Annotated in this window: 85 protein-coding genes, 4 tRNA genes and 1 riboswitch (1 of these 90 cut by a window edge); of the genes, 17 read left to right on the top strand and 72 right to left on the bottom strand. The window is 55.5% G+C overall.

The genetic code is table 11. The features are described from left to right. Positions 1–40, bottom strand: partial view of a helix-turn-helix transcriptional regulator gene (locus BLR08_RS18730; RefSeq protein ID WP_072331511.1) — the start only. 809 nt of this gene lie to the left of the window's left edge; the window shows 40 of its 849 coding nt (coding positions 1–40); it begins with the start codon at positions 38–40; the stop codon falls past the left edge of the window. Between the two features lie 166 nt (positions 41–206). On the opposite strand from BLR08_RS18730, the gene fabF reads away from it, so the two are divergent. After that, positions 207–1,445: a beta-ketoacyl-ACP synthase II gene (gene fabF, locus BLR08_RS18725; RefSeq protein WP_072331508.1), complete on the top strand. Its 1,239-nt coding sequence runs from the start codon at positions 207–209 to the stop codon at positions 1,443–1,445. 110 nt (positions 1,446–1,555) lie between these two features. Here the strand turns inward: fabF and BLR08_RS18720 are convergent, their stop codons facing one another. Further along, positions 1,556–2,116 carry a PadR family transcriptional regulator gene (locus tag BLR08_RS18720; protein ID WP_072331506.1) on the bottom strand — a complete coding sequence of 187 codons (561 nt, stop codon included), beginning with the start codon at positions 2,114–2,116 and terminating at the stop codon, positions 1,556–1,558. Between the two features lie 15 nt (positions 2,117–2,131). After that, positions 2,132–3,697 carry an MDR family MFS transporter gene (locus BLR08_RS18715; protein ID WP_072331503.1) on the bottom strand — a complete coding sequence of 522 codons (1,566 nt, stop codon included), beginning with the start codon at positions 3,695–3,697 and terminating at the stop codon, positions 2,132–2,134. Positions 3,698–3,900: 203 nt separating this feature from the next. Here BLR08_RS18715 and BLR08_RS18710 point away from each other — a divergent pair, with 203 nt between their 5' ends. Both BLR08_RS18710 and BLR08_RS18705 read left to right on the top strand, forming a co-directional pair. Continuing rightward, complete coding sequence (locus BLR08_RS18710) at positions 3,901–4,803, top strand: LysR family transcriptional regulator (RefSeq protein WP_072331500.1); 903 nt, start codon at positions 3,901–3,903, stop codon at positions 4,801–4,803. A 9-nt stretch (positions 4,804–4,812) separates the two neighbouring features. Further along, positions 4,813–5,619 (top strand): histidinol-phosphatase, encoded by an 807-nt coding sequence (locus tag BLR08_RS18705; protein WP_072331497.1) that lies wholly within the window; start codon positions 4,813–4,815, stop codon positions 5,617–5,619. A 258-nt stretch (positions 5,620–5,877) separates the two neighbouring features. On the opposite strand, the gene BLR08_RS31780 is transcribed toward BLR08_RS18705, so the two are convergent. From BLR08_RS31780 to BLR08_RS18610, 20 genes are all read right to left on the bottom strand, one after another. Further along, on the bottom strand, positions 5,878–6,459 hold the full coding sequence (locus BLR08_RS31780; RefSeq protein ID WP_072331495.1) for a hypothetical protein: 582 nt from the start codon (positions 6,457–6,459) through the stop codon (positions 5,878–5,880). A gap of 137 nt (positions 6,460–6,596) precedes the next feature. After that, a complete protein-coding gene (gene nagZ, locus BLR08_RS18695) occupies positions 6,597–8,219 on the bottom strand; it encodes a beta-N-acetylhexosaminidase (RefSeq protein WP_072331493.1) in 1,623 nt (540 codons plus the stop codon). Next, a complete protein-coding gene (locus tag BLR08_RS18690) occupies positions 8,191–9,855 on the bottom strand; it encodes a response regulator transcription factor (protein WP_256257655.1) in 1,665 nt (554 codons plus the stop codon). The genes nagZ and BLR08_RS18690 overlap by 29 nt, the downstream gene beginning before the upstream one ends. After that, on the bottom strand, positions 9,855–11,660 hold the full coding sequence (locus tag BLR08_RS18685; RefSeq protein WP_072331490.1) for a sensor histidine kinase: 1,806 nt from the start codon (positions 11,658–11,660) through the stop codon (positions 9,855–9,857). Before BLR08_RS18685 ends, BLR08_RS18690 begins: the two co-directional genes overlap by 1 nt. Continuing rightward, on the bottom strand, positions 11,657–13,003 hold the full coding sequence (locus BLR08_RS18680; RefSeq protein ID WP_256257654.1) for an extracellular solute-binding protein: 1,347 nt from the start codon (positions 13,001–13,003) through the stop codon (positions 11,657–11,659). Before BLR08_RS18680 ends, BLR08_RS18685 begins: the two co-directional genes overlap by 4 nt. A 111-nt stretch (positions 13,004–13,114) precedes the next feature. Next, complete coding sequence (locus BLR08_RS18675; protein ID WP_072331486.1) at positions 13,115–13,672, bottom strand: AAA family ATPase; 558 nt, start codon at positions 13,670–13,672, stop codon at positions 13,115–13,117. 297 nt (positions 13,673–13,969) lie between these two features. Continuing rightward, positions 13,970–14,329, bottom strand: coding sequence for a cytochrome o ubiquinol oxidase subunit IV (gene cyoD, locus BLR08_RS18670; RefSeq protein WP_072331484.1), 360 nt, complete (start codon positions 14,327–14,329; stop codon positions 13,970–13,972). 1 nt (position 14,330) lies between these two features. Further along, complete coding sequence (cyoC, locus tag BLR08_RS18665) at positions 14,331–14,963, bottom strand: cytochrome o ubiquinol oxidase subunit III (RefSeq protein ID WP_072331482.1); 633 nt, start codon at positions 14,961–14,963, stop codon at positions 14,331–14,333. Then, on the bottom strand, positions 14,963–16,957 hold the full coding sequence (locus BLR08_RS18660) for a cbb3-type cytochrome c oxidase subunit I (RefSeq protein WP_072331479.1): 1,995 nt from the start codon (positions 16,955–16,957) through the stop codon (positions 14,963–14,965). Before BLR08_RS18660 ends, cyoC begins: the two co-directional genes overlap by 1 nt. Before the next feature lie 15 nt (positions 16,958–16,972). After that, positions 16,973–17,908, bottom strand: a complete 936-nt coding sequence (gene cyoA, locus BLR08_RS18655; protein ID WP_072331476.1) for a ubiquinol oxidase subunit II — start codon at positions 17,906–17,908, stop codon at positions 16,973–16,975. Positions 17,909–17,968: 60 nt separating this feature from the next. Next, a complete protein-coding gene (locus BLR08_RS30755) occupies positions 17,969–18,172 on the bottom strand; it encodes a hypothetical protein (RefSeq protein WP_143014411.1) in 204 nt (67 codons plus the stop codon). Positions 18,173–18,184: 12 nt separating this feature from the next. Beyond that, on the bottom strand, positions 18,185–18,445 hold the full coding sequence (locus tag BLR08_RS18650) for a hypothetical protein (RefSeq protein WP_072331473.1): 261 nt from the start codon (positions 18,443–18,445) through the stop codon (positions 18,185–18,187). A 437-nt stretch (positions 18,446–18,882) separates the two neighbouring features. Further along, the gene (locus tag BLR08_RS18645) at positions 18,883–19,635 is read right to left on the bottom strand and encodes an MgtC/SapB family protein (protein WP_072331470.1); all 753 of its coding nucleotides are present in this window, start codon (positions 19,633–19,635) and stop codon (positions 18,883–18,885) included. Between the two features lie 247 nt (positions 19,636–19,882). Next, a complete protein-coding gene (locus tag BLR08_RS18640; RefSeq protein WP_072331467.1) occupies positions 19,883–21,874 on the bottom strand; it encodes an ATP-dependent DNA helicase in 1,992 nt (663 codons plus the stop codon). Positions 21,875–22,426: 552 nt separating this feature from the next. Further along, a complete protein-coding gene (gene odhB, locus BLR08_RS18635; RefSeq protein ID WP_072331464.1) occupies positions 22,427–23,776 on the bottom strand; it encodes a 2-oxoglutarate dehydrogenase complex dihydrolipoyllysine-residue succinyltransferase in 1,350 nt (449 codons plus the stop codon). A 5-nt stretch (positions 23,777–23,781) separates the two neighbouring features. Next, a complete protein-coding gene (locus BLR08_RS18630) occupies positions 23,782–26,712 on the bottom strand; it encodes a 2-oxoglutarate dehydrogenase E1 component (protein WP_072331461.1) in 2,931 nt (976 codons plus the stop codon). A 1,100-nt stretch (positions 26,713–27,812) separates the two neighbouring features. Further along, the gene (locus BLR08_RS18625) at positions 27,813–28,673 is read right to left on the bottom strand and encodes a glycerophosphodiester phosphodiesterase (protein ID WP_072331458.1); all 861 of its coding nucleotides are present in this window, start codon (positions 28,671–28,673) and stop codon (positions 27,813–27,815) included. A gap of 237 nt (positions 28,674–28,910) precedes the next feature. Next, complete coding sequence (locus BLR08_RS18620; protein WP_090586338.1) at positions 28,911–29,435, bottom strand: DUF420 domain-containing protein; 525 nt, start codon at positions 29,433–29,435, stop codon at positions 28,911–28,913. A gap of 195 nt (positions 29,436–29,630) precedes the next feature. Continuing rightward, complete coding sequence (locus tag BLR08_RS18615; RefSeq protein ID WP_072331455.1) at positions 29,631–30,290, bottom strand: HAD family hydrolase; 660 nt, start codon at positions 30,288–30,290, stop codon at positions 29,631–29,633. A gap of 7 nt (positions 30,291–30,297) precedes the next feature. Beyond that, positions 30,298–31,278 carry an AraC family transcriptional regulator gene (locus BLR08_RS18610; protein WP_072331451.1) on the bottom strand — a complete coding sequence of 327 codons (981 nt, stop codon included), beginning with the start codon at positions 31,276–31,278 and terminating at the stop codon, positions 30,298–30,300. 110 nt (positions 31,279–31,388) lie between these two features. Between BLR08_RS18610 and BLR08_RS18605 the strand changes: the two genes are divergently transcribed. Further along, entirely contained in the window at positions 31,389–34,433 is a 3,045-nt protein-coding gene (locus BLR08_RS18605) for a family 78 glycoside hydrolase catalytic domain (RefSeq protein WP_072331448.1), read from the top strand. Positions 34,434–34,501: 68 nt separating this feature from the next. On the opposite strand, the gene BLR08_RS18600 is transcribed toward BLR08_RS18605, so the two are convergent. Then, positions 34,502–35,509: an ABC transporter substrate-binding protein gene (locus tag BLR08_RS18600; RefSeq protein ID WP_072331445.1), complete on the bottom strand. Its 1,008-nt coding sequence runs from the start codon at positions 35,507–35,509 to the stop codon at positions 34,502–34,504. Between the two features lie 218 nt (positions 35,510–35,727). Between BLR08_RS18600 and BLR08_RS18595 the strand changes: the two genes are divergently transcribed. After that, the gene (locus tag BLR08_RS18595; protein WP_072331443.1) at positions 35,728–36,720 is read left to right on the top strand and encodes a FecCD family ABC transporter permease; all 993 of its coding nucleotides are present in this window, start codon (positions 35,728–35,730) and stop codon (positions 36,718–36,720) included. Further along, the gene (locus BLR08_RS18590) at positions 36,707–37,708 is read left to right on the top strand and encodes a FecCD family ABC transporter permease (RefSeq protein ID WP_072331441.1); all 1,002 of its coding nucleotides are present in this window, start codon (positions 36,707–36,709) and stop codon (positions 37,706–37,708) included. Before BLR08_RS18595 ends, BLR08_RS18590 begins: the two co-directional genes overlap by 14 nt. A gap of 136 nt (positions 37,709–37,844) precedes the next feature. Here the strand turns inward: BLR08_RS18590 and BLR08_RS18585 are convergent, their stop codons facing one another. From BLR08_RS18585 to BLR08_RS18550, 8 genes are all read right to left on the bottom strand, one after another. After that, the gene (locus BLR08_RS18585) at positions 37,845–38,960 is read right to left on the bottom strand and encodes a response regulator (RefSeq protein WP_072331439.1); all 1,116 of its coding nucleotides are present in this window, start codon (positions 38,958–38,960) and stop codon (positions 37,845–37,847) included. After that, positions 38,941–40,689: a sensor histidine kinase gene (locus tag BLR08_RS18580; RefSeq protein WP_072331437.1), complete on the bottom strand. Its 1,749-nt coding sequence runs from the start codon at positions 40,687–40,689 to the stop codon at positions 38,941–38,943. The genes BLR08_RS18585 and BLR08_RS18580 overlap by 20 nt, the downstream gene beginning before the upstream one ends. A 158-nt stretch (positions 40,690–40,847) precedes the next feature. After that, positions 40,848–41,273 carry an SRPBCC family protein gene (locus tag BLR08_RS18575; protein ID WP_072331435.1) on the bottom strand — a complete coding sequence of 142 codons (426 nt, stop codon included), beginning with the start codon at positions 41,271–41,273 and terminating at the stop codon, positions 40,848–40,850. Positions 41,274–41,344: 71 nt separating this feature from the next. Continuing rightward, positions 41,345–42,340, bottom strand: a complete 996-nt coding sequence (locus BLR08_RS18570; protein ID WP_072331433.1) for a sigma-70 family RNA polymerase sigma factor — start codon at positions 42,338–42,340, stop codon at positions 41,345–41,347. Between the two features lie 10 nt (positions 42,341–42,350). Beyond that, positions 42,351–42,962: a class I SAM-dependent methyltransferase gene (locus BLR08_RS18565; RefSeq protein ID WP_072331431.1), complete on the bottom strand. Its 612-nt coding sequence runs from the start codon at positions 42,960–42,962 to the stop codon at positions 42,351–42,353. Positions 42,963–42,987: 25 nt separating this feature from the next. After that, on the bottom strand, positions 42,988–43,449 hold the full coding sequence (locus BLR08_RS18560) for a phage tail protein (RefSeq protein WP_072331429.1): 462 nt from the start codon (positions 43,447–43,449) through the stop codon (positions 42,988–42,990). Between the two features lie 136 nt (positions 43,450–43,585). Then, a complete protein-coding gene (locus BLR08_RS18555) occupies positions 43,586–44,587 on the bottom strand; it encodes an NADP-dependent oxidoreductase (RefSeq protein ID WP_072331427.1) in 1,002 nt (333 codons plus the stop codon). Between the two features lie 103 nt (positions 44,588–44,690). Beyond that, a complete protein-coding gene (locus BLR08_RS18550) occupies positions 44,691–45,011 on the bottom strand; it encodes an ArsR/SmtB family transcription factor (protein ID WP_072331425.1) in 321 nt (106 codons plus the stop codon). Positions 45,012–45,318: 307 nt separating this feature from the next. On the opposite strand from BLR08_RS18550, the gene BLR08_RS18545 reads away from it, so the two are divergent. The 5 genes from BLR08_RS18545 to BLR08_RS18525 are packed head-to-tail and all read left to right on the top strand — an operon-like array spanning position 45,319 to position 52,352. Then, positions 45,319–46,200: an ABC transporter permease gene (locus BLR08_RS18545; protein ID WP_072331423.1), complete on the top strand. Its 882-nt coding sequence runs from the start codon at positions 45,319–45,321 to the stop codon at positions 46,198–46,200. A 21-nt stretch (positions 46,201–46,221) separates the two neighbouring features. Continuing rightward, the gene (locus tag BLR08_RS18540) at positions 46,222–47,103 is read left to right on the top strand and encodes a carbohydrate ABC transporter permease (protein WP_072331850.1); all 882 of its coding nucleotides are present in this window, start codon (positions 46,222–46,224) and stop codon (positions 47,101–47,103) included. Between the two features lie 51 nt (positions 47,104–47,154). Next, entirely contained in the window at positions 47,155–48,753 is a 1,599-nt protein-coding gene (locus BLR08_RS18535; RefSeq protein WP_072331421.1) for an extracellular solute-binding protein, read from the top strand. Between the two features lie 26 nt (positions 48,754–48,779). Next, positions 48,780–49,919: a glucuronyl esterase domain-containing protein gene (locus tag BLR08_RS18530; protein ID WP_072331419.1), complete on the top strand. Its 1,140-nt coding sequence runs from the start codon at positions 48,780–48,782 to the stop codon at positions 49,917–49,919. A gap of 60 nt (positions 49,920–49,979) precedes the next feature. Further along, the gene (locus BLR08_RS18525) at positions 49,980–52,352 is read left to right on the top strand and encodes a helix-turn-helix domain-containing protein (protein WP_072331417.1); all 2,373 of its coding nucleotides are present in this window, start codon (positions 49,980–49,982) and stop codon (positions 52,350–52,352) included. A gap of 215 nt (positions 52,353–52,567) precedes the next feature. Here the strand turns inward: BLR08_RS18525 and BLR08_RS18520 are convergent, their stop codons facing one another. The 9 genes from BLR08_RS18520 to BLR08_RS18480 form a co-directional block, all read right to left on the bottom strand. Continuing rightward, positions 52,568–53,728, bottom strand: coding sequence for a KamA family radical SAM protein (locus tag BLR08_RS18520; protein ID WP_072331415.1), 1,161 nt, complete (start codon positions 53,726–53,728; stop codon positions 52,568–52,570). A 323-nt stretch (positions 53,729–54,051) separates the two neighbouring features. Beyond that, positions 54,052–54,190, bottom strand: a riboswitch (cyclic di-AMP (ydaO/yuaA leader). 35 nt (positions 54,191–54,225) lie between these two features. Further along, entirely contained in the window at positions 54,226–55,191 is a 966-nt protein-coding gene (locus BLR08_RS18515) for an ABC transporter substrate-binding protein (protein WP_072331413.1), read from the bottom strand. Positions 55,192–55,212: 21 nt separating this feature from the next. Beyond that, positions 55,213–56,268 (bottom strand): NAD(P)/FAD-dependent oxidoreductase, encoded by a 1,056-nt coding sequence (locus BLR08_RS18510; RefSeq protein ID WP_072331411.1) that lies wholly within the window; start codon positions 56,266–56,268, stop codon positions 55,213–55,215. 77 nt (positions 56,269–56,345) lie between these two features. Then, positions 56,346–57,629, bottom strand: coding sequence for an NtaA/DmoA family FMN-dependent monooxygenase (locus BLR08_RS18505; protein WP_072331409.1), 1,284 nt, complete (start codon positions 57,627–57,629; stop codon positions 56,346–56,348). A 123-nt stretch (positions 57,630–57,752) separates the two neighbouring features. After that, a complete protein-coding gene (locus BLR08_RS18500) occupies positions 57,753–58,589 on the bottom strand; it encodes a helix-turn-helix domain-containing protein (RefSeq protein ID WP_072331407.1) in 837 nt (278 codons plus the stop codon). A 118-nt stretch (positions 58,590–58,707) separates the two neighbouring features. Next, positions 58,708–61,989, bottom strand: coding sequence for an OmpL47-type beta-barrel domain-containing protein (locus tag BLR08_RS18495; protein ID WP_090586334.1), 3,282 nt, complete (start codon positions 61,987–61,989; stop codon positions 58,708–58,710). A gap of 150 nt (positions 61,990–62,139) precedes the next feature. Beyond that, complete coding sequence (locus BLR08_RS18490; protein WP_072331403.1) at positions 62,140–63,033, bottom strand: ADP-ribosylglycohydrolase family protein; 894 nt, start codon at positions 63,031–63,033, stop codon at positions 62,140–62,142. A 122-nt stretch (positions 63,034–63,155) separates the two neighbouring features. After that, on the bottom strand, positions 63,156–63,653 hold the full coding sequence (locus BLR08_RS18485; RefSeq protein WP_072331401.1) for a NanQ anomerase/TabA/YiaL family protein: 498 nt from the start codon (positions 63,651–63,653) through the stop codon (positions 63,156–63,158). A gap of 211 nt (positions 63,654–63,864) precedes the next feature. Further along, complete coding sequence (locus BLR08_RS18480; protein ID WP_072331399.1) at positions 63,865–64,899, bottom strand: LacI family DNA-binding transcriptional regulator; 1,035 nt, start codon at positions 64,897–64,899, stop codon at positions 63,865–63,867. A gap of 123 nt (positions 64,900–65,022) precedes the next feature. On the opposite strand from BLR08_RS18480, the gene BLR08_RS18475 reads away from it, so the two are divergent. Next, positions 65,023–66,366 carry an FAD-dependent oxidoreductase gene (locus BLR08_RS18475; protein WP_072331847.1) on the top strand — a complete coding sequence of 448 codons (1,344 nt, stop codon included), beginning with the start codon at positions 65,023–65,025 and terminating at the stop codon, positions 66,364–66,366. 268 nt (positions 66,367–66,634) lie between these two features. Here the strand turns inward: BLR08_RS18475 and BLR08_RS18470 are convergent, their stop codons facing one another. After that, positions 66,635–68,509, bottom strand: a complete 1,875-nt coding sequence (locus BLR08_RS18470) for an ABC transporter substrate-binding protein (RefSeq protein WP_072331397.1) — start codon at positions 68,507–68,509, stop codon at positions 66,635–66,637. Between the two features lie 137 nt (positions 68,510–68,646). Here BLR08_RS18470 and BLR08_RS18465 point away from each other — a divergent pair, with 137 nt between their 5' ends. Next, positions 68,647–69,630, top strand: coding sequence for a DMT family transporter (locus BLR08_RS18465; protein WP_256257653.1), 984 nt, complete (start codon positions 68,647–68,649; stop codon positions 69,628–69,630). A gap of 117 nt (positions 69,631–69,747) precedes the next feature. Here BLR08_RS18465 and BLR08_RS18460 read toward each other — a convergent pair. The 5 genes from BLR08_RS18460 to BLR08_RS18440 all read right to left on the bottom strand — a co-directional run bounded on the left by BLR08_RS18460 (position 69,748) and on the right by BLR08_RS18440 (position 71,360). Then, positions 69,748–69,824: transfer RNA gene (locus tag BLR08_RS18460), tRNA-Pro, on the bottom strand. 15 nt (positions 69,825–69,839) lie between these two features. After that, positions 69,840–69,914, bottom strand: a tRNA-Gly gene (locus BLR08_RS18455). 165 nt (positions 69,915–70,079) lie between these two features. Continuing rightward, a tRNA-Asp gene (locus BLR08_RS18450) sits at positions 70,080–70,156 on the bottom strand. 13 nt (positions 70,157–70,169) lie between these two features. Further along, positions 70,170–70,246, bottom strand: a tRNA-Met gene (locus tag BLR08_RS18445). Between the two features lie 238 nt (positions 70,247–70,484). Then, positions 70,485–71,360 carry an AraC family transcriptional regulator gene (locus BLR08_RS18440; RefSeq protein WP_072331841.1) on the bottom strand — a complete coding sequence of 292 codons (876 nt, stop codon included), beginning with the start codon at positions 71,358–71,360 and terminating at the stop codon, positions 70,485–70,487. Positions 71,361–71,491: 131 nt separating this feature from the next. On the opposite strand from BLR08_RS18440, the gene BLR08_RS18435 reads away from it, so the two are divergent. Beyond that, the gene (locus BLR08_RS18435; protein WP_090586330.1) at positions 71,492–72,631 is read left to right on the top strand and encodes a glycoside hydrolase family 88/105 protein; all 1,140 of its coding nucleotides are present in this window, start codon (positions 71,492–71,494) and stop codon (positions 72,629–72,631) included. A 69-nt stretch (positions 72,632–72,700) separates the two neighbouring features. On the opposite strand, the gene BLR08_RS18430 is transcribed toward BLR08_RS18435, so the two are convergent. The 6 genes from BLR08_RS18430 to BLR08_RS18405 form a co-directional block, all read right to left on the bottom strand. Next, positions 72,701–73,099 carry an RDD family protein gene (locus BLR08_RS18430; protein ID WP_072331393.1) on the bottom strand — a complete coding sequence of 133 codons (399 nt, stop codon included), beginning with the start codon at positions 73,097–73,099 and terminating at the stop codon, positions 72,701–72,703. Positions 73,100–73,323: 224 nt separating this feature from the next. After that, the gene (locus BLR08_RS18425; protein ID WP_176835556.1) at positions 73,324–74,853 is read right to left on the bottom strand and encodes an alpha-L-arabinofuranosidase C-terminal domain-containing protein; all 1,530 of its coding nucleotides are present in this window, start codon (positions 74,851–74,853) and stop codon (positions 73,324–73,326) included. A 22-nt stretch (positions 74,854–74,875) separates the two neighbouring features. Continuing rightward, positions 74,876–76,369 (bottom strand): FAD-dependent oxidoreductase, encoded by a 1,494-nt coding sequence (locus BLR08_RS18420; RefSeq protein WP_083537199.1) that lies wholly within the window; start codon positions 76,367–76,369, stop codon positions 74,876–74,878. A 19-nt stretch (positions 76,370–76,388) separates the two neighbouring features. Continuing rightward, on the bottom strand, positions 76,389–77,897 hold the full coding sequence (locus tag BLR08_RS18415; protein ID WP_083537197.1) for an extracellular solute-binding protein: 1,509 nt from the start codon (positions 77,895–77,897) through the stop codon (positions 76,389–76,391). A 61-nt stretch (positions 77,898–77,958) separates the two neighbouring features. Continuing rightward, the gene (locus BLR08_RS18410) at positions 77,959–78,834 is read right to left on the bottom strand and encodes a carbohydrate ABC transporter permease (RefSeq protein ID WP_072331389.1); all 876 of its coding nucleotides are present in this window, start codon (positions 78,832–78,834) and stop codon (positions 77,959–77,961) included. Between the two features lie 50 nt (positions 78,835–78,884). Next, a complete protein-coding gene (locus tag BLR08_RS18405) occupies positions 78,885–79,874 on the bottom strand; it encodes an ABC transporter permease (RefSeq protein WP_072331835.1) in 990 nt (329 codons plus the stop codon). A 211-nt stretch (positions 79,875–80,085) separates the two neighbouring features. Between BLR08_RS18405 and BLR08_RS18400 the strand changes: the two genes are divergently transcribed. The 3 genes from BLR08_RS18400 to ant(9) all read left to right on the top strand — a co-directional run bounded on the left by BLR08_RS18400 (position 80,086) and on the right by ant(9) (position 84,521). Continuing rightward, positions 80,086–81,702 carry a response regulator gene (locus BLR08_RS18400; protein ID WP_256257671.1) on the top strand — a complete coding sequence of 539 codons (1,617 nt, stop codon included), beginning with the start codon at positions 80,086–80,088 and terminating at the stop codon, positions 81,700–81,702. Further along, positions 81,699–83,507: a sensor histidine kinase gene (locus tag BLR08_RS18395; protein WP_072331385.1), complete on the top strand. Its 1,809-nt coding sequence runs from the start codon at positions 81,699–81,701 to the stop codon at positions 83,505–83,507. Before BLR08_RS18400 ends, BLR08_RS18395 begins: the two co-directional genes overlap by 4 nt. A gap of 228 nt (positions 83,508–83,735) precedes the next feature. Further along, positions 83,736–84,521 carry an aminoglycoside nucleotidyltransferase ANT(9) gene (ant(9), locus tag BLR08_RS18390; protein ID WP_090586348.1) on the top strand — a complete coding sequence of 262 codons (786 nt, stop codon included), beginning with the start codon at positions 83,736–83,738 and terminating at the stop codon, positions 84,519–84,521. Between the two features lie 331 nt (positions 84,522–84,852). Here the strand turns inward: ant(9) and BLR08_RS18385 are convergent, their stop codons facing one another. The 19 genes from BLR08_RS18385 to BLR08_RS18290 form a co-directional block, all read right to left on the bottom strand. After that, positions 84,853–85,866 carry a Gfo/Idh/MocA family protein gene (locus tag BLR08_RS18385; RefSeq protein ID WP_072331381.1) on the bottom strand — a complete coding sequence of 338 codons (1,014 nt, stop codon included), beginning with the start codon at positions 85,864–85,866 and terminating at the stop codon, positions 84,853–84,855. 129 nt (positions 85,867–85,995) lie between these two features. After that, the gene (locus BLR08_RS18380) at positions 85,996–87,345 is read right to left on the bottom strand and encodes an ABC transporter substrate-binding protein (RefSeq protein WP_072331379.1); all 1,350 of its coding nucleotides are present in this window, start codon (positions 87,343–87,345) and stop codon (positions 85,996–85,998) included. Positions 87,346–87,530: 185 nt separating this feature from the next. After that, positions 87,531–89,138: a response regulator transcription factor gene (locus BLR08_RS18375; RefSeq protein WP_072331377.1), complete on the bottom strand. Its 1,608-nt coding sequence runs from the start codon at positions 89,136–89,138 to the stop codon at positions 87,531–87,533. After that, complete coding sequence (locus BLR08_RS18370; protein ID WP_072331375.1) at positions 89,131–90,945, bottom strand: cache domain-containing sensor histidine kinase; 1,815 nt, start codon at positions 90,943–90,945, stop codon at positions 89,131–89,133. The genes BLR08_RS18375 and BLR08_RS18370 overlap by 8 nt, the downstream gene beginning before the upstream one ends. A gap of 76 nt (positions 90,946–91,021) precedes the next feature. Continuing rightward, the gene (locus BLR08_RS18365; RefSeq protein ID WP_072331374.1) at positions 91,022–91,852 is read right to left on the bottom strand and encodes a carbohydrate ABC transporter permease; all 831 of its coding nucleotides are present in this window, start codon (positions 91,850–91,852) and stop codon (positions 91,022–91,024) included. Positions 91,853–91,888: 36 nt separating this feature from the next. After that, on the bottom strand, positions 91,889–92,821 hold the full coding sequence (locus BLR08_RS18360) for a carbohydrate ABC transporter permease (protein WP_083537221.1): 933 nt from the start codon (positions 92,819–92,821) through the stop codon (positions 91,889–91,891). A 193-nt stretch (positions 92,822–93,014) separates the two neighbouring features. Then, the gene (locus BLR08_RS18355) at positions 93,015–93,578 is read right to left on the bottom strand and encodes a hypothetical protein (RefSeq protein ID WP_371117471.1); all 564 of its coding nucleotides are present in this window, start codon (positions 93,576–93,578) and stop codon (positions 93,015–93,017) included. An 11-nt stretch (positions 93,579–93,589) separates the two neighbouring features. Then, complete coding sequence (locus tag BLR08_RS18350; RefSeq protein ID WP_176835555.1) at positions 93,590–94,795, bottom strand: GTP-binding protein; 1,206 nt, start codon at positions 94,793–94,795, stop codon at positions 93,590–93,592. A gap of 419 nt (positions 94,796–95,214) precedes the next feature. Further along, positions 95,215–97,026 (bottom strand): S-layer homology domain-containing protein, encoded by a 1,812-nt coding sequence (locus BLR08_RS31195; protein ID WP_176835554.1) that lies wholly within the window; start codon positions 97,024–97,026, stop codon positions 95,215–95,217. Positions 97,027–97,190: 164 nt separating this feature from the next. Then, positions 97,191–102,929 (bottom strand): Ig-like domain-containing protein, encoded by a 5,739-nt coding sequence (locus BLR08_RS18335; RefSeq protein WP_143014409.1) that lies wholly within the window; start codon positions 102,927–102,929, stop codon positions 97,191–97,193. A 109-nt stretch (positions 102,930–103,038) separates the two neighbouring features. After that, positions 103,039–104,562 carry an ABC transporter substrate-binding protein gene (locus BLR08_RS18330; protein WP_072331368.1) on the bottom strand — a complete coding sequence of 508 codons (1,524 nt, stop codon included), beginning with the start codon at positions 104,560–104,562 and terminating at the stop codon, positions 103,039–103,041. 30 nt (positions 104,563–104,592) lie between these two features. Then, complete coding sequence (locus tag BLR08_RS18325; RefSeq protein WP_072331366.1) at positions 104,593–105,477, bottom strand: carbohydrate ABC transporter permease; 885 nt, start codon at positions 105,475–105,477, stop codon at positions 104,593–104,595. A gap of 16 nt (positions 105,478–105,493) precedes the next feature. Next, complete coding sequence (locus BLR08_RS18320; protein WP_072331364.1) at positions 105,494–106,429, bottom strand: ABC transporter permease; 936 nt, start codon at positions 106,427–106,429, stop codon at positions 105,494–105,496. 252 nt (positions 106,430–106,681) lie between these two features. Further along, positions 106,682–109,000: an AraC family transcriptional regulator gene (locus BLR08_RS18315; protein ID WP_072331362.1), complete on the bottom strand. Its 2,319-nt coding sequence runs from the start codon at positions 108,998–109,000 to the stop codon at positions 106,682–106,684. 699 nt (positions 109,001–109,699) lie between these two features. Beyond that, on the bottom strand, positions 109,700–109,849 hold the full coding sequence (rpmG, locus tag BLR08_RS18310; RefSeq protein WP_072331360.1) for a 50S ribosomal protein L33: 150 nt from the start codon (positions 109,847–109,849) through the stop codon (positions 109,700–109,702). A gap of 203 nt (positions 109,850–110,052) precedes the next feature. Continuing rightward, on the bottom strand, positions 110,053–110,862 hold the full coding sequence (locus tag BLR08_RS18305) for an AAA family ATPase (RefSeq protein WP_072331358.1): 810 nt from the start codon (positions 110,860–110,862) through the stop codon (positions 110,053–110,055). Between the two features lie 83 nt (positions 110,863–110,945). Then, positions 110,946–111,299: a DUF3024 domain-containing protein gene (locus BLR08_RS18300; RefSeq protein ID WP_072331356.1), complete on the bottom strand. Its 354-nt coding sequence runs from the start codon at positions 111,297–111,299 to the stop codon at positions 110,946–110,948. Between the two features lie 34 nt (positions 111,300–111,333). Continuing rightward, positions 111,334–111,603 (bottom strand): 30S ribosomal protein S14, encoded by a 270-nt coding sequence (gene rpsN, locus BLR08_RS18295; protein ID WP_072331354.1) that lies wholly within the window; start codon positions 111,601–111,603, stop codon positions 111,334–111,336. Positions 111,604–112,374: 771 nt separating this feature from the next. After that, the coding region (locus BLR08_RS18290) for a X2-like carbohydrate binding domain-containing protein (protein ID WP_176835553.1) at positions 112,375–115,343 on the bottom strand (2,969 nt) is incomplete at its 5' end.

Below are 115,343 nucleotides of genomic sequence, written 5' to 3'. Positions count from 1 at the left end.
GAAACTCCGCCAGCGCCGACAGGCGCACATCTTTATTCATGCTCCGACCCTCCATGGTTCCGCTTCTGTCTTCCTCCGGAAAAATCATGCTCATTCTGTTATTCATTATACCAGGATAACTGCCAACTTGTAATAGGATAAATCATGTGACATGATGAACCTATAGGACCTGATCCTATCATCAACCCAAGGAGGCTGACTCAAGTATGAAAACAAGAGTTGTCGTCACAGGCATGGGCGTTATCAGTCCGCTCGGCCACACGGTGGAGACGTTTTGGAGCTCGCTCACAGCCGGCAGGTCGGGTATCCGCAAGATCGAGGAGTTTGACAGCTCTCCCTATAAAATCAGAATCGCAGGCGCTGTCCGTGACTTTGACCCCGAAGCTTTATTCGGCCGGCGCGAGGCGCGGAGAATGGACCGTTTCAGCCAATTCGCCGCAACAGCAGCTCTGCAGGCCATTGATGACTCCGGACTTGTCGTATCGGAAGACAATGCCTTCCGGATCGGCGTCTACATCGGCACAGGCGTAGGCGGCCTGCAGACGATGCTGGATAATTACAAGACGCTGCTGGAGCGCGGCCCCGGCCGGGTCAGTCCCACGGTAGTCCCCATGATGATCGCCAATATGGCGGCGGCGACCGTCAGCATCCTGATCGGAGCCAAAGGTCCCTCCCTCGCCCCGGTCACGGCCTGCGCTACGGGCAACACGGCGATCGGCGAAGCGTTCAAGCTGATCCAGCGGGGCGGGGCCGATGCGGTGCTGGCTGGAGGAGCCGAAGCGACTACGCATGGGCTGGCTCTGGCCGGCTTCGGCAACGCAGCCGCGGCCTCCCAGCGAAATGACGAGCCCGAGCAGGCCAGCCGGCCGTTCGACGCCGGCCGGGACGGCTTCGTCATGGCCGAAGGCGCGGGCGTCCTCATGCTTGAGTCGCTGGAGCACGCGCTCGCCCGGGGAGCCCGGATCTACGGCGAGATCGTCGGCTATGCCTCCACCTCCGACGCCCATCATATGGTCGCTCCCGATCCGGAGGGCCGCAGCGCAAGCGCGGCGATCACGCTCGCACTCGCAGATGCCGGTCTTCCTCCCGAGGCGGTCGATTATATAAATGCGCATGCTACCGGCACCCAGCTCGGCGACCTGGCGGAAACCATCGCCGTGAAATCGGCGCTCGGCCGCCATGCCTACCGCATCCCGATCTCGGCGAACAAATCGATGCTGGGCCATATGCTGGGAGCGGCCGGAGGCGTGGAAGCGATCGCGCTGCTCCAGACGATCCGCCACGGCCTTATTCCGCCGACGGTTAACCTGGACAGCCCCGATCCGGACTGCGATCTGGATTATGTGCCCCATACCGCCCGCCGCGCGTCCCTGGAGGTCGGCTTGTCCAATTCCGTCGGCTTCGGCGGCCATAACGCCATGCTTGTGATTCGCAGCTACAGCTAGCTGCCCGCCGGTCCCGGCTTGTCTGCGCCAATAAGCCTTGCCGCTCCATCTCCTGGAGCGAGCAAGGCTTATTGGTTGTGCATCGTCTGATCGATAGCGCCTAGCGCATCTTAATCCTCAATCGGCAGTCCGCGCAGCTTCAGCCGGTCCTCCGCCGCGTCGGCAGCCAGCCTCTCCAGCCACCGCAGCTCAACGGCGGCGTGCTCCATACGTCCCTTCATCATATGCAGAACACTGCGCGAAACCTCATGGATGTGGCTGTCATACACTTCGCGAAGCATGGCCAGCGCGCGCCGCTGCTCCTCCACCTTATTCAGCAGCAGCTCATACAGCCGCTCCCGGTCCCCGTACCGGGCAAAAACCAGCGCCGCGTACAGCGGATGATACACCGTCTTCGTATCGGTGAATTGCGCCTCCAGCAGCTCCTGAAACAGCTGCCTCCCGGCGCTCGTGATCCGGTACACCGTCCTGCCCTGCCGGCTGCTGTCTTTCTCCGTATCCGCCTGCTCCACCGCTCCCGACTTCTCCAGGGTCTCGATGGCGTAATACAGGGAGCCCTCCTGCATCTTGATATAATGGAGCATGTTCCGCTCCTTCATCTTCAGCCGCATCTCATACGGATGACAGTCTTCTTCCATCAACAGTCCCAGGATGACCAGCTTCATCGACATAACGGAACGTTCCCTTTACATATGGCCATGCTGTGGAGCCGAGACCGCTTCGTTGTCTCCGGCCTGATCCGGCTTCTGTCCCCCCGCCGGCAGCTCCAGTCTGGACTTGCCCAGCAGCAGCACGAAGATAAAGCCCACCACGGCGATCACAATCGATACCTGGAAGACGAAGGCGATGGAATCGGCCAGCCCGAGGATCAGCTTATCCAGCACCGGCTTAGGCACAGCCTGGCGGAATTCTTCGCTGAGCAGCGCCTGCGGCGAGGCCGGCGCCTGACTGGCGGCATTCTCCGGCAGCAGCTCGGCGATCCGGTTTTTCAGCGAATACGACTGAACTGTACCCAGCACGGTCACTCCGACGGCCGAGCCGATGGAGCGGAAAAACGAGACGAGCGAGGTCACGAGGCCCCGGTATTCGAAGCTGACGCTTTGGACCGAAGAGATGGAGATAACCGGGAACTGAGCGCCGATCCCGAGACCGAGCATGATCATATACAGCGTGACCAGCAGGCGCGGCGTTTCAACCGAGATAGTCCCCAGCAATACAGTAGCGACGAGCAGCAGCGCAGCCGAGTACAGCATAATGGTCCGGTACGAAGCCGCAGCCAGGAACCGCCCGCCGAGCGCGCTGCTGGCGACAACCCCCAGCATCATGGGGGTCAGGACGAGACCCGCGCTTGTGGCCGAGCCCTGGAACACGCCCTGAATGAACAGCGGAATATACGTCGCCGCCGCTATCATCAAGGTGCCGTAGAAGAAGCTTACGCCCATGCTTGCGGTAAACAGCCGGGAGCGGAACAGCTGGAACGGCACGATCGGCGCCGAGGCGCGGCGTTCGATGAAGTAGAACAGCACGAGCAGCACCGCCGCTCCCGCGAACATGCCGATGATCGTCGCCGAGGACCAGGCATACCCCTCCTTGCCGCCAAGCTCCAATCCGAGCATCAGCGCAATGATGGCCGCCGTAAACGTCAAGGTGCCGAGCCAGTCGATCCTCTGATTCGGGTTCTTCGGCAGAACCGGGTGATAGCATAAGGAAATCAGCACCAGAGAGAAGATTCCGAGCGGCAGATTAATATAGAAAATCCACTGCCAGTTTACATAGTCGGTAAAGTACGCTCCCGCAAGCGGGCCCAGCACGCTGGAGATGCCGAATACGGCTCCGAACAGCCCTTGCATCTTGCCCCGCTTCTCCGGAGGAAAGATATCGAACACGATGGCAAATGTGATCGGCATCATCGCCCCGCCTCCGATCCCCTGGATCGCCCGGTAGATGATAAGCTGGAGCATCGTCTCCGACGTTCCGCACAGCGCGGAGCCGATCATGAACACGACCAGTCCGATCAGGAAAAACAGCTTGCGTCCGTACATATCGCCCAGCTTGCCGAAGATCGGCATGGCGACGACGTTGGCGATCAGATACGCCGAGAACACCCATACGAACTGATCCAGTCCGCCAAGCTCCCCGAGAATGGTCGGCATCGCTGTCGAGACGATCGTCTGGTCGAGCGAAGCCAGCAGCAGAGCCAGCATAAGGCCGGTTACCGTCCAAGGGATGTTGGACTTTTTATTCATTTCCATCGATAAACCCCCGTTACCATTAAATAATTTAACTCTAAAGTGATTATACTCAAATTTGAGCAATTAGCAACCATTACCTGAGGGAGGTTAACGTCCAATAGGAGCCCCCTCTCCGTTTGCCCTTCCCTTTCCATTGTCATATAATGAAAGGTGACCTAGACGCCCGCCCGTGCACGTTCACGCCTTTGGAGAGGAGGTACGACGTGAACCTGAACCAGTTGGAAACGCTAATTACCATTTCCAAAACGATGAGCTTTCGAAAAGCCGGAGAACTGCTCAATCTGACCCAGCCGGCCGTATCCGCCCAGATCAAAAGTCTGGAGGACGAGTTCAAGACCGTGCTGATCGACCGCAATCAGCCCGTCACCTTGACCGACAGCGGGCGCGTTTTTCTGGACCATGCCGAGATGATTCTGCAGACGGTCGAGGACCTGAAGCAGAGGCTGGCCGACTTGAGCCAAACACCCCAGGGCCATATCCATCTGGGCACCACGACATCCATCGCCATGCAGATTTTGCCGCGCGTGTTGTCCTACTTTCAGAATCAGTTTCCGCTGATCAAAACGACGATCCATTCGATGTCGAGCTCGCAAATCATGCAGAGCGTCGAGAACGGAACGATTGACATCGGGATCACCTATTTGTTCGAGAAGCAGCCGAGTCTGGAAAGCTCGGTGCTGTACTACGACACCTTCGAGCTGACTGTGGCCCCTGAGCATCCGCTTGCGAAATATGCTCATGTGCCCATCGAGAAGCTGCATGATCTTCCCCTCATCATGCTGTCCCCGGAGACGGCGGGGCGGCGGTTCGTAGACCAAGTATTCAAGCTGCTTCACATCGCTCCGCAGACGGTTATGGAGCTGTCAAGCAGCGAGGAAGTGAAGCGGATGGTCGAGCTCAACCTGGGAGCCGCCATCATCTCCAAGATGTCGATTCAGAAAGAATTGAGGCTCGGGTCCCTGAAGATGATCAAGGTCAATGAGCTGGAGATCAGCCATCCTGTCGGAGTCGTGTACAAGTCGGGGCGTTATCTCAGCTCGGCGCTGCATCAATTCCTGCTCGACCTCAAGGGCATGCAGGAAATCCAATTCATAGGTTCGGAGTGAGAACACGATATGAAATTCGACTTACATACGCATCATGAACGTTGCGGTCATGCGATCGGCACCATCCGCGATTATGTAGAGGCCGGCATCCGCCACGGGCTGCAGGTCATCGGCATCAGCGACCACTCCCCTTACTTCGCAAGCGGCGAGGATCAGGCGCAGCCCGGCATCGCGATGGCCAAGAGCGAATTCAGCCGTTACATCGATGAAGTTTTAAAGCTCAAAGCCGAATATGCAGGACGCATCGAGGTGCTGCTCGGCGTGGAATCCGACTTTTTCCCTGAGCATGCTGAGACTTACCGGGCCGTCTACGCCCAGTATCCGTTCGATTACATCATCGGTTCGGTGCATCTGTCGGGCGGGGTCAGCATTTTTAACCGCAAGCGGTGGAAAGGCTTGGACGAGCCGCAACAGGTTGAGCAGAAGGAAATCTACTACGATCTCATCGAGCAGTCGGCCCGCAGCGGCATGTTTCAGATTCTCGGGCATATCGATGCGATGCGCGGCTACTATCCCGCATTTTCCGATATCAAAACGGAAGCCGTCGACCGCACGCTGAAAGTGATCGGCGAGCGTAACATTGCCATCGAGATCAATACGTCGGGGAAAACGAAGGATTGCGGCGGCTGGTATCCGATCCATGAAGTGCTCGAACGCGCCTTCCATTACAACGTGCCGGTCACCTTCGGCTCCGATGCCCACGTGCCGGACCGCGTCGGCGACGACTGGGACGAGGTGGCGGCCACACTCAAGTCCATCGGCTATCGCGAGTGGGTTTACTTCAAGGAGAAGCGCCCCGTCAGCGTGCCGCTGTAGCAGCCCTACGCGCCTCCTGGGGGCAGTCCATCGCCGCCTCAAAAGGCCCGGCCGCTTGCTGCTGACCGTGACCGTGCGCCGCCTGCGCCTGTGCCGGCAAGCGGGGAACCGCGCGGAGGCGGTCTGCGGGCCAGACAACTTCGCAAGCAGCGCAAGGGGCTGACGCTCCCGGCAGAACTTCAGTTCAGCCGGGGTGTCAGCCCCTTGTTTGCCTGCGCTTATTCACTTGCCGGGCGGGCGCGGGCGCCGCCATGCCCGTCAGCGGCGCCCGCGCGGCCCCGCGCTGCGCCGTCCCGGCCCCGCCGGGCGTCCGTGCTGCGCCGCGCGCCCGGCGCGTCCTGCGCTGCCCGGACGCGCCGCAGACATGCCGCGGGTACCGGCTGGCCTCGGTTGAGGACGGCGCTTGACCGACGCCGTCTTCAACTGGCCGCCAAGACCTCCCAGGCCGAAGCCGCCGCCGAACAGCTTGAACACCGGACCGAACTGCCGGAAGATGCTCACCATCTTCTGAACCTTGCCCATCGTGGACAATATGCCGTCCAGTCCGCCCATGCGGTTGAACAGCGCCATGAAGTCGCCGCCTCCCAGCGTTCCTGCAGCGGCGTCCGCTCCCGACGCCGCGCCGCCCGCTGCCGCACCGCCGGCCGCCGCGCCACCGCCCAGCGCCGCCGTCTGGCCTAGATCATCGAGAGGCGAATACAAGCCCCGGACCTCAGCCGTATTCAGCCGGGGCTGAGGTCTCGCTATGCGCGGCCTGCGGACCGGCTTGCCCGCGGCCGTACGTCCTGGCGCAGAGGAGGAAACCCGATGCCCCCCGGATGCGCGTTGTCGTTTGCCCATACGTTGTACACCCTTCCTTCTGCTGTCCAACGGCTAACCCCACTTGTTTGTATCCGATGGCTCTACCCTAGCATATGTCCGTCCCAGGACACGGGTATGGTCTCTTTCCCATCCCCCCGGCAAAATAGGCGGCCCGGCTATTCCGCGGCGAGCGGGACAGGCAGCCGGCCTGCAGCCTCGAGCTCTCCGGCCAGCACCATCGCCAATGCCCGCATCGCAGGCGCCGTGTTCTCGTAGCAGGCCAGGAAGGTTGGCACATCCGGCAGCACCCGGATGTCGAAGGGCACCCGAGCCGCGGCCACAATCAGACGAATGCCCGGCTGTCCGGCCAAGGACTGGATCAGCTGCGCCTGCTCCGGGATGAACGCCGCGTTATAGCTCACGAACACGACCTGTTCCGTCTCCGCCGCCAGGCTGAGCGTCCGCATCGCTTCCTCCGACGTAGGCTTCACGCCGATGCGCTCCTCCCGCACGGTCCACTGCTTCGCCGACAGCCAGTAGCCCAGCGACTGCTCACGGGCCAGCACCTCATCCACCTCGGAGCTGACGCGCACCTCCGGCCAGATGATCAACACCGGCTTGCCGCTATCCAGCGGCAGCAGCTCCCCGCCGCGCAGCAGCGTAATGCTGCGCTCGCTGATATGCTCGGCGAGCTTGAGCGAGGTTTGCGTAGCCAGCTGTCCTCCCGGCTCCAGCGCCGGCGCAGCCTCCAGCTCCGCAAGCGGCTGCTCGCCCGATACCCGGCGGTTTTTCAGCGCAAGCAGCCGCTGCACCGACCGGTCGATCCGCTCCTCGCTGATCCGCCCGCTCTCCACTGCGGCCACCAGCGCGTCAAGCGCCTCCCGCTGGCGCTCGTAGCGATGGCTGACCAGCACCAGGTCGGCTCCCGCCTCGACCGCTTTCACGGCTCCCTCGCCGATTCCGTAGAACCCCGCGATGGCGTTCATCTCCAGACAATCCGTGACGACGACGCCGTCATAGCCCAGCTCCTGCCGCAGCAGTCCTTCGATGACGCGGGAGGACAGCGTAGCCGGCAGCCGCTCGGGCTCCACGGACGGGAACAGCACATGCGCGGTCATCACCGCATCCGTTCCCTGCTCGATCGCGCGGCGGAACGGAGCCAGCTCCAGCTTATCCAGCCGCTCGCGCGCATGCGGCACGGTAGGCAGCGAGTGATGGGAATCCTCTCCCGTATCGCCGTGGCCGGGGAAGTGCTTGACCGTGGCCGCCACGCCGGCATCCTGAAGTCCCCGCACCGCCGCCACGCCCAGCTCGCTCACCAGCTCCGCGGTGCCGCCGTAGGAGCGCACGCCGATGACCGGGTTATCCGGATTGTTGTTAATGTCCAGAGACGGCGCAAAATTCATATTGACGCCCATCTGCCGCAGCTCCGTCCCCGTCACCTTGCCGGCGATATAGGCGGCGTCCGAATCGCCCACAGCGCCAAGAGCCATGTTGCCGGGCATAACCGTCACCCCCTTCTCGATCCGGGTGACCATGCCTCCTTCCTGATCGACGGCGATCAGGAGCGGCGGCAATCCGGCGATTTCGGCCTTCTTCTGCAGCTCCTCCGACATTGCGGCTACTTGGGCAGGCTCCTCCAGATTGCGGCGGAAGTAAATAACGCCGCCTATCGCATCATCCGTAATCAGCCTGCCGATCTCCTCGGTAGGCGTCTTGCCCGGAAAGCCGCACATCAGCAGCTGCCCGATCTTTTGGCGCAGCGTCAGCTCATTCAGTTCCCATTGCTTGTTCCCCATATTCCCGCTCCTCCGTCTCTTTGACCGAACCTCCGGCTTGTTCCCGGAACTCCGATGGCGTCATTCCTTCGTATTTATGAAATACCTTCGTAAAATACCGCCGTTCCGCATACCCGACCAGCTTGCCGATCTGGGTAACGCTCTTATCGCTCGACAGCAGCATCTGCTTGGCCAGCTCCATACGCTCCCGCGTCAGATATTCGAGGAAGGTCTCCTGGTGCTGCTGCTTGAACAATAAGCTGAAGTAACTGCAGCTGATGCCCAGATGCTGGGCCAGCTCGTCGAGGCCGAGGTCCTGCGACAGATGCTTATGTATATAATCACGCGCGGAGGCCATCAGCAGCTCCGGCGTCTTGCGCCGGCCGGCGCTGGTCTGCAGGCATTCCTGGACAAGCAAATGCACGCACTCCACCAGACATTTCACCCCGAAGGACTTCTCCAGCTTCGTCCAGACCCGCTTCTCCTGAGCGCTGTCCAGCAGACCGATCGCCCGCATTTCCCTTAGCAGATGGAGATTCAGGAAATGCAGCATCTGCTCCACTCGCATCGAGCCTTGCCCGGCCAGCTCCTTTAGCGTGCGGTTCAGCTCTTCAAGCCCGGCCTCGATCTTATTCGCATCTCCCTGCGTCAGCCCGCTTACGAGACCGTCCGCGATATTCCAATAGGAATTGTCCGAGCCTTCCGAGGCAGCATTCGGCTCGATCCATATCACCTGCTTGTTCTCCAGCCCCAGCTGAAGACCGCGCTGCGTTTTGCGGTAGGCTTCTGCCAGCAGCTCGACTGGAATAATAGCCGGGTATACGCCAACGCTGACCGACAGCTTCACATACTGCCGCACCGCATCCTGCACCAGCTGCGACCACTGCCCGAGCAGGTCTGCCGGCACACCGCCCGCTCCTACGCCTTTCTTCATGGAAGGAAGCGGAATCAGGACGCACCATTCCCCTTCCCGCGTCAGGAGCACCGCATATTCGGCCACCTCGGAGCGCAGCGCCTCCTGCAGCACATTGCGTACGGCGAAGTGAACCAGCTTGCGCTCGCGCTCGTCCTGCTTGGCAATCTCCGAATAATCGTCGAGGTCGACCAGCAGCATCGCATAATATTGGTCAAGCCATGACCGGTCCTCTTCATCCAGCAGGCGATGCAGCGGGAACGACGTGTAATCCATCAGCAAATCGAGCAGCACCTTCTCATACGCCAGCTCGGAAATTTCCCGCCACTTGGTCGTTTCCTTCAACTGATGCTGCTTGCGTTCGCGGATTTGCGCGGCCAGCCGTCCGATCACATTCTCCAGCTCTTCATAATCGATCGGCTTCAGCAGATAATCGCAGGCGCCGAATTTAATTGCGGAGCGGGCGTAATCAAATTCCTGGAACCCGGTCAGCATAATAAATTCGCCCTCATAACCCGCGGCGCGCAGCTGCTTCAGCAGCTCAATCCCGTCCATCATCGGCATGCGGATATCGGATAGAATCAGATCCGGCTGCTTCTCGGCGGCCAGCTCCAGCGCCTTGAGCCCGTTGGAGGCGGTTCCGACGACCTCGACCTCCATCTGGGCCCAGGGAATAATTTTCTCCAGATTCCGGACGATATTAATCTCGTCGTCGACCAGCATCGCTTTGATCTTCAAGCTCATCACCAGCTTCGTTTAGGTATGGAGCAGCGTATCCGGGTGCCTTGCCCCTTCTCGCTGCAGATCATCATGCCGAACCCGCTTCCATAATGGATGCGCAGCCGATCCGCGACATTCGGGATGCCCAGCCCGACCCGCTCGCCCGCAGCGGCATCTCCCGCATCCGTTCGTGCTATGGCAGCCTTTCCGCTGTTCAAGCGCAGCAGCACCTGCTCGGGAATGCCAGGCCCGTTATCCTCCACCCAGACGATAACGGCGTCCTCCGTCTCCTCGGCCGCGACCCGGAGAAAGCCTTTCTTGCCGGAAGCTCCCCAGTGCTCTTCGTGCGACTCCTCAAAGCCGTGCTGGATACTGTTCTCCAGCAAAGGCTGCAGCGTCAGCTTAAGGATAGGCGTAGAAGCCAGGTGAACGGGAACCTCGATCTCGTAATCGAATAAATCTTCGAACCGGTACTTCTGAATCTCCAGGTAGTTGGTGACATGCTCGATCTCCATCGACAAAGGAATTTCTTCCTTCTGGTAGAAGCTTACCCGCAGCAGCGTGCCTAGACGCTGGACCATCCGGCTTACCTTCCGGCCTTCGTTCTGAGCGGCGAGCGCATTGATCGACTCCAGCGTGTTAAAAAGGAAATGCGGCTTGATCTGCGCCTGCATCAGCATCAGCTCCGCCTTGTTCTTGCGCTGCTGCTCCAGCTTGACCTCCAGCAGCAGCGTATCGATCCGCTCGACCAGGCTGTTGAAGCCTCTGGCCAGCACATTGGTCTCGTCCTTGCTTCCCGTCTGCACCCGGACGGTCAGATCGCCGATCTCGACCTTCTTCATGGAGCCGGCCACATACCGGATAAACTTGATGATCCGGCCGACAAACAGCAGGTTGAACAGCAGCGCGCTGAGCACGCATAAGGCCGTGATGACGCCGATCCACAGCATCACCTGCTCCGAGCGCCCCGACAAGTAAGCCCATGGGGTCACGGAGACGACGCTCCAATTCATCCGGCCGTAGCCCTCCAGCGCCAGGTGATGGACGGAGACAACGCTCTCCACATCCTCGAACTTGGTTTTGAGACTCTGGTATTCGCCCGCCAGCTCCAGCTTGCCTTTCGTCACTTCCTGAATATGTCGGCCGCCGAGCTTGCCCTTGTTGTCGATCATGATCAGCCCGTTCTCGTTGACCATCATGAACCGGACATCCTCGGAGTGGTTCGTCCCGAAGTAGTTGAATATTTCATGAAGCTCGTTGAATTGAAACTGCTGCAGCATGACGCCTATATTATTAAGCGTATACATATCGTTAATGACGCGGATCTGAGTGAACAGCTGCGGATTGTTCGTAATTTCCGGATTCTCATACGGGCCGATCCAGCGCGGTATGCCGTTGAGCTTCAGCACCTCCAGCATCACCGGATGCTCGATCAGCGATTCGTAGGGATAACGCCGGTAGCCGATTTTCCCTTCGCTGTACGTATTTCCCCCGAAGCTGTATAAAGTGATCGCATAGGCGGGAGAGAACTTCAGGAATGTCCGCTGAAGCAGCCGCTCATATTCCGCCTGGCTGACCTGGTCGAGGCGATCCTGCCGCAGCACCCGCTGGATGTCTTCGCGAAGCATCGAGTCTTCCGAGAAATAATTGGCTTCCTTCAGCACATACGTAATGTTGCGGCCGACTGCCTTCAAGGTAAACTCCGACTGCTCGGCATAATTTTCCTCGATAATATGCTGCGACAGCAAATAGGTGATCGCGCCTAACACACAAAACGGGACGAGGATAAAGGCCATAAACGCCAGAAACACTTTTTTTCTCAGGTTCACGGCTGTCTCCTCGTTTCCCGGTTAGCTTCTTCCTGTACCAGCTGCACCCGCTCAAGCACCTGCTCCGCCGTCAGCTTGCCCCCGAGCAGCTCCTGCATGGCGGTTTCCAGCGTCTCGCGCACCTTCGCCTGAACGATGGAATCGAAGGCAGGGAAGGTTTTGTTCTTCGACGCCTCCAGCAGCACGCCGATGATCGGATGTATCCCTGTCATATTCGTGAGCTTCATCGAAGGCAAAATACCCGATTCCATCAGCTGCCGCTTCTGGGCTTCTTCGCTGTACATGATTTTGATAAACTCGGTAACCGCTCTGCGCTCCCGATCGTTCACGCCGGAAGAAAAGCCGTAGCCGTTGGAATGGCTGCCGTTGATCAAGCCGTCCCCCTTGCCGCCGACAGCCGGAAAGTTGAAAAAGCCGATATCGTCGATAATGCGCGACTGCATCGAATCGAGCAGCGACGCGTTCGCCCAGCTGCCGTCGAACAGCATGGCCGCCTCGCCCGCACGAAACTTCTGATGCTGCGCCGCATACTTGCTGCGGAGGCTGTCCGCCTGCAGATACCCTTTGTTCAGCAGCAGCTCATAACGCCGGAAGCCGTCCAGCACATCCGGATCCGTCCATTTCCTCGTACCCTCAACAAAACCTTCGACCGACTCGGGTCCTGCGGTACGCACCCACAGCGTATTCAGCATCATATTGATGACCCAGGCATCCGAGGAAGCGAGCGCGAACGGCGTGATCCCGGATGCTTTCGCCTTGGCGGCCACATCGAGCAGCTGCTCCCACGTCTGGGGAACGGAGACGCCCAGCTCCCGGAAGATGCGTTTATTGTAAAAAACCCCCTCAACAAACGAAGCTATCGGAAGACCGTACACATGGCCGTTCACCGTAAACTCATCCAGGCTGTTGAACGCACCCTCCAGCCCAAGCTCCTCCAGAATCGGCGTCAGATCCAGCAGCCGCCCGGCCTTCACGTATTTCCTCGTGTCCGAGCCGCCGAATAAATCAAAAATTTCCGGAGGGTTTCCCGCGGCCATCTCACCCGGCAGCTTCTCGAAGCGGTTAACCTTGTCTTCGATTCCCTCCAGCTCCACCTTCAAGCCGGGCACGTTCGACTCCATCCGGTCGGCCACTTCCTCCAGAATCTGGAGCCTTAGCCGGTCCTGGTCCTTCACCTGCGTGTGCCGCAGCGTTACCGTGAACGGTCTGGCATGCTCTGTCCTCCCGCTATCCGAAGAGCCGGGTATAAGCGGCTTCAGCAGCTCGGAACGCGTGCTGCAGCCTGCGAGCAGACAGAGCGTCAAGGCAAGCGCTGCAAGTCCGGCAGCATTTGTTCGGTTCACCGGCATCCCTCTTTCACATGACATGCAGAACATAGATGTTTCTTTTCATTATAGTATGTCACGAATGGACGTACAGGGGGAAGTTCTTATTGAGGGGAGGGATAAAATTCTCTAATCCATCCGGGCTCCATTATAAAGCGCCTCATTCCGGTAACGCTTTAAAATTTCATCCACCGTCTCCTCCGCGGTCAGCGCCGAGCTGTCCAGCCACATACCGATGCGAGGAGTATCCTGCTTCAGCACCTGATCCAACGCCGCTACCGTCCATATGCCGTAGCCTTTTTTGGGTCGCTCGGCTTCGCGCTGCTCGACTGTTTCAGCATTCGGACACAGGACGACCACATACAGAGGCCGGCTTCGCACGTTGGCAACAAAATCATGAAGCAGCGGACCAACGACAACATCCTGCATAATGACGGTAAAACCGTGTTCGTAATACGTATCTGCGGCTTGAGCGGTTAACCGGTAACGAAGCCGAAGCTGATTCAGCTGATCCTCCTGGGCATCCGGATGGACTTCTTTGCGGTTGTGTATGACCATTTTCCGGAACATATCCCCGCGCAAATGAACCGACGAAGCAAAACGTTCGGCAAGCAGCTGTGCGACCGTCGATTTGCCGCTTGCCATAATGCCGGTTATTAGAAAAAGACATTGATTTTCCAATAGCATATTTCTTCCCTCCTAGTTATAAACGCTATTTACATTGTAGATCATTAGCTGCATTTCTTATTAGTACAGTTTAGTTATAATCGTCCACGCTCGTAAGATCTCCGGCTTCCAGCTATCCCTAACAAAAAAACCGATACCGGTTTTGTAAACCCGACATCGGCTGTAACCTCTATTCCTATCGTTGATACACTTTGGAAGTCCGGTGAATAACCCGCGACCTGCGGCCGATAGGAGTTTCCACTCGCTGTTTCAATTCCCCGTCGGCTCTCCGGCCTCTTATTCACCGGATTACTGGGCTCAATGAGCCACGGCATTGTATGTCATAATCCAGATCGAACCCGCTACAATCGTCAGCAAAATGATCATACCCAGGATCAGCGCCATGATGTTCCAACGCGCGTTCGGGCCTTCCTTAACATGCATGAAGAACAGCAGCTGAACGACGAACTGCAGGATAGCGGCCAGCAAAATGATGACCAGCGTGCCCGTTCTATTCACCATACCGCCAAGCACGATTACGAGCGGGATGATCGTCAGGATGATCGACAGCGCGAAGCCGATCACATACGATTTCAGCGAACCGTGGGACCCTCCGGCATCATGCTGCTGATGACCGCCTCCGGAGCGGGCCGGTTGAGCCGTTTTGGAGCCTGCCATGTTACATCACCCCCATCAGGTAGACAACCGTGAATACGAAAATCCACACCACGTCCAGAAAGTGCCAATACAAGCTGAGAACCTCGACCTTGCGCTTGGTGACCGGCGTAATTCCCCGCTTGCGCAGCTGCAGCATCAGCCCAAGCATCCAGACGAGCCCAAGCGAGACGTGAAGTCCGTGCGTGCCGACCAAGGTAAAGAAGCCCGACAGAAACGCGCTTGTGCTGATCGTCGCTCCTTCACCCACCATATGAATAAACTCGGCCAGCTCCAGGGCGATAAAGGCGGCGCCAAGCGCGGCAGTTACGCCGAGCCAGCCAATAAGCGCCTTTTTCTTGCCTGCGTTCATCGCCAGGACGGCCAAGCCGCTCGTGAAGCTGCTCGTCAGCAAGATGAAGGTCTCGGCGATAATGCCCGGCATCTGGAACAGCTCTTCCGGCGTCGGCCCGCCGTTCGTATTGCCCCGCAGCACGACATAGGTCGCGAACAGCGTGGCGAACAAGATGCAGTCCGTGATTAGAAACAGCCAGAAGCCGAATGTTTTAAGCGATTCATGCTCATGCTCATGATGGTCGTCATGACCGTGAGCCGCATGTCCGTGCGAGCCATGGCCGTGAGATACCGTTTGTGCCATTAGACTCTCACCTCCCGTAAGCTTGCTTCCGTCCGCTTGATCTCATCGACCGGAATATAGTAGTCGGTATTATAGGTAAAGGAACGAACGATCATGCAGATCGCTACGCCGGCCAGCGCCGGGATCGCCATCCACATCCAGCCCCAGACGAAGCCGAAGCCGACGAAGAACCACAAGAACGACATAACGAAAGGGATAGCCGAATTGCGCGGCATATGAATCGGCTCCAGCTTAGCCTTATCCCGCTCGGCGTACAGCTTGGCTATCGCCTGCTCGCCGCCGCCAAGCCGCTCCTTGCGTTCCCACCAGTCATCCGTTTCCTTGACTTCAGGCTGCACGGCGAAGTTGTACAACGGAGCCGGCGATGGAATCGACCATTCCAGCGTCCGTCCGTCCCAGGCGTCGCCCGTCGTATCCCGCTCGTGATTTTTAATGCTGTAAGCAATCTGCCACACCTGGAAGATGAAGCCGATCCCCATCATGAAGCCGCCGACCGTCGATACGAGGTTAAGCGGTCCCCAGCCCATGTCGAAGTCATACGTGTACATCCGGCGCGTCATCCCCATCAGTCCAAGGATGTACTGCGGCATAAAGCATACGTAGAACCCGATGTTCCAGGTCCAGAACGCCCATTTGCCCAGATGCTCATTGAGCTTGAAGCCGAACATCTTCGGCCACCAGTAGTACAAGCCCGCGAAGTAGCCGAACGCCACGCCGCCGATCAATACCTGGTGGAAATGCGCGATCAGGAAGTAGCTGTTATGGAATTGGAAGTCGGCCGGCGCCACGGACAGCAGCACCCCGGTCATCCCCCCGACCACAAAGCACGGAATAAATGCGATCGTCCACATCATCGGGGTCGTAAAGCGTATCCGTCCCCTGAACATCGTGAACAGCCAGTTAAATACTTTAACCCCGGTGGGTATGGCTATCGCCATCGTGGTTAAGGCAAAGAAGGCGTTGACGTCGGCCCCCGATCCCATCGTGAAGAAGTGATGCGCCCAGGTGAAGAAGGACAGGACGCTGATAATCAGCATGGCGAAAACCATCGATTTATAGCCGAACAGCTTTTTCTTCGAAAACACGGATACAATCTCCGAGAAGATCCCGAAGGCCGGGAGAATAACGATATACACCTCGGGATGTCCCCACATCCAGATGAGGTTGATATACATCATCGGGTTACCCCCGCCGTCGAGCGTAAAGAAGTGGGCGCCCAGAAACCGGTCCAGGAACAGCAGAGCCAGCGTCACCGTCAAGATCGGGAAAGCGAAGATGATGATGATGCAGCTCGAAAACACGGACCAGGTGAACATCGGCATTTTCATCAAGGTCATGCCGGGCGCGCGCATTTTCAATATCGTCACGATAAAGTTAATCCCCGTCGCCAAGCTTCCGATCCCGGAGATCTGAATACCCCAGATATAAAAGTTCTGCCCGACTCCCGGGCTGTGGGATACTTCAGACAGCGGCGGATATGCCAGCCAGCCTGCATCCGGCGAGCCGCCGATAACGAAGGATACGTTGAACAGCATCGCTCCGAAGAAAAACATCCAGAAGCTCAGCGAGTTCAGGAACGGATACGCCACGTCGCGCGCTCCGAGCTGCAGCGGCACCACGATGTTGAACAAGCCGAACATCAGCGGCATCGCCATGAACAAAATCATAATGACGCCATGCGTCGTAAAAATCTGGTTGTAGTGATCGGCATGCAAAAATTCGGTATTCGGCAGCGCCAGCTGCAAGCGCATCAAGAGCGCGTCCACGCCGCCGCGGAACAGCATGAGAATGGAGCAGATGATGTACATGATGCCGATTTTTTTATGATCGACGGTTGTCAGCCATTCACGCCAAAGCCAGCTCCACTTCTGGAAGTAGGTGAGCACGAATACGATCGCCACCATGGCGATAGCGATGCTGACCTGGGCTCCGAGTATCAGTGGATCGCCGGTCACGAAAAATTCGGACGCGAACTGTTTGATCTTATCCAGCATGTGCGGACTTCCTTTCTATTGTTTAGTGCCCGAGGTCGTCGTGGCCTGCGAAGGCTGAGGCGTCTGATCGGCTTTGCCGTGTCCGCCGTGTCCGCCGCCCACAGCGTATTTATTGACAATCTGGTTGAAGAGCCCTTCCGGGAAAGCGGAGAAAAATTGAGGGGTCGCTTTGCCCGGCGTCGCCAGATGCTCATATCCGGCCTTGCTCAGCGCAGGCGTGGACCGCTTGACTTCGCTTACCCACTTCTGAAACTGCTCGTCCGTAACGGCATCCACATCGAAGGTCATGTCGGCAAAATGCTCGCCGCTGAAGTTCGCGCCGGAGCCGTAATATTTGCCCGGATGGTCAGCCTGCAGATACAAGGTCATCGCCATGCCCGACATCGTATACATCTGCCCGCCCAGCTGCGGAATCCAGAAGGAGTTCATCGGCGCATCCGAAGTCAGCTCAAACTTGATCGGCACGTCTTCCGGAATTTGCAAATAGTTGACGGTGGCAATCCCCTGCTCCGGATACATGAACAGCCATTTCCAATCGAGCGACGTCACCTGAACCGTAAGGGGCTTTTTCTCGGATTCGATCGGCTTCGACGGCTCAAGCGCATACGTATACTTAACCGTTATAATCCCCAGCGTGATGATGACCAGGATCGGAATGCCCCACCAGACGGTTTCCATCCAGGTGCTATGGGACCAATTCGGCTTGTAGGAAGCTTTGTTGCCCGGCTTGTCGCGATACTTCCAGACGATGTATGCGGTCAGCAGCAGCACAGGAACGAGAATGGCCGCACAGAGCAGCGATGAGATAAGGATCAAATCTTTTTGACCTTGACCGATAGGCCCTTTCGGGTCCATCACAATGACCTGCTCCCCGCAGCCCGCCAGCAGCATAAGCAAGGTCACGATCAACAGCGGAAATACGGTCCGAATCGCCTTTTTCGGATTTGGCATGATGAACCTCCTGTTCGTTGTTCGACAACCATAGTGAATGTTAAGATGCGTGAACGTTTTTCATTTTATGTGATTTTGTTCACTTTCTTCTCTATAAGTAACATACCAAATTTCCGCCCCTTGTGAACCAGGGTTAACAAATACGTCAACCATTCGCCATTTTCCTGTAAAACAAATGTCACCTGTTCGACATTGATTAAACTGAAATCTTATGAAAAGAAAAAAACCTCCTGCCGCGCGGGCAAGAGGTCCGTTATTGGACATATGCTGGGCCTTCTATTCCGTCACCGACGCGGCGCGTGAATGGACCAGATGAATAGCTGTACGGATCACATAAATAAACACGCTGCCGACCATACAGCCAATCCCCACCATAAGAGAGGTATTCTTGTCGCTGAAATGATGCAGGTTAAGCATGCTGAGTACCAGACCCAATCCAAGGAATACCCACGCTGCAGCCGTCATCATCGTGACCAGACGACCCACATCGCGTCCGACGCCGTCCCTGTTGTTCGTTGATGTAGTTCTTGTCGTCATGCCAATCACTCCAATCTTGATGAAAGTGCTTTCTCGTGAATAGTATATCACATCTTCCCGCGAGATGTTCAAACTTTTTTCACATTATGGCCATATATCGGACAAATATAGGCCCGTCTTATAGTAGTTTACCCCGTAGGGATGGGATTAAATCGATTTGGAATTAAATCACTTTCAAAAACTGCACCTCGCATCGGCCAGTTCCTTGAAGCTCTTCGCGTATGGCTCTATGTTGGGCATGGGGAGAAATGGATCATGGGGCTCCAACCGCTCTTGAAGTCATGTCCGATTGGAATGGATTTAGCGGTAAGGAAACGTCTTTATGGTAGGCGCTCGCCAGCCCCCTTTCGGGACTTTCACCCTAGAGATGACGCCCATGCTGGGCGTACCATACAAAAAACTGACGATCACATTATGATCGCCAGTTTTCTCTGCGGTTATAAGGATATGGCTTTTCCCCCGGCCGCGGAGGAAGTTTCCGAAGCTTTCAGCTTCAGCACGGCTTGATCCTGCATCAACAGCGTCACCAGGTTGTCGTAGACATCGCGCTTGGATTTCAAGGTCATCTGCATGCTTACCGTGAGCTTAGGGTTCTCCTCCGATTCAGATGCGCGGTTTTCCACTTCAAGCTCTACAATCACCGCGCCCGATTCCTTCACCAAGGACGATATGCGTCCCAGGTGACCGCCGCCGTCCGGCAGCTCCAGCATCAGCATCCGCTTTTTCTGCGAGCCTTGAAACACGCTCGTGTCTACTTTATTCAAGACGAACAGACTGATCAATGCCGCTATCGTGCTGATTACGGCTCCGAAATAAAACCCGGCTCCAACCGCCAGTCCGATCGCCGCGACGACCCATAATGAGGCAGCCGTCGTCAAGCCGGCTACGGTTGCCCCCGTTCGCATGATCGTTCCCGCTCCCAGGAAGCCGATGCCGCTGATCACTTGGGCCGCCAGCCGGGCCGGGTCCATTCTTACATTAGGCTCATAAGCAAATTGAGAGAACCCGTAGCTGGACAGCAGAACGACCAGAGCAGAGCCGACACAGACAAGGATATGCGTACGGAAGCCGGCAGGATGATCCCCCGCCTCCCGCTCCAGACCGATCGCTCCTCCCAATATAAGCGCGACGAAAATACGAAGGCTTAGTTCCCAGTAACTGATCTCCCAAACTTCCGGATTAATCCCCATTCTTTCATGCACCTCTCTCTACCCACACTACCCTGTTATAAATTACAACTAAAGTTACACTATCTCATCATTCCTGAATCATTGCTCATACCCGCATCCCATATGCAAGACGTAACAAACGGCTCTGAGCCGCTCGTTCATCGCTTTCGACACGCCGGCATGAAAGAACTCCAAGCCTACCGAATCAGGTCATTTCCTGGGAAATCTTGCGGATGATTCAGCAGAGCTTTCGCCTCGGGGAATCATCTTATTTCATTTCAGCGGGCGTGTCCGTCCACCTAAATTCAACTTCCTCCAAAGTCTTCAGCCTTACGCCGTTCGGAAGCAGGCCTTCGACATGGGCACGCAGCTCGCTTGATGTATGGAGCTCTTCGCTGAAAATAGCCACAATGCCCCGATCCTGACGCGAGCGGATCAGCCGGCCCATTCCCTGCTTCAAGCGCAGCAGCATATAAGGCAGGTCCACCTCCTCATAAGGATTGGCCGCAGCCTGCCTTCTGGCCTCGAACACCGGCTCCTGCGGGGGAAAAGGAAGCGACCAAATGATCACATTGGACAGCGACGGGCCAGGCACATCCAGCCCTTCCCACAGGCTGGATGCGCACAGAACGCTGGCTTCATCCTGCTGGAAGGCCGAGATCTGATCGCTGATCTCGCGGTCGCCCTCGAACAGGAACCGCATCCCCCCGCATTCGGGGTAATGCACAATCTCGCTCTTGAACCGCTGTAGCTCGTCCTTGGCTGGGAATAAGAGCAGCGCCCTGCCCCCGGTCCTGACCAGGAGGGAGACGGCGGTCTTCATCTTCTCGGAGAAGGTGCCCCGGTACGACCAGACGGGCGCCGTCACCTCGAGCTGACTTTCGTAGTCATAGGGGGAAGCGACAGAGAACGACAAGGAGTCGCCGGCGCCGAGACTGCTTCCTACATAGTCAAACGAGCCTTCGACAGAAAGCGTAGCCGAGGAGAATACGATCGGCATCTGCTGCCCGAATACGCCTTCCCTCAGCACTTCCTTCACCAGCCGCGGCATGATGACCAGCGTCAGACCGTTCGCGCTGTCCGTCGCCCAGCAGATCGGATGCTCCGCCCGGCCGAACAAGCTGAGCGCTTTCTGCATCATCTCCAGATGCTCTTCGACAATGCGCAGCTGGTAGTCATTTAATGTAAACAGTTCGCTTTCGAACACCAGCTCATCCTCGATATTCGACAAAATGTCCTGGAAGCGTCCGATTTCTTCCAACAGCCGCCCGTCAACCTCGACCCGTCTGCGTTCGGAGCCCGGGATCGGCTTGGACTGGCGTTCGATCACCTCGAACATCGCTTCGCTCTGGGCTATCGCATCTTCGATCAGGAAGGCGAAGGATTCGCGCACCTCTCCCTTCAGCAAGCGGGTGATCAAATCCTCGAATACGACATGCTTCAGCTTGTAAGTCAACGCCTTTTGGGCGGCCGATTCCAGCAGATGCCCTTCGTCGAATACAACGGCGCTGTGCTCCGGCAGCAGCGGCAGCTGACCTTCCCGCTTTCGGCCTTCAAAGGTCCAAACATGCTCCATATAGAAGTCATGGGAGCATACGATCAGATCGGCGGACCGGCGGTAATGGTCGCGGGATAAGGTTTGTCCGCACCGATGCCGCTGGCTGCAGACGAAGCAGTCCTGGAACGCATCCCAGCTGATCCGGCTCCACTGGGCATCATCCAGATGCGGATAATCCTTGCGGTCGCCATAAGCATGGAAGGACTGCAGCGCTTCCCGCATATGCACGAAATCCGGCAGGCTCTCGTACAGGTCGCGATAAAGCGGAGTCTCCCCGTGGCCTAATCTGGCTTCGTCCAGCTTGTTCAAGCATATATATTGATCCGGAGATTTCGCCAGCCGCGCATCGATATCGAGCTTCAGATGCCGCGACAGCTTGGCGATATCCCCTTCCGGCTTAACCAGTTGTTCGATAAGCGACTCATCCGCGCAAGCGATGACGACCGGCTTTCTGTGATACCTGGCATAACATACCGCATATAGCAAATAAACGAGGGTTTTGCCGGTTCCGACACCCGCCTCTGCAAATATCGTCCGTTTCTCCGCAAATGCGCGCTCGACCTGATAAGCCATATAAATCTGCTCATCCCGCACTTCGAAGCCCGCTTCCGGCAATACATCGTAAAATACATCGGCGATCCATTCTCCGGCCTGCTGCACGAATGGCCTTGAATGATCGTAAGCAAAAGGATATCGGCTCACTAATCGTTGCCTCCATATATATAATAAATATCGAATCTTCTATTATGGCACGTTATGTCTAGAAAAGCAAGACGCTTGCCTGCTCGGGGCTGTACTCTCTATTGGCGAACAGACAGCAAGAAGAGGTTGCCCTATATGCCGTGGACAACCTCATTATTATGAAAGACAGACTATTAGGTTACTGTTCAGGCTGCCGTTTGCAGGAGACCTGAGCAGTAACCCGCTAGTACGGCCACCTGCCGCCAGTGTTTTGTACGGTTTTCCGTTTCTGCTAGTAAGGCTGCCCCAAACTAACATGCACCAGTTACGACAGACACCTAGAAACCCGGTGACCAAGAGACCGGAAAACCGATGAGAAGCCGAAACAGCGAGTGGAACTCCGACCGGCCGCGGGCCGCGCGTTATTCACCGGAATTCTATAGGCCTCACCAGGGGCATGCCCTTTGCCGGAGACTTGTCCGGCCGACCCTTGTGGTCCGGCGACGCGCCAGACTACGAGGTCCTAAGCGGGTCCTACAGCCCGGCGATAACGCCGCTCTTCCTCTCTGCCGCTTATCCCTCCAGCAGCAAAGTTTCCGGGTCTTCCAGCAGCTCCTTCACCTTGACGAGGAAGCTGACGGCTTCGCTTCCGTCGACGATCCGGTGATCGTACGACAAAGCGATATACATCATCGGCCGGTTCTCCATGCGATCGGCGTCGATCGCGACCGGACGGAGCTGGATTTTGTGCATACCCAGTATCCCGACCTGCGGAGCGTTCAGAATAGGCGTCGAGAGCAGCGATCCGAATACGCCGCCGTTTGTGATCGTGAAGGTGCCTCCCTGCAGATCGGCGATCTCGAGCGAGTTGCTGCGCGCCTTGCCGGCCAGTTCGGCAATTTTCTTCTCGATCTCCGCAAAGCCCAGCTGGTTCGCATCCCGTACGACCGGCACGACCAAACCTTCCTTGGCCGAGACGGCGATCCCGATATCGTAATACTGCTTGACGATGATGTCTTCCCCATCGATCTCCGCGTTCAGCAGCGGGAACTTCTTCAAGGCGCCGACAACCGCCTTGGTGAAAAAGGACATGAAGCCGAGCCCGACATCATGTTTCTCCTGGAACGATTGCTTGCGCCGCTTGCGGATATCGAGGATAGCCGTCATGTCCACCTCATTGAAGGTGGTCAGCATGGCTGCCGTGCGCTGGGCTTCGACCAGACGCTTCGCGATCGTCGCTCTCCGGCGCGACATCCGCTTGCGCTCGGACGGCTTGCCCGCTTGTCCCGCAGCTGCCGGAGCAGCCGGACGGACGGGCGGCTGAGCTCCGCTCGGCGTAGCGGCTGGAGCGCCCGGCTGCGCGGCAGCCGAACGGGCAATGCCGCCCGTCGCGGCCGCAAGCGAGCCGCCGGCCGCGGCGTTCCGGACATCGGGCTCATAAACGCGCCCGATCGGATCTTGGCCGGTCACCTGACGCACATCCACGCCTTTCTCGCGTGCCAGTCTCCGAGCCGCCGGCGATGCCGACAGCGGCCCGCCCTCACCGGCATCGCCGCCGGCTTCAACGACCGGGCTGCCTGGAGGGGCCGTTGCCGCTCCAGGAACAGCGGATGCCTCCGGCTGCGGAGCTGCGCTCGTGACTCCAGCCGATGTGTCCACATTGGCTGTGCCTGAAGGCGAAGACGCAGCGCCTACGCTGATCATGCCAATGACTTCGCCGATCTGGACATTTTCGCCTTCCTGCTTCAATATTTTATCGATCACGCCGTCCTGCTCGGCGCTAATTTCCATATTGACCTTATCGGTCTCCAGCTCAAGCAGCAAGTCGCCCTGCCGTACGTTTTGTCCCTCTTGCACAATCCATCTGGAAATGGTTCCTTCGGTGATGGACTCCCCCATCTCCGGCACTTTGATTTCACTCACGCGACTTACCTCCCGTTAGTTGTAATGAATTGCGAGCTTGGGCTCGGGCTTAACGCCACCGACACGATGCGCTGCTGCTCATAGCTGTGCACGTTCTGATAACCGCTCGCCGGACTCGAACGCTCCGGACGGCCCGCATAACGGACTTCCTTCACGTCAGGAGGCGCAGCCGCCCGGATGCGAGGTTCCATATAGCTCCACGCTCCCATGTTGCGCGGCTCTTCCTGCACCCACATCAGCTCCTGGACGTTCGGGTACTTCGCCAGAATGCTGCGAATCTCCGCCTCCGGGAACGGGTAGAGCTGCTCCGTGCGGATAATCTGCAGCCAGTCCCAGTTTTTCTCGGCGGATTTGTCCAGCGCCTCTTCAAGATCGACGGCGATCTTGCCGGTGCACAGGATGATCCGCTCCACCCGGTCCGGCCTTCCACCCAGCTTGCGCTGCTCCAACACGGGACGGAACGCGCCTTCACTGAGTTCGATTCCGTCCGACGCTACCCGCGGATTACGGATCAGACTCTTCGGCGCCATCAGGACAAGCGGCCGGGCGCGATCGGTTTCCGTCAGCAGAGCCTGACGGCGGAGCAAGTGGAAATATTGCGCCGCGGTCGTCAGATTCGCGACCATCCAATTGTCCTCGCCCGACAGCTGGAGGAATCGCTCCAGACGGGCGCTGGAATGCTCGGGTCCCTGGCCTTCGTAACCGTGGGGAAGCAGCATAATAAGGCTTGATTTCTGCGACCATTTCGACCGGCCGGCGGTAATGAACTGGTCGATCGTCACCTGGGCCGCATTGGTGAAATCGCCATACTGCGCTTCCCAGATCACGAGCGTTTCCGGCGCGTACACATTATAGCCATATTCGAAGCCGAGTACGGAAGCCTCGGACAACGGGCTGTTGTAGATGGCGAACGAAGCCTTGGCCTGAGGCAGCTGATGCAGCGGACTATATACGGCGCCCGTTTGGACATCATGAAGCACCAGATTCCGGTGGGCGAACGTCGCCCGCTCCACATCCTGCCCGCTGATCCGGATCGGCTTGCCGTCCGCCAGAATCGAAGCGAAAGCCAGCGTTTCGGCATGGCCCCAGTCCACCTTCTCGCCCTCGTTCAGAGCGGTAGCCCGGCGTTCGAGTATTTTTTGCAGCTTCGGATATACATGGAAGGACTCCGGCCAGCTCAGCAGGCCCGCATTGATCTCCCTCAGCTTCTCCAGGGAAACCCCGGTGCGCAAGCTCCCGCCTTCCTCCGGCCGAGCAAGTCCCTGCTGCTGGGTGACGGGTTCCTGACCGTCCCGCTGCTTAACCTCGTCGTAGGCTTCCCTCAGACGGCCGAGCACGTCCTGCTTGATCTGATCGGCTTCCTCCCTGCTCATCAGCCCCTGACCGATCAGCTTCTCCGCATACAACATGCTCACGGTAGGATGACTGCGAATTTTGGCGTAGATCAGCGGTTGCGTTGTCTCGGGATCATCCGACTCATTATGCCCGTATCGCCGATACCCGATCAGATCGATCAGAAAATCCTTCTTGAACAGATGCCGGTATTCGATAGCAAGCCGCGCGGCTGCCAGGCAAGCCTCGGGGTCGTCCGCGTTCACATGAACGATCGGAATTTCAAAGCCTTTGGCAAGGTCGCTGGCATAATGCGTGGAACGCGAATCCTTGCTTTCGGTCGTAAAGCCAAGACGATTGTTCACGATGATATGAATCGTGCCTCCGTTGCGGTAGCCTGTCAGCTGATTAAAGTTAAGCGTCTCGGCGACAATACCTTCTCCGGGAAATGCAGCGTCTCCATGCATCAGCACCGCAGCCGCCCGGGCTACGTCTTGCACCGGGTAGCCAGGCTGCGTCCTGTCGTCCTGGGCCGCCCGGGTGAAGCCCTCGACCACCGGGTTGACGAACTCCAGATGGCTCGGGTTGTTGGCGAGCGTCAGCTTCGCTTCCACGGTTTCGCCCCATTTGACCGACCGGTTGGCTCCCAAATGGTATTTAACATCGCCGGTCCAGCCGTAATTAATGCCCATCGAGCCCTCCGACGGGATGAGATTGCGGTTGGCGGAATGGTGGAATTCGGAGAAAATTTTGCTGTACGGCTTGCCGAGCACATGGGCCAGCACATTCAGCCGTCCGCGATGCGCCATCCCCATCAGGATATCCTTGGCGCCGTCAAAAGCCAGCTCGCGGACAATCTCGTCTACCAGCGGCACAAGCGCGTCGGTGCCCTCGACGGAAAACCGCTTTTGACCGACAAATGTCCGATGCAGGAAATCTTCGAACTGCTCGGCCTCCAGCAGTCTTGTCAGCAGCGCGCGGCGTTCCCGCTCATCCAATGCGAATTGCGGCAGCTTGAATTCGACCTGTTCATTGAGCCATTTCCTCTCCTTCTCATCATGCACATGGCTGAACTCAAACGCGATCGTCCCCGTATAGGCCTGGCGAAGCTGCTGGACCGCCGCCCAGCCGTCGCGCGCCTCGGGATGCTGCCCGTCCCAGACGAGCTCCGTAGGAAGAGCCGCCAGATCGGCAGCCGTAATGCCGTAATATTCGGGCTCCAGCAAGCGAACATCCGCCTCGGCGCTAATACCGAGCGGATCGATATCCGCGGCCAGATGACCATAAGTGCGGATATTCCATACAAGCTTGCCGGCCGCTACCGCTTTATGCAGCAGCTCTGCGCTGACCGCAGTCCCGCCTATGCCGGTTGTTAAACCCTCTGCCGAAGAGCCTACAGCAGCGGCGGAAGCGGCTGCCGGGGCGGAAACGCCTTGGGGGCGGGCAGCCGGAGGCTCCCCCCAACGCTCGAACAGATCCCGGTAGTCCGCTCCTACGGACTGAGGATCTGCCAAAAAATTTTCATATTGCTCCTGTAAATAACCCAGATTCGGCCCGTAATACGCAGCCCATGGGTCCCCAGCTTTCTCGTTAGTCGGTGCCATGATTGCTTTCCCTCCGTCTTGGTTAATGGTTTCAGTTCAGTGGACGGATCTTCTGTTCCATTCAGTTTGTAAATCCTACCCTTATTATAAGCTTCCCCTTCCTTATAACTTAAATAACCATTTTATATGGGTTCGATCTCATTAATAGATCATTTGAGTGGTAAATGATATCTTTCCCCCTTGTCTGCGCTGCGGGGAGATGGAGCGGCTTCGTATCCGGTAACAAGCTGCGTTTCCTAAGCAAGATAAAAAGCCCGGGCAGCCGGGCTTTTGTATTCTATACTTTAGCTTCGCTTTTACACCTAACGTCTCATCCGATGCCCGGAGCTGTAACGGAACTCACCCGTCCCTGGAACCGCTGCTCTCGCGACCTTGCCGTCCTTATGGAAATCAGCTCCCCTTAACGGGAAAACTGAGCGACAAATGGGCAGTTTGCCTCTCTAGGGGCTCCCGGTTCGTTATTAATACGGAATGCGGTCGATTTCGCGCGCTTAAGGTCGCTGATTTTCGTTACAACAGTCCGCTTTGTTTCGTTCACCTGCTTCAGACCGCTGGCCGAATTGGGGATCGGCTGTAACCGGCAGAGCAGGGGACACGTGCTTTCAGCAGCCAGTCAGGCGCAGTTATACGATTTTTCCATTACGGCATGGAGCCGAGAAATCAGGTACGCGAAAACTTCGTAGGGAAGAAAGGTACGAGCTAGCGTTTCTACGTATAACCGCATCGGAGAGGCACTCCAAAACAACAGGAGATTCCAACGATTTCTGCCTCGAGGCTTGCCTAAACTCTAACTCTAAACTCTAAACTGAGTCTGGAGTCCGGTGGCTGGGCTCGCCCAAAACCTGCTGAAGAAAGCAGCCACCGGTGCAAACACGAAAGGAGCTAAGCAGATGCAATCCGCATAGCTCCTTTCGTATTTTAAGCCTACATGCTTCTGACGATCGAATGTCCCGTCAAGCATGCATGCCTGCTTTTTGGAACGGCCCCTTTGCTCTTTTGACAACACCAGTATAGACTTTCCGTCTCCTTTATCAGCCAGCCCCCGAATTACCAGCCCTGCCCCTAATAAGCTTCCGTTTGCTCCCCGGCTCACCACAGTCTCACTTCGCCGTTCCGCTTATGCCCTTCCGCTCCGCCAACTGCTCGCCGACGATTTGCGCCAGCAGCTTAGGCTTATCCGTAATGACGCTCGTTACGCCCAGATCGAGCAGCTTTCTCATCATCGTCGGATCATTGACCGTCCATACCAATATATCCTTGTTATGCTTCGCCGCCAGCTTCAGCAGCTCCGGCTCCGCCAGCGGATAGGCGAGGCTGAGCGCATCGTAATCCGGGCTGCTCAGCAGCTTCTCCCAGAAGCCTTCTCCGCCCGCTTTGTCGACAATCAGTCCCGTGCGCAGCTTCGGATCGAGCTGCTTCACTTGATGGAGCAGCTTGGCGTCGAATGAGGTGAAAATGCAATCTTTTTCAAACTTTTTACGCTTAACGACTTCTACGGCTCGTTCGGCCAGCTTTACTTGGTGTCCATTATTTTTCAGCTCGATATTCAGCTTCATTCGTCCGTTGACCGTATCGATCACCCGCTCCAGCGTCGGCACCCTCTCGCCGTCAAAACGCTCGCCGAACCAGCTGCCTGCGCTGGCGGCCGCCAGCTCGGCCGACGTCACCTGCCACATCGGCTTATCGATACCCGTCGTTCTCTTCGCCGTGTCGTCATGCATGAGCATAACAACGCCGTCCGCCGTCTCCTGCACATCCAGCTCGGCGTAGCCGGCTCCCGCCCGGATCGCTTGGCGGAAAGCGCTGAGCGTGTTTTCCGGCGCTGTCTCCGAGCTGCCGCGGTGAGCGGTTATGCTTTCCCAAGGCACATCTGCGCCCGAGCCGGATATCGTGGGCAGGCTTGGAATCATGGCTGCTTGAACGACTAGTAGACAAAGCATGGCCCGTATAACATTGGACATCGGCTGGTCCCTCCTGAGATGGCGGAATGATAGCCCTAACGTACCATAACTTCGTTAGAAAACTATCAGCAAAACCGACTTTTTACGCGACTCCTCAAACAAATTCTTAACACCTGCTCCGGCCGCGCGACTGCGGCGTTCTCACTTTGGCTCGCTTTGGCGCATCCGTTCACGCAAATAAGCCGGAGCTGTGCAAGCTCCGGCTTGTCCGCGCCAAGTTTCGTCACGGCTTTCCGTTCAATAATAAGGAGAAATCAGCAAATAGACGACGACCCCCGTAGCGCTGACATACAGCCAGATCGGCATTGTCCAGCGGGCGATCTTGCGGTGGCGCGCCACCTTGCGCGTCAATCCGCTGGCCATCGTCAGCAGGGCGAGCGGCACGTTGACAATCGCGAGCAGCACATGCGTAAGCAGCACGAAGAAATAAACATACTTCAGCCAGACAGGACCGCCGAACTTGGTAGGCTCTGTCAGGTAATGATAGATCACGTACGAGATCAGGAACAAAGCTGTCGATCCGAATGCCGCGAATACCCAATTGCGGTGTACGGTAATATTTTTTTTCTTAATGGCGAACAGCGACAGCAGCAGGAACACGAAGGTAAAGCAGTTGAATATCGCATTCAGCAGCGGAAAGATCGTAGCGTCGAAGCCAAGCTGTCCCTCGTAGCCCGGCAGAAAAAACAGACAGGCGATAATCGCAATCAATATCAAGGAAAACACAATGATGGCGCCTGTAAAATTACGTTTTGTTTCCATGATAGGCCCCCTCCCGAAAAAGATAGTCATTCTTTGTCTTATCCCTTCAAGAATAGGGGCTTTTGCCGGCAAATACAATCCGGTGCGCAGCCTGTTTTGTTACGGTTTGATGAAAAGCGTCCGCCAAGCCGAGTCAAGGAAGCTTGGATTCGCCGTACCTTACCTCTTCCCTGAGCTTATCCAGTCTGCTGACAATCATCTCAAGTCCTCCCAGGCAGCGAGCCATGCCGTCAGTTCCTCCAGCGCATCGATCCGTCCTGCCGGCTCCACGCCCTTGCTGCGCATAACGTCCATGCCGGTCTTATAGCTAATGAATGCTAAACCCGCTCCTATCGAGCCCTTTCCGTCGATCCAGGAGTCGCCTACGGATATCCATTCCTCCCGGCGAATATGCGGAAATTGCTCCAGCACATGAAGAAAGCCCGATGGCGACGGCTTGAGCGCCGTCATTTGCTCCCGTCCCGCGATTAGGCCGAACCGGTCCTCGATGCCCGTCAGCTGCAAAGCCTTCACAGCGGCGATGCAAGAGTTGTTAGTCACCACGGCCAACGTATACGTTCCGCGCAGAGTCTCCAGCAGCTCCCTGGCGCCGGGCTCCAGACCGGCTCCCTCCATTCCCCGCAGCTCGTGCTGCGCGGCTATGCCCATGACCTCCGTATAGCCTGTCTCCGTCAGCCCGGCTTCCCTGGCATGCTCGATCATCGTAGCGGACGTATGCTCATGCAGCGGAAAATCCGCCCCCAGCAGCCGAAGATCGGTCAAGTGTTCATAAATATGCCGCTTCATAGCGGCGAAGTCAATACGCGACTGAAGCAGCGTATTATCCATATCGAATATAATTCCTTTGACCGGCATAGCCGTCTCACTCTCCTTCTGCAAGCTCCGGATCGGCTGGCTCTGCAATGACCGGCGACGCCCCGCCTGACTTTCTATATTGCCCGGGCGTCATTCCCGTCTTCTTCTTGAACAGCCGATTGAAAAACTTCAGGTCCTGGTAACCGGCTTGCTGGGCTATGACCGCTATGCTGTCTCTTGTAAAAAGCAGCCGGTCGCAGCTGGCCTCTATCCGGTACTTATGAACGTATTCCGTCAGCGTCATCCCCGTTCTGGCTATAAACCGGCGGCGAAATTGCCGCTCGCCCAGCCTGGCCTCGTCCGCAAGCTCCCGGACATGGACAGGCGACTCCGGATGCCGCCGAATCCGCTCGGCGATCCGTCCCAGCAGCCGCTCTACATCCTGCCCCCGCTCTGCCGGGGCTGCGGCCTGGAACGATTCGGGCCACTCCTCCCAGTCAGCCCCCTCCGGCTCCAGCCGGCGCTGCACCTGGACAAGCAGACGGATGATGTCCGCCTGCACCATCGCTGCATAATGCGGTTTCCGCAGCCGGAACTCTTCATGCATCCGGTTGAAGGCATGCTGGAACATATCTCCCCTATCCCGCAGGTACAGCCAAGGCTGCTCCGGATAGCCGGCCGTCAGCAGCTTCATCAAGCCCGGTTCCATGGGAACGGCGGCTGTCAGCTTCTCGACCAGCCATTCGTTGAACAAGCAATTGTAGACGATCAGCCGCCCGCCTTCCCTGGCCGATGTTCTCGGTCGGAACACATGGGACGCGCCCGGAGGGATTACAAATAAATCGCCTTTGGCGACGGACAGCGTCCGTCCCTCGATATGCTGATAGCCGCTGCCTTCGCTGACATAGTTAATCTCGAAAAATTCATGCCGATGCTCTTCCAGCTGAAATGATTCCGATACCCGGTTGATATGGAAGGGCAGCTCCGGCGTCAGAAACAAGCTGCGGCTGGTCGTTATAATCCGGCGTTTAGCTCTCAGCTCCCTCACTCCTTAAAGACCGTATCCTCCCTGCTTGTTGTCCGGATCCACCCCTATGACTCCTCTAGTTTCACTCTATACTAAACCTAATCTCTTGTGAAGAAGGAGTCTGATCCTAGATGAAGCAGGACCTTGTCGAGCCCGCATGGCAGGCGCAGTGGATATGGGCGGAGGGAGAGCAGAGCCCGCGCAACGAATGGCGCTGCTTCCGCAGAAGCTTTGCGTGGCCGGGCGACGCCGGGAGCGAAGCCGTTCTCCGCATAACGGCGGACTCGCGTTACGTGCTGTATGTCAACGGCAAGCAGACCGGGCGCGGACCTGTGCGTTCATGGCCATTCGAGCTGGCGTACGACGAATATGAAATCGGGCACCTGCTGAGGGCAGATGCGCCGAACACCATCGCCGTGCTTGTCATGCATTACGGCGTGTCTACTTTCCAATATATCAAGGGTCGAGGCGGCTTGCTGGCCGAGCTGGGCTGTCCCGGCCGGACACAGCCGCTGCTCGTGACGGACGCGAGCTGGCAGACTGCGCTCCACGGCGGCTATGACCGGACCTCCTCCCGCATGTCCTGCCAGCTCGGATTCACCGAGATCATCGACGCCCGGGCATGGGATGATACCTGGCTCGATGCCTGGCCTGAGACGGAAATCCTGAACAGGAGGGGGGACGCGGCAGGAGATGGACCCGGTGAAAGTACTGGAGACACGGCGGGAGACGCAGCCGGGATCAGGACGGACGGCGCCAGTGACAGAGTCGGAGGCGCCAACGGAAACGGGAGCCAAGCTGCGGCCGGATGCTGGGAGCCGGCCGTCGTTATCGGTCCGGCAGGCATGGAGCCCTGGGTACGACTGGTCAAGCGGCCGATTCCGCATCTGGCTGAGGAGCCGATGTACCCCTCGCGCATCGAGGCGATGCGGGCCGTAAAGCCGGCCGCCTGGACCGCCGTCATCGATCTTCGCAATCATCTGGCGCCGGAAAGCGTTCACCATGCGAACAATATTTTGTTTGTCGGCTATTTGGCGACCGTGATCCGGCTGGAGCAGCCGGCGCGGATCACGCTCGGCAGTCCGGATGACGGCCGGGTTGCGCATACGGCGAGCATCAACGGCATCTGGTATGGACCTGAGGCTTACACGGGGAGTGACCCTGAGAAGTATTTGACCGTCGAGCTGCCCGCCGGCGACCACTTGGCGCTCATTCATCTCCTCAGCCGCAATCACGGCCACGGCTTCCACTTCGGGGTGGACAGCGATCAGCCGTTCGAGCTGCGATTCCCGCTGCCGGACTATGCGGACGGAGAGGCCGAATCTCCCTTCCTGACGCTGGGACCGTTCGATGCCGTCGAAGTCATCGACCATCAGCCGGGACGCGAGCTGCGTCTGGACCACCCGGATTTAGAACGGGCCCGCTCCATATCCTCTGCCGCTGAGCTGCGGGAATGGACAGCATGGGTCCGTCCCGTCCCGGGAGTTCTCGTCAACCGCAGCGACGTGTTCGCTTCGTCCGTCTGGACTTCCTTCGCCGAGCAGCGGCCAGTTCCGCAGCAGCTGCACGCGATGGTCACCTCGGAGGCAGCTCCCGGCATCGTTCCGGTATTTCCCGGGCTGGATACGGAGGTCGTCATTGACTTCGGACGCGAGCTGTCCGGATTTCTGGACTTCGAGTTTGATGCGGCGGCGGGGACAATCATCGACTTCTACGGCTTCGAATATATGAACGAAGAAGGCTGGAGGCAGCATACGTATCAACTGGACAATACGCTCCGGTACGTATGCCGCGAAGGCAGACAATCGTATCGTTCTCCTGTACGGCGGGGCTTGCGCTATGTCGCCGTCACGATCCGCGGAGCCAGCCGTCCAGTCCGCTGGTTCGGACTGAGGATGATCCAGAGCCATTACCCGGCTGCCGAGACAGGCGCCTTTCAAAGCTCCGACCGGCTGCTCAATGATATTTGGAGCTTGTGCCGCCATACGACTCGGTTATGCATGGAGGATACATTCGTCGACTGCCCGGCCTACGAGCAGACCTATTGGGTGGGAGATGCGCGCAACGAAGCCTTGATCAATTACTACGTCTTCGGGGCCAAGGACATTGTCCGGCATTCGCTGCGGCTCGTGCCCGGCTCCTCCTTCCAAACCCCGCTTTATGTCGATCAGGTGCCAAGCGGCTGGAGCAGCGTAATACCGAACTGGACGTTCTTCTGGGTAACCGCCTGCCTGGAATTTTACCGGTTCAGCGGAGATGCCCGGTTCGCGGCCGACATTTGGCCATCTGTCAGTGCCGTGCTGGACCGCTATCTGGAGAGACGGGATGCAGACGGGCTTCTGCGGATGAAAGGCTGGAACTTCCTGGATTGGGCGCCGTTCGAGCAGCCGGGAGACGGCGTAGTCACGCCGCAAAATATGTTCCTGGTCAAATCGCTGCGGGAGGCTGCCCTGCTCGCCGAAGCGATCGGACAGACGGCTGACGGCAGCCGGCTTGCGGCGGAAGCGAAGCGTCTGCGGGAGGCCATCAATGCCCATCTATGGGATGAGGACCGGCAAGTGTATGTCGATTGCGTGCATGCGGACGGACGAATGGCGGCTACGACAAGCATGCAGACGCAGGTCGTCGCCAGCTTGTGCGGGATAGCCGAAGGCTCACGCGCCGGGCGGATCGAAGCTTACATCGCCAGTCCGCCCGCAGCGTTTGTGCCTATCGGCAGTCCGTTTATGTCCTTCTTCTATTATGAAGCATTGGCCGGGCAAGGCCGCCTGGATCTGCTGCTTGCGGATATCCGCAAGCAATACGGCACGATGCTCGATTATGGCGCGACCGCCTGCTGGGAGACGTATGCCCGAACGGATAACCCGGCGCCTACGCGCAGCCATTGTCATGCCTGGTCAGCCGGTCCCGCTTATTTCCTGGGGGCTTATGTGCTCGGAGTGAGGGGCTTAACGCCCGGCTGGGACCGGGTGCTGATCGCTCCGCATCCGGATACGCTGGACTGGGCGCGCGGCTCTGTCCCGCTCCCGGACGGCGGCCGGATCGATGTCTCCTGGCGCATCGACCGGATGCGCGGACAGATGAAGCTGCGGGTGAGCGCTCCGCGAAGCGTGCAGCTGGAATTCCAGGCGCCTGAAGGGCTGGAGCTGGTGTTGGAACACTGTCCGATCGGTTAACCGGAAGAATCAAACAAACAAAGCTGACGTCCTGCTCGCAGGCGTCAGCTTTGTTAAAAGTCTGCTTGTTATTTCACTTCAAAAAACTTCGCAAGCTCGTCGAGCAGCAGATTTGCCGCTTTATAGCCGCCTGCCGTATTCCAGATCGCTTCGTTCACTTCGATGACCTTGTTCGTTTTGGATACGTTCAGGTTTTTGAACAGCGGATCATTCAGCCATTCCTGAGCCACTTGAGTCGCATCTGTTTTCCCGGCCGTGTTGGAGGCAAAGTAGAACATCACATCTCCGTCCATGCTAGGAATTTTCTCCTTTGTCATCACTTCGATGAACGCATCCTTATCCTGGGATTCCGGACGCGCAACGCCGAGCTGGCTGAGCAGCACACCTGCGAACGTTTGCTTCTGATAAATACGCACCTGGGTTGGAGAGAAGCGCACCAGCGATACTTTGGTAGCCGCCTTCGGACCCAGCTTCGCTTTGACCTCTTCCACACGCTTGTCGAAGGCGGCCAGCGCTTTGTCGCCTTCTTCTTTCTTATTCAAAGCTTCCGTGTACAGCTTGAAGTTAATCTTCCAGTCTCCGCCCAGATCGGCTGCGAATACGGTCGGCGCAATTTGCTTCAGCTGCTCGTAGATTTTCTCTTGTCTGACCTTGTTTCCGATAATCAGATCGGGCTTGAGGCTTGCGATTATTTCAATGTTCGGCTGCAGCTCGTCGCCAACTACCGTAACATCCTTCATCTCGTCTTTAATGTGGTCATACCATGGATTTCCGATCCAGGATTGAACGGCCCCTACCGGCTTGACTCCGACGGTCAGCAGAGCTTCGGTCCCTTCGTTGGTCAGAATAACGACCCGCTTCGGCGTCCCTGTAATAGGCGTCTCGCCCATGGCGTGCTTGATGACGCGCGGAGCTTCGGTTTTGGCCGGTTCGGTCTTAGGCGACTCCGCCGTGGCGGCCGGTGCCGCTTCTTTGTTGCCGCCTGCCGCATTGCCTCCGCAACCTGCAACGATAAATACCATGATAGATATCATAACCAACAGCGATGTACGGGTAAATCTGAATAAGGAACGCATGTTTTCTCTCCCCTGGAATCCAATTCCTTCTATTTTAATGATATTGGGAATCATTATCATTTGAATAATAATCCAATCTCTCATTCGCTGTCAACCCAAATATTGATAATGAGAATTATACTCATTGACAACGATGAACCTATCTCATAGAATTTCTAGGTGTACCTATCCGAATTTCGAAATGAGTGAGAGTATTGGCCCTGTTCGGGAATCGTCCCATGCTTAAGCTGCTTGGCCTTGCCGTAGGCTTTATCCTGCTGCTGCTCGGCCTGCTTGCCAGCATTTTATTCGGTCACCAGCAATTCAGTCTTCATACGCTATGGCAGGCGTATCATCATTTTGACGGGTCCAATGAGCACCTCATTTTAGTCAATTCCCGCGTCCCCCGCTCGCTTGTAGCGGCTATGGTAGGCGCAAGCCTGGCCTTGGCCGGAGCCATCATGCAGGTGATCACGAAAAACCCGATCGCTTCGCCATCCGTATTCGGGATCAACTCGGGCGCCGTTTTGTTTGTCGTGATCGGACTTGCCTGGTTCGGCTCCGCATTGACCATGAGCGGCATGATCTGGCTTGCCTTCGCCGGAGCTTCCGTCACCGCTTTGTTCGTCTATGCGCTCTCCTTGCAAGGAAGCGCCCGCTTCGAACCCGTCAAGCTGACCTTGGCCGGGGCATCCGTCGCCGCCTTCGCGTCTGCCGTGACATCGGGCATTATTCTGATCCGCAAGGATTCGCTGGAAACCGCCTTGTTCTGGATGATCGGTTCGGTATCGGGCAGACAGCTGGAGCATCTGTACATCGTCCTTCCTTATATGGCGGCCGGCTGGCTGACGGCAATGCTGCTCTCCGGCTCCTTGAATATTTTGGCGCTGGGCGACGATATCGCCAGAGGGCTTGGGCAGCGTCTCATGCTCATAAGAGGCATCGCGGCAGCCGCCGTCGTGCTGCTGGCCGGATGCTCGGTTGCCGTAGCCGGACCTATCGCCTTCATCGGTCTGATCGTTCCCCATCTGTGCCGCTACCTCGTAGGCAACGATCACCGCTGGCTGCTTCCCTACAGCGCATGCACCGGGGCACTGCTGCTCGTTGTGGCGGATCTCGCCTCACGCTTCATTATTATTTCCAAAGAGGTTCCGGTAGGGGTTGCCACGGCGCTGATCGGGGTTCCATTCCTGATTCATGTGGCCAGAAGGAGTCAACATGCTCAATCGTAGAAAAAACAGATCCATATCCATCCTGCTGCTGCTCGTCCTGCTTGCGGCCGTCTTGTCCGTGATCAGCCTGTCGCTGGGAAGCGTGCGGATTCCTATACGCGAAGTCGTCTTGTCCTTGATCGGTCAAAATACCGCCAGCAGCGACTTGATCCTGATGCAATTCCGGCTGCCGCGCATTGTGGCCGCGATTCTGATCGGGGCTGCCTTGGCCGTGTCCGGCGCTCTGCTGCAAGGGGTGATCCGCAATCCGCTGGCCGCTCCGGACTTGATCGGGGTGACGGGAGGGGCTTCCGTCGCTGTCGTCGCTTTCATGACCTTGTTCACCGGCAAGTACAGCATTCAATGGGTGCCGGTCATCGCCATAGTCGGCGCTTTCCTCGCTGCTGCTATCAATTATGGATTGGCCTGGAAACGCGGGGTATCCCCGTTCCGTCTCATTTTGATCGGAATCGGCGTATCTACGGCCATGGGGGCGCTGACGACCTATCTGCTCGTCAGCGGTCCCGCTTACTTGGCCGCGCAGATTCTGAATTGGACGACAGGGAGCATCTATGGAACGAACTGGAAACATATCGGAGCCTTATGGCCTTGGGTCGCCCTGTTTATTCCGCTCTCCTTGCTGTATGCCAAGGAACTGAACGTTCAATCGCTGGGAGAGACTGCGTCAACGGGACTCGGCAGTCGGCTCCAGCTCAGCCGGCTGGTCTTGCTGTGTTATACGGTCGCGCTGGCCGGGGCGGCGGTGGGAATCGGGGGTATGATCTCGTTTATCGGCTTGCTGGCCCCTCATATGTCCAGAAAGCTTGTCGGCAATTCGTATCAGATGCTCATTCCGGTGTCTGCGCTGGTCGGAGGAATTATTCTGCTGCTGGCCGATCTCGCAGGGAGAATGCTGTTTCAACCGCTGGATATTCCCGCCGGGGTATTCACGGCAGGCATCGGCGCCCCATTCTTCATGTACCTGCTGTTCAGGCGCAAGGCGGCGTAGACAGACATACGGCTTCGAGTTCCATAAGTCACCCCTAACAGGCCCCCCGCCTGGCTGCCCGGATGAACGGCGCAGCCGGACGGAGGGCCTGAATGTCTGCACCGAGCACGCGGGTCAGCCTCTTCCTCTTCCGATCTTATTTCCATTGTCCATACAGCTGTTGAATACGGAGCGAAGGCTGCAGGCCGAGCTCCTGGTGAAGCAGCCTCGTGTAGCGCTTGTAATAGCTATGCAAAGACTGCCTATCTCCCATAGCTGCGTAGATATGCATCAGAAGAAGACTTGACTCTTCTTCAAACTCATTGCGGGCTACGATTTTTTTCGCAATCTGCGCGGCCTCCCCCCATCGGTTCCCGGCCAGCAGCCAGCTTGCAAGACGTTTGGCAAAGGAAGCGTACATCATCGCCACCCGCTCCCGCTCCAGCGTTGCCCAGCCGAAGGATTTATCCTCGAACAGCTCGCCGGCAAACCGTTTCTCCAGCTCGATAGCCTCCGCTTCCCGTTCAATAGTGAATTCGGCATAGCTCTCCACACCCTGTTCAAGCTGAATAAAGTCGACATCCGCCTGATCCAGATCAAGCCGATATTGCTCATGCGCTGAAATCACCATCTCCTTAAACCCGTGCGGCGACAATGCTTTCCTAAGCTGATAGACTGCGGTATGGAGATACATTTCTGCGTTTTTTTGCGGCATATTCGGGAACAGCTCCTCCAAAATCCGGCTTTTGGCTGCGCTGCGGCCACGATGGACCAGCAAATAAGCGAACAGCTCCATGCTTTTTTTGGAGAGCCACTTCACGGGGCCGGCTTGCTTGCTGCTGGCCTCGAAGCAGCCCAGCCCCCGAATCGTCAGACGATTAGCTGTATGACCGCCGGCATTATCAGAAGCAGCGCTGCGTCTGCCCCTTGCTCTATCGATTGTCTGGGCCAGGCGCATGCCGGAAATGGGCTTCACCATATAATCCAACGGATAAACATCGTAAGCGTGAAGGGCGAAATCGGTATGGGAGGTCGTAAATACGATGTCAAGCTCACCCCGAAGCGAGCGCAAGCTGCGGGCCAGCTCTACCCCGTCATCTGCCGCAATTTTAATATCCAGGAATGCAAGGTCCACCTCTTTACTTTTAACGAAATCAAGCACCTCCGCCGCGTTCCGAAAGCTCCCGACAATCTCTACGCCCTCCATACCCGACAGAAGCCGCTTCATAGCCAGCAGCATAGCAGGCTCGTCATCAACGACAAGAACTTTCATTCCGATGTTCCCCTCTCAAGGTGAAGTGAAACACGCTTCCTTGCCCCGCTTGGCTTTCCGCCCAAAGACGTCCGCCGCTTCGCTGCACAAACTGCCGGCTGACAAGCAGTCCTAGACCCGTGCCCTTCTCTCCCGACGTGCCGGGCAATGATTGAAGCAGCTCCCCCTCAAATAGCCGACGCACCTGCTCCTCTTCCATCCCTACTCCGTTATCACGGACAGATACAACCGCCTTGTCTCCCGATAGCTCGGCATATACTTGGACTAAACCGCCTGCTTCAGTAAATTTGATAGCATTGGATAACAAATTACGTATAATTAATCCGAGCACCTCACGATCGGCATATACATAAGTGCCCGAAGGGATCGTATGTTTCACCATGATCTGCTTGGCCTCACTGTTGATATGCAGCGCATGACAGCATTCCTCCACAACCTGGGACAACTCCAGGAATTGCGGATAGAGCGCCGCATCTGCCCGCTGGCTGCGAAACCATTCTAATAAATTGGTGGCCATGCCGAGCGTATTGCGAATTTGGCCGCCCAGCATGTCAATGATTTCCCGATGCTCCGCCTCAAAACGCTCCTTATCCTCCTCCAGCATTTCAACAAGTTGAAACTGCATCGCGATCGGAGTACGAATATCATGCGATACGATGGTAAACAGCTGATCCTTCAGCTGATTGAGCTGTGCGATCTGCTCCAGATGCCGCTGCTTTTCCGTTATATCGAAGATAAGCGAAATACTGCCCTGTCCCTGCCTCCGAAAGGTATGCAGCGGGTACACATTGACGCTGTACATTCTTCTTTCGCCATCCAGCCAGGCTTCAATCTCTACATTTCCCTGCTGCATCGACTGGCACAGCTGATGCCACTCCGGCCAAGGCTCCAATAGCTCGGCAATTTCCCGGCCGTCGACAGCCCCGTAGCCCAGCTTCGAAAACCATTCGGAAGCTTGCTTGTTGCTATCGATAATTTTTCCTGAAGCCTTCGCAATCAAAATGCTTTCCTGAAGCGTATCAAGCACCATGTTCCTCGCAAAAGGAACAATAGAGAAAAATTTAATCCGCCATGTAATGACCAGCATCAGCATCCCGGTAAACCCGCAAAAAATCGACAGCAAGGACAACCAGGAGGACCATTCGGGCTTGACGAATTTTACAACCTGGATGATAAAGGGAAACGAGGCCAGCAACAGAACCCACATGCCCGGCTTACGCAAATCGCTGCGGATATTCCGCACATACTGAAACAAAAAATAGATCCCCGTAACGACAATGAGATAAGAAACTATGCTTAAGGCGATGGAATAACCGGTTTTCACTCTAATCAAATGGCCGTCTTCAAGCAGTGTCGTACGAAACATCACATGCAGGACGGGGTCGAACCAAAACAGCAAGGACACACATGCAAATGTCACGATCAGCATGGTTTCCCTTCGCGGGCTTAAAGGCTTGTCGCGACCGGTTAAATGCAAGGCGAACAGGAGGACGAAAGGCACCATCAAGTTAAGCGCCGTATCCTGAACATTGCGAAAGATCAGCTTCTCTGTCCACGCATAGCTGTATTTCTCAGAAATAACACCGATGGCATATATAATCCGGCAAACGATCACTCCGATTAAGTACCGGATTCCGCGCTCGTTTCTGAAGCCATATACATAAAATAAAATGATGACCGACATGATCACCGAAGCTATCATAACGACGAGTTCTGTCAGGGGATTCATGAATGTTTTCCTTTACGTTTAGTGCTTTCCCCATTATATAGGTCTGTTCTGACGCATAGCAAGAAGCAGCCTCTTATGCGAGGCTGCTCGGTATGCTGTCTGTCTGTAACGACAAGTAAAAATACGAAAGGCGCCCCATTGGACGCCTCTCATGATTACTACGATTGTTCCGTATACGATTTGAAATTGTCCAAAATGGCTTGCCAGCCCGCCTGTTGAAATTCAACAGGATGCGTGTTTTCGGCGTCGAACATTTCCACAACCTTTGTTTCGTTTCCTTGATTCACGAAAGTGATCTGGACTTGTCTGCCATCTCCCAAGGTATACGCAATCTCCTCATGCTGCTTCACTACGTCGTAAACGCCGGAAAAATCAAAACCCATGCTGCCGTCTTTCGCTTCCATCCTTGTAACAAAGGTGCCGCCAACCCGCAAATCATTCTCCGCTTTTGGCGCATGCCAGTCCTCGGAAGGCTGATTCCACTTCGTGATGTGAACCGGCTCGGTCCAATACGCCCACACTTTTTCTACAGGAGCTTGCACGACTGTTTGAACGGTTACTTTCGTTGGTTGATTGGTTTCCATTTGAAAAACACCTCTCTCATGGTATTGTAAATTTGTTTCTCATATATGTAGACGACAGCGGCTGACGATATTCATCGGTCTATATGCTCGGGAAGCCCAAATCGGGCAAATAATTTTGCGTTAATAAAATTTTGGACGTGGAAAATTTTCTGGTCCTTTACTTCAATGATGTGAATCCCCCAAGGCACCAAGCGGGACCGGTCGCTGCTCGGCATATACTGCGCAAAAGCCGGATAACCGCCATTCGCTGTAATCGGCAGAAACCGCGATCCCTCACAATGGCTGCGTGTCAGCGAAAAAAACTTGAACAAATTTTCTTGGCCGCGCACCCACATGGCGAAAGGAGGCATGGACATATGGCCTTCTTCATGGAACAACGCTACCAGTGCCTGGATATCAAATTGCTCGAACGCTTCAACATACCGTGACAGCAGCTCGCGATCAGGCTCGGCTTCCATCCTGGTGAAGTCGTCCGATTGAAGCTTCGCGCGGTCCATCGTTTCTCTGGCTCTTTGCAGAGCGCTGTTAACCGCGGCAGGCGACATGGCTAAAGCTTCTGCGATTTGTTTGGAGGACCATTCGAATACATCCTTCAAAATAAGAACCGCACGCTGACGAGGCGGCAAGGTTTGCAGGAGTGTAATAAAGGCGAGTTGAAGGGTTTCTTTGCGAATGACCATATCCTCCGGACCCGCAGAGAAGTCAGGGGCAGGCCAGATCCAAGATGAGTCGGGCAATATTTCGCGGGGTTCGACGATGACGGCCGCCGGATCGGATAGGTCAACGGGACGCGTCCGGCGTTTGGCTTGTCTTAGCTTGTCCAGACATAAATTGGATGCAATCCGATAAACCCATGTTTTGAAGGAGGATTCCTGTCTGAACGAATTCCAGCTCTGCCAAACCCGAATAAATGTTTCCTGAACGGCATCGTCTGCGTCGTCGATGGATCCTAGCATTCTGTAGCAGAACGATGTCAGCTCCGGTTTTAAGTTCTCATATAACTGAAGCTCTACTGCTGTTTCGCTCATTGCAGCCTCCTGTAGACGGGCGAAATGCCCATACGCCATCGGCCATCCTTTACCGGCGGCCTTTTTTGGCATCAAGAATAAACATAGACGCATCATGTCCCATAAATAGGTTGCTTCCTGTATAAAAAGTTTGGAACTCTATATCGCTGTATCCAATTTGAACCATCATGTCGGCTAACGCTTCCGGATGAAATCCGTTATGCACCAGATCTGAAACGATGTTTTCATTTTTATTAAAATCCACAATCAATAAATGCCCCTCATCATTAAGAACATCAAATAACCGGGATAAAACCACTTGTACATCCTTAATATGAAGCAGCACCTGAGCCATAAAAATATAGTCGGCGTGTAAATCCGACAGGCTGTCTTGTTCAAAATCAAAGCATAATGTATCGGCATGCTGAATATGAAGGTCATTTATTTTTTGCTTGATCTGATTAATCATGTTCGGTGACGTATCCAGAAAAAGCATGGAATTAAACTCGTTTAACAAGTTCATGCCGACAAGGCCGGTTCCACACCCGAAATCAATCGCATCCTTGCTTGCAGCATCCACTAAATAATGGCGGATGGCGTCCGAGGATAATTTTGCAATCTGGATTCGGTCAGGAGTGTCGTAGGTATGGGCGATCATTTCAAACTTATCCGTATTTCCCATGACTATCTCTCCAATCCGCGCTGCCTTAATATTCTCCTTTGATGACAAAAAACGAGCCGCGAATAGTTCCGGCTAAGGCGGACTTCTGCCTGGCAAACTTAAACTTTCCTTCCAGCTCCTGCGGAACTTCCATTCCCTCCGAAAGCTTAAACCCGACGGCCCGCTTCTTAGGGTCATCAACCGTATACATGACATTGACCCCAAGACCGTCCTCATAAAAGACATAAGCAAACTTAATATTTTCCACTTGAAACCGCGACGTTTCAAGCGGCTTGGCCGCAAACTCAATTTGACGCTCTTTCAAAATTTGATTCACATAGTCAAGGGTTTCCTGACTTTCGCTAGCCGGCACAACCGTAAACTCATGCTTGTATTTGTTCATAAAGTATCGGGCTTCATTGGCGCGCAAACCGGCAAGCGCTTCCGCTACAGGCGAAGACTCTAAACCAACCGTGGACACCTTTTTAAAATCTACGATATAGGACATTTCCATCCCTCTTCTTTCGCATTATTTCCTAACGACAGAAAACCTCACTATGCTACCCAAAAATCAGAGAAGCGCAAACTCTTTATGAGTTCTAAACCTACTTTATCATAATAAAGATCACAAAAAAACTTGCCATTTACTTTATTCGGATGACCACCTTCCCTTTGGCTCCTCCGGCTTCCAGGTATTGAAATGCTTGCCCGGTATCTTCCAAAGGATACACTTTGTCTATAACTGGCTTAATGTGGCCTTCTTCTATATATTCCTTTATAATGTTCAATTGCACACCGCTCGGTTTCATAAACAGGAAATGGTATCTCGTATTGGTCTTTTTCTCGAGAGCTGTGGTTTTATGGCTTATAATGGATAAAATGGTTGTCTTAATCCAGCCCAAGTTGGCTTCTTTTCCAAATCTTGCGTTGGGCATGCCAGAGACGGATACGATTTGCCCGCCCGGCTTCAGGATGCGGAATGATTTTTCCAGAGCCGCGCCTCCTAACGTATCAAAAACAGCGTCATATCCGGTCAGCATGTCTTCGAAATTTTCTTTTTTATAATTAATGATCAGATCGGCCCCCATGGATTTGACCAAATCATAGCCTTTATCGCTTGCTGTGGTGGCAACAAACGCTCCCATCCATTTAGCCAGTTGGATGGCAAAGGTGCCTACGCCGCCCGAACCTGCGTGAATCAAAATTTTCTGGCCTTTTTGCAGCTTTAAAATATCAACAAAAGCCTGGTAAGTCGTAAGTCCAACGAGCGGTATGGATGCCGCTTCCTCGAAGCTTAGATTGCGCGGCTTCAGCGAAATATCGTCCTCATGAACAGCTATAAACTCGGCTAATGTGCCGATTCGGTTTTTGCGGGGTCTCCCGAAAACTTCATCTCCGGGTTTATAAGCATTCACCCGCTCACCAACCTTGACTACCACCCCGGAGAAATCATTTCCCAAAATGAGCGGAAACTTGTAACTCAACAGAAACTTCATTTTCCCTTCCTTAATTTTAAAGTCGATGGGATTTAAGCTGGCTGCATGAATGTCCACCAGCACATCATGTTCTCCGATTTCAGGCATCGGTTGCTCGGTCATAACTAACGGAACCTGTTTCCCGTAACTGTCAATGGTTATCGCCTTCATTATATAAACACCTCTATTATGATTATTGGTTTAAACATATCGACCAATTAGGCAAAATTAGTTTTCTCTACAGTATACCCCTAGAAGATCCCGGGGTAGTCACTCAAGGCCCCATGCACTCGGCTTCCACGGACATAATTAATGATTTGAGCTGCTCCAGCGGTTGGCGGACAGTCAACACATAATAATTTTCTACGCCTTTTTTATCGGATGCAATAAAACCGGATTGTTTCAGCACCTTCAAATGATGAGACACAGCCGGCCTGGACAAATTGATGTGGCCTGCTATCGCATTGACATTCAACCCCGCTTTGTTCTGTGCCAGCAGCATAATAATAGCTTGACGGTTCTCATCGGTCAACACTTCCAATAGAGGGATGCATGCCTTAAATTGTTGCAGAACATCTTCGGTATGCCGGCTCATACGATCCATCCTTTCCGTTCATTGGTTTAATCAGTTAAACATAATTATAACCATCCGCTAAAAAAAAGCAAGCACAGCCGTTCTCCCCTGAAATCAGGCAGCGCCTTTTGGTTTAGAATGCTCACTTTTCCCCAATAAAACCGCCCCATCTTAAGAATGGAATATCGCCAGAAAAAAACGAGATCGCCCAAATGAAGGATTGATGATCCCTTAAAATAATATAAATTTACAACTGTCCTCCCCCTCCTTAGACTTTACGTTAACACACATCAGAGAGGGTGACGCTTTGAGAACTGCAGTTTCTGTCATGATTAAGCACAAGTATATCTATTTAATGCTGCTGCCGGTACTTTTGTATTACTTCTTGTTTCATTACGCTCCCATGGCCGGAGCCATCATCGCTTTCAAAAACTATACCCCCGCACGGGGGATTCTGGAAAGTCCATGGGTAGGCTTAGCTAACTTTAAGGACTTCTTTGAAAGCGTCTACTTATGGAGGCTGATCAGGAATACGTTAACCATCAATTTATACGAGCTGCTGATCGGATTTCCGGCCCCCATCATTCTTGCCCTTCTGCTCAATGAAGTTCGAAGCCGAATATTTAAGCGTTCGGTGCAAACCATAACCTATCTGCCGCATTTCATTTCTGTAGTCGTAGCGGTAGGCATGGTGTTGGACTTCTTCGCGTCGGACGGGATCATTAATTCGCTAGTCACCGGGCTCGGGGGTAAACCGACATCCTACATGACGGAGCCCAATTTGTTTTATTCCATCTTCGTCGGCTCCAACATCTGGCAGCATCTCGGCTGGAAAAGTATTATTTACCTGGCGGCCCTCAGCGCCATCGATCCTTCTTTGTACGAAGCGGCTAACGTGGATGGAGCCGGCCGGTGGGCCAAATTAAAACACATCACCTTGCCGGGTATTATGCCGATTATTGTTATCATGCTGATTCTTCAAATTGGCAGCATGATGAGCGTGGGCTTCGAGAAAGTCATGCTCATGTACAATCCGTCCATTTACGAAACGGCGGACGTTATTTCCACCTTTGTATACCGCAAAGGGCTGCAGGATATGAATTATAGTTACAGTACGGCGGTCGGCCTGTTCAATTCGGCGATTAACTTTACGCTTCTCCTCTTAGCTAACACAATCAGTCGCAAAGTGAGCGAAAACAGTCTATGGTAGGAGGCGACAGTTACAACGATGATGCTGCATAAGGAATCCATTTCCAGCCGGCTTTTTGATGTATTCAACCACTTGCTGCTCGTGCTGTTAGTGGTGGTAACAGTTTACCCCTGCTTGTACGTGTTATTCGCTTCCGTCTCAGACGGCCTTTTGCTGAATGCCGGCAGTAAGCTTCTTTACTGGCCAAGAGGCTTCCAGCTGGAATCCTACAAAAGGGTTTTCAATAACCCCATGCTGTGGGTGGGCTATATGAATACTTTGATTTATGTGGTGCTGGGCACCACCTTGAATTTGTTGCTGACCTGCTTTGCGGCCTACGGCTTATCCCGTACCTATCTGCCGGGCAGAAAGACGTTGATGAAGCTTATCGTGTTCACTATGTTTTTTTCCGGAGGAATGATCCCCTCCTACCTTCTCGTGATGAATCTCGGTATGATCAACACGATTTTCGCCATGATCATCCCCGGTGCGATCAGTACTTGGAATTTGATTATTTTGCGGACTTCTTTTATGGCACTGCCTCCAAGCTTGGAGGAGTCTGCCAAGATCGACGGAGCTAATGATTTTTTCATTTTGTTCCGCATCATTATACCGCTGACCTTACCCGCTTTGTCGGTTATTCTGCTCTACTATGCCGTAGGACATTGGAATTCGTTCTTCGATGCCCTCATCTATCTTAGAAAGAGAGAAATGTTCCCGATCCAGATGGTTTTACGTGAAATTCTAATCCTTAACGACTCCTCCATGCTGGTAGGAGTATCTGATAGCGTTGACCGGATGCAAGAAACCATACCGCTCAAATACGCGACCATCATTGTGTCGTCGCTTCCGGTGCTGTTTCTGTATCCGTTCCTGCAGAAGTACTTTGTGCAAGGTATGATGATCGGCGCGATTAAGGAGTAAAGGCTGCTGCCAGTTAGATGCGACCCAAAAAAAAATATTCAGGAGGTTCATATGAAAAAGAGATTCCATTATCGGTTTACTGCGCGTGCTTTATCGGTGCTAACGGTTCTAAGTCTGACGGCGGCCTGCTCGTCGCCGGCTGCGGAAAACTCTGCGAACGGGAACACGCAGGGAGAGGCGGGACAGAAGCTGACAAGCATCAAGGTTTTTTCGGAATTGGGCAGCTGGGCGTCACAGTCTATCAAAAATTACGGGGAAAATCTCGTATTTCAGGAGATGGAGAAAAAAACCGGAGTGAAGGTAAACTGGGTTCACCCGCCGGCCGGCCAAAGCAAAGAACAATTTAACCTGATGATAGCCTCCAACGATTTGCCGGATGTTATTATGTACGACTGGTTCAGTGCCCCGGGCGGGATAAAAAAATATGTGGATGATGGTGTTATCAGGGATTTAACACCGTATATGAATGAAAAGGCGCCGAATTTCATGAAGCTGATGAATGAAAATCCGGAAGCCAAAAAGCAGAGCATGGATGATTCAAGCAAGTTTTATTGTATGCCGATGCTGCGGCTCACAGATTCGCTCCGGGTTACCGATGGACCTCAAGCACGCATGGATTGGCTGGATAAGCTCAATCTCAAGAAGCCAACGACGATTGATGACTGGTACAACGTCCTGAAGGCACTGAAGGCTCAAAACCCAAGCGGCTGGCCTATGACAGGCCAGAAGTTTGTAGGGACCAACGGAATCGGCAATCTGGTCGGAGCCTGGGGAATATCCTATGATTTCTACATGGACGGCAATACGGTCAAGTATGGTCCTACGAATCCGAAATTCAAGGAAGCTCTTACCTTTATTAACAAGCTGTTTAGCGAAGGGCTGATCGACCCGGATTATATGCTTAATAACAGGGAAAAGCAGGATGCGAAGGTAACGGGCGGGTCATCCGGGGTTTTATTCGGAGTGCAGCCGAGCAATTTCATGCGGACAATGGTCGAATCAGGTCGCGATCCGAACTTCCGCATGGAGGGCATCCCATGGCCGACAGGATCGGCTGGCAAAGCTTATTCGCTGAGCAGTTCATACACTTATGAAGTGACGGCTCCTTGTGCAGCCATATCCAAAACAGCCAAAAACCCGGAGCAAATTGTCGCCTGGCTGGACTATGCCTACGGGCAAGAAGGAAACTTGCTGTTCAACCTGGGCCTTGAGAACATGACTTATGTGATGAAAGACGGAAAGGCTGAAAATACCGATCTTATCAATAAAAACAAAGACGGCTTGTCGTCCTCCGCTGCTTTGGGCAAATATACGATGGGGCTGAACGGCTGGGCGATGGCGCAGGATGTCCAATATCACCGGCAGCTTATGATGCCTTATGGATACCCGGCGGCCGATAACTGGCGCACTGCGGATGTAAGTTTGATTGTGCCCCGCTTGACCTTAACGGCGGAAGAAGCCCAGCAGGCATCGCGCCTTAAAACGGACATCGACACGTATGCCCATGAAATGTTCGATAAGTTTACTTCCGGTAAAGAGCCTCTTGCGAACTATGATAAATTTACTCAACGCCTGAAGGATATGGGGATCGAGCAATTGACAAAAATTTACCAGGATGCTTTTGAGCGTTATCAGATGCGTGGGAAATAAATGAAGAAGAAAGCGAGTGAGCTTGAATGAACGGTTATTTGCCCGACAATCTGATTTTACCGGACCCTCTGATTGGGAATAAGGGGGAGCGGATCGTATCTCCTCAGCAATGGGATGATGAGCGGCGCTCTGAAATCTTGGAACTATTCCGGGAGCATGTCTATGGAAGAGCTCCGGTAGATCGTCCCCGTAATCTGCGGTTTGAAGTGGCGGATCAAAGCCAAGGATGGATGAACGGGATAGCAACAAGGAAAATCATTCATATTAAATTCGACGGCCCCGGAGGGACCGGGGTTATTCCCCTCTATCTGTTTGTTCCTGTCGGCGGCGAAGAGACGGCTCCGGCCTTCCTGCTGATCTGCAACCGGGAAGCGGAAAATATGGACCCGGACCGGAAGGTGCAGAGTCCCTTCTGGCCGGCGGAAGACATCGTGTCGCGGGGGTATGCGGCAGCTGTGTTCCATGTGCAGGATGTGGACCCGGACTTCGATGACGGGTTCCGCAATGGGGTCCACGGCTTATTCGATTCGGCGGAGGCACCGAGGCCGGCCAGCGCTTGGGGCACGATTGGCGCATGGGCCTGGGGTGCGAGCCGGGTCATGGATTATTTCGAAACCGATCCGGATATCGATGAGGCGCGGGTTGCCGTCGTCGGCCATTCCCGCGGGGGCAAAACCGCTCTTTGGTGCGGCGCGCAGGATGAGCGCTTCGCATGCGTGGTGAGCAACGACTCGGGCTGCACCGGGGCCGCTATTACCCGCGGAAAACAAGGCGAAACCGTTGAAGCTATCAATCAGCAGTTCCCCCACTGGTTTTGTGAAAATTATAAGAGCTATAACGGCAGAGAAGCTGATTTGCCGGTGGATCAGCACATGCTGCTCGCCCTGATCGCTCCGCGTCTGCTTTATGTGGCAAGCGCCACAGAAGACATCTGGGCAGATCCGGCCTCGGAGTTCCTGGCTTGTACCCAGGCAAATCCCGTCTATACGCTCCTGGGATCGGCCGGAATCGAAGCGGAGAGTCTTCCGCTGCCGGAAGAACCGGTACACAAGGGCCGGATCGGCTACCATTTGAGAACGGGAAAGCATGACTTAACGCGGTATGATTGGCATTGCTTCATGGATTTCACGGATCTCCACATGAAAGAGATGTTCAGAAGCGTCTGATTTTGATATAGTGTCAGAGAAAAACGTTATTCTTACGCAGGAATAGGAGGGGTGATCAGGGTGGGGATTTGGAAGTTCATGAACCATTTTCAAAAAAGAAAGCTGTTCTTACGTTTTTTTGTATCCTATACCCTTATCCTGATCATTCCTCTCAGTATTATTTCTTTCATCGTTTACGGGAAGCTCTTGAGCACATTGGAGGAGGAAACCGTCAACTCCAATATTACGATCATCAATCAGGCTCGCGACACTATCGATATGAATTTAACGCAGCTGGATCAGATCGCTTTTGAACTGTCGAATAACCCCAATGTCTATGAATTCACGTCCAATCGAGAGATGGACATCGTGGAAGCCAATATCAAGTTGAAGAGCATTATCCGGGAGCTTAATATTACGAGCACGAATGCGATCAAAAGCTTCTCCGATGCCATTGCTATCTATTCTTTGAAAAATGATGTTATCGTCTCCAATGTCACGAAGTATGAACCGGATTTCTTTTACGACACGTTTGTTAGAAATCCGGCCGTCCCTTACTCCGAATGGATTTCTCGGGTGCAGGGCGCCAAGGAACGCCAGTTTTGGCCTTCCGTTCAGGCCATGGGAGCGAACAAGTCGGAAAAAAAGCTCATCATGTATCTGCAACCGCTCACGAAATATGGAATGAGCAATCATGCGACATTGATTTCCTTGCTTCCAGAGGATAAGATGTGGGATTTCTTCGGCAGCGGCGAGATGGACGACCGGAGTTATCGCGCTATTCTCGATAAAAACAATCAGGTAATAACTACCGCACCGGGCTCCATCGAAGCGATTCCAATCCATTATACGGAAATTTTCGATAGCGGGCAGGACCATATATTTTTCACTTACAACGGAAAAAAGTATATTGTAATCCCTACAATCTCCAGCCAATTCGGCTGGAAATATGTAACCATCTTACCGGTGAGCGTCTTGATGGAGAAAATTTCGTATCTCCACGTCTTGTTTTCCGTCGCCCTATTGATCTGTAGTCTGCTGGGAGTAACCTTGGCCTATATTTTTTCGGTTCAGCATTATAAGCCGATCCGCAATACCCTGCAATGGATCATGACGAACAGGAAGGACCGGACACTGAAGCAAAAGGGAGATTACGAAACGATCCTCAGTAATATGCAGGCGATGCATACCGATAATCATATGCTGGAGGGTCAGCTGCACAAGCAGCTTCCCGTGCTGAAGGTTCATTTCCTTCTGAGGCTGCTGAAGAATAATACGATAGACTTTCAGGAAGTCAACGAGCTGCTGGATTTTTACAGCATCCGGTTCCCCTACGAACAATATACGGTCGCCGTGCTGCATATCGAGGATTTCAGCGGTTTTGTACAAAATCATTCGTCTACCGGGAAAAGCCGGGCGCGTTTTGTAGTCTGCAACATCGGCGAGGAAATGATCCACAGTATCGGGGGTGGATTTGCTTTGGAAATTGAGGAAGATAAAGTTGCGCTTCTTATTAATAACGATATGGCCGCGGAGACGTCCGGCACACATCCATTGGACCAGCTGTTGCAATCGCTCAAGGAATTTCTGCACAAAAAATTCAGTATTAGGGTCAGCATCGGGGTAGGGAGCAGCTGCTCCAGCCTGGAGATGATCCATCAATCCTACAATGAAGCCATAATCGCGTTAAATTACGGATCGATTCGGGGAAGAAACTTGGTCTACTATTTTGAACAGACTCGTATAAATCCCAATCATTTCTACTATCCTCCGGAAAAGGAAAACCATCTTATCGTTTGCGTAAAAACAGGCGACCTTTCCTCTGTTCAAAGCTCGCTGGATCATATTTATGAAGTCAATTTCAGGGAGCGAAAGCTTTCTCCGGAGATGGCGAATTGTCTTTTCTATGGCCTTGCGGGTACTTTCTTCCGCATCCTGGAGGAAATTCAGCTGGATTATCGGGATATTGGCACGGGCGATACGGATATGCTTCAGGAAATTAGCCAAAGCAAGGACATCGAGGCGATCTTTCTCGCGATCAGGACTGCGTTGGGCCAGCTTTGCAGCTTAATCCATGAAAAGAAAGCCAAGGGAAACGATCATTTGCGGGATAGCTGCATTCAGTATATTGTCGAGCATCTTTCCGATAAAGAGCTGTCCTTAAATAAAGCCGCAGATTATTTTCATCTCTCTCCACCGTATCTAAGCACTTTTTTTAAACAGCAGACCGGGTACAACTTCTCCGATTACTTGAACCGGCTGCGCATTCAGCGGGCGAAGGAGCTTCTAGCCAGTGAGAATGAACCCATTCAGGAGATTGCGAATCAGGTCGGTTATAACAGTGCCAACACATTTATAAGAATCTTTAAAAAATATGAATCGGTCACGCCGGGCCAATACAAGGAAAGCTGGCGTATCGGTCGGATATCGGACATAGACGGTGAGCAGCAGTAGATAAAAAAGGGGCGGCAACAACACCGCCAATAAAAAGCCTGCTTCTCAAGGAATGCTCAGAAGCAGGCCTATTTTGTCATGGCGGATGGGCGCCGGCCAGCTGGGCTGCAAACCTCAGCTGTACCCGCTCCGATCGCTGACAGCCGCGAAGCGTGAGCGTTAATCTGTATAGGTGCCCCGGTCCTCCCGGACTATTCGTAGAGATTCGCTCCACCTCAGACCCGGACAGGCAGATCCGGAAGCTCGTTCACCGACACGATCTCGTCGCTGCGCTTGACCGGCTTCTCCCAGAACTGTTCGCTGCCCGGCAGATCGTCGAACCAGGCCGCGTCTTCGGGACAATCCAGCATCATAAATTTCCCGTAGTCGCCTTCGCGTGACTGATGGTATTTCAAGTACGCTTTCCCGCGCTCAATCGCGAGGATTTCAATCTTGCCCGACGAATGGCTCATCGACAGCCGCACCCGCTTGCCGAGCCCCGAGGTTCTGGCCTTCGCCTCCTCCACGATCCGGTACACCCGCTCCAGCGGAAGGACAAATTCGCGATTGCCGGCCACCGGCCGATTGATGAAAAAGTAGTAAGGCGTTACACCCGCCCACGACAGCTTATCCAGCAGCTCCCCGAGCACGACGGGATCATCGTTGATGCCCCGAAGCACCGGCGTCTGATTCACGACAATGGCCCCTGCCTGATGCAGCGCCTCGAAGCCTCTCTTCGCTTCAGCCGTGATCTCCCGGGGGTGGTTAATATGAGCCATCACGTAAATGCGCCGTTCGGGGGAGGAGTGTTCCCGGATTGTTTCCAGCAGCTGCTCGTCTTCATAGATGCGCATAGGATTGAATACGGGAATTTTCGAGCCGAGGCGGATGATCTTCACGTGATCGATGCTGCGCAGCTGCTCCAATATACGCCTCAGCTTGGACGTGGCCAGGATCAGGCTGTCCCCACCGGTCAGCAGCACATTATTGATTTCGGGGCGGCTGGCGATATATTCGATCCCGGGGGTCACGTCGGACATCGCTTCCTTCACGTCGTTGCGGAACAACCGCTTCCGGAAGCAGTACCGGCAATAGGCGCCGCAAACCTCCGAGACGATCAGCAGCGCAGTTGTGCCGTATTTGTGCTGGCAGCCCGGCACGGCGTAGTTCGTGTCCTCGTCCGATGCATCCCAGCGTCCGTATTCGGCCAGTTCGCCTTCGTTCGGGATGACGAGTTTTCTAATCGGATCGTGAGGGTCTTTCCAATCTATCAGCTTCAGGTAATAGTCATTGACGCGAAACACGAATTTTTCCGTTATCGCCTTGAGCTTCCTTCTGTCCTGCTCCGGGATATCCTTGATTTTATCAATATCGGTAATGTACTTCGGTTGCGGCATAGATACTCCTCCTTTGGATGACAGATGTATGGAGCAGATTGTGCGGCCTTCCGGGTCCTCCTTTCCGCCTGAAAATCTTGTATATGAACCTCCTGCCCGGCTTCGCATCCCCCGCATTCACGAGGACACTGCAGGCATTCGAGAGCTTCCCCTGTTCGTCTATGTAGGTGAATGCATATAAGCGGACGCAAAAAGACCCGCGTCCACTCCAAGCGTTCGCAACGCGCGCAAACGCTTCTGGCATGGATATGGGTCTTCCCGGCAAATAAAAAAGACCCGGCCTGCGGGTCAATATATGCATAACTATGCACAATAAAAACGCATTGACCCATCTACTGCTGACGAGGTTAGCTGCCGGGCTCGGGAAAGATGGTTCCCTACATGCACGTTCATGATTCGCCCCAAAACATTGGTTCCCCCGCTTTCCCGTTCATCGAACAGGAAATTAAGCGTATTATCATCATACACGTCCACTGGGACGGTGTCAATTTATGGATTCAGGTTTCGAGCTCCATCAGCTTTTCCGCGGCCAAGCGGACTGCAAGGACGCTTGCCGTGTTGAGCGAGTTGTCGAAGAACAGCACATGGCCGCTTTTGACAGCATTCAGCGATTTCCATACATTAAGCGACTCTTTCTCCTTGACCGATGCCTTGGCCATCGCTATATCATGCTGGAATATGATGTAGTCCGGATTCATCTGCGCCAAAGCCTCCAGCGACATCGTCTGGCTGTCCGCCGGGTAGCCCTGCGGAGCCGGCAAGCCGAACCCGTCAGCCTTGTAGTACATGGTGTTCTTCGTACCCGGAGCGAAATAATTCGCCTTGCCGTCGATGCGGAGCATGGCAAAGGTCATTTTCGTGCGGTCTCCAAGCTTGTCCCGGGTCTTCTTGATCATCTCGCGAGTTTCCTGTATGTACGCCTCGGCTTGCTTCTCCTTGCCTATAATTGTGGCGCACAGCATCGTCGTATGGTCCCAGCTGTCGGAGAAGTCAATTTGGATGACGGGCGCGACCTTGACCAGCTTGTCATAGACGGCGTCGATGTGACCCTTGAACGTTATAATGACATCGGGACTGCTCTCCGCGATTTTCTCGAGACTCAATTCACGGCCGCTGCCCAAATCCTGAATAGCGGCTTTCCCCGCATACGGCTGCAGCGTGGCGTAGCTTGTCATAGCCTCCGTCAAGTTGGCGGCGGCGAACGGGGGCTCGTCCAGGGCAAAGAAATAGTCCAGATACACGGGATGCAGCACGGCGATTCGTTCCGGCTTCTTGTTCAACACAATCTCATGGCCGACCGCATCCTTGATCGTTCTGGGCCATGCCTGGGACTCCGCAGAGTTCTTAGGAGTTCCTGATCCTTGGTCTGCAGCCGCTGGCGCAGGGGCAGGGGCGGACGAGCATCCCGCCAAAGTGACAAGCAGCACCACAAGCCCAATGATCCAGCCTGTCCTTCTCATCATGTCCATTCCTCTTTCCCGCTTTTATGGATTGACGTACAGATGCTTCAGCATTTCACGGTTTTTTTGGGCAAACAATTCATTATGGGAGGACACCATCCCATAAGATTTTGCATCCGGCGCGACAACTTGCTTCGCCTTATTGACGGCGTTGGCCGCATCCTGGAACGCTCCGGCGATCAGGTGCAGCTTGCCTTCGTGATGCAGCACATCGCCCGCGGCATACAGGCCGGGCACCGATGTTTCGCTCATCGGAGTGCCGGCAATGCGGTTTTCATGCAAATCGATCTTGAGCTCGCTGTTCGCGAGCAGTTCCTTGTCCCGCTCGTAGCCATGACTGATGATGACCTCATCGACTGCAAGTTTGAACAAGCTCCCGTCCTCGTGACGCTTTAGCAGCACCGTCCCGATGTTGGCATGATCCTCGGTCGCGATCAGCTTCTCGATCGAAGTGTTCAGCAAACATTGGACGCCATTCGCTTTCAGGCGTGAGATATCGGCTTCATGGCCGTCTTTTAACGCATCCTTCCGGTAGGTCAAGTACACCTGCTTGGCAATCGGCGCAAGTTCGTTGGCCCAGTCCACGGCGGAATGACCGCCCCCGGAGATCAGTACGGTTTTCTCTTTAAAGCGGGCGAGCGATTTCACCGTATAGTGCAAATTCGTCACCTCAAATCGTTCCGCTCCCTCGATTTCCAGCTTGATCGGCTTCAAAATGCCTCCCCCGATGGCCAACAGCACGGTTTTGGACCGGTGCGTCTGTCCCGAGACGGTGTGCAAAGTAAAAATCCCTTCCGTATCCCGGGAGATCGAGGTCACCTTCTCTCCAAGCACGACTTCCGGCTCGAACGTCAAGCCTTGCGCGACCATTTGCTCGATCAGCCGTGCGCCTGGAACTGGCGTCAATCCGCCTACGTCCCACACCATTTTTTCCGGATACACATGCACCTTGCCGCCCAGGATGGGCTGAAATTCAATAAGTTTGGTTTTCATCTCACGCAAGCCGCTGTAGAAAGCGGCAAACAACCCGGCTGGACCGCCGCCGACAATCGTGATGTCGAACAATTCCTGATCAGGCATCGTACAATCCCCTCGTTTTCTTTCATATTGGGCAAAACCATTTGGAAGCGCACAGAGCAAAGCGCATCCGGCTTAATTTACGTCATTCTCAGATGCTCGCGTAAGGTCATGCCCGTATACTCCTTCCGGAACAAGCCTTTTTCGGCCAGCATCGGCACCAGTTCAGCGAGGAACAGCTCCAGCGATTGAAAGGAACCGCCCGGCAATGCGATAACGCCATCCATCGCTCCGGCCTCAAACCAGGCGAGCATGTCCCGCATCACGTCCTCGGCCGTTCCTGCCGCGACCCAATGCGCCGACCCGATCACCTCCGGCCGCGACAGCAGCTCTTCCACGGTCGGCTTGTGATTCACAATAAATCTTCTCAGCAGATCCGCATGCGTCCGGCTGCGCACGGGCTGGCCCGCGTCAGGGAGCATATCGGCCGTCACGCGCTGATCAAGCGGCATCTCCTCCAATCGAAGTCCAATAATCGACTCGATGGAAGCGAAGCGGCGCTCCAGGCTAAGATGGGCATGCGCCTCCCGGTACATATCCTGCGCCTCGCTGCGCGTCTCGGCCAGGAAAAAATACAGGCCGGGCAGCACGCGAACCGCGTCCGGCGAACGGCCATGCGCTTGAGCGCGCCTTCGCAAATCTTCGCGCAGCTCTATACCGGAAGCCATGTCCGGCGTCGACGCAAAAATCGCGTCCGCCGCCAGGGCGGCAAAGTTGCGTCCCGCCAGCGAAGCGCCGGCTTGGAACAAAGGCGGCGTGCCCGAGGCATGGGCCGGCAGATTGAGCGGACCTTTGACGCTGAAGTATTTGCCGTTATGGTGAATGGCCGTTATCTCCTTGCCGCAGTCTGCTTGCCCTGCAAACACCTCGTACGGATAGCTCTCCCAGAGCCTCTGCACGACATCGGTAAACTCGATCGCCTTCTCATATCGCTCTTCGGATGCAGGCATCGGCGCATCAGTGAAATTCTCCGCGCCGCCCAGTGACGTCACAATATTCCAACCTGCGCGCCCGTTGCTTAGCCAATGCAAGGACTGCAGCTGCCTGGCGACGACAAACGGCGGATTGAATGAGGTGGACACGGTCGTCACCAGCCCGATACGCTCTGTCTCCCGGGCAATCGAGGTCAGCATAATGGTTGGATCGAGACTCGCGAACCGGCTGGAGTGCCCCCGTCCGTCCGCATGGAGAAACAGCGCGTCCGGCTTAAACACGAAATCCAGCTTCGCCTGCTCCGCCATTTTCGCCAGCTGAACGAATCCGTCGTTCGAAAACATCCCCGCGCCGCCTCCGCTGTCGTTTTTCCCTTTGTTCCAGGTGGCAGTCAAGGATAATCCGATACAAAGCTGTCTGCTCTCTTTCAAATGGGTTCATCCTCCACAAATAAATCGATAATGATTATTATTATCAATTGAATACTGCAATAGTTTAGCAAGAACCTCAACTAATGTGAATACACAAATCCCAAAACTTATATGCACAATTATCTAAAAATGAGGCCGTTCGCCCGTTAAGGTTTGGTTGTAGGCGGAAGGAGACATCCCGAACTTTTTGCGAAAGACCCGGCTGAAGTAAAGCGGATTGGCATAGCCGACACTGGCTGCAATATCGCGGACAGGAAATTTGCCGGTTCTCAGCATTTCGCTCGCTCTTTCCATCCGACAATGAATCGCATAGTCGATCGGCCGATAACCGGTGTACTTATGGAAATAATACGAGAAGCGTTTGGAGCTCATCGCGTGCATAGCGGCCAATTCGTCCAAGGTCAGCGCATCCATGTAATGACCGTGAATATAGGAAACGGCGTCCTCGATCGCTCGCTTGGTCGGCGAACTGCTGCTCTCCCGATGCTGACAACCGGACAACACCTGATGCATGACGCTCAAAAAAATTTGCTTGGCGCGCAGCTTCTCCAGCCCTCCGGCGGCCCGAATGCTCTGATGCAGCAGCTCCAGCCCTTCCAGCACCCCAGGCACAGCTCCGGGCTCCAGCACAAAATGGCGGTCGCAAGGATGATCCCCCCTGCCCGTCTCGGGTTCGCAGAAGCTGTAAAACAGCAAATCGTATTCGAAGTGGGACGCCCCCGTGGCCTGCCACTCCAAGTGTACGTCGGGTCCGGCATGAAAGACCGAGCCCGGCCGCAAATGGTAGACAGCGCCATTCGCGCTTATTCGCCCCTCGCCGCCAAGCGCAAACAAAAAGCCATGCTTGAGCGTCGTGAACTCTCGCAGCGCGCTTTTTGGGGGAATGACGAAACGGTAAACCATTTCTACACCATAAGAACCTTCGGCAAAGGTTCGCGCCAATCGATCGAGATCTATCATTTTCTCTCGCCGTCTCCTTGTCGGGTGAATCTCCGAATCTTTTCTTCCCTCACCAAGTATACAAATAAAAACCGCAGGAGTCATCAGCTCCTACGGCTTTTACCCATAAGCATCCCGGTTACTTCACAACCTTAACGACAATCGTTTCACTCCAAGTCCTGCCTGAGCTGTTTACCAGCTCTGCACGGTACTCATACTGTCCGGGAGCCCGTCCGGTAAGATCGGTAGCTGCCTGCTGCGCCCCCGGGGACGCAGCCTGGAGCGCCTTGGTATCGATCAGCTCTCCGTTCTCGTAGAGACGGTATTCGGAGCCGTTCGTTCCCCACCACATATTCATCGTGACCCGGTAGCTGCCGTCGCCGTCCCAATTATCCTGAGACAGCACCGGCTTGGCCGGCGATGCGTCCGTTACGGTGACCGTGTGCGGCTCGCACGCCGTCGAGCCGCTGTCGTTGATCAGCTCGCACGTATACGTATACGTGCCGTTGACGCGTCCCGTCACAGCAGACTTCGCAGCCTGAGCCGCCGGTGCGGCTTCGGTCAATCTGCTCGTGCCGATCAGCGTTCCATTTTCGTATAACCGGAACTCGGAGCCGTTATTGCCCCACCACATGTTCATGGTGATGATATAGCTGCCGTCGCGCAGCCCGTCCTGACCGTTATCGTCCGAGAGCACCGGCTTCCCGGGAGCGCCCGCCGAGGACGGCTGGGTCACCTTGAAGGCGTAGCTTTTCTCCGCCACGTTGCCTGCCGCATCCGTCACGCGGTATTGGACGGTATGCGTACCAAGGCCAAGCTCCTGGGCAGGGCGGGAAGCCCCGCTGCTGATTTCCTGACCGTCCAGCAGCAGCTTCTGCTCCGCGACGCCGGACCAGGCGTCCGAGCTGACAAGATCGAATCTGACCGTCTCCGTAGACTTCACATCCCCGACCGGCTTGCCTGACTGGGTCAGCGTGACGGAAGGCGGGGTCTTGTCAAGCTTTACCGTCTCCGTCTTCACGGCCTCCTGATTGCCTGCGCTGTCTGCCGAATAGTATTGGATCGTATGCGTCCCCTCCGCTTCAATGGAGAAGGGTGCCGTATACGAGACGGCGGGTTCCCCATTGAGCGAATAGTATGTGCTGACGGGCAGGGACTCTTCTTCTGCCGCTGTCAGCGTAACGGTGACGCTGCGGTTAAACCAGCCGCTTGCGTTCGGCGATTCGGACAAGGAAGCCGTTGTCACCGGAGCTGCTGTATCCGCCTGTGCCGTAAAATCGCTCAAGCCGCGCGGCTTTAGCTGGTACACCCCTTTGAAAATGGAGGCAATCCCTCTCACCGTCACGGTCTGGCCTTCCTGATAAGGGAAGCCCGACTGCTGCAGGCCCGTACGCACGTCTACCCGCACATGGCTGCTAGTCTCCCCCTGCACCGCATCGAATTCGAAGGAGCCCGCCGGCGCCGCGCTGACGATTGGGCCAATCTTGACATTGCTCAGCTCCACCAATTGGCCTTGATTGGAAGCATCGACCGTTGCAGCCTGTACCGGCGCAGGGAGCGGCGCCGTTCCGGTTTTCTCGATCGCAACCGGCTCGATCAGCTCCAGCTCTGTGTTGTACACGGCCAGAGGAGCGGTGATCTTCACGACATCGCCTTGATGAAAGCCGCTCTGGCTTTGAAATACATATATGCCCCCGGTCGCGTCCTGCAAATAAAACGCCTGTCCGCCAAAGGCTCCCGGCTCCGTCGTGACGACGCCTTCCACGGTGACGACCTTGCCTTCCGCCTGGCCGCGGGCTTCGGCCACGGTGATTTTGGCCGGAATCGGCCCTTCTTCATCCGGAAGCGGTTCGGCCGGTACATTCGCAAGCGTAACCGTGCTGGTCAGAAGGTTCGTGCCATTCTGCCGCAGCCTGAGATTGGCCGATCCGCTCGTACCCGGCTTGATGCGGACGGTGAGATCCTTGTAGGCCCGGCCTTGACTGTCCGAGGTTAAGCTGAACGCCGAGCTGTAATTGTAGGAGGTCGGCCATGTGCCGTCGGCGTTCTGAAACAGAGCCACCTGCGTCCCTCCGGTCAAATAAATGCCTGCGCTGAAGCCGGACACCGTAGTATGAGCCGGCAGCCTGTCAACGACGACGCGGAGTTGAAACTCCTGCGCATTGGGCAGCTGGGCCTGATGCACGAAGCTGTAAGTTGCGTTTGTGCCGGTCGCGCCGTATGATCCTGGCTTGAACGTCGCGCGATCCCACCATTTGTAACCTGCCGCCGGTGCCGACCAAGGCTCGGCCTGCGGCTCCGTCGAAGCCTCCGGTGCTTCGAACGGAAGCAGCGCAGTCGGCTGATCGAGCTGCAGACCGTCTACTTGGGCAAGATTCGTGTAGCTTTCCTTCGTAGACAGCCAATTCACGATATTTACGAGCAGTACGGCGTCATCCTGTTCCTTGAAGCCGTCGTACGTTGTTTTCCTGGCTCCCGTCTCCTCACGCAAATATTTCGGCGTCGCATCCTCGACCGGCGAAGAATCGCCGATAAAAGCCGCTTTGCCTTTACCGGCCTTGCTAACAGCCACATACGGTCCCTCGGCAAGGCCTCCGCCGTTGTACACCCCTTGATCGACCGCATTGGGCCAAGCCGCTTGAGTCTGGGGCAGGTACACGATTCCCTTCGCCTTGGTCGGGTCCGTAATCGCAAGCGTCGATCCCGCATGCATGGCTACGCCCGAGACGCCCGCGGTTATGCCGAATGCCTGGCCAGGCGCCACAATTTGATTGGCCGTTATGTCTCCAAGCGCATTGTATCGAAAGCGCACGCCGAACTTGGAGCCGAGCCAGTCGGAGCTGACCACACCCTGCATCGCAGCGGAGCTCGCCTCCTCCGCGCTCATTCCCTTGGCCGGGTTCTCCCATGCGCCCCGGCGGTAGCCGTTGATCGCTTCAGAGCCGTCCCAGCGGTTTTTGTTGCGGTCGGCGTTATAATGATCCCCGATGAAGAAGATCGCGCCGCCCTCCTGCACATACTGCTCCATGGCGGCCTGCTCGCTTTGCTTGAACGGAATGTTCGGCTCGGCGATTACGAAAACATCGTATCTCTTCAAGTCGTCATACGTGAACGGCGCCGCTTTGCGCAGCTCCTTCACATAGTAGCCGTTTGCCGCCAGCGCGTGGCCGAAATCCGAGAAGCCTCCGTCGATAACCCAGTCGGCGGCTCCTGCCGTCTGCGCGTGCGTATTGTCGAAGAGCACCTTCTTGCCGGCATTCTCGTTGACGACCTTGGCTTCGATATAAGGAGCCGGGTCTGCCGGCCCTTCGGCCAGCGCGGCTGGCATCCCTGCCAAGAAGCCCGCCTGCAGCGGCAGCGCCAAGGACAGGGCAAGCACGGACTTCATCCACCTGGTTTGGAGCTTGGCTATAATTCCCATCATATTCCTCCCTAGTAAAATAATGAATAACTCCTCTATTATTCTACCACAGGTTAACGATCTGAAATGATAGGTTTTTGTAAATTTTAGGAGGCATCCGGCAGGCAAACAAAAAGAGCCTCCTCTCCTTTGCATCAGAGAGGAAGCTCTTTACACCGTCCCGCCGCTGCCCAGGCGCAGCTTGCAGATTCCTGCGACTGCCGCATCCAACCGGCCGCGGATCAAAATCGCGCCGGCGTATTCGCCCGGTATGCCCTCGTACCCGTAATACGCGCCGGCAAGGCCACCCGCTATCGCGCCGATGGTATCGCTGTCGCCGCCCAGATTGGCGGCCCGCTGCACGACATCGGCAAACGACTGCCCGTGCAGCAGCAGATACAGCACCCAGCGGAACGTATCGGCGACGAAGCCGCTCGGCTCGCAGTCCGGCTCTCCGGCCAGCGTCAGCACATCCGCGTAATCCGTGCCCGCGATCTCCGCTGCGATCGCAGCGCGCAGCTCCTCTCCGCGCAGCAGCCGCCATGCAATCCGGTTGTAGCAGATGCATGCCTGATCGCAACGCTCATCGTAGTGAGTCATTCTGGACTGCAAGCGCGATACGTTCTCCAGCTGAGCCGGATCCGCGTAAGCCAGCGCTGCCGGCAGGCAGCGCATGAGCGAGCCGTTGCCGGCGCTGCGCCCCAGATCATGGTGAGCGGCCAGCGCCGCCTCGAACCAATTGCCTTCATAGCGCTGGAAGACTTGCCGGATAATGTTGCCGATGTCCTTCGGATCGGAGCGGTACCAGACCATGAATCGTTCCCCGATAGGCTGAACCGGGTCCTCCGGATGCTCGAGAATGCCCTCGGCCACGCAAAGCGTCATCATCGTATCATCGGTGACTTCACCGGCCTCCAGATTCCATACGCCGCCGCCGATGATAGTCCGTAAATAGCCATGCCGCTTTGCAATCTCCTGACGGCTCATAAACTCCGTCGTTCCGCCCAATGCGTCGCCGACCGCAACGCCGTACAAGGCTCCTTTAATACGCTGGGACAGTTCCATGGTTGATCCCTCTCCTTTCTATTAAGCCGGTCTGGCAATTCACCCCTCCGCTTCGCGCCGACAGCATCGATCTTTGTCCGATCCGGAAAATGACCGTTCACCGGCCCTCCGTCCGCAAAGGATTATTCGGCCGAAGCCGCGTCCCACAGCCGCTTATGGATTTTGATGACAACCTTCTTGATCTGCTGCCCGTTCGGGCTGCCAGCCGCCGCGCAGCAAGGCTTATGTACGTCCCAAGGATAGAACACAGCGAATTGTCCCGGGCTCAGCACCAGTCGGGACGCTCCCTCCGCTTCTTCGTAAAAGACGTAGTCTTTACCCGCCATCTCATCCACGGCTACCGTCAGCTCAGAAGAATGCCGCACGACTTCGATGCTTTCCATCCCGCTGATTAGGTACTGAATGTCTACATGCTGCTCATGCGATTCAAACTTCTGCTCCGCCGCAGGCTTGGTCACCGGCTCCTGCACGAGGGCAAACATCAGCCCCTCCTCGATCTCGTAGCGGCCCGCCTCCTGTTCGGCCAGCTTCAGACTTGCGATCTGCTCCAGCCCCTTGCGGATAACCGCCGGATACGTATGCTTCTCTGCCTCGTAATGACGCATATCTCCGAAAATCATATGTCGCTCCCCTTTCATCCATAGCGGTCACGGATACCGCCGCTCGCTCGCCCCGGCTCAGCTGCTCTCTCCGGTCCGAACTCAAAGTCGGGTACGGGACTCCGCGCCCTATGGCTTATGCCCTTGATTATACGCCTGTTGCACCGTGCTGTACATCTTGCCGGATACGGATGTACCCGGGACGCAAGCAGGAGTTGCCCTCCCCAGCGCATCATCCGGTGGGCGGACCTGTCGTACTGCCGCCGATAAAGTCGCCCCGCAGCCGGATGTGCTCATAAGGCAGCTGCGGGTTGGCGATGCGCCACAGCATGCGGTCGGCGGCCCGGTAACCGGTCGCCCGGATCAGCAGCAGCGGCCGTGAGCATACGGGCAGTTCCGGCGTCTGCTCATTGAGGAACGCCACGAGCGAGCATTCCCGCGGAACGTCAATGCCCAGCCTGAGCAGCTCGTCATAGACGCCTCTCGTTTCCTCATCGATCCCGCAAATAACCGCACTCGGCCGCCTGGACGCATACAATGCCGCGAAGTCGTCCAGCCAGCGGCGTCCGGCAGGCCGCTGCGTGCAATGCTCTGCGGGGTCGGCGGAAAGCCCCGCCTCCCCCATCGCCTCGCAGAAGGCTTGCCAGCGCAGCGCGAAGCCGCGCTGGCCGGCGGTGCTTCCGACATAAAGCAGCCGGCGGTGTCCGAGCCGCAGCAGATGACGCACCGCCTGATGCATCGCCTCGTAAACATCCCAGATGACGCTGTCCACCTTCGCCTCAGGCGGGGGAAAGTTAAGCAGCATGCGGGGAACCTTCATCTCCAGCAGCCTCTCCTCCACATCGCCCTGCCCCATCCGGGGAGCGATAAACAACCCGTCCGCATAATGAAGCTCCCGGGCCTCGGCCCATTCGTGAAACGCTTCTCCCGTCAGGCCCGATGGAACAAGCAGCGGCTGCACCCGGTGCCCGAACTCCATGAACCGCTCATGCAGCCCTTCAAGCAGCAGACGGTTAAAGTTCAAAGAGCCTTCCGTCTGCACCAGCACAAACCGTCTCTGCATCACGGGAAAAGGGGCAATCCGGTCGAAGCTGAACGACTGCTGCTGCTCCTTCGTCCAGTAGCCGAGCTCCCGGGCCAGCCGTATGACCTCGCTGCGGGTCTGCTCCGACATGCCCGGATGGCCGCGCAGCGCCTTGGAAACCGTTTGAATCGTCAGCCCCAGCCGATCCGCCAGATGCTGCAGCGTAACTCGTTTGCGCCGCATCGTCCACTTCTCCCTCCGCTGTCTGATATGCAAATAGTTTAAACTAATTTTAAACTAAATGTACAGCAAAATTCGCCTTATACTGAGGGTATATCTTCTATATACAGAAAGCGAGAGATGAAAATGAACCGGATTATCGAAGCTGATGTCGTCGTCTGCGGCGGCGGCCCGGCGGGCATCAATGCGGCGGTCAGCGCCGGCCGCAGCGGAGCGCGTACCGTGCTGATCGAACGGTACGGCTTCCTTGGAGGCATGTCTACGGCGGCCTCCGTTTATCCCTGGATGACGTTCCACACCACCTCCGGCAAGCAGGTCATCGCCGGGCTGGCCCAGGAGATTATCGACAGGCTGATGGCGCAGGGTGCCTCTCCGGGGCATGTACGCGATACTGTCGGCTTCGTCCATACGATTACTCCGTATCATCCCGAGGTGTACAAGGTATTGGCCCTCGATATGCTGAAGGAAGCGGGGGTGCGGCTGCTCGCGCACAGCTTCGTGGATGAAGTGCAAACGGAAGGCGACCGGATCGAAGCCGTCCGGCTGACCACCAAGTCGGGCAAGCTCGAGGTGCGGGGGCGGTTGTTCATCGATACGACCGGCGACGCCGACATCGCGTATTTGGCAGGCGCGCCCTGCCTCCAGGGACGGGAAGGCGACCGGCTGACGCAGCCGATGACGATGAAGTTCCGGATGAGAGGCGTCGATCTCGCGCGAGTCAAGGCTTACATGCTGGCCCATCCGGAGGAATTTTACCACAAGACTCCGTTTGCGGAGCTGGAGTCCCTGCCTTTGTCAGGCGTGCTCGGGTACTACAAGCACTGGAAGGAAGCGGATCTGCCGATTAACCGGGATCAGGTGCTGTTCTTCACCGGCCCTGAAGCGGATGAGGTGCTGGTGAATACGACGCGCGTCCAGGGACTGGACGGGACAAACGTCGAGGACTTGACCGAAGCCGAGGACCTGGGACGACGGCAGGTGCTGATGGTCGCGAAGTTTATGCGCGAGCGGCTGCCCGGCTTCGAGAACGCATCCATCTCCTCCGTCGGCGCGCAGATCGGCATCCGCGAGACGCGCCGGATCGACGGCCTCTATGCGCTCCAGGTCGACGATGTTGTTCAGGGCCGTCGCTTCGACGACTGCATCGCCCGCAGCGGCTACCCGATCGACATCCATGACCCTTCGGGCAAAGGAGTCACCGCCGCCTGGGTGGAAGGCGACGGCGCGTACGACATACCTTATCGCTGCCTGCTGCCGCAAAAAATCGAGAATCTGCTGGCAGGCGGCCGCTGCATCTCCACCTCTCATGAAGCGCTTGCCACGACCCGGCTCACTCCGAGCTGCATGGCAACCGGGCAAGCGGCGGGAACGGCCGCTGCGCTGGCCGTCCGCGGACAGACCTCGCCTGCCGAGATTGATGTCCGTCAGCTTCAGCAGGAGCTGGAGCGGCACGGCGCGCTGCTCCGTTAACGCTCGCTTGCTTGGCCTACCGCAAGGCCGCCGCTCGACAAAACGGCTGTTTCCAGCGCAAGATGCGCGGGAAACAGCCGTTTTGGGATTTATTCCTTGCTCAGATAGCCGAATCCATCACACTCTTCTCGCCGGTTGAAACCCTATTTCCAGCGCAATCACTCTTGCTCCTTCAAAATATATCGGTTAATTCGCCTAAATCATCATCAAAGAAGCCGGCCTCGCGATAAGCCGCTCTTCAACTAACGGTGAATCTACACTGATAAACCTATTCAGGACGCAGTGACAGCTCACGAAAATCAACCCAGCCATAGGGGTTGATTTTTTCTGTTCCGAACAGGTTCGGATGGTAAAAGGCCGCTTGCCGCAAATGGTAAAGAAAATGAAGCGCATCATGACGCAGCAGCAAAGCTTCCACCTCCTGTAAAAGCACAGATCGGGCAGCAGGATCCGTTTCACGGGCAATGGCCGCATATCTTTGACCAAGCTCGCTTGACAATACCGGATCAACGAAGCGATGAACCCCATAGTTGGCATGGAGCAGTACATGCATCAGCGACCATTCCCGATTATTCGTTGTAATAGCATTAAGCAGCACGATATCCGCAGCGTCCAACGCTCCAGGCCGGCTGAATTGTTCGTAAGGCAGAACGTGAATGTGTACAAGGATGCCTGCGGAGGCACACCGCTGCTGAATCCACCGAGCCGTCTGCTCAAGCGAATTGTTCAAGATGGCGTGCGTGTACAGCTGAAGCGAGCTTTGATAATCATCGGTGTCTAAAGAAACCCTCGTATCTGCTGCAGCCGCTTCCCGTTCGGTCTCCGCGTTCTCGGTCTCATTCTCTACCGATAACCGAGCCGCTATAGCGGCACTCCAATCCGGAAAAAAGCTGTACGCCGCCCCGCTCCGATTACCTCCAAGCTCCTCCACGCACTTCTCGGGCTGCAGAAGCTTTCGCAGCCTGCGCCGCTTAGCAGGGTCCAGTAACGGTCCTTGCTTGCGGCCGTTCATGATGATGAACGCGCAGCCTCCCTCCGTCTGTTCCATAATCGTGGTCCCCGTTGGAGCAAGCGTATGAATTTGGAACGGGTGCGTGTAGAGAATAGGTTGTCCGCCCAGACCGCCATCGGGCATTTTTTGTGTACGCAGCTCCTTCAATATCCAAATTTCAATCTTATCGAGCTGCGCCCTCTCCCGGTAGTAGTCCGCGAACGCCTCCAGAACGACCATCTCCGCGTCATTACGCATCAGCTTAAACGGTCCGGTTCCAATCGGTAACCGCTCATTATACTCGTGAGTCCGACATGGAATAACGGATGCCTGGGGTGCGGCTAAATAATGCAGCAGTAAAGAGCTTGGCGCATCCAGTTGAATACGCAGCGCATAGCGATGGGTGGCTTCTATGCTCCGAATACGAAGTATCTTCCATTCACAGCTCGGACTATCCAGCTTCTGATGGGCGCAATCCGAGTCCAGCTTCCCGAGGCGCATAAGCGTATGACGGACATCTGCAGAGGTCAGCTCTTTTTTATTATGAAAAAGGACGCCTTTGCGCAAATAAAACGTCCATTCGGTTCCATCCCTATTCTGCTCCCAGTGCACGGCAAGCCGGGGTATAAAAACGGCCTGTGAACCATCCCATTCCACAAGTGTGTCGAAAAGCTGACCGATCATATGCAGCTCTGTCCTAAGGGTTGCGTTGACCGGATCCAGTACAGGCATTTCCCGGTAAAAAGGAAGCCGCAGCAAATCGATGCGCCCCTTATTATAGGACGTGGATCGGATGCCAAATTGCTTATAGATCGATTCTGTTAGTTGTTGGTGAAGCGATGAGTCCGGATCATACTTGCGCATAAGCTCCATCGCTTGCGAATACTGACCCTTGTCTATTTTGTTCCGGACCCATGAGCTTATTACGTCATTCGATGCCATGTTAAATGTCAGGATGGAACGATTTCCCCTGCCCCGCCCAGCCTGCCACTCGATCCATCCCAGCTCCTGACACTGCTTCACAATCAGCTTCACGTTACGCCGTGTACAGCACAACACTTCTGCAAGCTGCTCAAGCGTTACTTCTACAGGCTCCTTTTCCGCATCCCCGTAAAATTCCCTTAGCTTCAAATAGTGGTAAGCAATTTGCATACGGCTCTCCTTAAACAAAGTGATCAATTAAAAGGGGAAATTATTATAATGAAAATCCTACTCTTTTTATCCCCTTTTCACAAGTTTACTATGGAGTTACCGACAGCCTAGTCAAAGAAGGAAGGAAAGCAACTGTTATGGAAAACTCGATGATTCGCGCGCTTTCGATTACAGCAGCCGTCTTTGTAACGCTATTATGGTCCTCCTCTTACATTTTGAATCAATATGCGTTTGTGGAGGGCGTAGGTCCCTTTACCCTGGCAGGCATGCGTTACAGCGCAGCGGCGTTAACCTTATGGGTGGTGCTGCGGCTTCGTGATCAAAAGCATGTTCGGCGAGATGGAGGACATGAAGCTCAAAGCGTTCATAGAGAAGGTTCACAGGAGAAATGGAAGCTGACGTGGAAAAACTTTTTGTTTCTCGGAATTACCGGGTTTGTTCTGGCACAAGGACTTCAGTATGCAGGCCAGTTTTTTTTGACGCCTATGCAGTCCAACATGTTTCTATCGGTGGGAAACATGCTGTTCCTGCTCATAGTTGACGCATTTTGGCTGCGCGAGTTAAAGAGCCGCGCCACCTTCATGGCTGTGCTCGCCGCCATGGCCGGCATCGTCACTTACTTTTATCCGTGGCATTTTGCCCAAAGCAGTCTGATCGGCATCGTCTTCATCCTGCTATCCTGTGTTGGTAACGTTGCGCACTTGACCTACTCCCGTTATTTGCTTTCCCGAAAACAAACAGCGCCTTCCGCACTCGTTCTTACACCCATGCTGATCGGAGCTGCAGGCATGCTAGTCACCGGATTCATCCTAGAGGGTATGCCCCCTTACTCTATAAAGCTGATCCTCATTTTGTTATGGCTTGGGCCCATCAATGGAGCACTAGCCTTTACGCTTTGGACTTGGTCCCAAAAGCAGCTGCGCGCCTATGAAAGCAGCCTCATTAATAATTTAATGCTGCTGGAAGTTGCCCTGCTGGATATTTTGTTTCTCGGACGCAGTATTACCTATTTGCAAGCAGGCGCGTTATGTCTCGTCGGAACGGCCATTGTTGCCGTACAGCTTGCGCCGTTGATGAAAAAGTCTAAACCGTTGCCGAGCGAGTCCGATACCACAGTTTGAGGCGCCGTGTTGCCGAGCATGACGGCCCATCCATTTTTGCACCTGCAAATTTTCCCGGAAAAACAAAAAAAACCTTATGCAATAAGGCTTTCCGGCAATTTCATTATGAGATAATAATGGTCGGGACGACACGATTTGAACATGCGACCCCCTGGTCCCAAACCAGGTGCTCTACCAAGCTGAGCTACGTCCCGACGTTAGTATTGAAATGGAGCGGAAGACGGGAATCGAACCCGCGACCCTCGCCTTGGCAAGGCGATGCTCTACCGCTGAGCCACTTCCGCAACTGTTAATGAAACACTTCTCATCCCGTTGCTGCAGGATGTTATATCTGGCGGAGCCGACGGGATGCTCTTCGTTTCACTCCGAGACTGCGATGTATACCTTACGAAGCTTATGCTTCGACGAACCCTGCGGGTTCTCATCCCGTTGCTGCAGGATGTTATATCTGGCGGAGCCGACGGGATTCGAACCCGCGGTCTCCTGCGTGACAGGCAGGCATGTTAGGCCTCTACACCACGGCTCCACGTCGATAAATTTGGTTGCGGGGGCAGGATTTGAACCTGCGGCCTTCGGGTTATGAGCCCGACGAGCTACCGGGCTGCTCCACCCCGCGTCAGTTAAATGCTGCGTTCCGCACATGTATCGGATAAGGCTTGTCTTTCTTGAAAACGTCGCCCCGTTCAATCAGCTTTTACAATATACTACATCCGTTCAGGAAATGCAAGCCATGTTTTTCACTTTTTTTCGCACCGGGTGACTGCCCGTTTAAAGCCCCAAAAGCTCGCAGGCATGCCGCCGTTCCGCCCGCTCCATATGCAGCTCAGCCGGGTACCCGTCGGGCTTCGAACCCTTTAATCCCGTGCGCTGGAACCGAGGCCGACCGGCTGCGCCTGCTTTCCTTTTCTATAGAATAAAGGCACCTGCCCGGTGACAGACTTGAACACGCGTCCGAAATGCGTCACACTGCCGAAGCCGACCTTCTTGGCGATCAGATTGACCTTCATTGCGGATTGCTCCAGCAGTTTCTTCGCTTCCTTGATCCTGACGCTGTTCAGATACTCCACGAACGTAAAGCCTGTCGCTTCTTTGAAGCAGCGGCTTAAATAATAAGGGCTGACAAAAAATGTTTGCGCCAGGAAATCAAGCGTCAGCTCCTCCATATAGTGCTCGTTGATATAGCGGGCAACCTCCGACATTCTTTCATGCATCGGACTCGGAGCTTCCAGCGGCTCCGCGCTGTCCTGCTGAATATGCCGGCAGCAGACGATAAGCAGCTGCATGGCCAAAGTCTGCGCATACATTTCAAAGCCGGACCTTCGGTCCAGCATCTCCTGCATGAGCATGCGAGCGAGCGCCTCCAAGGAGCCTCGGTCATGCAGCGAACGTCTGACCACAAGGTATTCCTTCTCGAACAGCGGCTGCAGCGCCTCCCGGTAGGAGCCGTTCACCGTCCCCATGCAGCTCTCATGCATATTGATGATAAGCCGCTCATGCCTGGGCTTTTCCGTGTTCGTCGTCCGGTGCAAAATATTCGGCGAAATAATAACCACATCGCCTTCGCTGACGATGATCGTCCGGTCCTTAATAAAAAACTCTCTTTTGCCGGACATCAAATAAAAAATCTCATACGTGCTGTGAAAATGATTAGCGGCCATATGATGACTTTGCGCCTTTCGGTGGGAGACGGAAAACGTCCCTTGATCATTGGCGAACTGCATATCATTCATCCCCCATTCGCTTGCTTCTATTATACCCTGCAGCGTATAGATCGCAAAATATAAGAAGAATACATTCATTTATGCAAAAAATGTACATATTCTCCATGCTAATATAAGCCTAAGCATATAAACAGAGGAGAATGATTGCTATGAATTCTTCAGAGTCCAAGGCCATAAATGAGGTTCAACAGGCATGGAGCCCCATCCAGTGGGCCGAAAAAGCCTGCGAAGCGCTGATGTTCCGATTCGAACCGGAGCAGCTTCCCCCGGACCGGTTCCACTATCATCAAGGCGTGTTTCTCTCGGGCATGGAAAAATGCTGGCGGGAGACTGGGAACGACACCTATTACGATTATTTGAAGCGGTGGGTGGACAGCCAAATTCTTGCGGACGGCAGCATCCGCAAGTTCAACCCCGACGAGCTGGACGATATTCAGCCGGGCGTGCTTCTGTTTACGCTGTACGAGCGGACAGGCGACGAGCGGTACAAAAAGGCGCTGCATACGCTTGTTCCGCTGTTGAAGTCATGGCCAACCAACCCGTCCGGCGGTTTCTGGCATAAAGGACGCTATCCGAATCAGATGTGGCTGGACGGCTTGTACATGGCCGGTCCGATCGCCGTCCAATTCGGCAGGACATTTGGCTTCAGCGAGTATTACGACATGATGACCTTCCAGGCTATCCTGATGGAGAAGCATACCAAGGACCCGCGGACCGGCCTGCTGTATCATGGCTGGGATGAAACCCGGAAAGCGGCTTGGTCCGACCCTGCAACCGGTCTTGCTCCGGAGTTCTGGGGCCGTGCAATCGGCTGGTATCCGGTCGCCCTGCTCGAGATGTTCGAGCATCTTCCTGAGGACCACCCGGATAAACCGGCCCTGACAGCTATCCTCCAGGACCTGCTCAAGTCTCTGATTCCCTTCCAGGATGCGGCTACCGGCTTGTGGTACCAGGTAGTGGACAAGGGCGACAGGCCGGACAACTGGCTCGAAAACTCCTGCACCGCCCTGTACGTTCATGCCATCGCCAAAGCCGTGCGCTTCGGCTACCTGGACGCTTCCTATCTGCAATATGCCTGGAAAGGCTATCAAGGAGTCATCGACACGCTGAAGCTTGACGAGAATGGCCACGTCGTCATCGGCCAAATCTGCATCGGCACGGGAATCGGGGACTATGCCCATTACATTGCCCGTCCTACGAGCGAAAACGATCTGCACGGCGCCGGCGCCTTTATCCTCATGTGCGTGGAAATGAGCAAAGCTCAACCCTACCAGCCTTAATAAAGCAAAAAAATAAGCTAAAGTCCCCTTGGCGGACTTTAGCTTTTCTCCATCGGTATATACTTCCGGTTATCCCCTATCATAGACCACCTCGGTCCCTGCAATAAAGTCGTGCAGGGACCGTTTATCGTCTCGCGCCGCAATCATCACGATGCTGATGATGACGGCCAGGCCCATCGTCAGCCCGTACACAATCCCGCCAACTGCGTTGCGCAGCAGCATCGTGCCCAGTCCGGGCGGCGAACCGTCCAGCTTGGCGATCCGGATACCGCATACCCGCTTTCCTAGCGTAAAGCCTCTCCAAAATACCGGAACCAGTAACGAATAAAGAAAGGACAGCACGTTCGTCAGTTTCTCCTGCTCCCCTCCTCCTCCGCTGATGATCGACGATAGGATGGCCAGCGGTATGGCAACTATTAGCGCATCCAGCACAATCGCCCCCAGCCTGATCCAGAAGCCTGCCTGCATCGCAATCCCCCCTAACGGCCGCTGCATGGCCGGTCGCCGCAGAAAGCCGTTCCCTATCATCCATAATATTCGGGATATGCCAAGCAAAGACCTGCTGACAGGCGTCCAAGAAGAAATCCGGTGTATCCCGTCACCGCTGGAGCAAGGCGAACATGCCGGAGACGGAACCGGATACCGGGGCGGGTCAAGATTCGGCAGACTGGCTGTCCGGCCTCCCACAACCCTTAGCTATTCTCGCACTTGAGCAGCACCAGGCTGTGCGGCGGCACGCTAACCGCCGCTCCCCCCTTATGCTCCGCCCAGACCGGGACGACAGTGTCCGGGGAGGCCGGCGTATTCGCGGCATGGATATCGTCATGGGTCAGCGTCCATTGCTGCGCTATTTTCATGCCTGCCGGCAGCTCCAGCGCAATCTCGGCTCCCTCCGTCAGATGACGGTTCGTGAGCGAGATATGCAGCCCGCCCTCTTCAGGGATCACGGCAACCGCGTCAAGCAGCGGAGCTTGGACGGGCCGGTGTGCCAGAGCGAGCTCCTTCGTATACTCCGGGTTGCTTACCTTCGGCGCCGGGGTCATCATCGCGGGCGACTGGATATCCAGGCGGACATGCTCCCCCACCATCCACTTCCGGTACTGCTGGAATACGTAATAGAGCGGAGTCTTCACGACACCGTCCTCCGTCACATTCATGACGCCGTTGCCGTTGACGAGAAATACATAGTTGGCCATGCCGACATCCGGGCTGAGGCGAATCATCGCATTCAGCACGCCGGCGACGAACAGCGCGTCCTGCAAATTGCGCGGACTGTTGCGGTTCAGCCGGTACGCTCCTTCTCCACGCTGGGGGTCCGGCTCATAATGGCGGATATTCCATTCGTCAAGCGACAGCCGGATCGGCTGCTTCAGCTGCATCTTCGAGTCCCGGAGCGTGTCCGCCACCGTCTGCCGCATCTCCCTCATCCGCTGCTCGAAGTACACCGGAGTAAATACGATCGGATAATATTCGTCCGTCGATTCGCGGTCGATCGAGCAGCCGTAGATATGAACCGTGAGGTAGTGCAGATAACCGGCTGCGGCTTCGAGCACTTTGCGGTCCCAGTCGTGGTCCTTGCCTTCGTAAGAGCCTACGCCGAGAAGCTGCAGGGAGCTGTCGTACTTCTTGGCGAACTGCGCCCAGTTGGCCAGCCTGCCGGCATAGTCGGAGGCGCTCAGCTGTCCCGCTTCCCAATGCCCCCACGTCTCGTTGCCGATGCCCCACAGCTTGACGTTATACGGCTCGTCACGGCCGTTTGCTTTTCGCCAGGCGGCATCCGCCGTTTCCCGTCCGTTGCAGTAATCGATCCATCGCAGCGAGTCGATCAGCGTGCCGGTCCCCAAGTTGACATTGATGTAGGGCTCCGCTCCCGCCTGCTCGCACCAGTGCAGAAACTCGTCCGTGCCGAATTGATTGGATTCCAGTCCCCCCCAATGCCAATTGTAGCGCACCGGACGCTGCTCCCGTGGGCCAACCCCGTCCTTCCAGTCATACAGGTCGACGAAGCAGCCGCCGGGCCAGCGAATGACGGGTACATCGAGCTCCCGCGCCGCTTCGACCACATCCCGGCGCAGCCCCCGCTCATCGGCCAAAGGCGAGCCGTGATCGGAAACCGCCGGATAGATGCAGTTGCCGAGATGTTCGAAATATTGTCCGTATATATATGGATCGACCGCACCCAGCCGCTCTTGCGGGTGCAGCGTAACAAGCGCCTTTATCATAAAAGCAGTCTCCTCTCTATTTTCAACTGGACTGCTTGGCAAACGGATTGTGATGGCTGGCCGTGCCGCCGGAGCCATCCGACTTGAGCAGCCGCAGCGACTCGTCGATCACGGTAGCCGCTTCCTCGGTCATCAAATATTGCCCCTGCTCCAGCAGCAGCCGTCTGACTTCGCCGGCGTCCACCTCGCGGGTCGTCAGCCCTCGCTTGACCGCGAGCGCTCCCGCCGTCCCGGCTCCCTGCCCTATGCCCATCGCCGTCGCCATCACGCGCACCGAGCCAAACGCGTTATGCGTAGCGGATATGCAGCGCCCGGCGACCAGCACATTATGCACGCCCTGGGGCAGCAGGCTGCGGTAAGGAATTTCGTAGACGGCTTTGCCCGAGCCGGTAAACACCTGCTGCTCGCCTTCCGGCGGATGAATATCGATGGCGAACGTGCCGCAGGCAATTCCGTCCTCGAAGGCCCGGCTGCTGAGCACATCGTCCTCGGTCATCGTATAATCGCCGACAATATGCCGCGTCTCGCGAACGCCCACCTGCACGCCCGTATCGAGCATATAGGCCTGCTCAAAGCCGCCGATATGCCGTTTCATAAATTCGGTGACGGCCCATGCCTGCTTCCTCGTCTCCACCTCAGCGCGCGTCAGGTCGGCGACGTTCGTGCCGTCGATCCCTTGAAGCCGGGTGCAGTTGACGGCGAATTGCCCCTGCTGAGGCAGCTCATACATCAGAATGCGAGGCGCAGCGTCCTTCGGATAATCACCGTTTTCCATCGCCTGCTTGATGATCTCCTTCATCCCGAGGAAAGCAAGCGCGCTCTGCGCATCGATCTCCTCATCGGTCGGCGCGTCCTTCAACAGCTGCCGATTCGCCTTCATCCATGCCTTCAAGCCGGGAATATCGACGCCCGCCACGCGGTAAAACAAAGTGACCGGCTGCATCGCCCCGTCGGACTCGCGTCCCTTGACGAATGGCGCCCCGATCCGCGCCACGACATCGGCATCCGCCGAGCAGTCGATGACCAGCTTCGGATGGATCGCCTGCCGTCCCGACTTATTTTCGACGATGACGCCGGTGACCCGGCCCTGATCATCCGTGTACGCATCGGCGAACGTCGTATGGAGCATCAGCTCGACCCCCGCCTCCTCCAGCAGCTCGAACAGCACAAGCTTCATGCCTTCCGGGTCGAACGGCGACATCGACGCATTATCGAACGTCAGGTCCGTTACGTGGCCCGGAGACACCGTTTTGGCTACTAACCGGTCCACCAGCTCGCCCGCCACTCCGCGAATAACCTGCTTTCCCTGGATATCGTGAAACGTAAACATCGGATTGACCATTGCCACCGTCAGATTGCCTCCGACAAAGCCGTACCGCTCGATCAGCAGCACCTTGGCGCCGTTGCGGGCGGCCGCAACCGCCGCCCCGATGCCGGCGGGACCGCCGCCGACGACGAGCACGTCCGGCTCCGCAACCACAGGAATACGGCGTGCCGGTTCTTCGATATAGTTCATGCGCTTGTTCCTCCAGCTTTCATTTTTTCGTTGTTTTATACCAATCGTTAACGGCCTTCACAACCTCGCTGCCACCCGAGTTATCCCAATCCGTCATGAATTTATCGAAGTTTTCAATTTTTTCCCCGTCCAGCAGCACCTTCAGGAAATAATCGTTCTCCTTCTGCGTCAGACTAGGCAGGTTTTTGCCGACAGCCTCGATCGGAGGCATGAAGGCGATCGGATTTTGCTTGCCGATCTGCTCGATGTTTTTGTTCATAATATTAAATGCCTCGAACAAGGTCGGCGTACGGCGCAAACGGGCCAGCCACATATCCGCATAATCCTTCTCATGGATGCCGTTCAGGAACCAGTACGCATTGCCCCGCTTCTCTGTAAAAATCGGCATGATCGGGCTGTAGACGCCATTCTCCTCATTGAACGTCACGCCTTTTTCCCCAAGTGTAAAGAACGTGAAGTTGTCCATTTGCAGCTTCAGATCCATAAACTGGATGGCGGCCTCCGCTTGCTTCGACGATTTCGGAATCGCATGAACATAGAGCAGCCTATCCTCCATCTGAACGCCGGACTTGCCATCCGGACCTTTGAGCGGAGGCATGTAATTCATTTTGCCGCTCGGCACATTTTTGGTGAAAGCTGCGTTCATGCTCGAAGCATCGTTCCAGGTGCCCGGGATGAGGGCGGCCTTCCCGCCTACAAATTTCTCCTGGGCCTGCGTTGACTTGTTGACGGCCCAATCCTTGTCGATCAAGCCTTCGACATACAGCTTTTTCATAAAAGCCATATAATCCTTGATCGCCGGCTGCTTGATCCGGGGCAGCAGCTGCCCGTTTATCTCCACCCAATCGGTGTACAAGCCGAAGGCGCTGTAGACGACGAAAATATCTTTGCCGCTGCCCGTCAGCGGGATCATATCCGGCTTCTTCGCCTTGATCGTCTTGAGCGTCGTGTAGAACTCGTCAAGCGTCTCCGGCATCTTTAGGCCGAGCTCGTCCAAAATGTCCTGCCTGACGATCATCGACTTGTCGATGTTGGGGCGCTCGTTTTTCTGCGGGATGCCGTACAGCTTGCCGTTATATTTGCCGAGCTCCCAGGAGGAGGCCGAAATCGCCTTCTTCATGTTCGCTCCGTGCTTGTTCACCAGCTCGTCGAGCGGTTGCAGCGCTCCCTGCGCCACCAGCGTATAGAACTGCGTCGGCGTCAGAGCCAGGATATCGTATTCCGTGCCGGAAGCGATCTCAATATTGAGCTTCTCGTCCGGCTTATCCTTGGGCAGCATGCTGTACGCCACTTTATAGCCGGTGCGGGCTTCAATGTCCTTGCCCACCGGATCGTTATTCGGATCGAAGCCTACATTAAAGCCAAGCACTTTAAGGGAAGGCTTAGCCCCTCCGTTCTCCTTGGCCCCGGATGCGGCAGGAGCGGGACTCTGCGGCTCTGCGCCTCCTCCGCCCGAGCAGCCCGCCATCATCGTCATGGCGATGGCGGCTGAAATGCCGCTTTTGTACCAGTTCATTTTTCTTGTCATGCACAAGACCTCCCTTAATGTATCGTGTTCCTCTATTTTAAGGCATAAACGCCCCAAAACCTTATCCCTTGACCGAACCGATCGTCAGTCCGTGAATAAAATAGCGCTGCAGAAACGGATACACGAGCATGATCGGCACGATGGAAGCGATAACCGCTGCGGCTCGAAGCCCCTCCGGCGACAAGGCAAGCCGAATCTCGTCCGGCTGCTCCCGCAGCATCTCCTCCGTGTTCGAGATCGTGTCGTACAGGAACAATTGCAGCGGCTTGAGCTTCTCCGAATTGATGAAGATAAGCGGATGAAAATAGCTGTTCCAATAGCCGACGGCGTAGAAAATGCCCAGCGTCGCAACAACCGGGAGCGAAATCGGCAGCACGATAGAAATAAGAATCCGCATGTTCGACGCGCCGTCCATTTTGGCCGACTCCTCGACGCTGTCCGGCAAGCCTTCGAAGAAGGTTTTGCACACGAACAGATTAAAGGGCACGACGAGCAGCGGAATGATCATCGCCCAGATCGTATCGAGCAGCCCCAGCCCTTTCATGAGAATATAGCCGGGGATGATGCCCCCGTAGAACAGCATGCTGAACACATACAGCAGCAGGATCGTCTTTCGCCCGATAAAATCGGTCTTGGACAGCGGATAAGCGGCCATGATCGTCATCGACAAGCTCAGCAGCGTCCCGATAACGGTCACCAGCACCGTCACCTTCAGCGCTCCGATAAAATTGGATTTGACGAAGATGAACCAGAAGGCCTCGACATTCCAGCCGAGCGGGTAAAACGTAACCTTGCTCCCCATCACGGACGCCTGGTCGCTGAGCGACTTGGCGAGCACGTGCAGAAACGGCAGCAGGCATATGAGCCCGATTCCCGCCAGAAAAACGATGTTCAATACGTCCAGCCAGCGCTCGCCCCGGCTGCGGATCGTTTCCATTGTTCTCTCCCCCTTGTTGTTGAAAGCATAAGCCTGTGCCATGCGGCAGACTACCAGAGGCTTTTGCCCAAGTACCGCCGGGTGACCTGATTGCTCGTAAAGATAAGTGCCATGGCAACGACCGATTCGAACAAGCCGAGCGCGGTTGACAAGCTGAAATCCAGCCGCCCGAGACCGATGCGGTATACATAGGTCTGGATAATATCCGCCACGTTATACACAGCCGGGTTGTACATGACCAGCACCTGCTCGAAGCCTGCGTTCAGCACCTGCCCGAGCCTGAGCACGAATACGAGCATGATGACCGGCACGATGCCCGGAATCGTAATATGCCAGATTCGCTTCATCCGGCCTGCTCCGTCCACCACCGACGCCTCGTACAGCTGCGGATCGATTGCGGTCATCGCGGCGAGGAACAGGATCGTGTTCCACCCGCTTTCCTTCCACCCTTCCGTGAAAACGAGCAGCGACCGGAACCAGCCGGCGTCCGAGAAGAAGCTGATGCCCCCGATTCCGAAAAAGCCGAGCGCTTGATTCACCATGCCGTAGGAGCCGAATAGCGAATAAAACAGACCGAAAATAATGACCCATGATAAAAAATGCGGCATATATACGATCGTTTGCACCCAGCGCTTCATCCAGCGGAGACGCAGCTCGTTCAGGCAGATCGCCAGAAGAATCGGCACGGGAAACAGAAATACGAGTTTGTACAAACTGATGATCAACGTATTGCCGATCACCTGCATGAAGACGGGCTCCTGAAATATTTTGTTGAAATGCTTCATCCCGACCCAAGGGCTTTTCACAACCGAATCGATAATGCCGTCTCCGGCGAACAGGCTGAAATCCTTGAACGCCAGCGTCAACCCGTACAGCGGGATAAACTTGTAGACGATCAAAAAAAGGAGTCCGGGCACCGACATTAGATACAAATCCCAGTTGCGCTTAAAGTAGCTCGCAAACCGGCGTTTGCAGGATATTTTCCCGCGCGTGGCTGCCTCGGCGCTGGGCGGTCCTGAACCCGCTGCGGCTGTTCTCAAGAAAATCCATCCTTTCGGCAAAAGGTTTACAGCGCTTCCATTTTCGTTCTACAATGAAGGCGCGGCTAAAGTTTCGTTATGTTTATTGTAGATGCTCATGGGCCGCTTATACAGGTAAGCGGATTATGATTTTACGGTGTTAGTGTATGGTGTTGCATGGAATGGACCGGACTGGACACTGTGGAGGGAGGGAGGGATAGATTTGTATAATATGCTGATTGTAGACGACGAAGCATCCGTACGCTCGGGACTTCAGGACTGCGTGGATTGGTCCTCGCTTGGCATTCGCGCAGCAGGCGAGGCGGAGGACGGCGAGATGGCGCTGCAGGCGATTGAGGACATGGATGTGCATATTGTCGTCACGGACGTCCGGATGCCCCATATGGATGGCATTACGCTGGCGCGCAAGCTCCGGGAGATCAGGCCGGCCATTAAAATCGTTTTTATCAGCGGCTTCGGCGATCTGGATTACTTGAAGCAGGCGCTGAAGCTGGAGGCGATCGACTACATCCTGAAGCCGGTGCGGCTGTCCGAGCTGCGGGACGTGTTCCGGCGCGTCGTCTTGCTGCTGGAGGAAGAGGAGCTGGAGCGCAAGCAGCTGACCGAGCTACAGCATAAAGTGAATCAAAGCATTCCCCTGCTTCGGGAACGGTTTCTGACAGCGCTCGTAGCGGACGGCATCCGGGATACGGAAGCGATGCATGACAAATTTGAGTTTCTCGGCATCCGGCTTCCCGCAGACATGATGCGCTGCACCGTCATCGTCATCCGGATCGACGATTATTCGAAGGCGGTCGGACCGGGTACGGAGAAGGACAAGCAGCTCATTTCCTTCGCGCTGCTCAACATCTGCGAAGATGTTGTCAACTCCCGCCTGTGCGGCCATGTGTTCGAGATCCGGCCCGGGCAATATGCCGGGCTGATCCATATTCGCTCCGACGAAGAGGAGGAGGCCTTGTTTCACGTCATCCGCGAGAGCAAGGAGCAGATAAACCGGCTTCTCAAGCTGGACGTGACGATCGGCGTCGGCGCGGCAGTCGGGGAATGGACGACGATCCCCGAATCGTATCGGATGGCTCTGGAGGCTACCGAGCATAAGTGGTATCTCGGGAAGAACCGTATTATTACGATGGACAGCCTGACCCCGGAGCGGCCATCGTCTGCGGCCGGACAGCCAGCGCCGGCCCCAGACGCCCGCTCCATCGAGTCGATCCTGAAAGCGCCTCAGTGGGAGCAAGTGAAAGAGTGGATCGCGCGGAGGCTGGACGCATCCGGCCAAGGAGGTCTCGCTTCCATCCAGCAAGTGCGGATGGACTGCATGCAGATCGCGCTCACCTGCTCCCAGCTGCTTGCCGGGCTCGGCCTCTATGGGCCGGAGCTGCAAGCGAGCGAGCAACGCGTCTGGACGGAGCTGCTGACCGCAGAAACGATCGGCGATCTGGAGCTGGTCCTGCTGGGTCATGTCAGCCTTGCTTACAGCGCCATCGCCGACAAACGGGAGCGGAAGACGAAAAATGTCATCACGCTGATCCGGCAATTTATTGATGAGCATTACGCCAGGGAGTTGACCAATGCGGAAATCGCCGCCTCCGTCTATCTGACGACTACGTACGTCTGCCTGCTCTTCAAGCAGGAGACCGGCATGACCTTGAACGAATACGTCATCGAAGCGCGCATTCGTGAGGCCAAGCGTCTGCTCGCCGATCCGCGCAACAAGCTGTACGATGTCTGCTACGCGGTCGGTTATAAGGACCCGGGCTACTTCAGCAAGCTGTTCAAGAAGCAGACCGGGCTGACCCCGAGCGAGTTCAGAGAGAGGCCGTTATGATCGGACGCATCGAAGGGCTGTTCCGTTACAACCCCGGACTCAGCATGACGAAGAAAGTCATCGTGCTGTACCTGTTCATCGTGCTGCTGCCCGGCTGTCTGCTGATGTACGGCTATTACAGCCGCACCTCTTCGATCATCGAGCGCGATATGAGCGAATCGATGCTTCAGACGCTGAAGCAGTCGGAAGCCAACATCGCCGACCGGCTGGGCAACATCGAGAATATTTCCAACAGCCTGATTGCCAACCAGGATGTATTCCGATTTCTGTCGAGTCTGGAGAAGCATCCGGCCGAACAGTTCGAGCATTTCCAGGCGATGGAGAAGCTGCTCGCCGGCGCCGAGCGGAGTCACGACGTGCAGCGGATACGTCTGTTTGTCCGGCCTCAGCTTACTTATGCCAATGAATCGCTGCATTTTTTCCCGCTGACGGATATCGGTCCTTCTTCTCCGTGGTACGACCGGATGATGGCGCAGAACGGAGCCATCTACTGGCGGAGCTCGTACCGCCAGACTTATTTGGGCGGCGAAGACGCCGCTGTCGTCTCGGCCGTGCGGATGCTGCGCGATCCCGCGGACTTCGAAGCGGTCATCGGCGTGCTGTCCGTCGATGTGAAGGAGGAGCTGCTCCGCGAGCTGATGCAGCGGATCGAGCTGGCTCCCTCGCAGGACATTGCGATCATGGACCGCAGCGGCGCTCTTGTCTACCATGCGGACAGCACGAGGCTTGGCCAGCAGTCCGTTATACGCAGCGATCAACTGGAGAGCATGTTCCGCAGCTCGGAAGGTTATGTTCACGACACCGATGATTCCGGACATTCCCTGCTGTTTCGCCGCATCGCGCTGACCGATTGGATGATCGTGGTCAAGCTGCCAACCCGGGACGTATCCGGGGAAAGCGTGGCGCTGACCAAAATATCGGTTGTGCTGGCGCTGGCGGGCGGGTCTGTCGTATTTATTTTTCTGCTCGTCGTCGTATTCTCGCTGGCGGTCGAGCGACTGGGCAAGCGCATCCGCGAGCTGATACGCTTGATCAAGACGGGAGGCATCGAACGCTTCGATGAAAACTGGCCGCAAGCCGGGGATTTGCGCATGCTGGAGCAGGGGATCGCGAGGATGGTGCAGACCGTTCAGGATCTGACGGCCGAGTCCTACCAGGCAAAGCTGCATGAGCGCGACGCCCAGCTGAAGGCGCTCCAGGCGCAGATCAATCCCCACTTTCTGTACAACACGCTGGACAGCATGAACTGGATGGCCATCAGACGCGAGGCCGACGACATCAGCCAGATGATCGACTCGTTGTCCACGTACTTCCGGCTGAGCCTCAGCAAAGGCCGGGACGTCGTGACGCTGGACGAGGAGCTGCAGTTGATCCGCTCGTACATGCACATCCACAACACGCGGGACGCCGGCATCCGGATGCAATACGACCTGGAGGAAGCCGCTCTGCCCCGCCGCCTGCCCAAGCTGACGCTGCAGCCGATCGTCGAAAACGCCGTGCTGCACGGCATCGGCCAGAAGCGGCCCAAGCAAGGCGTCATCACGATAGCCGCCCGTCTGGACGGTCCGCTGCTCGCGGTCACGGTGACCGATGACGGCATCGGCATGCCGCCCTCCAAGCTGGAGAAGCTCTTCCAGCCGCCCTCTTCCGAGCTGGCGGCGACAAGCTACGGGCTGTACAATGTCAGCGAACGGATACGTCTGTATTCGCAGGACGCCTCCTGCGGAGTCTTTATCGAATCCGAGCCTGGAGCCGGCACGACGGTGCGGCTGCGCATTAGAACGGATGCCCGCGGACAGGAATAGGCAAGCCGGAGAAGCTGTCCGGCACCCCGGCTTGCCTTTCTGGGCGGCTCGTTGCAGGACCGCCTGCAGGAGCTTCCGCGGATGGGGCATGCATACCATCAAACTGAACAAGCGACAGGAACGGTGGATTGAAAGCCTCTGCCGTTGCCGTCACGTCCAGACGGCAAGACGACATTTTGCGGCAATGGTGTGGAGGTTCAAATTGGAAACAAGAGGAGCTTGGCTATGATGAGTGATGGGAATAACGAAAAAATACCGAAGGAAGCGATCCAAGCCTTTACAGTTGTCGAGAAGCTGCTTGGCCGCTCAATAGTGGGGGTATATCTTTTTGGTTCCGGAGTAACGAGCGGCTTGCGCGTCCATAGCGATGTAGATGTCTTAGTGATTGTAAATCAAAGCTTGACGGAAGTAACTCGCAGAAAACTAACAGACAAACTCCTGCCCATTTCCGGAAAGATAGGAAATTCAAATGGTGTGCGACCTCTTGAAGTCACGGTAATCAACCATGGAGATGTTGTCCCTTGGCGGTTTCCGCCCAAAAACGAATATATCTATGGAGAATGGCTCAGAAATGAATATGAGATTGGACAAATTCAGGAACCCATTTATGATCCTGATTTGGCCATTGTTTTAGCACAAGTGAGAAAGAATAGCGTTCCCCTGTTTGGCCCCGATGCTTCCGATCTACTTGATCCCGTGCCTATGACACATATTCGAAGGGCGATCATGGAATCTTTGCCCGGATTGATTAAGGGTATCGACGGCGACGAAAGAAACGTTATTCTAACCCTTGCACGCATGTGGCTGACAATGGCTGTTGGTGAAATCTCTTCAAAAGATACAGCTGCAGAATGGGCTATACCTCAGCTGCCCGAAGAGCATGCCGCCTTACTCAGCCTGGCAAGAAAAGCTTATCGCGGAGAATACGCCGATAATTGGGAAGGGCTGGGCAGCGAGGTGCAAGCGCTCGCCAATCATATGAAAAGTTCTATAGAGTCTAGCTTTAATATCTGAACATTGGCTGATAGTCATGGAATTTCGCCGTTTTGGACGATTTTCCGTACACGCTCCCAATTGGGCCGCCAGTCGGGCGCGCTTTATACGATTATTCGGTTACTGCTCATATCTGAAGGTAAAATTGCCGCTGCTGCCCCTCTCTGGCTTGCGCAGGACGGCTGCCTTCCCATCGAAACGAGCGAAAGGCAGGCGCAGCTGGCCATGCAGCTATTCCGCCGATACGGACTATGTCCGAATATGACCCGCTCCGGGGAGCATGGCGCCACCGTTGTTATCGGGACCCGAACAGGTCATACGCTGCCAAGCTGAACGCCGAATCCCTGTCCTCCTAGGTGCTGCGAAGCCGGACGGCCGATGCGGCGGATTCGACCGCCAGCTCCGACGCCCGCAGGATATCGTGCTGGCTCACTACCGACGCCGAGCCGGCCAGTCTTCTCATGAAATCTTCGCTTATGCCGCAGGGAGGCTGCACTGTCTCTATCTCTTGCCAGACGCCGCTCCCTCCGGCCGAAGCCAGCAGCACACGCGGCTCTCCTTCGCCCGCGGGCGGATCGCCATGCAGCCTGAGCTCGGCCATTCCCTTTGTACCTGCAACGAAGATGCGCCCGTCTCCCCAAGAAGGGCATCCTGTCGGCACCTGCCAGTCCGCGTACAGTTGGGCCAGCACGCCGCCCTCCAGCACCGCCTGGGCTTGAACGGCATTGTAGAAGCTCGGGCGCTCAGGCAGCGCCGTCTTGCTCATCCAGCTGTGGACTGCTGCCGGCTCTCGTCCGGTCAGCCATCTCAGCAGATCGAAATCATGGATCAGCAGGTCGATCAAGATGCCTCCCGACTGCTTCTCGTCGAAAAACCAGTCCGGCCGGCTCTCCGCGTCCAGCCGGTGCGGCTTTCGCGTCCCCAGCGAAACCAGCTCGCCCAGCTCGCCTTGCTCCAGCAGACGCTTCAGCGTCCAGATCGCCGGCTGGAACCGCTCCGTCAGCAGCATGCCGAGCTGGATACGTCCCCGCTCCGCCACGCGCTTCAGACGCTCCTGCCCCTCCCGGCTGACGACGGCCGGCTTGTCCAGCATCACCGGCTTGCCCAGACTCTCGCACAGCTCGACGATATCGATTTTCTCCGCGTTGATCGCCGCACAGCCGATCACCTTGACCCGGTCGTGAAGCACAGCGTCTTGCTCCTGCACCCGCTTGATGCCGTACTTGGCCGCCATCGTCTCTGCCAATACGCCGCCCTCCGGGTCGTACAGTCCCGCGCAGCGATAACCGAGCTTCAGCATCTCCTCGATAAATATGCCGATATGCGCATGCCTGCAGCCTATAATTCCAAATTCCTCCGCATTCATCTCCAGCTCTCCCCCTCCGTTGACAGGCGCAGGTCTGCGGCAGCGTCCGCGCAGACGGCCAGCCTCGGCGCGGAACCCGGCTGGCGGCTGCCCGCCTCCGTCCGCCGCCGGGCGACCGCGCCTCGCAGCTTATGAATTGTTTTTGGCGAATACTTTATCCGCTTCCTTACGGAAGGTGGCGACCGTCTCATCAATCGTCGCCTTGCCGAACTGCTGCTTCTGCACCAGCTGCTCGAACAGCTTGGTCACCTCGCCGGCTCCCTTCGGTCCTCCATCGTACATCGGAGGCTGGATGGAGGTGACATGCTCCAGCATGCGCACCATCTTTTTGTCACGCTCCGTGAACTTGGGAGCCAAGTACTCCAGAATTTTTTTATTTTCCGGAAGCCCCCGGTCCATCTCCAAAATATCAGCCGCTTCCTTGGCATTCAGGAAGAAGTCCAGGAACATGGCCGCTTCCTTCGGATGCTTCGACTGGGCGGACGCCGACATGAACATCGCGGGGAGCAGCGCGCTGCCCGTCCGTTTCGCCCGCGGGTAGGCCACCATGTCGATCTTGTCCTTCATCACGTTCTCGTACGCGGGGAAGGTCGCCGTGAACTGCGGTCCCATAATCGGCACCATGCCTGTCATCAGCGCATCCTTGTTCGGATCGGCATTCCCGATCGGCATAAACGAGGCCATGGTCGACGCCGGCGGGATGACGCCCTCCGTCCGCGCCTTGTCCCACATGGTCAGCCAGGCTTTGAAGTTTTCATCCTTGTAGCCGAGCCGGTTGCCGCTGTACATCGTATCCTCCACGGAGAATAAATAGTACATGAACGCCTCCAGCGACGAAGACATATCGAAGGCGCCGTATACTTTATCGCCCAGCTTGCTGCGAATTTGCTTGGCCTTCTCGAAATATTCATCCCACGTCAGATCGACGGACGGCGGCTCGATACCGGCTTGCCGGTACATCTCCTTGTTGTAGATCAGCACCGAAGCGTTGTCGGATACCGGCAGACCCGTCAGCTTGCCGCCGATCGTCCCCTGATTGCGCAGCACATCCTGATTCAGATCGGCCACTTGAACATCCTTGCCCGCATACGGGCTCAGGTCCAGCAGCACGCCGCGTTCCGAATATTCCTTGATATACAAAATGCTCATCTGCATCAGATCCGGCTCATTGCGGGCCGCCACCTGCGTAGCCAGCTTCTCCCAATAGCCGTCGAAGCTCGTATATTCGGGTTTGATCTTGATGCCGGGATGCAGCTCCTCAAACTTCTGGATCACCTTCAGCGTCCGGTCATGCCGTCCCTGGCTCCCCCACCAGGCGAACCGGAGCTCAACCTGCTTGCCGTCCCCCGCCTTCCCCTGCTCGGCCGGAGCTGTGCTGTTCTTCGCGGTAGGCAGGCAACCGCTCAGCAGTCCTGTGCACAGCACGATGCTGAGCGCCGCCCTCCATCTTCCCCTTCTTGCTTGGCCATATCCCTTCATATCTGCACCCCTCTTTAGCTTGGCTCGTCTTACAACCTTGATTATAGATTTTTTGTAAGCGATTAAAAGCATGCAAATCTACAATAATTATCGATTTTATACACAGTTTGCCCCTGCCGGAGAGCATTAGCCGCCGCTTATACCTTCTAAACTACTTAGAAAAAAAGCCTGCGCAAGCAGACTTTTCATTGATTCACCTCCGAAGGAGATAAGCCGGTATGCTTTTTGAACAGCTGGCTGAAGTAGGCGTTGTTTTTGTAGCCGACCATGCGGGAGATTTCGGACACCTTGTACCGGCCGGAGAGCATCAGCTCCCGGGCTTTCTCCATACGGATGCGCGTCACGTACCCGTTAAAGTTTTCCCCCGTCCCCTGCTTGAAGATCTGGCTCAAATAGTTCCGTGTCAAATACACCTTGTCCGCCAGCAAATCCAGCGTGATGTCCTCGGCGTAATGCTGCTCGACATACCGCATCATATAGTCGATCGTCCGGACATGCTTCTGGGCGTGCCGGCGGCCCATCGCTTCGCTGACCGGGAGCAGCAGCTCCGGCAGCCAGCTGACGAAATCCCGCAGCTCGACCATCCGGTCCAGCGTTTTGTAAGTGCTGAAGCCGGGGACCACGTCTTCGAGCTGCATCCCCTGCTCCTGCAAGGCCAGCGTCAGCAAGGCGACCAGCTTCAGCACATATTCCTTGACCGCCGCGGTCGGCGCAGGCTCTTGCTCGGACAAGCTGCGGGCCAGCTCGCCGATTCGCTCCAAGGTCGTCTCCCGCTGTCCGGCCAGCGCGGCGGTCACCACGCTCTGGACATTGACGGACAGGCGCGGCTGCGTCTCGCGGGCCAGCCGCTCCTTGTCGGCCTCGGTCAGCAGCTTCTGATGCGGCAGCTCCTCCCGCTGTGCGATCAGCGCCAGCGCCCCTTCATAGGAACGCCAAATGTCCGCGGCCGCTTCGACCGACATGCCGAGCGCGCCGGCCACTTGCAAGCCGTACTCCTGCTCCAGTTCCCCGATCAGCGCGAGCGCCGTCTCCTGCATCCGCCGGTCGGACGAAGACCGCGGCCAGGCCGCCCGCAGCGCGATTAGCACCGTGTAGCGGCTTCGCTGCGCGTCAGCCACGTACAAGCGCTGACCGACGACGGACTTCAGCTCCATATATTCCGCAAGCGCATGCGGCGGCGGCAGGTCGTCCCCCGGGCCTCCGAACGGGCGGCTGCGGCCGCCCAGCACCTCCAGCCGCAGCACGGAGAAGTATTGGCCGGACCAGTCCAGCTGCAGATAACGGCGGAACCGCTCGCAGGAATCCGTCTCGGCAAACCCCGGCTCCAGCAAGCCCTGGAGCAGCTGCCTGCGCGTCAGCGGCCGGTGAGACTCCAGCAGCTCGCGCAGCTCCTCTTCCTCCCGCCGTTCCGCTTCCTGCGCTTTCAGCCTGGCTACAGCCCCGCCCAGCACTTCTTCAATCTCGTCCAGCGTAGCGGGCTTCGACAAATAATCCGTCACCTGAAGCTTGACCGCCGACTGAGCGTATTTAAAATCCTCGTACCCGCTCAAAATGATCACCTCGGCGCGTCCTCCCTCCGCCCGCAGCGCGCGGATCATCTCGATGCCGTCCATCACCGGCATAAACAGATCCGTCAGCACCAGCTGAGGACGGAATTTGCGGATATGCGCCAGCCCTTCCTGGCCGTTTTTGGCCGTTGCGGCGATTCTTATGCCCAGCTGTGTCCAATTGACCATCCGGGCCAGTCCATCCAAGGTCGTTACATCGTCGTCTACGATGACAGCGTCAATCATCGGCCCGCTCCTCCTTCCGCTGATTCCATGCCTCCGCTTCCAGACGCACGGGCAGCCGCAAGCGAACGGTCATCCCGTACCCCGGCCTGCTCTCCAGCTCCACCCCGTACATCTCGCCGAAATAAAGCCGGATGCGCTCCTGCACATTGCGAATGCCGCTATGCTCACTGCGTCGTCCCCCGGCTTCCGAGCCGTCTCCTTCAGGAGGCTCCAGCATGCGCTCCGGATGCTCCATGCCCCGTCCGTTGTCCTCAATCCGCAGCCAGAGCGTGTCTCCCTCCAAGCCGCCGGTAATGCGGATGTATCCGCTTTCGCATTCATGCAGGCCGTGGCGCAGCGAATTTTCCACGAAAGGCTGCAGAATCAGCTTGGGAATATAACATGCCATCACTTCTTCCGGCAGCTCTACGGCAAATTCATACTTCTGCTTGTAGCGGATGCGTTGCAGCTCCAGATAAGCACGCAGATGCTCCAGCTCGCGCCGGAGGGGCACGAAGGCGGCTCCGCTCGCCAGTCCGATGCGGAACATCTTGCCGAGCAGCGACAGCATGCGGCTGATATCGCTCGCCCCCAGCTCGATAGCCCGCCAATTGATCATATCCAGCGTATTGTACAGAAAATGCGGATTAATCTGTTCCTGCAGTACCCGGATCTCGGCGCTGCGCTTGCGCCGATTCTGCTCGTTCACCTCAGCCAGCAGCTGATCGATCCTCTCGGTCATCTGATTGAAATTATCGTTCAGATGGCCGAATTCATTGCTGTATTCATTGGGAATCCGCACATCAAGACGGCCTGTCTTGAGCATATTCATCGCCCTCACGAGCTGCCGGATGGGCGCTCCCAATTGTCTTGCCAGTATATAAGCCATCGCCGACGCCAGCACCGCGGCCGAGATGCCCGCGATCAGCATGACCTGCTTGATTCGCTCGCTGCCCTTGGCAATATCCGCCCAAGGGATAATATCCAGAGTGAGCCACTGGGTGCGGCTTTGCCGGCTCCAGATGAGCAGCTCCTTGTCGTCACCCCGGCCGACGACCGCATAACCTGCGGCCTCCGAAGCCCGCAGCTTATTTTCCAGCGAAGGCCGCAGCGTTTCGTAGGAGGCTTGTCCTCCCCTGTTGAAATACGCGGCTACCCGCTCGTAGCTCCCGCCGAGCAAAATCCGGCTGGAGCTCAGCTCCCCGCTGCTCAGCATTTTGTCCATAAAGCTCATCTTGAGATTGAACACAAGCAGGCCGATCTCCTTGCCCGTGCTCGACAGCACCTTGCGAGCGAAGCTGACGACCTCCCGATCGCCGGAAACAAAGCCGCCGATCTCGGCCGTATGCGCGCCGACCCAGCCATAGTCCGCCTGGCGGATTGTGTGGAACCAGGGGCTGTTCTCCAGCCTGGAGTAGGGGTAGATGCCATTGCTCCCGCCCTGCAGCGGGATCGACAGCTCCGGGGCGAACAACTGGACCGAATGCAGCCCTTCCTTCACATAGCTGACCCGGCTGAGCATCGCGACGATCTCGCCGCCCTGCTCCACCTGCTCGTACGAGCCGTCCTTCTCCTGCAGGAAATTAATCAGCTTAGGATTGCTGGACAGCGCCAGGGAATCGTATTCGACAGCCTCAAATTGCAGCTCCAGCTGCTTGTTGACCTCGCTGAGCAGCAGTCTGCGCGCTTCGATCGTCTGAGCGGCTACTTCCTCCGTCGTAATGACATAGCTGGATAAGCCCGGGATCAGAATCAGCAGACCGGCCAGCGCCAGAAATGAAGCGAGGAACGTCGTTTGAAAGGAAAAGGTTTTGAGAGGAGCCTTCATTTTGCCGCACCTGCCGTCTGCTCAAGTCTTGTTGCATCTACCTCTAGCATACTTCAATCGGCGGATTTGTAAATAGTCAGCCCTTAATCCCGGAGGTTGCAATTCCTTCCACAAAATATTTCTGGGCCACCAGGAAAATGAAGAAGCAAGGGAGCACCGACAATAAAGCCATCGCGTACATCGGCCCCCAGGTAACCTCCGACGTGCTGTCCAGAAACAGCCGCAGCGCCAGCGGAACCGTATATTTCTCCGTATCGGTCAAGTAGATCATCTGGCCCAGAAAATCATCCCACGTCCAAATAAAGCTGAAGATCGCCGTCGTGACAAACGCCGGCTTGCACAGCGGCAGCACCACCCGGAAAGCGATGCCTGGAGTCGAGCAGCCGTCGATCCGCGCAGCCTCGTCCAGATCGCGCGGGATGCCGCGGATGAACTGCACGATCAGGAACACGAAGAACGGGCTGACCGCCAGGAAGTGAGGCACGATCAGCGGCAGCGTCGTACCGACCCAGTCGAAGCTTTTGAACAAAATATATTGCGGCACCAGCGTCACCTGGGTCGGCAGCATCAGCGTCAGCATAAGAACGCCGAACCACAAGCTTTTGAGCGGAAAGCTCAGCCGGGCGAAGCCGTAGGCCACCACCGCGCTCGACAGAAGCGTTCCGGCGACGGACAGCAGCGCGATGAATAAGGAGTTCGCGTAAAAATGCGTAAAGGTAAACCCGGGAATCGCATGCCAGCCGTTGCTGAAGTTTTCCCAGTGCAGCTCGCTGGGCCACAGCGTTCCCTTCGGAATGTCTTCATTGGACTTGAATGCGCTTCCCGCCAGCCAAAAAAGCGGATAGATCATGGCCAAGCTGCATACGCACAGAAACAGATGGCGGAGCCAGGGACTTGCTTGCTTCATATCGGCATCACCTCGAAGTTAATGGAATGTTCAGGCTTACGTTTCATAATGCACCCAGCGTCGCGCCGACCGGAAGATGAGCATCGTGACGAGCGCGATAACTGCCAGCAAGATCCAAGCCAACGCGCTGGCGTAGCCCATATCGAAGTAAGCAAACGCTTTCTGGTACAAGTAAAGCGCATAGACGAGCGTGGAATTGATCGGTCCGCCCTTCGTGATAATAAAAGCTTGAGTAAACATCTGAAAGCTTCCGATCATCTGCATAACAAGATTGAACAGGATGATCGGCGTCAGCATCGGCAGCGTGATAAAGAAAAAAGAGCGCAGCTTCGACGCCCCGTCCACGGAAGCGGCTTCATATAGCTCCCGCGGAATCTGCTTGAGTCCCGCCAGGAAAATCACCATCGAAGATCCGAACTGCCATACGGCGAGCACGATCAGCGTGTAGATCGCCGTGCCCGGCTGATGAATCCAGTCGATCGCAGGCGCCTCGCTGAACAATCCGAGCAGCTTGTTCAGCAGCCCGGTTGCGCCGAATATATTTTGCCAGATCGCCGCGATCGCCACACTGCCACCGACCAGCGACGGCAAATAAAACACCGCCCGGTAAACGGCCATTCCCCGCAGCGAGCGGACGAGCAGCAGCGCCACAAGCAGCGCGAACAACAGCTTGAGCGGCACCGATACCGCCACATAGGTAAAGGTTACTTGCAGCGACTTCCAGAAATTTGCGTCCTCCAGCACGATTTCCCGGTAATTGCCCGCGCCTATCCATACCGGCAGCTCCAGCAGATTATACTTGGTCAGCGACAAATAAAACGACTGGGTCAGCGGACCGATCGTCAGCACCAGCAGCCCGATCAGCCACGGGGAAATAAACGCATACCCCCATAACGGCTCAGCCGCTCTCGCCAGCCGCCCTGCCCAGCTCCTTCCCGCTTGCTTGCTTGTGTCCGTTTCCACCTGCATCTGCACATGCATCACTCCTTGCGTCTCGTTCTCTTTATCTTACAATCCGCTTCCTGCCCCTGAAATAAGAGAAATCTATAATTTCAACCACAAATATACACGGTTTTGCGCAAACACAAACAAACACCGCCCAAGTCTGTGCTCCAGACCTGGGCGGTGCTTGTTTTGACATAAGAGGCCATGCTTCAGGCTGTTATCCGTCCACGACAGTCCCGGAGTCCGGCTCGCCATGCTCCGAAAACCGGAAGACCTCGGCACAGCGCTCCAACAGACGGCAGAAGGAACGGTTGTGTCCGATGTAAAACGAAGACAAATCGTAACGGCCGCGTGCCGGCTCGAAGGTCACTAGCAGCCGATGCTTCATGCGCCGCATCGCCAGCCGAACGAATCGGTCCGCGGAGGCGGAGGCAGCTAAAGTCATGTAAGCGTACAAGGAATGATCCTCGGGCTCGTCCAGCAGACTGACGCCCGCGCAAGAAAATTCCGTGTGAAGCCCCTTGCGCTTGAGCAGCGTCAGCGCGCCGAGCAGTTCGGCATCGACCTGGATATTCCCCAGCAGCGCCGTTTGCTTGGCCCTCCTCCTTGGCTTCGGCGCCCGCACCCATGTCTCCAGTTCTTGTTCCCTGCGCAGCCAATGCCGCTCGGAGTGAATGCTGATGACGGTCTCCCCATCGCCTGCAGCGCTTCCGGACGCTGAAACGCTCTCTCCTCCAAGGCAAGCGGTAAACAAGTTGAGCGAGCTTTGCAATTCTTTCACGGGCATTGGCCTCACGCGCCCTGGAATTTAGGCAGCGGGTCCTTCAAGGATCGCCAGTTGCTGTTCATCTCCTCCGGCGTCAGCAGCGCTTCGTCCAAGCTGCGTTCGATCCGCTCCCTGTCCAGACCGACCCCGATAAAGACAAGCTTGGTCACCCGGTCGCCCCATTGATCGTCCCAGTCCGGAGATTTCGGAATCTCGCTGCCAAAGTAGGCGAAAGCCTCTTCCTCCGATAAAGCCGCTATCCATAATCCGGCAGGCGACATCGTACGCGAGACGCCGGCCTGGCTGAAGGAAACGGCCATCCGGTTTCGCGTCGCCAGCCACAGAATTCCTTTGGAGCGGACGACCTCTTTCGGCCACGCCTGCATCCACGCCAGCAGCCGCTCCGGATGGAAAGGAATTTTCCGCCTGTAGACGAATGAAGCGATGCCATATTCCTCGGTTTCCGGAGTATGATGCTCCTTCTGCAGCTCCTGGATCCAGCCGGCCGACTGGCTCGCTTGCTCGAAATCAAACAAATGCGTGTTCAGGATTTCTCTCGGGTCTACCTTGCCATGGCTGGTCCGGATGATTTTAGCCCGGGGCTGAAGCCCTCGCAGCGCGGTTTCCAGCTTCATGAGTTCTTCCTCGCCGACTATGTCGCATTTGTTGATGATCAGCACATCGCAAAATTCCACCTGATCCGTAAGCAGATGCACAACGCCTCTCGTATCGCCTTCTCCCGCTTCCTGATTGCGGTCCTTCAAGGTTTCCCGGGTATTGTAATCCTGCCAGAAATGATAAGCGTCCACCACAGTCACCATACAGTCAAGCCTGGTGAGCTTGGACAAATCAATCTCCTGCTCCTCGTCTACATAGGTAAAGGTCTGGGCCACCGGCAGCGGCTCGCCGACTCCGGTAGATTCAATCAGAATATAATCGAACCGCTTTTCCTTGGCTAGCCGTTCGACCTCTTGCAGCAGATCGTCGCGCAGTGTGCAGCAGATGCAGCCGTTGGACATTTCGACGAGTTTTTCTTCCGTGCGGCTCAGCCCCCCGCCGTCGCGGACGAGATCGGCGTCGATGTTCACTTCGCTCAGGTCGTTGACAATGACCGCGACCTTCATCCCCTCCCGGTTGTTCAGCACATGATTCAGAATGGTCGTTTTCCCCGCCCCGAGATATCCGCTCAGGACGGTGACGGGAATTTTCTCTTCCAGCGCTTGAGTACTCATACCGCTGCATGCCTCCTTGATTGATGGTTGTTTATTTATTCGTAATAATTACTATTTAATATCAGTCTACTCCCTCTCTTCCGATCTGTCAACCAAGCGGAACGTTTGCCGGGCTGCAGCCGCAGACAGCGCGCTTGCCCGCCAGGGAAGCAGGAGAAGGAGACCCCCGACCGGCGTCTCCTTCTCCTGCAGTCTGGGTCGGACGGCGGCCTAGAGAAGCATGCTTCCTTCCAGTTCTCCCTCCAGCTCCATGTTCCGGCTGCGCAATAGCTCCATCCCCTCCTCCGAAGCTTGCCAGCAGCTGCGCCGATGGGATTCGAGCAGCGTTTCGAGCAGCGCGTGATACGCCTACCGGTTATTCTCCTCCAGTTGCCTGCTGCGCTTCACATCCGCCTCAACCACCAATCGTTCACCCAACTTCAATAATTCTTGTCGTATATTCTGTACAAGACCACTGCAGCCTGTGCTCTTGTAGAGAAACCTTGAGGCGCAAATACCCCCTCGCTCATTCCATTCAAAATTCCGGCTTGCTGCATGACGGTTACCGCTTCCGAAGCATAGCTTGCAATGGCGTCTTGATCGTTAAAGCGGCTTGTTGGTTCCGTCGGTTTCAATCCAATGCCTAATACCCGGGCTACCCGATACATCATCACCGCCATATCTTGTCTCGTAATCTGATCGTCGACTCCAAAGGTGCCGTTATCCTGTCCCTCAACGATGCCTAATTTCTCAGCAGTTGCAATCGGGGTGGAGTACCATGCATGTTCATGAACATCGGACAGCGAGCTCTTTGCCGTGGAGTCGGCAAGATCGAACAGATTGACCAGCATCGTAATAAACTGCGCGCGAGTTACATGGCCATTGGGACTAAAGCTGTTGTTCCCGACGCCATTCACCGCATTTCTTGCGGCCAGAGCTTCGATCGATTCCTTAGCCCATGCCGATTCCGACAAGTCGTTGAAGGCAACATTTGCAAAAGCGGGGAAATACATGCTGAAGTGCTTGGGTTTAAAGCTTACCTTACCCGTTGCCGGGTCGTATCTCGAATTCTTCACCACTTCAAGCCGGCCTCCGTCAGAAACATAATAAATGACGATATTGCTCGGTCCTTCTCCTGGTTGAAGCGTGTAAGGCACCTCTACCGTCAATTCTTTACCGTTAAATGGACTTACGCTTCTTCCATCCAGCTTCAGATCGAAATCATATACCGTATGGTTGCCTACAATCGCGCTAGCTGCTGCCGGTAAAGATGACGCATTCACTTGCGACACGGTAAGCTGTAAAACTGAAGCGGATGAGCCCGCTCGAGTAAATAAATCCTTATTCAGGTACACCGTAGCAAGACCGCTATCGATTGCAATCGTTTGAACGTTTTTGGAATTGGCGTAACGAATTTGTTCCATAGGGATTTCTACGTCGACCCTCTTTACTCCAGCATCGGATTGAATCGCAATCGTAACGTGATCCCCAGCCGCTTGATCGATGACGCTCTTAAGCTGGCCGGGATCCACTCTAACCTGAACCGCTCCATCCTTGTTCGGGGAAGCCGTTACTTGAAGCGTAAAGCCGGAAGCAGTCCGATCATTTCCTTTGCCGTTGTTGCCGTTGTTGCCGTTGTTGCCGTTGTTGCCGTTGTTGCCGTTGTTGCCGTTGTTGCCGTTGTTGCCGTTGTTGCCGTTGTTGCCGTTATTTCCATTGTTTCCGTTATTGCCGTTATTCCCGCCGGGACCGCCGTCACGAATGACAACTTGGGCTTGGACATTCGGCGTGTATTCCGTGAATTTGTCCTCAGGTTCCCCTAACTGTCCTACCAAAAGAGATCGGAGTGTAAAGGTATCGAGCCCGTTAGCTTTAGCTTTGAACTTTACTTTCCCAAGGGTCACATTTCCATTTTCACCTGCTGCACGACTTAATTTAGTAAACACCGCTTGAAAATGTCCTTCGCTCCACAAGTTCTGTTGCGTCGCAGAACTGAAGCCCGCCAAGTCGGAGCTGTATTGAATTGCGCCGGTATCCCATAACCCGGGATTAAAATATAAATTAAGCTCGAAGGCAACCATGTCCTTGACCTGACTCGCCTTGATTTCCACTTCGACCTCTTCGCCTACAGCCGGAGCGGTTTTCGATACGGATAACGAAAATCTTGGCCCCTCCTCGGCAAATGCGGCGGCAGACAAACCTATACACATCATAAGTATAATCAATCCTAGTATTCCTATCTTTTTCGACAATGAATTCATCTTCCTTTCTTTGTTATGTTTGCAGCTTCGCTATGGAGGAGCTTATACTTTCTGCTTCTGTAAGAAAAAGCGTGTGAATGAACAGCCTCATTCACACGCTTTGCATTTCCATGCTCCACGAGCCCGCTTCCTCGAAGCTCTCCGATAGGAGTTGTTTATTCTCCGATCATTTTCCTGGCGATCATCGTCAGATCGATCAAGCTGATTTCCCCGTCTTTATTCAGATCCGCCGCTTCATACAGACTCCATTCAGGATCTGCATCGGTTTTGCCGTACATGCCGACCAGAATGCCCAAATCCCCGATGCTGATCTTGCCGTCTCCATTCAAATCGCCAGGTTCGGTGGCCAGGATCGTCACCGAATGGGGCGCGGTAACGACTTCCGATTCCAAACCTTTGATATTGGTGATGACATTCTGCTGCACCGTAAATCGGCCCTCCGCCTGTTGCTGCGGAGACGGAGATTTCGCGATAAACCGCAGCTTCAGCACCTCTCCGTCGGCCGTCACCGCACCGCCGCTGCCGCCCGTACCAACCAGAATCAAACGGACGCTGTCCGCATTAACCTTTTGGGTGACAATGGCAACATTCGGCAAGAGAGACTTCGCAGAAACAAACTGGAACAATGCCGGGTCGAACCCAATGGTCATATCCTCACCCACGATTTCGCCCGTCACCTGCTTCAGGCCGAAGGAGAGCTCATACCCCTTGCCTTCCTGTACAGTCGGCAAGCCTGTAAGTGTTCCGGAGGCCGATACAGGAGACGCCACCTTGAATGTTCTAACCGTGATGGCCGGACCGTCCGCACTCCAGTTGCCTGCTGCATCACCCGCTTGCACCTGGAAGGTATAGGCCGTATCCGGCGTCAATCCGGCCACGGTATATGTCGTTGCGGCCACCGTCGCAGTCTCTTGGCCATCCTTATAAATCTTGTAGCCCGTCACACCTGTATTGTCGGATGCGCCGGACCAGGTCAGCGTCACCGAAGTTGTGTCTTTGTTCGTTACGGCCATTCTTCCGCCAGTCCAGGCGGGAGGCGCCGTATCACCGGGCTCCTGGCCTTGTGTGACAGTTACAATCGCCTCAGCCCGCTTGCCCTGGTATTCCGCCGTCAGTTTGGCGGTGCCTGACGATACGGCGGTCAAGAGTCCCGCTTCATTCACCACGGCGATTTCCGGATGATCCGTCGCATACACAACCCCGTAAGTCACCTGGGTGACGGATTGATTGGAGTAGACAGCCTGGGTCACCATGAGTCGGCTTTCGCCTACGGCCAATCTGATCTGCTCCGCATCCAGACGGACCGACTCGAGAACAACCCCCTGTCCCTGCACGGGCTTCAGTTCTATAAAGTTGTCTCCGTTATTATAGCTGTAGACATTGAAATACCCTTCTGCAGCAATCCGGGTGTTTCCGTCGTTGTCCAGATAGTTCAGCACCGGCTTCCCATCCACGTTCATAATAAAACGCACGCCTGCCGGGGTCTGAATCGCACCGATTTCGATATCATATTCCCCATTTGGCAGCAGAGCGGTATTCGGCAGCATTTCCAGCATCTTCTGCCCCGGCTTCCAGGATTGCAGCTCGATCTGATTTTCCTTGATGACCACCAGGTAGCCTGTATTGGATCCCACCCAGGCGGGATCGCCGGTCCGTTCGGAGCGTACCGCAAAACCGTACCACCCGCTTGCAGGTCCATATTCGTCGATCTTGGCTTTAAACCGGATCAATCCGCTGCCGAATTTCGCCCCGCCATAGCCGTATACGCCGCTGCTCTTCATCTTGACCGTCCCGTTGCCGAAACTCACCGATTCCGACACCGTCCAGTGCTCCCGGTCGTTCAGATGCTCATCCAGGTTGAAAATGGGGTACTCCGGCGCTATAACCGAAACCGGAATCTCCGCTTTCACCGTTTCATCATCCTGGGAAACGGCCATGATTAGCGCCGTACCCGGGGCAACAGCGGTGACGAGCCCGGTATCCGTAACCGTTGCAACAGCCGCATTGCTGGTGCTCCAGCGGATCCTGCGGTTTGTCGCGTCCGACGGAACGACCGTCGCTTCAATTTGTCTGCTCGCGCCCGGTTCAAGTGTGAGGCTTTGCGGATCGGCGTGAATGGCCGTTGCAGGTACTTTGACCGTCCTGACAACCACATCATCGAACCATAACTCGCTGAACCCGCCCACGTAGAAGCCGATCGTTCCCGATAGATTGGCGGTGGGATTAGAGGCCTCCAGCCTTAGTTCTCCGTTCAGGTACACACGGACATTGGTGCCTTCTGCGATGATTCGAATCTGATATTCCGTATCCGGCTTCAGATCCTCACTCGGCAGGTTGTTCGCTTTTAACTCCACAAAATCCTTGTTATACAGCAGCCATTTGGAGGTGCCGTCCGCAAATTTCTTATATCCGATAATGCCCGATTTGCCGCCTGCCTGACGGTCGTACACATAGAGCGTCCCCAGATCCGGGATCACAGCCGGCGTTTTCAGCTTAAAGGTCAGATCGTAGTTTTCGAACGTCTTCGGATGAAGGGCATTGGCGCCTTTTACAATCCTATACTTCTTGTTGCCGTTCACCGTCACGATGCTGCGGTTCGGGTCCACCGGCCATCCGTTAGCACCCGAGTCAAAATCCGTAGAGAGCCAAATGTCCGATACGAAAATCTTGGCTTTAGCGGTAGCGTTCGGGTTGACCAGTGAGGTGACGGTCACCTCGGTCTCCCCATTGGCTACGGCGGTTACCACGCCATTGCCATCGATGGAGGCAATCTCCGAGTCGGAGGATTGCCAGACGACTGCACGGTCGGAAGTGTCCGACGGGTCGTATTGGACCGTGAGGGGCAGCTTCTCTCCTACCACCATGTTGTAGCTGCTCTTATCCAGCATCAATCCGGTAACGTCCTTACCGGGAACTGAGAACTTGATATCATCAAATAGGAGGCTGCTGAAGCCGCCGGCGTAAAATCCGACTTGGCCGGAAAGATTATGCGTCTGATCGGATGCCTTCAGCTTGAGCTTGTCGTCAACATAGACGCTGATGTCCGATCCCTTGACGATGATCTTGAAGTTGTATACAGTGTCCGGCTGCAGGTCCGCAGCGCTAAGCTTATTCTCCTTAACGGTAGCCCATGCTCCGTTATAGAGAATCCAGGAGGAAGTACCGTCCGCGATCTTCCGATAACCGATCCGGCCCCCACTGCCAGTCTTGTTCTGCCGATCAAAGACATAGAATGTCGCAATTTCCGGTATGACCGCCGGGGTCTTCAGCTTAAAGGTCAGCTCGTAATTGCTGAAATCGTTCTCATTCAGCGTAGTGGCGCCCATGAGCAGCTTATACATATGGTTGCCGTCGCTCATTTCCACGATGCTCCGGTTCGGATCGGTCGGCCAGCCGTTCCGTCCGTTCTCGAAATCTGTATACTCCATGATCCCATCGCCGACTTCAACCGTGACCTGAACCTCGTCCTTCAGCAGCGGGTTGTCGGATGAGATCGCCGTCACAACCGCATTCCCCAAATTTACCCCTTTCAGCACGCCATTCGCATCCACCTTCACCACATCGGGGTTGCTGGACGTATACTGAATGGCCGGGTTGGTCGCGTTCCAAGGAAGAACGGCCGCATTCAAGGAAGCCGTTTTCCCGATTCCGATCGTCATCGCGTCCTCATAGAGCTTGACGGCCCGCGCAGGGATCAAGTCCGGCGCCAGATAAGGCCCGACCTTCCCGGTAGTTCCCATCTCACTGAACGGAATGTTCGGGAATCCCGGAATTTGCTGGAACACCTCCGCATCCGGCTTCAGATTCAGATCGCCGCCCGCCAGGTTCACGAAGCCCGGATCCCGGTTCGTCACCCAGTTGTTCGCATACTGCATCAGATTGCGGGGATCAAGCACCCCTTGCGCATTCGTCCCGGTACTTCTCGTCTTCGTCGGGTTGTATACTACATTGTTCTGGAACGTGTTAGTATCCGGATAATAGCGGTTTTCCGTGAAGAAGTTGGCAAGCTCCGGGTATTTCACCAAATGCGGCATCCCCTCGAAGTTGTTGTATTTCTCGAATAAGGCATGCCAAGGGCCCATGTAGTTCTTGGAGATCTGCTGATCCGGACCGTCCCCCAGGTACAAGTCTGCAAATTCGTAAGGAACCTTGGCGTCAATGAACAGGTTATTGCGGGTGCCGATATGGGAGCCGCCGTTGTTCAGAACCGCCGAGTTGCCCATCTTGTAGAAAATATTCTCTTCAATTGTAATTCCCATGGTGAAGTTGTCGGGATAAACCCCTTGCACGCCGGCTTTACCTTCTCCGATGTGATGGAAGTAGTTCCTGCGGATGACCGAGCCCCGCTCCTGCGGAGAAGCCCCCAGGTTCATATAGATGGCGCCGAGATCCGAGAACGTTTTGCAGACATCATAGATGTTGTTGTATTCCACCAGATGATCGTTGCCGAAAATCAGGAGGCCGGGATGAGGGGCGTCATGGATCTCGCTGTGTGTGACCCGGTTCCCCGCTCCCGTTAGAATCACGGCTGGGTTATAAGCCTTGTGATAGTAAGCGAAATCATGAATGTGGCTGTTCACCACCGCATTGTTGCCGGGTTTAAGCGTCAGCTTATCTCCGCCATTGAGAATGACGGCTGTGCCCCCGATATGATGGATATGGGAGTTTATGACGGTATGGTTCACCCCGTCCGCCTTGGCGAAGTCGTTGTACAGCCACCGGCTCGGGGCATTGATCCGTACGCCTCCGTTGGAGAAGTTGCGGATCTCGCAATTCACAATCTGCACATGATCGCCGCCCATGATGACCACGGCTGAATCCCGTCCGTTCTCGAGAATAAGATCCTCAAAGGTGACATGGGAGACATTGACGGTGTTGATCATCGGAGTCTTCAGCATGGAGACGGTAATCTCGGGATTCTCCTCTTCAAAGGCCGCTGTAGGCATGAAGTAGAGCACGCCCTTGCTCCGGTCGATGTAGTATTCTCCCGGCATATCCAGCTCCTCCAGCAGGTTCTGGGCGAAGTGGAAGTCCGGATACCAATTGGTGAACAAGCCGCTCATCTCTCCGTAGGCCAGCGTAATCGTTTTGTTGGCCGTATCGATGGATGCGATCTTGTTGTAGGACCACTCCCAGCTGTATCCGAAAATACCGTCCAGCCAAATGTCATCCGCTTGGGTCCAAAGATCTGGGCGTTGATAGTTATAGACAAATGTGCCGCCTCGGGTCTGCAGGTCGGGAGACTTGCGGTCCGGGCCCTTATCCAGAATTTTGCCCATCTGAACGGTTCCGCTGTTGGGCCAGCGGGCCAGCGTCATGCCCTGGCCGTCGATGTACAGCTCCATCGGCGGAACCTCGCTGACATCATTGGCCAGGTAATAGCCGTGGCGGCTAAGCACACCGTAATCGGTAATGCCGTGTCCGCGCAGATCCGCCTGCAGCACCTTGGTCCGGGCATCCGTGCTGATAATCCGGTTCAGAACCGCCGTATCCGTTACCGGGGTGAACCAGTTTTTTTCCAGCTCCAGTCCGCCGTCCAACCGTACGCTTTCGCCGGGATATGCCTTGTAGGTGATCGGCTTATCTGCCGTTCCCGAATCCTGCTCCTCCAGGATGAAGCTGGACGAGCGGCTGTATACTCCGCCCCTGACATAGACAGTGACGCCCCCGTCCGGCAGGCCGGAGCCTTGCTTCAGCTGCCTAACGGCATCCCTGGCTTTTTCCAGTGTTTGAAAAGGGGATTCCAACGTGCCGGGATTGGTATCGCTTCCATTGTTCGACACATAGAAGACAGCCCCGGAAGCCGGGGCCTCCTCCGCCTGGGCTCCCGTAACCGGGAAGCCGCTCCATACCAATGAGATAAGCAAAAAGATAATAACCATCTTTCTCAACATGCTCTTAAATCCCTCCATTTCAATATTGGCATGAAAACGCTGCAGGCCAGCCATCCGTTTTCCCTTGATGACTGAACCTGCAGCGCTTTTAACCCCGTATGTTCCTTGCTTACTTCACGAGTCCTTTTTTCTTCAGGAACTCATTGAACTGCTTGGTAACCTCTGCTACGTACTTCTCCTCGCCGGCTTTCTTCAAACGATCGTTTAAGGTTGGCCAAGTGGCGTCAAAATCCAGGGTTCCTGTCGTCAGGCCCTTCTTGTACTCGCCCCATACCGCATTCAAGTTGGCGATTTCCGTGCTGACCGGGTCCGAGTTGAATTTGAACGCGCCTACCGGGTTTACGTTCGAGGTGGCGTTGACTTTCTTCGTTTGCTCCCAAACGTCTGCCGGCTGGCCTTCCTTCAGGTACGAATTAAACACGCTGCCGAAGATCCAGTCCATATTCGGTTTATAGCGGGAATCCGCCTTCGCCTTGACGACATTGTCGGACACCTTGTCATAATGGACGCCTTCGATCCCGTTGCTCAGCAGGTTGTAGAGCGACTTGTCGGTGTTGACCAGGTCAAGCAGCATCATAGCACGTTCCGGGTTAGGAGACGTCCGGCTGATCGACTGATTCGTGGTGGCGGAATAGCCGTTGGAGAACCAGTCCGTTACCGGAATCACGACCACGTCATTGCCGCCGTACTTCGCCTTTGCTTCCGCCTCGACGCCCGGCTTCAGAACGTTGTTGAAGATAACCGCTATTTGTCCCTTGCTCTCGTAATCCGCCATCTTGGCTGTTGCCGCATCTTTAAAGATGTAACCTGCTTTGTACCACTTGCTCGCAAGGCGGAAATTGTCGAGGTCCTCCTCCGGGTAGCGATAGAGCTTGTAGGTCGAATCCCCCTTCTTGATATAGAAATGATCGTCGAGCCCCGGTACGACCCAGAACTTATCGGCATTCAAGCCGGTAACCGCGCTGGAAAACGTGCTGCCGAACGGAATGATGTCGGTCTCGTTCTTCTTGATCTGCTCCAGGAACGGCTCGATATTGGTAATCGTCTTGATGGAGTTGACATCCAGCTTATACTTGTCGATAAAACGCTTCTGCACGATAAAACCAAGACGATTCCCGTTAATTTGCTGATTGGGGATGCCGTAAATTTTGTCGTCTACCGTCAGCCCGTCCCACATGACCTGAGGAACGTCCTTCTTCAGATTCGGCGCATATTTGGTCAGGAGATCGTCGAGCGGCTGGATAGCGCCTTTACGAACCAGCTCCTCCGGCTTGAGCAAATACCCGTTCCAAAGAATATCGAACTTCTCGCCGGCCGCCAAAATGGTGTTCATCTTCTGAACATAGTCGCCGAGCGGCACCGGCATCAGCTTAACGGTCGCATTCAGCTTTTCCTTGGTGATCTTGTTGACTGCTTCCTGTACGGTCCCTTGATCCGGCTGCAACTGGGACAGAGGGTAATACCACGTCAGCTCGACCGGGGACAGCTTCGCCTCCGCGCCCGGCGCCGGCGAGTCGCCGCCAGCAGGCGAACCGCTTCCCTCAGCGCTTGATCCATCATTGCCATTCCCGCACGCCGCCAATAAGGTGGCGGCCAGTGACATCGCCATCGATACCTTCATCCATTTTTTCATGTACATGACCTCCTGTATTCTTCTTATATGTTAACCCTTAAGGGAACCAACCGTTAAGCCTTTTACAAAAAATCGTTGGAAGAACGGAAAGATAACCAGCATCGGCCCACCGGCCAGAACCGCAATCGCCATCCGGGCGGAGTTATTCGGGAATTCCGCAAGGTTGATCCCCATCTGACTGGAGAACTCCGCGTTGCTCGTCAAGAACTCCATGCTGTTCAAGATCCGCACCAGCAGGAGCTGAAGCGGAACGAGCTTCTGATTGTCGATGTATAGCATCGCATTGAACCATTCGTTCCAATAGCCGAAGGATATTAAGAGCCCCATTGTAGCGAGGGCCGGTTTGGACAGCGGGAGAATCACCGTGAAGAAAATCCGGAATTCCCGCGCGCCGTCGATTTTGGCGGATTCGATGATTTCCAGCGGAATCTTGGACATGAACCCTTTCATGACCATGATGTTAAACGGAGACAGCAGCGCCGGAAGAACCAAGGCCAGCAGCGAATCCTTCAGATGCAGGTACTGCGTCATGAGAATGTAGGTCGGTACAAGACCTCCGCTGAAAAGCATGGTGAAGAAAACATAGAAGGTGGTGCTCCGGTTGTATCGATAGTCCCTTCTGGAGATGACATAAGCGGTCATCGCTGTTACGAGCAGCCCGCACAAGGTGCCGACCACCGTGATTAAAACCGTAATCCCGTAGGCCCGCAGCATGATTTCCGGTGTCTGAAGAATGTAGCTGTACGCATCAAGACTCCATATCTCCGGGATAAAGGAATAGCCGTTCTTGAGAATGCTGCTCTCGCTCGTCAGCGAAATGATAACGACCAGAACGAAGGGCAGCACCATCAGAATGGAAATGATCGCAAACACCAGATGGATAATGCCTTGATGCAGTTCAAATTTTTCTTTCATACGATACGCTGCCTCCTTACCATAGCGAGTGATCTGGATTGATCTTTTTGACAATGCCGTTGGCCGTAAGCACCAGCACCAAACCGACAACCGACTGATAAAATCCGGTAGCAGCAGACATTCCCACATCGCCCAGCTCGCGAAGAGAACGGTAGACGTAGGTGTCGATGACATCGGTAGTCCCATAGATGAAACCGGAATTATTGGGAATGAAATAATGCAGACCAAAATCTCCGCGGAACATGCCTCCGATGGACAGGATCAGCATGATGATGACGAGCGGCGCCAGCAGCGGAATCGTAATGCGCGTGGCCATCTGCATTCGGGTAGCGCCATCGATCTTAGCCGCTTCGTAATAATCGCTGTTAATGCCCATGATCCCTGCAAAATAAATCAGCGTGGAGAAGCCAACCGCTTTCCAAATATGAAAGATCACGAGAATAAACGGCCAGGCGTCCGCCTTCTGATACCAGCTTACCGGGTCCATCCCGAACGAAACGAGCAGCTCGTTAAGAAAGCCCTCGGAATGATTCAGGAACGCATACGCGATATATCCGACCAGCACCCACGAGAGGAAATGGGGCAAAAACAGCGACGTCTGATAAACCTTCGTCCATCTGGCCCGGATTTCGTTAAGTAAAACGGCAAACAGAATGGCGATCATGGTCGTGAGCAGCATGTAGCTCGCATTGTACAGGATCGTATTGCGGGTGATCCGCCAGGCGGCGTCTCCGGTGAATAGGTACTTGAAGTTGTCCAGCCCTACCCAGTCGCTTCCGAATATCCCTTTGTCATACCTGTACTTCTTAAAGGCAATGATTAAACCGATCATAGGAAGGTAAGCAAAAATCAGCTTGTACACGATTCCCGGCAAGGATAATAGGAAAAGCTCCCGATTTTTCCAGAAATGATGCAGCTCTCTCCCTGCAAATGATTTTTGTTTATTTTGCATGGTTTGGTTCCTCCTGTCCGATACGCTTGCTGCGGTCTGATAGGTCTAACAATAGGGGAGAAACGGCAGAAACGGTACTGTACATACGCAAGATTATTGTAAAATCATCTGTACATATTCCGTTTTGCTGACGCCGAGGGCGCTCTGAACATTGTACAGTCGGGGTAAACCCGGGGCCGAGCCACATTTGGTGAAATAGAAAAGCCCTCCGTTCATAAAACGGAAGGCTTGATAACGATATCATCCTATGCTTCAGGAATTGCGGTAGATCGCCGATTTTAGCCGGTACTCCTTCGGGGTCGTGCCGTACTGCCGCTTGAACAGCCGGTAAAAATAGCTTTCGTTGCCGAAGCCCACCTTCTCCATGATCTCCGCCACCGTTAGATCCTGGTGCTCCAGATAGATTTTGGCCTGGGACAATCGGGTCTGGTTAATGCAGTCCACCACCGTCATGCCCTCCTGCTCCTTGAACACCTGTCCCAGATAAACATGGCTCATCCGGAGCATATCGGCAATCTTCTGTACGTTCAGGTCGGGGTCGGCATAGTGCTTCCCCACGATCTCCTTGATCGTATCGGCAATCAGCCGCAATTTCTCGTCGCGCCCGCTTTGACGCTTATCGAACACTTCACGGATCGCATCCATCAGCACCACATGGATTTCCTCCAGGGTCTCCTTCTCTAGAATGCGCTGGTTGATGACCTGCAAATTGACGGAAACCGGATTGAGCTTATTAGAATTCATTTCACTTACGGTATTGTTAAGCGTGACCACCATATGCAGCAAAGCTGAAAACATATTCTCAAAGCTAAACGTACGGACAAGCTCCATCCATCGCTGTACGCCGTCTTCAATGCTCTCCCTGTCCCCGCTTTTTAATCCCTCTATCAGTTGGCGTTCCAGCGCCTGAGGAATATGAAACTGTTCGCATTCTTCGTTATTTTTCACCTTATCGGGGTCGATAATCGCCTGCTTCCCCAAGATCATCCGGTAATTGGAGTTCCGTAGCGCCTGCGAATAATGGGTGGTAATTTCCCGGTACCCGCCAAAAATGCGGCTCAGCGTAACGGAGAAAGTAATTTTATAGTAATGGCGTACCGTCTCCTGCGCCTCCCGGAACGCCTCATGAAGACCGTCAAGCTCTAGCCCGGCGCCGCGGCTGCTGATCACAAAAACCAAATGATCGCTCCTCATATCCGCGGCTTCGCAGGAATAGCGGCGGCACAGAAGATCCTGCCCGATATTGGAAATTGCAAAATAAAGCAGCGACAACGCTGTGTCGGTAGTCCGACTGGACAGCTCGCGCAGGTTATCGATCCGCACCACGGCCACAGCCAGGCTTCCCTGCGGCAAAATATCGATGCCGTACTGCTCTCGGCTTTGCCCGAATTCCTGCTCGGATACGCTTGCGCTTGACGTAATGAGGCTCCGCAGGTGATACACCTTGGCGATGTTGATTTGGGCCGTCTGGTCCTTCTCCAGCTCCTTCAGCTTGTCTGTCATCTCCGAATAGCTGGAGGCAATAACGGACAGCTCGTCCTGGGGCAGGTTCGTATCCTGGGCTCCACTCTGCCTGACCAACGTAAGCAGATGGCCCACAGGCCGGTAAAGCCGGATGGAGAAATAGACTGATATGAGGATTGTCATCAGAACAACGGAGAACGTGACCGCGGCAGCTGTCCATTTCAACTGCCGGATGCTATTCATCATGATATCGTAATCCTGAAGGCTGATAATCTGCCAGTCGTTCATCCCCCGGGTCAAATACGTCACCCTGTATTTCTCCCCTTTATGGCTGTAAGTGAAATTATCCAGCATGTTGCCCGAGGAGGTAATACGCTGAAGCAGCGAATTCTTGATATCCAGCTGCTCGGGGAACATGCCGTCATTTGATATAAGCACTTTACCCTCGCTATCGGTTACGAAGATCACATCGTTTTCCCGCTCCGCCAGAGCATTAAGCGCTTCCACATTGTCCAGCATCCAGGTCGGTTTAATATTGAGCACGAGGAAATTCCCGTTAACCGAATTAACGGAGGGGCCATCGTACACGAAGAAGGAAAAGACATCAAAGCCTTCGCCTTTGCCATTCAGCTCCATGGGAATCAGTTGCAGCTTAGGAACCGTCGTATGCGACTTCACATAACGGCTCAGGGCGTCATGGATCTGATTATTTTCGAGATTATGATTAAGGGAAGAGAAAAAACGGCCTTGCTTGCTGTTATAGAAAACAATCGAATGGAGATACGGAGAGATAGCCACTAGCCGGTTCAACCTTTCCAGCTTCAGTATGCTCTGCTCGAATTCGTCGCCGGATTTGAGTGCGATCATATCTTCATCATTGAAGATGGAAACGGCCAGATCCTTGACGATGCCGTTCATGTTCTCAATGTTATAATTGATCTGAGTCAGCAGCTTGCGGTCCGCGTCATTTTGCATACTGACGACCTTGCTTTGGGCATTAAAATAGAGGATGACCGAGGTCATCACCAGAATCACAACAACCAGCATGAAACCCAGCAAAATTCGCTGCAGATATTTCCGCGACCGAAGCGCTTTCAGAACATTCATACCTAACCTCTCCCGAATGTGAGCTTGTGCCCATACTATATATGGTCCCATTTCCCTTGTCAATCCGGGAGAGGTGACTGAGATCATTCGGACATGCTTTATCAGCATGTCCCGGAAGAAGCCGCATATGTTGACTATCGCATGCGGACGCGGACGCTCAACTCGTCCGGCGCTATGATTTCGTAGGCCGGCTCCAGCAGACTGCGCCTGCTCTTGACGCGCACGCCCAAATAAACGAGCAGTTGGCCGACCGTTTCCCCCTGCGCCCGTGAGGTTTCCGGCCCCCCGCATGATCATCGCGTTGTATGCGGATAAGCGCCGTGGGCGTCATAATATTTGCTCCAGCGTGCGCTCCGCGATCTGGCCTGCCCCTCGCCAGAGCAACCTCGGTCGGCAGCTGTCGCTCCGTAAGCCCGGATGTCGGGCTGCCCAGGTCTCTTCCCAGCGCACAGACAGCTCTTCGCCCGGCGGCTCGGCGGATGCGGGTGCAGCCGCATAATTACAGCTTGCAACTCTGCCTTTGCCGCAGCCAACCGTCGGACAAACTTATACGAACGGCGGCAGGCAGTAAGAAAAAGCCGGCGTAGTTCCCCGGCCTTTCTCGCTATCCCAGAAAATATAAGCTCCGATCATCGTTCGATTTCTTGGTAAACGTATGGCTGCTATAGATGCTGTAAGGCGTTTATCCCCGTCTGTCTATTATCTCGTCTCGCGGTGCAAAGTCACTTTCTTCAAACGCGGACAATACTTCTTAAGCTCCATGCGGGACGGATGCGTTTTTTTGTTCTTGCTCGTCGTGTAATTGCGGTCTCCCGTTTCCGTGCAAGCCAATGTCACAACCACTCTCATGTCTCGTTCACCTCCTTCGCAGGACTCGCTCTTGTTGGGCCGCTGACTCAGAGCTCAAAGTCCGCAGCCGCTCTTGGAAATGGGCTGGGGCGGGGCACTTAAAGCTTCATTTTTCATGAAGCATCCACGTCAAACATGGCTTATCCGCTAAAAGTCATACCGAGGTATGGAGATGAAAGAAATCCATATACCTGTAACCCGCTTCAAGCCTGCTTCCTTGGCTGGTATTCCCGATAGGAAGCTTCCAATATTCCATAGGTCAGCGAAGAGCTGGCAATAATAGCCTTGCGCTTGGCCTTGAGATAAATTTGCTCCATATCCGCGAAGCTCGTTCCCTGAAGCAAGTCGACAGCCTTTTCGGCCACGCCCTTCTCATGCTCGAAGCCGGCAGCCATCAGGCGGACGTATTCCTCACGATCCGCATCATCCGGCAGCCGGTAAGTCATCCGTGTGTCGAATCTGCGCCATACCGCGTGATCCAGCTCCTCTTCCAGATTTGTCGCCGCCATCAGGACACTGCCGCCCTCAAATTCATCCAAACATTGAAGCAGCGTATTTACGACCCGCGACATCTCCTTCACTTCGTCATTGTTCTCGCGCGTCCGGGCGATCGCATCGAACTCGTCGAGAAACAGCACGCAAGGAGAAGACTTCGCATAGTCAAACAGCTTGCGGACATTGCTCGCCGTCTCTCCCAGGAAGCTGTTGATGACCGCATCCAGCCGTACGACGATCAGAGGCAGCTCCAACCGCTGCGCCATGTAGAAGGCCGTCAGCGTTTTGCCAGTGCCGGGGGGACCAAACATCACGATTTTGTTCGGGATCGGAACATCATGCTCGGCGAACTTTTCCTTCATTCCGAGAATGGCTATAAACTCCTCGAGGATCTGCCGATTGCCCGGCTGAAGCACGATCCGCTTCACCTTAACCGCGCAATCCGCCGGGGAATACACGGCAGCCGTCTCCATCCCCTTGGATTTGGGTAGAGACCGGCTGTTTTTATTTTTGCTCATGCTGCCAACCAAACTCCTTTGGACTGTCACAGGAAAGTCTCCGCTGCCTGCGCAGAGCTTTTCTGCCTATGTTTTTCCTGCATTTATACCTGCTCGCTTGAAAGATCCGGATTCCAGAACAGCCCTTCATGATCCAGCTCGACCTGCTCCAGCTGCTGCTCGAAATCTTCCGCAGGCCGTATGCTTTCCACCAGCGACCATTCATCCGGCCCTGTGCTCGTAAAGACCGTCCACCGCTTCCCGTCCAGACGAAATTGCACGATATCCGTTCCGCTCCAGCCTCTCCGGTCAGCGGAGGGCCGATGCTCGGTAAGAGTCAGCCGGTTTCCTTCGGTCTTATAGGTAAGACGCACCGAGTCCCTCACCTGCCGGGGAACCTTTAACTGAATATAGCCATCCAGAATCTGTCCGACTCTGCGTCTCGTAAATGGGTCCATTCCTGCTCACCTCGCATGCAGACTTGGGTCAGCCTTACCAGCTCGACTTGGTAACGCCCGGAATTTGCCCCTTGTGAGCCAACTCGCGGAAGACGATCCGGGACACCTGGAACTTGCGGAGGTAACCTCTCGGCCTGCCTGTCACCTGGCAGCGGTTGTGCAGCCGGGTCGGCGACGAATCGCGCGGCAGCTTGCTCAGCACTTCATAGTCGCCCTGCTCCTTCAACTGCTTTCGGCGCTCTGCATACTTCGCCACCAGCGCTTGTCTTTGTATTTCTTTATGTGCCTTAGACTTTTTCGCCAAACTCGTCACCCTATTTCGTAATATTTACTATTATTATAGCAGGGTATTGTCTTTTTGCAAGCCTCGTAGCTGTTCACTCCCCTACTTTTGGCCGCCAGCCGATTGCATGTATACGGCTTTTCGTATAAGTCCTCTACATTTGGTCGCAAGTCGGTGCGTTTATACGGTTTTTTGCATATATCCCCTGCTTTTAGTCACCAACCGGATGCGTTTATACGATTTTCCGCACATATCCCCTGCTTTTAGTCACCAACCGGATGCGTTTATACGATTTTCTGCACATATCCCCTTCATTTAGTCGCCAACCGGATGCGTTTATACGATTTTCCGCACATATCCCCTTCATTTAGTCGCCAACAGGATGTGTTTATACGATTTTCCGCACATATCCCCTTCATTTAGTCGCCAACCGGATGCGTTTATACGATTTTCCGCACATATCCCCTTCATTTAGTCGCCAACCGGATGTGTTTATACGATTTTCCGCACATATCCCCTTCATTTAGTCGCCAACCGGATGCGTTTATACGATTTTCCGCACATATCCCCTTCATTTAGTCGCCAACCGGATGTGTTTATACGATTTTCCGCACATATCCCCTACTTTTAGTCGCCAATCGGATGCCCATTATTGCATAGTATTTCTCGCGAGGATGACCCGAACAGTAACGTACAGATCCGTATTCCATTGTCGATGGTTCCCTGAAATATAAAAAACACCGCCAAAGTCGGTTTACCCAGACTTTGACGGTGCTTGTTTAAACGTAAACTCTAATCGATCAATTCGGATTTCCGGAGCAGACGCTGCATGACAGCTGCGACCTCCGCTTTGGTCATATACGCTTGCGGAGCAAGCAGCGTGCCGCTTCTGCCTGACACGATCCCGGCTTGGACCGAGGCCCGCACACTGTCGACGGCCCAGTCGGCGATGTCCGCCTGATCTTCATATCCTTCAATCAGCGCAGCAGGCTGACTCAGCTTTTCCTTCAGTCCGGTCACCGCCATGGCTCTTGCGAGCATCGTCATAACTTCTTGGCGCGTGATTTTCTCTTGAGGACGGAAGGTGCCGTCTTCATAGCCGGCAATCAGCCGCAGCTTGCTCGCTGCAATCACGGCGCCGCTGAACCAGTCGCCCGGCTTCACATCTTCGTAAGAAGCCGCTGCTGCGCCGGCTGCTACCCGAAGCCCCAGCCCTCTGGCCAAAATCGAGGCAAATTCTGCCCTCGTGATGTTTTTATCCGGCTGGAACAGATGGTCGCCTACTCCTTCAACGACCATCCGCGAGCCCATATCATTGACAGCGGTCCTGCCCCAATGCTCGGCCACATCCGCGAACTCGACCGGATGCCAAATCACCGAATACGTACTGTTTGTCAAACTGTTGATCTTCGCATAATACTTGCCGTCGGACTTGATGACCTGAGTCGGCACATGGCGCACGGAGCCATCATTCTCGATAACGATACCGGTCGTAATCCGACTCGGGTCCACCCCTTCCGGAAGCCCGATCGTCCGCTCCACATACAGGTTAAAGTCTTTTAGCTCGATTGTCTCATCATTACTCCGAACGGTGATCACAAAATCAAGCGGTGGAGCAATGACGGTAAAACCTTCGTCGGCAGCCGACTTCCTCACCTGAGCGGATTTCTCCGCTCCCGGCTCCGCAATCCGGATCTGCACTTCCACATCCTGAAGCTTCGACGCCGCACCCAATCGCTCAGCCAGCGCCTCGATGTTGATTTCCGAAGCCGGTATCGAATAGGAAGCTCCCGGGGTTTGCAGCCGGAGCACACCTTGCTTCCGCTCCATTTTCCCGATCATCTCACCGTTCAGCGATCCTACAACCACGTCGGATTCCTGGCCGATGACAACGGTCACGAGAGCTCCCGGGCCTTCCGCCTCCAGCTTGGCTTCAAGCTTCTGCGGATCGACCTTAATCGTGGTCACCGACTGGCCGTTCACTTGCTCCAGCTCAGCTGTGCCTGCACTTTCGGCTTTGCCGTTTACATACACATCTACAGAAATCTGAGGCGCTGGACTCACTCCCCCGGAGGAGGGCTGACCTGAAGTGCTCGTGTCTTGAGGATCTTCCGCCGGCGTGCTGTCTGTGACAGTCACCGTAAACGTTGGATCTGCTCCTGCGCTCATATCCAGCGTGAATGTATGCGAACCCTTCCCTAGCTTTGCCAAAAACTCCTTCTTAATCGTAAGCTTACCCGATCCATCTAGGGAATAGCTTTCGCCGCCGATGCCTGCTCCGTTCAGCAGCACACCGAGAAGCGTATTCCCGTTCAGCGTCAGACTGACCGTTATATCCGCGTAATGTCCGGCGCTCGTATTCGATGTGTTGCGGTCAAATGTGCCCGCCGTCACATCAAGCGTGCTGTTCTGCGGCGTACTGTCGTTAATAGTCACTGTCAGCGTAGGATCGACGCCTCCGCTCATATCCAGCGTGAACACTTGCGTGCCGGGTTCAAGCGTCAGCAAAAACTCCTTGTAGATCGTCAGCTTACCCGCGGCATCGAGCGCGTACACACTGCTTGTAACAGTGTTCCCGTTCAGCATCAAGCCCAGCAGCGTATTGCCATTCAGTTGAAGGTTGACTTCTACGTCCGCGTAATGCCCCGCGTTCGTGTTCGAGGTATTTCGGTCAAAGGTTGCGGTGACGCTATCGACCGTACTGTTCCCCGGCGTGCTGTCCGTTACAATCACGGTGAGCGTAGGATCAATGCCTCCGCTCATATCGAGCGTGAACACTTGGGGACCCGGTTCCAGTGTCGCCAGGAACTCCTTGTAGATCGTCAGCTTGCCGGTATGGTCGAGGCTGTACACACTGCTTGTAACGGTTGTCCCGTTCAACAGCAAGCCACGCAGCTCATTTCCATTCAGGGTCAAATTAACCGCTGCGTCCGCATAATGTCCGGCATTCGTATTTGCGGTATTTCTGTCGAACGCGACTGTCGTGACGTCCAGGGTGCTGTTTGACGGCACAGGCGGAATTACTACCTGCGAGACTGTAAACGTCACGTCTGCCATAAGGTTCGCCTTGACCGTTACCGTCGCTGTGTACACGCCGGCCGTCAGACCATCCTTGGCCCTGACCGTGAAGGTCGTGGCCGGAATCGATCCGTTCAACGTCGTTGTGCCCGGCTGCGTCAACTCAAAGTCCGCGGCGTTCGCACCGCCAAGCTCAACGCGCACATTGGTTAGATCGCCCGTGCCGGTACGCGTGATCGTCAACGTCTTCATCTCCTGGCTGCCTGGAGCGTAGCCTTGCATCAATGCGGCCAACGTTTCATTGCCGATTGGGGCGATCGTATACGTCAATGGCGTCATTCCCGCCGCTACAGTTACGGCTGCTTCAGCAGAAGCAAACGCCGTTGCCGTCGCTTTCGTCCGCACGTAGTACGTGTCCGGACCAAGACCCGTCACCGCCACGCCGGCGATGCTCGTCCAAGCTCCCGCTGTGCCCTGCTTGTACTCCAGCGCAGGATTCACACCAGTCAGCGTCCCGTCGCCCGCGCTCGGGTACGTTTCGTTCGTCGCTCCGACTCCCGTCGGGGTCGCCGGACGAGTTGGCACGTTCAGCGCCTGCGACGCACTGTCGCTCGTAGTTGTGCCGTTGCCCTTTTTCACAATGGACAACAACAGCTGACCCAGCCAACCACTGTCGATCGCCAGCTTGCCGTTCGCATCGGCAGTCACGGTCGCGCCGTTAATCGTGTACTCGCCATTCGCAA

The sequence above is a fragment of the Paenibacillus sp. cl123 genome, from assembly GCF_900101595.1.
In the GTDB taxonomy this organism is placed as follows: Bacteria; Bacillota; Bacilli; order Paenibacillales; family NBRC-103111; genus Paenibacillus_G.
Note: the sequence above shows the minus strand (reverse complement) of the source record. Positions and strands in the feature narration are given on the sequence as shown.

Coding starts and splice junctions, on each gene's coding strand:
- rpmG (WP_072331360.1), bottom strand. CDS start 109,849: ATGAGAGTGGTTGTGACATTGGCTTGCACGGAAACGGGAGACCGCAAT.
- BLR08_RS18415 (WP_083537197.1), bottom strand. CDS start 77,897: ATGACAAGAAAAATGAACTGGTACAAAAGCGGCATTTCAGCCGCCATC.
- BLR08_RS18335 (WP_143014409.1), bottom strand. CDS start 102,929: ATGTTGAGAAAGATGGTTATTATCTTTTTGCTTATCTCATTGGTATGG.
- BLR08_RS18625 (WP_072331458.1), bottom strand. CDS start 28,673: ATGTCCAATGTTATACGGGCCATGCTTTGTCTACTAGTCGTTCAAGCA.
- cyoC (WP_072331482.1), bottom strand. CDS start 14,963: ATGGCACAAACGGTATCTCACGGCCATGGCTCGCACGGACATGCGGCT.
- BLR08_RS18715 (WP_072331503.1), bottom strand. CDS start 3,697: ATGGAAATGAATAAAAAGTCCAACATCCCTTGGACGGTAACCGGCCTT.
- BLR08_RS18425 (WP_176835556.1), bottom strand. CDS start 74,853: ATGATAAAGGCGCTTGTTACGCTGCACCCGCAAGAGCGGCTGGGTGCG.
- BLR08_RS18675 (WP_072331486.1), bottom strand. CDS start 13,672: ATGCTATTGGAAAATCAATGTCTTTTTCTAATAACCGGCATTATGGCA.
- BLR08_RS18720 (WP_072331506.1), bottom strand. CDS start 2,116: ATGTCGATGAAGCTGGTCATCCTGGGACTGTTGATGGAAGAAGACTGT.
- nagZ (WP_072331493.1), bottom strand. CDS start 8,219: ATGGGGAACAAGCAATGGGAACTGAATGAGCTGACGCTGCGCCAAAAG.
- BLR08_RS18380 (WP_072331379.1), bottom strand. CDS start 87,345: ATGAAGGGATATGGCCAAGCAAGAAGGGGAAGATGGAGGGCGGCGCTC.
- BLR08_RS18550 (WP_072331425.1), bottom strand. CDS start 45,011: ATGAGCCGGCATACCGAAGATGTTCTGCAACAATTTAAGGCATGCATC.
- BLR08_RS18590 (WP_072331441.1), top strand. CDS start 36,707: ATGCTCAATCGTAGAAAAAACAGATCCATATCCATCCTGCTGCTGCTC.
- BLR08_RS18650 (WP_072331473.1), bottom strand. CDS start 18,445: ATGACGACAAGAACTACATCAACGAACAACAGGGACGGCGTCGGACGC.
- BLR08_RS18535 (WP_072331421.1), top strand. CDS start 47,155: ATGAAAAAGAGATTCCATTATCGGTTTACTGCGCGTGCTTTATCGGTG.
- BLR08_RS18570 (WP_072331433.1), bottom strand. CDS start 42,340: ATGGCGTATGGGCATTTCGCCCGTCTACAGGAGGCTGCAATGAGCGAA.
- cyoD (WP_072331484.1), bottom strand. CDS start 14,329: ATGGCAGGCTCCAAAACGGCTCAACCGGCCCGCTCCGGAGGCGGTCAT.
- BLR08_RS18605 (WP_072331448.1), top strand. CDS start 31,389: ATGAAGCAGGACCTTGTCGAGCCCGCATGGCAGGCGCAGTGGATATGG.
- BLR08_RS18465 (WP_256257653.1), top strand. CDS start 68,647: ATGGAAAACTCGATGATTCGCGCGCTTTCGATTACAGCAGCCGTCTTT.
- BLR08_RS18660 (WP_072331479.1), bottom strand. CDS start 16,957: ATGCTGGATAAGATCAAACAGTTCGCGTCCGAATTTTTCGTGACCGGC.
- BLR08_RS18580 (WP_072331437.1), bottom strand. CDS start 40,689: ATGAATCCCCTGACAGAACTCGTCGTTATGATAGCTTCGGTGATCATG.
- BLR08_RS18575 (WP_072331435.1), bottom strand. CDS start 41,273: ATGGAAACCAATCAACCAACGAAAGTAACCGTTCAAACAGTCGTGCAA.
- BLR08_RS18330 (WP_072331368.1), bottom strand. CDS start 104,562: ATGAAAAAATGGATGAAGGTATCGATGGCGATGTCACTGGCCGCCACC.
- BLR08_RS18360 (WP_083537221.1), bottom strand. CDS start 92,821: ATGCAGGTGGAAACGGACACAAGCAAGCAAGCGGGAAGGAGCTGGGCA.
- BLR08_RS18375 (WP_072331377.1), bottom strand. CDS start 89,138: ATGATTGACGCTGTCATCGTAGACGACGATGTAACGACCTTGGATGGA.
- BLR08_RS18705 (WP_072331497.1), top strand. CDS start 4,813: ATGAAATTCGACTTACATACGCATCATGAACGTTGCGGTCATGCGATC.
- BLR08_RS18530 (WP_072331419.1), top strand. CDS start 48,780: ATGAACGGTTATTTGCCCGACAATCTGATTTTACCGGACCCTCTGATT.
- BLR08_RS18645 (WP_072331470.1), bottom strand. CDS start 19,635: ATGGGGATTAATCCGGAAGTTTGGGAGATCAGTTACTGGGAACTAAGC.
- fabF (WP_072331508.1), top strand. CDS start 207: ATGAAAACAAGAGTTGTCGTCACAGGCATGGGCGTTATCAGTCCGCTC.
- BLR08_RS18555 (WP_072331427.1), bottom strand. CDS start 44,587: ATGAAGGCGATAACCATTGACAGTTACGGGAAACAGGTTCCGTTAGTT.
- BLR08_RS18485 (WP_072331401.1), bottom strand. CDS start 63,653: ATGATTTTCGGAGATATGCGTCATTACGAGGCAGAGAAGCATACGTAT.
- BLR08_RS18395 (WP_072331385.1), top strand. CDS start 81,699: ATGATCGGACGCATCGAAGGGCTGTTCCGTTACAACCCCGGACTCAGC.
- BLR08_RS30755 (WP_143014411.1), bottom strand. CDS start 18,172: ATGTCCAATAACGGACCTCTTGCCCGCGCGGCAGGAGGTTTTTTTCTT.
- BLR08_RS31780 (WP_072331495.1), bottom strand. CDS start 6,459: ATGGGCAAACGACAACGCGCATCCGGGGGGCATCGGGTTTCCTCCTCT.
- BLR08_RS18300 (WP_072331356.1), bottom strand. CDS start 111,299: ATGGACCCATTTACGAGACGCAGAGTCGGACAGATTCTGGATGGCTAT.
- BLR08_RS18435 (WP_090586330.1), top strand. CDS start 71,492: ATGATTGCTATGAATTCTTCAGAGTCCAAGGCCATAAATGAGGTTCAA.
- BLR08_RS18385 (WP_072331381.1), bottom strand. CDS start 85,866: ATGAATGCGGAGGAATTTGGAATTATAGGCTGCAGGCATGCGCATATC.
- BLR08_RS18545 (WP_072331423.1), top strand. CDS start 45,319: ATGATTAAGCACAAGTATATCTATTTAATGCTGCTGCCGGTACTTTTG.
- BLR08_RS18565 (WP_072331431.1), bottom strand. CDS start 42,962: ATGGGAAATACGGATAAGTTTGAAATGATCGCCCATACCTACGACACT.
- BLR08_RS18430 (WP_072331393.1), bottom strand. CDS start 73,099: ATGCAGGCAGGCTTCTGGATCAGGCTGGGGGCGATTGTGCTGGATGCG.
- BLR08_RS18560 (WP_072331429.1), bottom strand. CDS start 43,449: ATGTCCTATATCGTAGATTTTAAAAAGGTGTCCACGGTTGGTTTAGAG.
- BLR08_RS18595 (WP_072331443.1), top strand. CDS start 35,728: ATGCTTAAGCTGCTTGGCCTTGCCGTAGGCTTTATCCTGCTGCTGCTC.
- BLR08_RS18320 (WP_072331364.1), bottom strand. CDS start 106,429: ATGCAAAATAAACAAAAATCATTTGCAGGGAGAGAGCTGCATCATTTC.
- BLR08_RS18600 (WP_072331445.1), bottom strand. CDS start 35,509: ATGCGTTCCTTATTCAGATTTACCCGTACATCGCTGTTGGTTATGATA.
- BLR08_RS18350 (WP_176835555.1), bottom strand. CDS start 94,795: ATGAGTACTCAAGCGCTGGAAGAGAAAATTCCCGTCACCGTCCTGAGC.
- BLR08_RS18500 (WP_072331407.1), bottom strand. CDS start 58,589: ATGATAGATCTCGATCGATTGGCGCGAACCTTTGCCGAAGGTTCTTAT.
- BLR08_RS18470 (WP_072331397.1), bottom strand. CDS start 68,509: ATGCAAATTGCTTACCACTATTTGAAGCTAAGGGAATTTTACGGGGAT.
- BLR08_RS18495 (WP_090586334.1), bottom strand. CDS start 61,989: ATGGGAATTATAGCCAAGCTCCAAACCAGGTGGATGAAGTCCGTGCTT.
- BLR08_RS18585 (WP_072331439.1), bottom strand. CDS start 38,960: ATGAAAGTTCTTGTCGTTGATGACGAGCCTGCTATGCTGCTGGCTATG.
- BLR08_RS18400 (WP_256257671.1), top strand. CDS start 80,086: ATGCTGATTGTAGACGACGAAGCATCCGTACGCTCGGGACTTCAGGAC.
- BLR08_RS18305 (WP_072331358.1), bottom strand. CDS start 110,862: ATGAGCAAAAATAAAAACAGCCGGTCTCTACCCAAATCCAAGGGGATG.
- BLR08_RS18420 (WP_083537199.1), bottom strand. CDS start 76,369: ATGAACTATATCGAAGAACCGGCACGCCGTATTCCTGTGGTTGCGGAG.
- BLR08_RS18480 (WP_072331399.1), bottom strand. CDS start 64,899: ATGCGGCGCAAACGAGTTACGCTGCAGCATCTGGCGGATCGGCTGGGG.
- BLR08_RS18620 (WP_090586338.1), bottom strand. CDS start 29,435: ATGGAAACAAAACGTAATTTTACAGGCGCCATCATTGTGTTTTCCTTG.
- BLR08_RS18440 (WP_072331841.1), bottom strand. CDS start 71,360: ATGAATGATATGCAGTTCGCCAATGATCAAGGGACGTTTTCCGTCTCC.
- BLR08_RS18490 (WP_072331403.1), bottom strand. CDS start 63,033: ATGGAACTGTCCCAGCGTATTAAAGGAGCCTTGTACGGCGTTGCGGTC.
- BLR08_RS18410 (WP_072331389.1), bottom strand. CDS start 78,834: ATGGAAACGATCCGCAGCCGGGGCGAGCGCTGGCTGGACGTATTGAAC.
- cyoA (WP_072331476.1), bottom strand. CDS start 17,908: ATGCCAAATCCGAAAAAGGCGATTCGGACCGTATTTCCGCTGTTGATC.
- BLR08_RS18365 (WP_072331374.1), bottom strand. CDS start 91,852: ATGAAGCAAGCAAGTCCCTGGCTCCGCCATCTGTTTCTGTGCGTATGC.
- BLR08_RS18315 (WP_072331362.1), bottom strand. CDS start 109,000: ATGAATGTTCTGAAAGCGCTTCGGTCGCGGAAATATCTGCAGCGAATT.
- BLR08_RS18520 (WP_072331415.1), bottom strand. CDS start 53,728: ATGCCGCAACCGAAGTACATTACCGATATTGATAAAATCAAGGATATC.
- BLR08_RS18515 (WP_072331413.1), bottom strand. CDS start 55,191: ATGATGAGAAGGACAGGCTGGATCATTGGGCTTGTGGTGCTGCTTGTC.
- BLR08_RS18510 (WP_072331411.1), bottom strand. CDS start 56,268: ATGCCTGATCAGGAATTGTTCGACATCACGATTGTCGGCGGCGGTCCA.
- BLR08_RS18690 (WP_256257655.1), bottom strand. CDS start 9,855: ATGAGCTTGAAGATCAAAGCGATGCTGGTCGACGACGAGATTAATATC.
- BLR08_RS18325 (WP_072331366.1), bottom strand. CDS start 105,477: ATGAAAGAAAAATTTGAACTGCATCAAGGCATTATCCATCTGGTGTTT.
- BLR08_RS18540 (WP_072331850.1), top strand. CDS start 46,222: ATGCTGCATAAGGAATCCATTTCCAGCCGGCTTTTTGATGTATTCAAC.
- BLR08_RS18615 (WP_072331455.1), bottom strand. CDS start 30,290: ATGCCGGTCAAAGGAATTATATTCGATATGGATAATACGCTGCTTCAG.
- BLR08_RS18370 (WP_072331375.1), bottom strand. CDS start 90,945: ATGAAGGCTCCTCTCAAAACCTTTTCCTTTCAAACGACGTTCCTCGCT.
- BLR08_RS18475 (WP_072331847.1), top strand. CDS start 65,023: ATGAACCGGATTATCGAAGCTGATGTCGTCGTCTGCGGCGGCGGCCCG.
- BLR08_RS18630 (WP_072331461.1), bottom strand. CDS start 26,712: ATGGCACCGACTAACGAGAAAGCTGGGGACCCATGGGCTGCGTATTAC.